The organism is Streptomyces sp. NPDC058674 (assembly GCF_042716505.1).
GTDB lineage: Bacteria > Actinomycetota > Actinomycetes > Streptomycetales > Streptomycetaceae > Streptomyces.
The window spans coordinates 1-89885 of sequence record NZ_JBHXSC010000025.1; the positions used below are offsets into that span (position 1 = coordinate 1).

Here is an 89885-nt window from a genome sequence, read left to right on the forward strand (position 1 = left end):
GGCGGCGGGCGGCGGGCGGCGGGCGGCGGGCGGCGGGCGGCGGGCGGCGGGCGGCGGCCTAGCCGACGCGGGCACGGGGCACCGCCGCTACGGGGCCGCCCATTCCCGGGTTTGCGTCAGCTCCGCGCAGCGGATGCCCCCGCCGGGGTGCCACTCCCTCACCGGTCAGGCGCCGGGGGCGGTGCCCGCTACGCGGGCGGCGTGCCGCTGGACTTCTTCCGAGGGCGCCACCAGAGGCCCGGCCGCAGGCGGGGCGGACTGCGGCTGGTGGACGGCACCCCGGTACAAGGTGGCGACGCCCGCCGTGCCGGCCGGGACCGACAGGACGAAGTCCGCCTGCGCCATGCCGAGGTGGCCTGCCCGCCAGGCGGCCGCGAACAGCAGGCCGGTCAGGAACAGGCCCTCGACAGCGATCCGGTCCCGATCCGACAGCGTCCAGGCCGCCCGTACCCGCTCCCTCCACACCCGCAAGCCCTGCCGTCCGGGTGCGGGAGCCTTCGCCGTCACCGCTTACGCCCCGCGCTCCTGGCCGGTGCGGCCTGCTGCCGGTGCGCGGGGACGACGGCCTCCGTCGGGGCCGGCTGTGCGGGGGCCGCGGCAGCCGGGGTGGTGGAGCGGGAACGGGCCGCCGCCGGGGAAACCCTCACGCGGGACCCGGGCGCGGCCGGGGCGGAGGGCGGTGTCGTCAGGGAGCGCAGGGTCGCGTCCACGAACCGTCCGGCCGTGGTGGAGGTGGGGCCGTCCTTCCAGCCGGTATCGGCCTGGAGGCGGGTCAGGTGCGCGGCGAGGAGACCGGTGCCGCCCTGGTCGCGGATCTGGTCCATGCGGTGGGCCAGCAGGGGCCACTGGCGGGATCCGACCAGGAGACCCGCCTGCGTCTCGGGGAGGACGTCCTTGACGACGCCGACGATCGCGGCGTGCGCGAGCCGGTTGACGCCGAGCTGCTCCAGCGCCTTCGTGCGGTCGCCGAGGTCCAGGTCCCTGGGCGCGGCCAGGCCCTCGGTCAGCGGGCCCCAGGAGCGCTTCGCGTCCGTACTCGCGGGTGGCGCCCACGGGTCGGCGGCCTCCCGCACCGGTGCAGCAGCGGGGGTGGGGGCGGGCGCGGTGCCCGGAGCCGGGGCTGGAGCGGGTGCGGGTGCAGGTGCGGGTGCGGGTACGCGTCCCGCCGGAGGCGCGCCCCACGGGTCGCCGGAGCTGCCCATGCGCGAGGCCAGCGCGTCCCGGGCCGGCGGCGCTACAGCACCGGGAGCAGCGGGGGCGGGCGCGGGGGCGGCGGTGGGCGCCGGGGTTGCCGGGGTGGCCGGGGCGGGGGCGGGTGCTTTGGCGGCGGCCGCGGTGGTGACGGCGGCGACGGCCTGGTCGACGCCCGCTCCGGCGGCGTGCGCGTCGAGGAGGATGCGGGCGACGTCGATGCCCTTGGCGTCGAGCTGGCCCATCGCGGCCGCGATGTCCGGCCAGGCCGGGGAGGCGAGGATCGCGTCGCGCACCAGGCCCTCGGGCATCGTCGCCTTGAGGAGGTTTGCCCACTGGTCGGTGCCCTCCGCCTTCGTCCGGGCCGCGTTGGCCACGACGGCCTGGTGGACTGCGGCGGTCATGCGGCCCATCTGCGGCAGGAACGTGCCGAGGTCGACGCCGGCCTGCTGGAGGCCGACGAGCTGGCGGGCCATCACCGGCCAGTCCGCGCCCTGCATCAGCTCGGCCAGGATGTCGTCACCGATGACGCCGCGCAGCTGGTCGGCCGACCAGCCCGGGGCCATCTTCTCCGCGTCCTCGCTGAGTTCCTCCTCCTTGCCCGTGATCCGTTTCTGGGTGGCGCGGCGGACCGCGTCGGTGATGGTCATCATCAGCCGGTAGGCCATCGCGGCCGTCTGCGCGGCCTCCCCGAGCGCTTCGGAGAACGGCTCGGGCTGGGGCGGGTACGTCATCGGCAAGAGCTCCCTCGGTCAGGGGTCAGCGCGTACGGGACGGGCCCGGCCGTCCGGGATCCGGGCGCGGCCGGACCGGTACACCGGTAACGGGTGTGGTGGTCGGCAGGCCACGGCCCGGCGTACGCACCACCCGACCGGTACGCGGCTTGATGCCCGGAGGCGGGGCGCCGGTCAGGCCGGCTGCCTCCCGCAGCAGGACGGCCGCCTCGGATGCGGCCTTCGCCTGCGCGCGGAAGGCCTGCGCCCGGTGCCACGCGGCGGCGGCCTCCACCGCCTCCACGAGCGCGAGGAGCAGCGTGAGGACGACCGCGGCGCCGCCCCCGCGTGCGGCGCGGGGGGCCCGCTCCAAGGCCCGGGTCGAGGCGCGCCATCCGGCACGGGCGCGGCCCTCCAGGTTGCGGGCGCCGGGGGCGCGGGCGGCTTGCTCGAAGGCGTCGGCCGCTGCCTGGACGCGGATCCGGACGTGGGCCGGGGAGTGGGCGGCGGCGACGGCCAGGAGGCCACCGAGGGCGGCGACATCCCCGGCGCCTTCGTCCTGCCCGGCGCGGCCCAGGAGTACGGATGCTTCACGGATCCGGTGTTCGGCCAGCGCCCAGTCGGCCTCGGTGACGAGCGGGGTGAAGCGTTCGCGGACACGGGGCAGGGACAGGTCGTAGGCGAGCGTCGATCCGGCGAACCAGACGGGCCGGCTGCCGCCGTCGGCCCGGTCCCCGGGCAGCGCGACCGAGTACCCGACGAGGGCGCCGTCGTCGCCCAGGCGTTCGCGCACGCGCAGCCCGGCGTCGCGGAGCCGGTCGAGGAAGTCGGTGTCGCCGTGGGCGAGGGCGGCGGCCTGGCGGACGGTGCGCTGCAGGGACTCCCGGGCGGTCTCCGTCAGGCCGCGGCGGGCGGCCTTCTCGGCCTCGCCGGTGACGGGGCGGCGGCGCGCGGTGCGGTCCAGGGGCGACATCGGGGTGAGGCCCCAGCGGGCTTCGAAGACGCGGGCGGCGGTGTGCATGTTGAGGATGTCGCCGCGTACGCGGGGGTGCCGGCCGTCCTGGCGGGCGAGGGTCGCCAGGATGTGGATGTGGTCGTCCGCGTGCCGTACGGCGATCCACCGGCAGGCCTGCTCATCACCGTGCTCGGCCATGCCCGCGGCGTGCACCATGGCGGCGGCGACCTCGCTCCATTCCGCGTCCGACAGCACGCGGTCGTCGGCGTGATTGCGGACCGAGATGTGCCACACGTGCTCGATCGGCTTCGGTCCGCGCAGTGCTTCGACGGGGGCGTCCAGGAGGAGCGCCAGGTCGGCGAGCGTCATACGGGCCGGGGTACGGGCGGGGCACGGCAGGTCCGGGTTGCAGGCGGCGACGAGGTGGGGGTCGACGTGCTCGTCGCGCTCGCCCGGACCGAAGAGGTAGTCCAGGAGGTCGATCGTCGTCGAACCCGTCTCCGCCTTCTTCGGCATCACGACCGTGGGCGCCTCTCCCGCATCACCTGGACCGTCGCCGCGTCGAGGCGGGCCACCGCCTTCAGCGTCTCCTCCACCACGGTCGCGGCCGACTCCGGAAGGTCGGCCACCGGCGGGCCGGCGGCGGCCACGGCGCGGAGCGCGGCGACGATCTCCCGCAGGTGGACCCGGGCCTGGATCAGCTCCCGCAGTACGTCCCCGGCGTCCCGGGAGACCGGCACCAGCACGTGCTGTGCGACCGCCATCACCTGGCGCCCCGCCCAGGCCGCCGACGCCATCCCCTCGCGTTCCGCAGCGGTGCGCACGACGGCCAGTTCGGTGTCGCTGAAGGACACGTAGAAGCGCTTCTTCCGTGGTTCACCAGCCTGGCGTTCACGACGCCGCCCACCCGTATTCCCGTCCGCGCCGACTGCCACCCAAGGCCCCTCACAATTCCGTGCCAGCCGCTACCGGCTTTCCGGCGTCCCGGGGGCTTACTGCCCCCATTACGTACTAACTGGCTGCCAATTTCTAATGCCTGAAAAATGGTGCAGGACCGTGCGCCCGCGAGCCGGGAAACCAGGCGCGCCGACACCGGGCATCACCCCCACCAACGACCCCACACCCCACCCCGACACCCCCACCGCCGCCACCACGCCACCCGCCGCCGCGCCGCCGCTGCACGCCACACCACCACCACGCCGCCGCACCCCCACACCACCACCCCAACCCCCACCCCACCAACCCACAAAGAAGCGACGACCACCCCCGTCTGAAGCTCCGCCACCACCGTTCCTTCCTGCCGCACGCAACTTTGGCGCCTTACCACTTCACGATCACGGCGGGGTGGTGCGGGAGAGCGCGAGAGGGCGGCAGCCCTCTCGCCAAGACGACCCGCAGGTCTGGACCGTGGCCCGCAGGTTCCGCGCGATTGCCGTGCTGCGCGGCAATCCCAATTGAGATGCTGGTGCGTTCCTCTTCTTGATCAGATGAGTGACCGTTGGATAGGCTCCGCCGATACGGTGTGTGACGCACGGGGAACATCCTGTGTGCGGTTCAACGGCGCATGGGGGGTGGGCTGTGCCTGACTCGATAGCCGTGCCGACGGGTGTCCAGCCGATCAGCTTCGACGTGCACGCTGTTCGCGGGGGAAGCCCCGGCGGGGCCCGCGACGATTTCGAAACGATGATCGTTCAGCTGGCCGGCGCGACGACCCCGGGCGTACGGTCCATAGCTGCGAACCCGGGCGACTGGGGTATCGACGCCTTCGCCGGAAACCTCGGCGGAGCGATCACGGTGTGGCAGTCCAAGTACTTCATGCCGGTCACCACCAAGAAGCACATGCAGCAGGTCAAAGACTCGCTCGAAAACGTGCTGAAGGCGGCCGTCAAGAACGGCCACACCATCGCCAGCTGGATCGTGTGCATCCCCTCCAGCATGGACGGCCCCATGACGGCGTGGTGGGACACGTGGACGAAGGCGAAGGAGAAGGAACACAGCCTCGTCATCCAGCTCTGGGACGAGACCGCCCTGCGCAAGAAGCTGCTCAGCCCTGAGGGCGACGACGTGCGTCGCGGCTTCTACGAGACCTACGCTCAGGCAGCCCCCGCCGCCGTGGAGCAGCTTCGGCTGGTTCTCGAAGTCGAGGACGACAAGGCGGCCGCGCTTGGGTCCGCCTTGTTCATTCGGCAGATGACCGAGGCCGGCCACGTGGAGCTGGACTCTGCCAAGAGGCAGTTCTTCAATGCCGATCTGGTGGCCCGGGAGATCGCGCATAAGGATGTTCCGGCGGAGGTGGCGGCGCTCAGTTCCGCCGATGCGACGCTCCACGGTCTCTGGGAGATGCAGTTCAACGAGTGCGCGGCCGAGGGCACGATCGCGACTCTGCACCCCCGTGTCTGGCGGGATGTGCGCAACGAGCACGACAAACTACCGAAGTCGCTCCGCCTGGAGCTGGTGCATAGCTGGGGGCTGGTGCACCGGCTGGTGGATAACCGCAAGGCGGGCTGGGTCAAGCACTGGCGGCAGGTCGCCGCCGAGTACTCCGACGGCTGACCGCTGCCGTCGCCTGTCCTGTCAGACCTATGAGGAGTTCGCTGTGGAAGCACACCGGCCGGTGATGATGCCGGAGGACGAGGTCACCTTCCGGCTGGCGCAGCTGCTGTTGCTTCTCGACGCCGTCGCCGGGCAGGACGCGAAGGGAGCGAGCCTGGAGCGCATCGGCTACTACGACTTCCTGTCGGCGAATCCCTTTCTCGTCGTCGATTCCGACGGCCGCGACGGGAACGTGCTCAGGCTGGCCGGGTTCGATCCGCAGGTGCTCTCCTACGCTTCCTCCTCGCAGCGTTTCACCAGTCGACGCGAGCGCATCCAGCACGACCTAGCGCTGCTCGTGGCTTACGGATGCTGCGAGGTCCACAACCGCAACGGCGCCTTCGCCTACTCGATCAGCGACCGCGGCCGGGAGCTCGGGGAGCGCTTCACAGCCACCTACGCCGCGTCGTTCACCACTGCGGCATCCATCGTTGTACGTCGCCTTCGCAAGCTGACCGACAAGGCGCTGCGGGAGCAGACCGCACGGTGGCTACGGCCGGACGGAGAGGGCGGGCCCGGTGCCGCGCTCCTCAGCGTGCTGGGCGCGGGCCCGCAGGCACCTGACATGCCCTGGGAGGGGTGACCACGATGCAGCCTCTGCCTGGCATCCGGATCCGGCGCCTGCGCCTTGCAGGCGTCAGCCGGAACTACGAAGTCGACTTCACGCGGGACCAGCGGGTGCGGGACCTGTCCGTGGTCGCCGGGGCGTTCAGCTCGGGCAAGACCGCGGTGTTGGAGTTCATCGCCTACGGCCTCGGAGGGAAGCGCCATCCACGGCATCCAGAGGTGCTGCGGAAGGTCCGTTCCTGCCTTCTGGAAGTCGAGCTGTCCGGCGAACCCCACGTCATCGAGCGGCCCGTCGGGGAGCCGTCGAAGGTCGCCTACGTGCGCCGGGGAACGCTGGACAGCCCGCCGCTGTCCAAGCCGGAGAGCAGGCTCATCGATCCGGCGGGATCGCCCGAGAGCCTCTCCGCTCTCCTGCTGGGGCACTGCAAGCTCGAAGGCGTCCAGCTGCGGGAGGCCCCCTCCAGCCGCGAGTCCCGGACCGACCCCCTGAGCTTCCGTGACCTCATGAACCTCGCGTTCCTGCCCAACGAGCGCATCGCCTCCAAGAACTTCCTGTTCGAGAACGAGTACATGAAGAAGCACAAGCTGAAGCAGGTGGTCGACGTCGTCTTCGGCGTTCACGACGACCGTGCCGTCGAGCTTGGGCAACGCATCAAGGAACTGGGTGCCCGGCTCACCCAGGCACGCTCCGAACTCGCCTCAGCACGGGCGTTCGTCGACGAGCAGGACGTTCCCGCAGTCGGCTCGCTGGTCGCTGAGCAGTACGAAGGCGAGCTGCGGGAGCTGACCGAGGAGCTAAGGGTCCTTGATGAGGCTGCGCACGCTGGTACCACCTTCGCCGGGCGTCTGCGCCGCGATCACCAGCAAGCGGCCCAGCTCGCCCGGCGAGCCGCCGGCGTCGTGCGGGACTGCGAAACGCAACTCGCCCGCATGATGCCGCTGCGGGCGCAATACGCGGATGACCTGGTCAAGCTCAACATGCTGGCCGAAGCGCAGCTCCTGTTCGACCCCCTGAGCGTCATGACCTGCCCCGCGTGCCTGAACCGGCTGCCCGCTCCCCCGTCGGTGGAGAACGGCTCGTGCAGTCTGTGCAGCCACGAGCTGCCCCACGGCGACGGGCACCTGACGCTCGGCACCGCCGACGCCCAGCAGGTGTCGGATGAACGGCAGCTGGATGTCGCAGCCGAGATCAGGGCCACCAAAGCCCGATTGAAGGAGATCACTGCCTACGTTGAGGGCCTGGACGCTTCGCTCGCCGCGCTGAAGCTCCGGGCGGAAGATGCAGCCATCGACGAAGAACGGGCCGCGGCAGCGGTGGACGAAGCCACGTCGCCCTCCGTCACCCCGTTCCTCGCCGCTCGCGACCACCTCCAGCGCCGGCGTGAGGAAGTCCTCCGTAATCTCCAGCACGCCGAGAACGCGACGAAGCTTCAGGCGGGCCTGGAGAAGCGAGCTGCCCTGGTGAAGCGGCAGGAGGCGCAGATCGAGCGTCTGCGGGAGGAACTCGATCGGTTGGGGGATGCCGCGCAGGACCGGGACCTGGTCGTCGGCCGTATCAGCGGTCGGTACAGCGAGCTGCTGCGGCAGTGGCGCTACCCGAAACTCAGCCAGCCGATGATCGACACGAACCTGGTTCCGTACGTGCGCGGCGACTCCTACCGCGAGGCATCATCCGGTGCCCGGACGCTCCTGGCCCTGGCCTGGCAGCTGGCCGTCTTCGAGGTGGCCGTCGAAACGTCGGCCGCCCACCCCGGCTTCCTCATGATCGACAGCCCGCAGAAGAACCTCGGCCACAGCGGCACCCGGGACGCGGTGATCGCGGACGCGATCGCCATCGACGACTTCTACCGGCATCTGACCGACTGGCTGGCCGAAGAGGGGGCCGGTGCCCAGCTGATCATCGTCGACAACAGCCCGCCCACGCTCGTGGAAGACAACGTCGTCGTGCGATACAGCCGCAACGAGGATCAGCCCCCCTACGGGCTGATCGACGACGAAACCACCGTAGGAGAAGACGGCCACCCACAACCGCCGCACACCGACCAGCCCTAACGCCCCTTCGCCGAGTTGGCGAGACCTGCCAGGCCTCCAACTTGAAGGTCAGGCAGCGGTGTGTCACAGCCATCTGGCAGGGTTCGGCTATGGATGCCTCAGACGTCAATCTGCCGGTCGACCTGGATACAGGGCACTTGAATCAGCTTCGGAACCTGCCTGATCCGTCCGAGGCGGTTCGTCTGCCCCCGGAAGTCCTGGAATCGGTTCAAGCATCAGCACGGGCAGTTACGGATGCCGCCAGGGTGCAGATACACCTGCCTGCGATGGTGGCAGCCATGTCTCCCGTGCTTACGGCCCTCGCAAGCACCAGGTCCGCGCTCAACAACAACATCGACTGGACGGCCGCGTCACCAGCACTCACAGCCCTCGCAGACGTCACGTCCACACTCCACGACAACATCGACTGGGCGGCCGCCTCACCAGCACTCACAGCCCTCGCAGACGTCACGTCGACAATCCACGACCTGTCATGGCTGCAAGGCAGCCTGTCTTCGATCCTGGCTGTCACTGAACGGCGGGACTGGTTCACCCAGCAGGTGCAGACGCTCTACACCAGCGACTGGATGGATGAACTCATCCGTGAACCTCCGACCGAACCGCCGGCGAACGTGCCGACGGAGACGGCGGCGGAACTGGAGGCATCAGCCGCCGCGTTCCAGGAACAGGTCCAGTACCTACCGCTGGCGGAGCAGCAGAGGTTGTTCCTGGCTTTCATGGGCGCCGTCGGGATCTCGTTGTGTCTCATGCTGGCCGTCGTGGTTCAGGACAACGACACCGCGAAGGACGTTCTGGCGTCCGTGGGAGACATCGCCGGTGTTGCCTCGACAGTCGTTGCTCTTTCGCTCGCCGCCTGGGCTAGCCGTACCCAGCAGGGCGACAACAACGACAGCTGACCCCCTGATCTGCCCGCACGTCGTGTCCCGGCAACGCAGCGGGCGCCCTTCGGCGGCACTCGATGGGGTGGAGCTTCCTCGTGTGCGAAACCGGCCGACCGGGATAAGGGTTCCCCGGTCATGAGCGACGAGAGCGTGATCATCATCGAGATCCGGGGACACGAGAAGGCCGCGCTCGAAGCGGCCCACCGGATCTCCACCCTGTTCCTGTCCAGCGGACCGTGCCGGCTCCGGCGAACCCCGGGCGAGGACGAGGTGCAGGTTCTCGTCCACGCGGACATCAGCCGGGGTGCCGGTGAGGGAGGCTACCTCGACCCTGATGAGACGGCGGGCGCAGGGGCGTTTCTGCGGTGAATCCGGCCGCCCGCACGAGTGAGTTGTCCGCCGAGGGCCTGTCGGGGCGGGGGTCGGGGCCGCTAGACCCGCCCGTGTGATCAAGAACCTGATGCTGCGCGGTCTGCCCGCGCTCGCCCTCTGCACCCTCCCCCTCCTCGCGGCTCCGGCCGCGCACTCCGCTCCCGCCCCCGCGGTGGCGTCGGCGGCCGCCGGTGTGGCTGGCCCAGCCGGGGTACGGGCTCCGTTGCCGCTGTTCGAGGCGATCGACCGGCTCCCTGTGGCCGTCGAGCATCGCGAGGGCTACAAGCGGGACCTGTACAAGCACTGGAACCGCGGGCTCAACAGCGGGGACGGCTGCGACACCCGCAAGGAGGTCATCCTCGCCGAAGCCGTCGAGGGACCCGCGGTCGCGGCCGGCTGCAAGCTGACCGGCGGATCCTGGCGCTCCGCCTACGACAACCTCCTGGTGACGGACGCGGCCCGGCTCGATGTCGACCACTTCGTTCCGCTCGCCGAGGTCTACGACTCCGAGCAGACGCCATGGCCGGCGGCACGGAGGGAGGCGTACGCGAACGACCAGGGCTCCCCGGACACACTGATCGCGGTGTCCGCCGCCTCCAACCGGAGCAAGAGCGACAAGGATCCGGCCGAATGGCTGCCCTCGGACGGCTCCTACCACTGCACGTACGCGGCGACCTGGGTCGGCACGAAGCTGCGTTGGGACTTGGCCGTCGACGAGTCCGAGCGGCAGGCTCTTCTCGGGCTGGCCGAGGACTGCCCGACGACCACCGTCGTGTACGAACCCGCGCTCTGATCCCCGCCTGACCGGAGCTCGAAGGCTGCGCCCTCCGGAGCTCCGGTCCGACGGGATCAGTCCGGCATGGCGGTCGGCATAGCGACCGCCATGTGACCCCAGGGATCGGTAGCGGTGCCAAGACGTCGGCCAGCTTTTCGCTCCCCTGCCTACGGTCGGGCGGGCCGTGCGACGGACGTCGGTCCCGTCGGCGGACATACCGAGGCCGGAGACTCCGGACAGCCGCATTGGTCCACGAGGGGCCGAGCCCTTGGGTTATTCCTCGGTGTTGTGGCGGCTCCGCGCGATGCGTTCTTGGAGCCAATGGTAAGCAGAGCGATCACGCACTGGATCCGAAACCTTGCTCAGGAAGGACTCGTACATGCCAATCTGCTCGCTCGGCACACGGAGTTCGTACTCATGGGCCGCGGTGAAGTGCACCCATCCGTGAGCCCGGGCAACGTTGAGGCCCTCCTCCACAGTCCGGATGGCCAGACCGGTCGCAGCTACAAGGTCGTTGAGAGTGCACTGCACGCCGCACGGGTCGATGTACTTGCCGGTACCGAGCCGATCGAGAAGCACGTAGAGACAGGCCTTCACGTACTCGGGAAGGTGGTCACCTTCTTCGAATAGGTGCCTGAGGTACCAGCCCCGCTCGTCGGCGAGGGCCTCGGGCCGGTGAGCCCACTCGCGCATCTTCGCGATCCTTGCCTCACGTTCGAGGTCCGCGCTGTCCATGGTGCGGGCAGCCTCGCGATAGGTCAGGCCAGTGTGGTGTGCGTGAGCGCGGATTCGCTGCTTCTTCGCGTTCGAGCCACTCTTCGTCATGTGCTTCTCCAGACGGCCACGCTCCGCCCAGGTCAGCCGCGTGGGCAGTGTCCGGGCAATGGGTTTGCGCACGGGCCCATCCCGGTGTGATCCGGAGGAGCCTTGGCCGAACTGGGTATCGGGCAGCGTGGAGTGCCCTAGACGGCGGCGGGCGGCGTTCGTGTCATGCCGCCCGCGCATCATAAAGCCGCCACAGTCGTCAAGCTACTTACACGCCCAAGCGCCGTGGTGTGAAGCGCGGTCAGGCCGGCTTTGTGGTCGGTTCGTCAGTGAGCGTGACGGTCTCCGCGGCCCTCGTTCAGAAGTCAGCTCCCAACAGCGCCAAAGGGAGCCGCTCGATGGTTGCTTGCCGGGCCTTCTCCCGAACCCAGTTGGCGATGTCCGCTTCCCGTTCGAGCAGGAGGGCGACTTCCCGGAGTTCACCCAGCATCACAACGCGATGGGTCAAGAAGTCCCTGCAGGCCGCAACTGCTGGCTTCGTAAAACCTGAAGCGGAGATGAACAGGCCACGTGCCTCAGCTCGACTCATGATGCGAACAAGCTGGCGGCTCATCGGTTCGATGTCTACGGGCTTGCCCCACCACTTCACTTCCACGATGTACTGCTTGCCGTCGATCTCAATCACGCCGTCGATCTGCTCATGGGTCACGCCCTCCTCGTCCCTGATCGCGAACGCGTCTCGGATCGAGACCCCGTCGGTCGCGAACAGGTCGTTCAGGAGTACTTCGAGTCCGGCACCTCGGGCGTACGGGTCTTCCTCCTTGAACAGGGCAGCGAGCCGATTCCTTAGGTTGCTGAACCGATCGCGGCGGGCCGCGGCCTTCTGTCTTTCGGCCTGCTGGGTCGCCAAGCGGTCCTGGCGCTCTGTGTCGCGCTCGTGCTGCATCCTCGTGAAGGAGTCCTTGGTGTTCACCACCCTGCGGATTTGCGCTACCAGGCCTTCCGCCTTCAGCTGGTCTTCGGGCCAGCAGGATGAGAAGTTCTCGAACTCCGTCACGCGCTTCAGGAGGGCCCGGCGAACCCCAAGTGCGGTGTCACCTTGCTCGTTGAGGTGGCCCAGTACCGATCGAACGATCTTGAACTTGTTGACCCTAGCTGGCTCACTCGCCAGCAGTGCCTGGTGCGGTGCCAGCAGCTGCTCGCTAACACCTGCTCCTCGGAGGAAGGTGATCACGCCTTCCTTGCTCCGAATGAGGCGTGGCACGGTTTCGATCATGAGTTCCAGCAGCTCCGGCGGCCAGTGGTAGGCGTCGTCATGCCTCATTCAGCACCCCCTGCAGTCTCTACGTCTGCTCGTCGCCCCGAGCGCCGACACCCAGAGGCCACGGCTGAGGGCAATTCTCTGCGTTCGCCCAGCCTGAGGCGGCGTTTTCCCCCAACTGATCGTCCTGTGCACCACAGGCCGGCGTCAGATTCACGTACGCAGAAGCCTCGTCGTGTCGTACTGCCGCCACGCTGGCCGGGGCGGTCGGGGTCAGGTGCCCGGGCTTCCGGAAAAGGTCCGCGTCCGTAGTTGTGGGTCCTTCATGATGATGGCCATGCACCCTCGCGATAAGGACACGTGGCACGCGATCGACCAGGGGCTTCGGACGATCGACTGGGAGGCGTGGTTTGGCTGCCCGGAGGGCGCCGACTACCTCACCCCCGCAGGTCACGAGGTGACCGCCCGCGCTGTCGCTGGTCTCACCGCGTTCTTCGACAGCCGCTGGCTCCCCAAAGCCGTGACCCCCTCCCCCGCACTGAACCGGGCCAGCGACACCTTCGTCGGTCTGGGTCGAGCGTCCCCTGTTCTCCAGCTGCTCAACGGAGCGGAGCGCGGAGCATGGGTGGAGGCGGTGCGGTGGTGGGCGGCGTACGCCTACCTGGAGAGTGTGGGGGTGTCAGGCCTTGCCTCGGTCAAGCGAGATGCCCGCCGCGACGTCACTCTGTCTCGGTTTCTTCACACTCAGACGCAGGCTCGGCTCGCCCTGATGGGAATGGCTCGCGGGCTCCCGGTCGAGCTGGAGCCGGCGAAGGCCCGCGGAGGGCCCGGTGACGTTCGCATCGGCCCGGTCTTCATCGAGGTCGTCACCTTCGCCGAGGACCAAAAGTTTCAGGACTACGAAAGGTTCCGCCAGACCTGCCGAATGCACCTCATCACCGTGGAGGGGGACCGCGACATCTATTGGGAAGGGGACTTTCCCGAACTTCTCAACAGCCACGACTTCGAGATATGGAAGAGGCGAACGGAGGAGGCCGCCCGGCTGTGCGCGGACTCGGGGTCGGCCGTCGAGGTCCTGAGCGGTGCCGGCAGGCGGCTGACGGTCAACACGGGAGCGGCTCCCCCCGGCACCACCTTGACCGGGGAGGTCGTGGAGAGCGACCAGGGAAAGCGACTCCTGGACAAGGTGCGGGGCAAGTGCGCGAAGACGGCTGGAGCGGGCACCGCGTGGATCTGGGTTGAAGACCACAGTGGTCTGTTCCATTTTCCAATGCCTTTCGCCGACATGTCCCTGGCGGCGAAGACCGACGCGCTCGCCGACCTGTTCGGTCCGCTCCTGGGCGAGTACGTCCACGTCGCCGGGATCATCGTCTCGAACGCAGCCCGCCGCCGCCTGCCTCTGCCGATGAACGAGGACGCACTCCGCCCGACCGCGCAGGGTTTTCAGCGGGGACTGCCCCTCGACCGGGTCCGCGAGACCATCGTGATCCCCCGAAGGATTCTTCTGCCAGAACAGACGAGCTTGATTGCGCGGATGTGCGATGCCGAAGCTGCTTCGCTCGACTGGGCCCTGGCACGGCTCGGTGTACCTGGTGGTGTGAAGTCACTGCTGACCGAGTCGCCGAAGCCCCGCCGGGCATCCCTGCTGTGGACGCCGTGAGCCAACCTCAGCAGCAGGAGGTGGGCAGCCGGTTGGCGTCTGCCTAGCGCCCCTAGCTTCCAAATCATGAGCGTTTTCGATGAGCCCCGCCGTGTCCGTATAGCCGCCCGTCCAGATCAGACGGCCCTCATCAAGGTAGACGGGCAGGACTTGACCTGGTGTCCACGTGCAGCCTGACTACGTCGCCAAGGGCGGGAGGCTCGGGCTGCACGCGGCGTATCTCTCAGCGGTGGGGTGGGACGGGTGGTCTGCGGCCGGTGAGGGCTTCGGCTCGGCTCATGAGGGCTTCGGCGATGTCGGTGTATTCGCCGCGGGCGACGGACTGGAGCAGTTCGCAGAGCGCGGCGAGTTCCCCGATCCGTCCGGCCGGAGTGTTGAGGACGTCGGCGAACTCGTCCCGTACGCGGGCTGCGACCGCGGGGACGCGGAGGCTGTAGCTGCGTGAAGGAGGCCTGCGTCGAAGCCGACCGGCACGCTCCCCCACCGTTCCCAGTCCATCACCGTGAGCGGGTCGCCGGTGAGGTTGGCCCAGTGGAGGTCGCCGTGCCCAGTCGCCCGCTCGATGTGGTCCGGGGCGTCGATGCCGAGGAAGAGCGGGAAGGAGCGGCGCATCCACAGCGTGCGGACGGTCTCCCGCTCCGTCGCCACCCCGGCCAGTACTTCCAGGGCCTGGTGCAGCTCGTCCCACCACCCGTCGGTCAGGTCTGGGTCGGTGAGGAGTTCGGGGGTGTTCTGAGAGATGACGGGCTGGAGGATGTAGGAGATCAGGTCGGCGTCGTAGGTCCAGCCGTCCTTGGTCCAGCGGACCGTGGCATGCAGGCGAGGGCGCGGTACGGCGTCCGGGAGGTTCTCGGCACCGGTGATGCCCTCGTGCGGTAGGCGCGTGCTGGCCCGGTCGTCGGGGGTGGCTTCGACGCGGAGCCAGTGGTCGGTGCCGGCGCGGGAGCTGATGGTGCGGCCGTTACAGCCCCACGCATACGGCGGGCTGGTCGCGGTGGAGAGGCGGTTGGCCGCTTCGGCGTGCGCGGACTCCATCCGTTCTTGGGTGGCGTCATGGGGGGGCGAGTACATCGAGCACCTTCCTGAGTTCCGTGTCGGTCAGCGGGTCGTCCAGGGCCGATACGGCGGTGTCCCAGTGGTCGCGTGTGCTGGCCGAGACCAGTAGGACGTCCAGGCTCGGGCAGGAGCCGGCGGCTAGAAGGCACGCGGTAGCCGGGTGTGCGCCGGGCCGGATCAACTCAACCAGTTCGGGCGTGATCAGGTCCAGGAGTTCCCCGCCGTGCAGGGGAGCGGAGGCGAAGGTGAGCAGGCCGGCGGAGCGGGCCTGGATGAGTGGGCCGCGGCTGTCGAGTGCGCGGGTGATCGGCTGGGCCATGACCAGACTGACCGGCTGCTGGACGGCGGCTAGGTGGTGGCCGGGGCCGCCTGCTTCGCGGGCAAGGGTGAGGAGTTCGGGGACGGTGAAGGCGTCCTCGGTGAACCCGGACCAGGTGGAGATCCCATATCCGCCGATCAGGCCGGAGCCGACCAGGTCTTCGAGGACCTCGAAGGCGGCGCGGAGTTCCGCGTGCAGGCGGTCGCGGTCGCCGTGGCCGGTGGTCTCGGGGTTGTGGACGAAGACGATGTCGGCGCGGCCGAGGGCGGCGGCGGAGCGGCGGGTCTGCCAGTCGATGAAGTCCGGGGCGAGGCTGTGCCGGGCATCGGCCTGCTCGGTGCGCAGTACCCCGGCCTCGGCGGCCGCGTGGCCTTGGGCGCGGGTGTAGAAGCCGGTCTTCGTCGCCACCCTCACCGCCGGGAACGCGTCGAGCACCGGGCGGAGCTCGGCGTGGACGGTGCCTGCGCCGTAGTTGGGGGCGGTGTCGATCCAGCCGGTCCCGCCCTCGCACGCGGTCCGCGCCGCGGTGCCAGCGGCGTGGACGCGGTGGGTGCCGAGGGCGGCTTCGGCCGTCACCGGTCGGCCCCGGTGACGGCGGCGGCCTGGCCCTGGACGAGGACGGTGAGCACTGCGGCGACGTCGGCGACGGGCAGGCCTGCCTGTTGTGTGAGTTCGCCGAGCGTGGCCGGCTGCCCGGTCGTCAGCCGCGTGAGAAGGGGGCCCGCCGGGGCGGCGAAGTCCCACGCGGTCCCGGCCGCCGCGAGCGTCCACTCCCCCGTGTCGGGGTTCTGGTCGAGTCGGGCGCGAGGGCAGGTCAGCCGGACGGTCAGGTCGGGGTCGGCGGGGACCTGGCCCAGGTGGGGCAGGGAGGTGTACGGGCGGCCGTGGTGGGTGGCGTCGAGGGAGCGGGTCCACCGGTCGGTGACCGCCGGGTCGTCCAGTACGGCGGCCATCGCCTCGCGGAGCGCGGCGACGTACGCGGTCTGGGCGGCCGCGGTGTCGAAACGGGGCACGTCGGTGCGGAAGCGGATGTCGTCCCGGAGCTGGTCGACGACCCAGGTCATGAAGTCGGCGCCGGTCTGGGTGGTGAGGCCGAAGGTCAGGTGGAGGGACGGGGCGCCCTGGTCGGCGGTGACAACGTGCCACCAGCCGCGGGGCAGGTAGAGGGTGTCCCCCTGGTTGAGAACGATGTCGGCGAGCGGCTCCCCGTCCGGGACCTGCGGGGTGTCGGTGTCGCGCCAGGTAGGGGCCTGTCGGGTGGGGCCATAGATCCGCCACCGCTTCGCGCCCTCGACCTGGCAGACCACGACGTCGTGGTCGTCCCAGTGGGTGCCGAAGCCCTCGGTCGCGGTCCACGACGCGTACGCGTTCACCTGGACCGGGGTACGCAGAAATCGCTCCAGGCCCTCGTGATGGGCGGGTGGAGTTCGTCGATCGAGTCGACGACGAGGGAGGCGCCCTCGCGGATGCGCGCGTGGAGTTCGGCGGGCTGGATGCGGTGCCACACCGTGGACCGGCGGGTGGTGACAGGGACCGCGTAGCGGTGCAGCGGAACCATCTCGCCGCCCTGCGAGAGCCGCAACCGCGGCGGCTCCAGCCGGTGCGTGGCGATCACATGGTTGAGGGTGGACCAGGACACAAGTCCTGCGAAGTCGTCGGGCTTGCCCCGGACGACAAGGTAGGAGCGGAAATACGACTGGGCGAGGAAGAGGTCCCCGCCCAGCCGCTCCGCCCACGAAGGGGCGTCGAACATCAGAAGGTCAGCTCCTGCCGTTACTGAGCTTTGCGGGTTGTCGTCGGGGAGTGACGGTTCATGATCCCTGCGGTATGCCGGTGGTATGCGTTATCCGGAGGGTGGGGGCCTGACCGCTGAGCGTCGGGCGTTTCGTGAGGGGATCCGGCTTCAGGCCGGCGGGCGGTTCGCGGCGGGTGAGAAGACCGCGGTGATCGCGAAGGACTTGCGGGTGAGTGTGCGGTCGGTGGAGCGCTGGCGTCGTGCCTGGCGCGAGGGCGGCATGGAGGCCTTGCGCTCCGCGGGCCCGGCGAACTCCCCGACCATCACCGATGCCCAGTTCGCCGCGCTGGAGGAAGAACTCAGCAAGGGCCCCTCAGCGCAGGGGTTCGACGATGAGCGGTGGACGCTTGCCCGGGTCCAGACGGTGATCCGCCGTCGGCTGCAAGTGACTCTCTCGGTGCCGACGGCGTGGCGGCTGCTGAAACGGCACGGCTGGTCCTGGCAGGCACCCGCCCGCAGAGCACTCGAACGCGACGAACATGCGGTCGAGCTCTGGAAGAAGGAGGTGTGGCCCCAGGTAAAAGCCTCGCGGCGGCGTGTGGGGGCTGGATCGTCTTCGAGGACGAGGCCGGATTCTCCATGACGCCGCCCCGCGCCCGCACCTGGGGCCGGCGCGGACACACCCCCGTCATCCGGGTGAGAGGCAGGTCTCGACGCCGGACCTCGGTCGCGGCTCTGTGCTGCTACAAACCCGGCGAGCCCAGCCGTCTCATCCACCGCCCCCGCAACCATCTCCTGCTACAGGGCGCCCGCAAGAGCTTCTCCTGGCAGGACTACCGCGACCTCCTGGTCCGCGCGCACATCCAGCTCGGCGGCCCGATCGTGGTGGTCTGGGACAACTGTGAGACTCATGGGGCGTCGTCCGGGGCCAGGGTCTGACCCGTGGGACAACTGGCCCAGGCTGCCTTGTTCAGGATCTGTCGGCCCGTGGTCCCGGGCGGTGCTTGCTGCCGCCGGACCGGCGGGCGTGTCCCGATAGGGGCCTTGCCGCACAAGGCACCATCACAGTTCTGACCGCCCACCCGGCCCGGCGTCGGCCATCAGCCCCAGCCGATGAAGGAGCCGCGTGACCATCACCAGCATGCCCCAGCCGACTCTGCCCGCACAGCCAGAAGAACCGCTGGCAGAGGACGTGATCCTGGGGGTGGACACCCACAAGGACGTACACGTCGCCGCAGTGATCACCGTGCTCGGAGCACTCCTGGCCCACCAGCAGTTCCCGACCACCGCCACCGGATACCGCCAACTGCTGGCCTGGGCACGCTCTTTCGGTGCCCTGCGCCGAGCCGGTGTGGAGTGCACCGGATCCTACGGAGCGGCCCTGGCACGCTTCCTGAGCCGGGAGAACGTCCAGGTCATCGAGGTCAATCAGCCCGACCGCGCCCTGCGCCGCAAGCGCGGCAAGACCGATGCCGTCGATGCGGAGGCCGCCGCCCGCGCGGTCCTGTCCGGACGCGCTGACGTCACACCCAAGACCGGCGAGGGCCCGGCGGCCGACATGCGCGTGCTGCGACTGGCAAAGGAATCGGCCGTCAAGGCCCGCACGCAGGCAAAGAACCAGCTCAAGGCCGTGCTGCTCGGTGTCGATCCCGCGCTGCGTGAGGCACTGTCCAAGCTCAGCAACACGGCCCTGATCGCCAGGTGCGCCGACCTTCCCGACGCCGGCGACGCTGCCGTCTTCACGCTCCGGCTGCTGGCCCGGCGCATCCAGCAGCTCACCGCCGAGGTGAAGGAACTCACCCGCCGGGTCAGCAAAGCCGTCCATCGCTGCCATCCGCAGCTCCTGGACATCATCGGCGTCGGGCCCGACAGTGCCGCTGCCCTGCTGATCGCCGCCGGCGACAACCCAGAACGGCTGGCCAGCGAGGCATCATTCGCAGCTCTGTGCGGCGTCAGCCCTGTCGAGCAGTCTTCCGGAAAGACCCAGCGCCGGAGGCTCAACCGCGGGGGCAACCGGCAGGCCAACGCTGCCCTCTACCGCATCGTCGTGACACGCATCCGCCGTGATGCCCGCACCCGTCTCTACCTCGAACGACGCACGAAACAGGGCATGTCGAAACGCGAGATCATCCGCTGCCTCAAACGCTACGTCGCTCGCGAGATCTACCGTCAGATCCAGCCGCCGTCGGCCCTTGCTGCCTCGTCATCTGCACCTTGACGCAACATAGGGGCATCCTCAACACCCACCTGGCCGCCGGACTGAAGCGGTACGAGGCCGAGCACGAGTGGCTCACCACCATCCGGCTGCCGCCCTATGCACCCGATCTCAATCCCGTCGAGGCCATCTGGTCGCTCGTGCGCAGGGCGATGGCCAACTCCGCCTTCGACACCCTCGACGACCTCGACCGCAAACTCCGCCGTGAGTTACGCAGAATCCAACTCCGACCCCACCTCATCGACGGCTGCCTCACCGCCACCGACCTGGCAATCAACCCACCGACCCCACCCTGAAATCCTCAGTAGTCGTTGCCGTCCGAGCGGCCGGTGCCGCCTCCGTCGCCCTCGTGCTCGGCGCGGGTGCGGGCGGCGTTGATCCGCCGGGATGCGAGGAGCAGGCCGCTCCCCGGCTTCGGGTCGGGCGTGGGGCTGTGGGGCATGGTGGGTTCCTCCTGCTGCCGTGAGGCGGGCCGGTTGCCTGCCTCGGGTGTGCGTCGGACAAAGCCCGGCGCGGTTCCGCCCGGAAGGGCGGACGTGGTGACCGCCGCCGCGAGCGGGTCGCGGGGCGGAAGTTCGGGTGGGCCGGGCCGGTGCTCCCGAAGGGGGGTGGGGCACCGGCCCGGCAGAGCCGCAGCAGTCCTGAGCGGCCGGTGGCTGCTGCGGTGGATCAGTCCGCCCGGCTCGGGCGGGGGCTCACGGGACGGACCGCTCGGCCGGTGGGACCAGGGCGCAGCCTCTTATGGCAAGGCGGCGCTCGGAGCGGTCCGCGAGGCGCACCCACAGGTAGGCGTTGTCCGCGTCGACGCCGTTCCAGCCGCTGCCGACCTGGACGACTTCCCCCTCGTAGATGGCGGGGGTGCGGTAGTCGCCTGGGGGAAGGGATTCGGGTCCGCGCACCACGTCGCCCACCTGGTACGGCGCGGACACCGCGCCGGGGCGGCGTCCGGTTCGGCCGGCCACCGCGGTCATCCCTGTGCGCGGGCGGCGAGGGTGAGCTTGAGCACCTGCGCCAGGTGTGGGCGTACGGCGCGGGCGGGCGGGAGGGGGAGTTCGTCGTCCGGTGCCGTGTCCCAGCGGATGCCGTACGAAGGTGGCATTGCCACCCAGTCCTGCGGTCCGGAGCGGACGTCGACCTGGGGGCAGTCGGCGAGGAGGGTGCCGGTGCCGGCTTCCACTAGCAGGGTCGCCGTGGTGTGCCCGGCGGTCAGGCAGGGGATGTGCAGGCTCGTCGCGTCGGCGCGGAGCATGACGCCCATGCCGATGGCGTGGCCGACGACCAGGGCGTCGAAGTGCGTGCACGGGACGATGATTCCGGCGCCGGGTGCGGCCTCGAACGCCGCGGTGAGGTCACCGCTCTCCAGCGGCTTCACGGCGTCCCCGATGAGGTGGGCTCCGGGGGTGACGCAGGGCGTCGCAGTGGGGCTGTCCTTGCAGGTGCAGCCGGAGCCGGTGCGCTGGCGGTGGCCGATCGCGACGGGCCAGCCGAGCCGGTGATAGGCGGCGGCGCTCTCGATGGTGTCGCGGCCGTGCAGGACGTGCAGGGTGTCGCCCATGTCGCCCCCCGTGCCCGGTTGGGAACCGTAGGTAATGGTCACGGCACGAGGGTCCCGCCGAAGGCGAAGGGCGACCCACAGCATTTCTGTAGGCCGCCCAACTGGCATATGCGCACCCGTTTCAGGACACAAGTTCCATCCCGCGCACCAGCCCCGACAGGGCGGCGGCCTGCGACGGGACGCCCCGGCGGACCATGTCGCCGACCAGCTCACGGGCCATCGGGTGGGCGTGCACGTAGTGCGGGGCGCGCTGCGCCGCCGCCCGCAGGGTGACCACGGCGTCGCCGGAGCGGCCCATGCGGTGCATGGCCCGTGCCTCGTCGATCCGGTAGTGGGTGATGCGCTCCCGGCTCGGCATCGCCGCCACGTCGACGTCGTCGACGAACGACAACCCGGTGTCGGGGGCGTCGACTTCGACGCCGGCCTCGGTCGTGTGCACCAGGACGTTCGCCCGGGAGAACACGGTCTGCCACCGCAGATCGTGATGGCCTTCCGGAAGCCGGTCGGAGACCTCCACCGCGCGGGTGGCCTGGCTCCAGGCGCCGTCGGCGTCGCCGGCGCGGGCGCATGCGACGACCTGACGCAGCACCAGCGCGCCTTCGAGCACGAGGGCGTCGGTGTCTCCCGTCGCCGAGTTCGGCTCCAGATCGCGCAGGGCGGCGTCGGCGACCGCCTGCGTCTCGCGGGCCGAGCCCTGGTGGAGCAGGGCGCCGCACCGGTCCCACGCGACGGCGGCCTTCACGATCGGGTCGTCCAGTTGGGTCGCGGCCCCGGCCGCGACTTCCGCCGCCACCCACGCCAGATCGGGCAGGCCGGTCTGGTTGAGGGTCTGGCGGGCGTTGCGGGCGGCGTCGACCAGGAGGCGCAGGGCTTCGTCCCACTCGGCGGTGCCGCGCTCGTGCATCAGGATCGTGGTGTTGAGGTCCTCGAGCAGGGCGGGCAGGAGTCCGGCGACCGCGGGAAGGTTCGCGCCCTGGCGGTGCCGGTTGGTGGCGGCGGCCTGGTCCCGGACTCGCTGGACGTCGGCTGCCGGCGCGGACGGTACGAGACCGGGGTGGCCGGAGAGGATCAGCGAGGAGCGGCGAAGTGCCGCGCGGAGCGCGGGCACGTGCGGGACGGCGGAGCCCTGTTCGCGGCGCAGGCGGTAGGGCTGTCCGAGGAGCCAGACGACATCGACTTCGCAGACCGTGGCCACGGCCGTGATCAGGGAGTAGCGGTCCAGGGGGAGGCGGCCGGCCTCGACGTCCTCGGCCCAGCGTTCCGAGCGGCCCACCAGACCGGCCATCTCCGCCTGCGTCAGGCCTGCCGCGATCCGGGCCACACGCACGCGCGCCCCGATGCCGGTGTCAGGGGAATGGGTCATGAGCGGCACCTCTCCGGTCTGGACTCCTCACCCGGACGGTACTCCCCACAGTCGACCTGCGGACACGCCAACTACCCAACATGGGCGCCCAACTTCTACGCCTCGGTCCTCTGGGGAGGCGTGGTCGGCGGACAGGCACACGCTGGTGAACAGCGCCGGTCAGTCCGGTCCCCAGGGCGGTCGCGGCGGATGAGCGGATCTGACGGCAGAACGGCTCTCCCGGGCGGGCAGAACTCCGGGTGTCTGGTTTCTCGGCCATTCTCAGCCGCTCCGCGCCCTCGGGCCAGAGACGGATTTGGAGGATTTAGTGACCGGAAAGAACGCTCTTCCGAGGGACGGCGGCCGGGCCCGGAAGGCGGCTAGGCTCGTCGCTGCCCGCCGGCTGGTGAAACTTTCACGGCGATGCCAGGGAACACCGTCAGCTCCTGCCCAGCAGGCTGGGCAATGGGAAGTCTCTGCTGGTCAACAGCGATCTGGAGGTTTCATGACCAACCACTACGACAACGGGATCAACGCCACGGATTTTGAGGGTGTCGTCTGGAGGAAAGCGCGCGCGAGCGACGCGTACAACAACTGCGTTGAAATTGCACGAGTGGCAGAAGATGCCGTTGCGTTACGAAACTCCCGGTTCCCTGAAGGGCCCGCACTTGTGTTCACACGGGCGGAGATCGACGCGTTCCTCGCGGGTGCACGGGGCGGGGAGTTCGATGGCATGACCGTCTGAAAATGCTTGGCCCCGGGTTGCGTCCGTACGCGCCGGACTCCAGGATCACGGCTGGCACGGGTTCGCAATGTGACCGGGGAGAGAATGTGGCCGCTCGGCCGAGGCCGTTTGAAGTCGTGGGCGGAAGCGAGCCGGTCCGGGCGCCGGAGCCGGCCTCTTCTGTCCCGCCCATCGTGCGGCGCCTGCTGGGCGCCGCACTGGTGCGGCACCGGACCGCCTACGGGCTGACCGGCGACGATGTGGTGCGCGCTGGGGCCGTCTCATCGCCAGCGAAGCTGAGTCGCATCGAGAACGGTGCCTCGAACGTCAGGTTCAGCGAAGACGACATCAGGCGCATGCTGGACCTCTACGAGGTGCCCCGTGAGGGTGAGGAGTACCGCAGCGTGATGATGCGGGCCCAGCTCGTCCTGGACACCGAGCGGCCGTGGTGGTGGCGTCACAAGGGCGTGGTGGCCGCTGCCTTCAGCGATCTCCTGCACGTTGAGGGCCGCGCCAGCGAGATCCAGACCTACGAGGGCAACTACGTTCCCGGCCTGCTCCAGACCACCGCCTACATGAACGCCGTGTTCGAGGTTCCCAAGCTGGACGAAGCCGGCAACCGCACCGAGCTGGAACAGCGCAGGGACGTGAGGAAGCAGCGCCAGCAGTTGCTTGAGCGCACCGATCCGCCGGAGTTCACGGCCCTGATTGATGAGGCCCTGCTGCGTCGGCCGTTCGGCGGTCCGGCCGTCATGCGCGAACAGCTGCGGTATCTGTTCAGCCTCTGTGAGAACCGGGACCGGGTGCACATTCGGGTGTTCCCGACGTCGGCGTGGGGCATTTGCCCGCCCCTGACCACCGCGATGACGCTGCTCAAGCTCCCGGAGGCGGAGGGGCCCTCCGAAATGCTCTACGTGGAGGCGGCGAACGTCACCGCGGTGTGGGTGGAGGAACGTCTGCGCCTGGAGGAGCACCGGGCGTCCCTGCACGGGGTGCTCCAGCACGCGCTCGGCAAGGCGGACACACTCCGTTTCCTCCAGGCCCGGATCGACGACCTCGTGGACCAGAGCTAGCGGACCCGCGCGACGCCGCCGAATTCGATCCATTCCCGGGTCTGCTGCCGGGGGAAGATGTCTGTATCCGGCCGCCACGTGGACACTTCCACCGGCCGTGGGTGCTCGACGAGTTCGAGGCCGTCGAACAGCGAGCGGACCTCTTCCGTGCTGCGCACCCGCCCCCAAGTGCCACCGGTGATCTCCCGCATGAACGAGGTGACCTCCTCGCGCAGGGCGGCGTCGTCGCTGGCGAGCTGGGAGATGACCATGTAGCTCCCGGCCGGAAGGCGGCGCGCGACGTTCTTGACCAGGCCCCAAGGGTCGTCTTCGTCCGGGATGCAGTGCAGGACGGACACGAACAGCGCCGCGACCGGCTGGTCGTCCTCCACCAGCCGGCGGACCTCCGGGGCGGCGAAGATGCCGTCGGTGTCGCGGAAGTCGGCCCCTATGACCCAGGTATTCCGCAGGTCTTCTTCGAGCATCACCCGCCCGTGGGCGATGACAAGGGGATCGTTGTCGATGTAGACGACCCGCGCCTGCGGATGCGTCTGCCGGGCGACCTCGTGGACGTTGGGCCGGGTGGGCAGCCCGGACCCGTGGTCCAGGAAGCGGAAGACTCCCGCTTCACGGGCGAGGTAGCGCACAGCCCTCACCAGAAAGGCGCGGTTGATCCGCGCGAGTTCCCGTGTCGAGGGAGCCATCTTCAGCAGCTCGGCACAGGCGGCACGGTCGGAGGGATAATTGTCCGTGCCATCGATTAAATAGTCGTACATGCGTGCGACGCTGGGTTTGCTGACATCGATCATGGAATAGGTCGGCCCCCAGGATGGTGCCGGACCACGCAGGCGGCGGCTCCGGCCTCGACGGTAGGCACGCCATGTTAAGAGCCCGGCAGGGAAGGTGACCAGGCCCCCTCCCCTGCCGGGGTGACGCACGGGGGCGCAAACCAGCCGGGTCTTCCGCGTCCCGCATCCCTGGCGCGCGCTCCTTCAAGCCGGTCGCCTGTCGGGTTATCCGAATGCGCCGCACGCATGCGCCGGGCAATTCCCTTCAGGTTCCGGGAGCGTGCCGTGCGGCGCGGAAAAGTACGTCGAACTCGCGCACCGGCAGGCCCATCGCTTCGGCGGCCTCTCGCCCGGACAGACCCAGGTGCTCGCCGAGGATCACCGCGTCCGCCCGCCGGGCCGACTCTCCCCGGACCGGCCGGCGTCCGCCGGCCCGGGCGTTGACCAGTTCGGTGAGCAGCTGCCAGGAGATCGCGGCGGGGGCGGCGCAGGTCAGCGCCGACGCCCACAGCGGCGCGAGCTCGTCCAGCGCCGCGGCAGCCGTCTCCGCACCGGCACGGGCACTGCCGAGCCGCAGGGCCGCGTAGCGGGCATAGACGGCGTGGTGGGTGACGCAGAACGCTTCGTAGGCGAGGGCGATCACGCCACCACGTGTGGGGTGTGGCCCCTCCGAGGGTGGCAGCCCGGCGGAGGTGTGCGGGCGGGAGGCGTGAGCGGGAAAGGTGTCGGGCATCAGAACCTCGGCCGGTCGTGATCGGCGGGATGCGGACATGACGGTGCGCGGGAGTTGTCCGGTTCTCGACGCACTGCCGCACGTCCGTGGTTGAGGACGAGGGGCGTTGTCGATGGGCGCCTGCAGCGGCGGCGGACGGCGATCCGTCGGGCACGCTGAGTCCGGAGCCCGCCTGACGGCGGCGCCGTCCCCTCACCAGGGCGACGCCGCCGCCGAGTTCAGAAGCGCCGCAGGCGCTGAAACATCACGACGCTGCGGTCGCCGAACGCAGCGGGCGCGACCATGAGCAGTACTTCCTCGGAGGCCGCTCCCTGCAGCACGGCCCAGATCGCGGCGCCCGTCAGCACGGACCCGAAACGGAGCATCACCGAAAGGGTGCTGAGGGTTTCCGTTTGCGCAGCCCAAAACAACGGAATGGTACCTTCGGGCAACGCCGGAAAAAGGGCAACAAATTTCCGGTACGCGCGTTCAATCACGGCTGTCTCTCCTTAGGTCGGATGGGCGCCCGGTCGAACGCGCAGGGTCCCGGGGGTTGCCGCCCTCGGGACCCTTTCTCGTTTCGCAGTGCGTGTCCGAGTCCAGGTCCCGAACGGTAACCACGGCGATGCCCGCACCACCACGCCGGCCGCCGGCGTGAAACCGGGGTGCGCAGAAACGGCCCCCGCGCACCCGCGGTGCCCCCACCCCCTGTAGAGCACGTTTTCGAAAACGCTGCGCCAAATCCGCCAATCAAGCGATCAGATAATGCAATCGATGCATCTCCCGGTGTCGGAGCCGGGCGACCGACACGCCTTCCACGTTCACCCGAACGGAGCACATCTTCAGTTCGACGGCCGCCTCACCATGCAATTTCACAGCATCACGAGGCCGCCGGAATCCGCCTACGAGCCGCCTGCCACCTGCACGGTCGCCCCGCCCCTCCCACATGCCCTCCGAACAGGGCAAGCGGACAGGCGCCCCACACGACACCTCCGGCGACCGGGCAGGCGGCGTCGCACTGGCATGAAGGCCCTGCCGCCGGAGAAGCGCAGCCTGACCCTGCGTATGCTCGTCAACAACCAGTCTGATCAAGAACCTGACGTTGCGCGGTCTGCCCGCGCTCGCCCCGTGCGCCCCTACCCCGTTCTCGCGGCTCTGGCCGCCCATTCCGCTCCCGCCGCCACGGTGGCACCGGTGGCCGCTGGTGTGGCGGGCCCGGCCGGGTGCGTGCTCCGTTGCCGTTGTTCGAGGCGATCGACCGGCCGCCGGTGGCTGTCGAGCACCGCGAGGGCTACAGCCGGAACCTGTACAAGCACTGGAACAAGGGCCTGAACGCCAGGGATGGCTGGGACACCCGCAGGGAGGTCATCCTCGCTGAAGCCATCAAGGCGCCGCAGGTGGCGGCCGGCTGCAAGCTGACCGGCGGATCCTGGCGCTCCGCCTACGACAACATCGTGGTGACGAACGCCCCTCGCCTGGACGTCGACCACTTCGTGCCGCTCGCCGAGGTGTACGACTTTGAACAGGTGCCGTAGTCGGCGGCGCGGCGGGAGGCGTACGCGAACGACCAGAACAGCCCATACACCTTGATCGCGGTCTCCGCCGCCTCCAAACAGGAGCAAGGCCGGCAAGGACCCGGCGGAGTGGCTGTCCTCGGACGGCTCCTACCACTGCACGTACGCCGCAACCTGGGTCGGTAAGAAGCTGCGCTGGGACCTGACCGTCGACGAGAACGAGCGCCAGGCCCTCCTCGGGTTCGCCGAGGACTGCCGCAACACCACCGTCGTCTACGAACCGGCCCCCTGACCCACCCGAGGCAGGCCGCTGCCGGGCACGAAGAGCACGCCCCGCGCACGCCCTCCGTGTCCGGCCATCAAAACGAACTTGTGCTGCCGACCGAAATGCCCGGCCGGGACTTGCGTCCGGCCGGGCATCCCCGGGTCGGGCGGCTCCTGTGGTGGTGTCTACTCGCAGGCGACCCCGTCGCCGTCACGGTCGAGGTGACGCCCGTATCCGGGGTCCCCGCGGCGGATCGGGTCAGCATCAGCGGCTCGGACGTCAGTGCAGTTGCGGTAGCTGACCGCCTTGCTGGGACCGTCAGCGTTGCCGTCGTCGGGGGTGGCTCGGCCGCCGCTGCCGGAACCGGATTGTGGGCCGCCGGGGGCGGGGGGCGCCTGCCGGGGTCCTGTGGTCTTTGCCACGTCTTGGGACGGGGACAGCACGGTGGGTGCCGGCGTGGGCACGGCGACGGAAGAGGCCGACGCCGTGGCCGGAATGGGGGCGGGGGTGAGCGTCACCATCACCGTGGCCGTCGCAGTCGCGGTGGCCGTGACGGTCGGCTGCGGGGCGCCCTTGGCGTCGTCCCGCGGCTTTTGCCCACCTGGATCCGCGGCCACCAGCACGATGAACCAGACACAGGCCAGCGTGACCGTGACGGCCCTGGCCGACTTGCCCCAGCGAGCCCAGAACGCCAGCACCGCACCCAGCGGCGGAAGCACGGCCGTAGCGGCGATCACGACGGGAACAGCAAGGGCCGGATGCCAGCGGCGGCCCTCGCCCCGCGGCGGCACATCGGAAACATGAGGCTGGGACACGACTCTCCCCTGGTCGACATTCACACGGGCCCGGCCCGCCCTTCCCAGCGTGATCAAAACCGCCCGGAAGCCGGAGCCGCACCCGCCTCCTGCACTCCCAACGGCGACACCCCCGCCAGAACACGCAACCCGCCGGCGCCGTTCGAGCCGCACGCCCGCCCAGGGCCAGGCGCGGCCGTCTGGGCCACGCCCCCGTCACCGAGGCCTCGGATGCACGGGCGACACGGTGGACGGAGTGGGTGAAATGTCCCTCGGCGTGGGTGAGGGCGGCGGCAATCAGCGCTGTGTTGGGGACGGCGTGGACCCAGCACGCTCATGACGGCCATCGCCCTGCTCGGCAGTACGAACATGGACCTCGTCGCCTACGTCCCCAAGGCCCCCGGCTTGGGGAGACCGTCACCGGCCACGCCTTCCGCACGGTCCCCGGCGGAAAGGGAGCCAACCGAGCCGTCGCCCCCGCCCGCTGCGGCGCGGAGGTGATGATGATCGGCGCAGTCGGGGCCGCCGAGTTCGGGCGGGATCTGCTGCGCCGCATGAGCATCCCCACCACCTCGGCCAACAGCGGGTGTGTACACGCCCCTGCCATGCCGCAGTCGCTGCAACAGACCAGCTGACGAACACCTGCGCCCACTCATGGTCAGTCCGGGCGGAGCTCCCTTGCTGCGGTGCCTGCGGCTTGGTGGATTTAGGCTGGAACCGGCGGCCGGCGCGGTGAGCGGCCCCCGGTCGTCACCCGTGGGCACCTGCCCCTCCCCCACTGTGCAGGTGCCCACCCCAGCATCGGCGGGCGGCACTATCCCGTGGCTGCGGCCGGACCCCCGCCCAACCGGGGCACGTCCTCCACGGCCGCATCCAGACGCAGGCGCACGTACCGGATCGGATGTCGGTAGACACCACCGCGGTCGACGGAGGTGTCGGCGCTGATCTCCGCGACGAGGCCGGGCTGGACAAGGGTGGTGTCGAGGACGTCGCGGGCCCCCACACCGACGAGAACGTCACACCGGTCCAGGGATGGGCGGAGTCGGCGGGGGTCAGGTGCTCGGCGAGCTCGCGGGCCGCGTCAGGACGCAGCGGGACCGTGCGGCCGACGGAACGGAGTCGTCCAGTCGGGTCGTGACGGCCGAGGGTGAGCGGGCGATCAGCCCGGCGTCCGCCATCTCCGGGGGCGGGCGGTCCGCTGTCTGTCGGCGTACTCGTTGAAGTGCTCAGCCAGGTACGGATGAACGTGCTCACTTCGGCGGCTGTCCAGAAGGCGCGTTCTGTGCATGCCGCTGGCTCTGTAGGCGAGATCCCGTTGTTCGCGCGTCCGGTTCGCATGGATGATCAGGTCCATGCTCATGAGCCGAGGCACGCTCGATGATGTTCCGCTGGCCACGCTGTTCCCGCAGCTGCCACCCGCCGACATGGAGGCAATGCGTGTCGTGGCCGACGCTGTCGATGCGGCTCGCGTCAAAGAGGACGTGCCTCAGTGGCAATGGGCACCGGGGCATGCCGTGTGTCCTGGTCCGCAGCCCGGTGTGGCCGTGGTCCTCATGGCCGACATCATCGTGCATGCGGACGGAGGCGATCAGCTTGAGTTCTGGCTGCAGGTGTTCTGGACGGATCAGGGGAAGATCGCCGTAAACGCGGCGGTGAACGTGGCCTGCTGGTGCGAGACCGACCACGCCACCCATGACATCGACGAACTCACGCTGGTTGTCGACGAGGCGACGTCACTGGCCCAGGCGTTTGCGGCAGGCTCTGAGCGACTGGTCGGCTGCCTGGTGGATCCGCATGATGCGGACTACTGGCGGAACCGGGCGGCTCTGCCGCCCCGCTGGACGCGTTAGAGATCGTCTCGATTGGTGATCCATCAACGCTCCGTCACGCTGGAACGGGCTGTCGGTGGACAATTCGCGTGCACCGGTTGATCAGGGTGGGGAACACTGTGCTGATGAGCTCTGCAGCCTCCCAGACAGCGCAGGAACGGGCCCTTCGGCATGTCGCGGAACTGGCGTCGGGCCCTCCGATGGACCCGGCATTGCGGGTGACCCTCAACTTCCACCCTGACCGTCTGCTGCACGGCCAGCCGATCCTGGACGCTATGGCCGAGGGCGGCGTCTACCACTCGCAGTTCGTCACGGGGACCAGCAACGGCGGCCTGACCGCGCATCCAGGCGGCGACCGGTGGCGCTGGGAGAGCCGGATCTTCGACGGGGCGTATGACGAAGCGACCGCTCATGAGCGGCCCGTCTACGGGGCGTTGAACTTCCGCCGCAAGCCGGTTGGCGGGGCACCACGGTTCGGCTCGGCCCACTTCCGGCTGACGGCCCAGACGCTGACGCGGAGCACGTTCTGCTACCCGGACAGTTTCCTCGAACCGTCGGATTTTGGTGTCGCGGCCCGCATGGGGCTTATCGAGCTTGCTTGCGCCGATCGGCAGGACGAGCTTGACGACTACATCGAGGCGCAGGTGCACGCGTCGGTCCAGCTGCGATGCGATGTGGAGGCGCTGGTGCTGGACCCCTGCTACCGAGGCACGACGGTCGAGGAGGCGGCTCAGCGTCTTGGCTGCCCGGTGGAGTGGCATCCCGGCTTCCGACTCAGGGTTGAGGAACTTCGATGTTACCCCGACTACCGCGGTCAGGAGTATGTCGACTTGGGCACGCAGATCGCGGTCGACGGCGTGCTCGATCCTCGGATCGTCGGAGACGCTACACGCGCCGGCCTCTGTGACCTCCAGGCGGTCAAGAAGGTGTGGCACTACCTGGCGCGATTCGGGTCTCCCTGCAAGGTCACGGACACCTCGGTGGCTCCGGCACCGATGGAGGGGGCTGTACTCGATGGCCTTCGTTGAGGGGCTGGTGCCAGAGGGACTGTGGGATTTGTTCCGGGCTGTGAGACCGCAGGTCCCCACGCGGCCGCAAGGCGGCGGTCGTCGACGGGTCGACGATCGCGCGGTGCTCGCCGCGATCATCTTTGTCGCCACGTCAGGGTGCACCTGGCGGCAGCTGCCGCCTGTCTTCGGTGCCTCATGGCAGACGGCCCACCGGCGGTTCTCCGAGTGGACCGCGGCGCGCGTGTGGGCGAAGCTCCACCGCCTGGTGCTGGACGAGCTCGGCGCCCGCGGGGAGCTGGACTGGTCGAGGTGCGCTCGACTCCGTGAACATGCGAGCCCTCAAAGGGGGGAGCTGACAGGCCCGAATCCTGTTGATCGCGGCAAGAAAGGCTCGAAGATCCACTTGATCACAGAACGGACGGGTCTGCCCCTCTCCATCGGCATCTCCGCCGCCAACACCCACGACAGCCAGGGTCTCGAACCCCTCGTCCGAGGCATACCGCCCATCCGCTCCCGCCGTGGACCGCGTCGCCGCCGTCCGGCCAAACTCCACGGAGACAAGGGCTACGACTACGACCACCTGCGGAAATGGCTCCGTTCTCGGAACATCACGCCGCGCATCGCCCGCAGGGGCATCGAATCCTCCCAGCGTCTCGGCCGTCACCGCTGGACCGTGGAGCGGACGGTGGCCTGGCTGTCCGGGTGCCGTCGTCTTCACCGCCGCTACGAACGCAAGGCCGAGCACTTCCTCGCCTTCGCCGGCATCGCCGCCACCCTCATCTGCTACCGGAGATTGACCAACTGAGACGATCTCTAAAGCTGCTGTCAACGATCGTCTGCCCGCGACCGTGTTTTCAAACACCCCGCTCTTCCGATCGGGGAGCTCGACGGCACGGAAGCCCGGGCAAGTACGCGCTTCCGCGTTCTGGATCAGCCGGTTCTCCCCGCGTGTAGCAGGGACGGATCTTCGGCGGCCTCATCGGTGAGGTGAGCGAAGCGTTCGCCGAGCAGACCGGGGGCACAATAAGGACATCGAGGCGAGGCTGGCGGCATGCGCCCCAAACGCGGTGGGTGGCAGGTGGCTGCGGGTTTCTGCCCTCCGGTCGGCCGAGAGCGTGGGTGGTCCCCACTCGTTGTCCGGGGGTGGATGACGAACTGAGAGCAGGGAATCGGCAGCCGTACGGGGCGGGGCAGCAGCGCCGCGCATTGAGGTCCCATCTCGAGAGATTGCAAGGCGAGGGTGCCAACCTTGCGGTCAGGCCCCGATTGCGGAGTCGTTGTCGGGATGGAGCGGGAAGACCTGGTCCAGCCCGACGACCCGCAGGACGCGCCGCGTGTTGGCCGGCACGGCAGCTAGTGCGATGTCGGCGCTGGCTGACTGGGCGTGGTTGCGGGCGGCGATCAGGGCGCTGATGCCGCTGGAGTCGCAGAACTCCATGCATGCCAGGTCCAGGACGAGGCACTGGCCCCGCTCCAGGGGAAGGGTCTGGAGGAGGTCGCGCAGGGCTGGGGAGGTGTCGTAGTCGAGTTCCCCGATGACTTCTACGAGCGGACCGTTCGGGGTGTCTCGGACGGTGAGATCCAGCGGGCTCATACCGGCTCCCTGGGGGCGGGGACGCTGAGGGCGAGGAGGGCGGTGTCGTCGCCGAAGCCGTCCAGCAGGCCGGTCAGCGCCTCCATGACCGCGTGCGGGGACCGGCCGGCGTGCTTGGTGGCGAAGGCGCGCAGGGCTTCGTCTCCGTACAGGTCGGTGCGGCTTTCGCCGGTGCGGGCTTCGGTGAGGCCGTCGGTGTAGAGCAGGAGGGTGTCCCCCGGGCCGCCGGGGGTGGGCAGGAAGTCGGCTGTGCCATCGGCGCGCAGGACCAGGGCTGGCGGGTGGCCTCCGGAGGCGAGGTGGACCGTGACGTGCCCGGTCTGCGGGGCGGGTTCGAGGGTGCCGAAGATGGCGGTGCAGTAGCGGGGGTCACCGCTGCTGTAGCGCTCGTGCAGGACTCTGTTCAAGGTGGTGAGGGCGGAGACGGGGTCGGGGTCGTGAAGGGCTGCGGCGCGCAGGGTGTAGCGGGTCAGCGAAGTGACGGCGGCGGCTTGCGGGCCCTTGCCGCACACGTCGCCGAGGAAGAACGCGAAACGTGTGGCGTCGAGGGGGAAGACATCGTAGAAGTCGCCGCCGAGCCGGTCGGGGGAGGCAGTGCGGTAGTGCGCGGCGCTCTGCACGCCGGGTATGGGCGGCAGGGTGTCGGGCAGCAGTGATGACTGGAGTGCGGCGAGGGCGTCCTGGAGGCGGGCCCGGTCGGCTTCGGCCCGCCGGTGTGCTTCCTCGGCGGCTTTGCGGGCCCGCAGGAGTTCTTCTTCGTAGGCGCGGCGGTCGCGAGCGTCGAAGAGGGTGGTGCGGATGAGCAACGGCTCGCCCGTGGCCCCGTGCTTGATGGTGGAGGAGACCAGCACCGGCATGCGGACGCCGTCTGCCTTCTTGATCTCCAGGGCGATGCCGCCGATCTCGCCCCGCACGCGTAGCAGTGGCGCGAAGTGCGTCTCGTGGTAGAGCTTGCCGCCCACCGTCAGGAGGTCGGCGAACCGCATCCGGCCCACCACCGACTCCCGGTTCAGCCCCAGCCAGTCCAGCAGCGTCGCGTTGATCTTCGCGATGGTGCCGTCCATCAGCGTGGACAGGTACCCGCACGGCGCGCGCTCGTACAGCTCCTCCGCGCTGTCCTCCAGCAGTGCGGCGAACGCCGCATCCGAGGTCTTCTCGTCGCTGGGGTCGCGCGGGTCGGGCTGCTGACCGGTGCGGCACATCACCGCAGGCCTGCCAGGAAGCCGGTGATCGCCTCGTTGGTGGCTTCGGGTGCGGACATGTGCGGGCAGTGTCCGGTGGCGTCCAGGGTGATCAGTGTCGAGCCTTCGATCGCCTGGTGGACGAATGCGCCGACCTCGGGCGGGGCGATGGCGTCCTGGGTGCAGTCCAGCACCAGTGTGGGCACGCTCACCTTCTTGAGGTCGTCCCTGGAGTCGGACAGGAAGGTGGTGCGGGCGAAGACGCGCGCCATCGCCGGGTCGGTGGCGCAGAAGCTGTTCGTGAGCTCCTCACCGAGTTCGGGCCGGTCCGCGTTCCCCATGATCACCGGTGCCATCGCGGCCGACCAGCCCAGATAGTTCGACTCCAGCGAATCGAGCAGTTCCTCGATGTCCTCGGCGGAGAATCCGCCCCGGTAGCCTTCGTCGTCGATGTATCGGGGAGAGGGCGCCACCATCACCAGCGCCCCGATCCGCTCCGGAGCCGTCTGGGCGGCCAGCACGCCGATCATCGCGGAGACCGAATGCCCGACGAACACCGCGCCTCGAAGGTCGAGCGCGCCGCACACGTCCACCACGTCCTGGGCGTATCCGGCGAGGGATGCGTAGCGGGTCTCGGAGAACGCGGAGAGATCCGAGCGGCCGGAACCCACGTAGTCGAACAGCACCACCCGGTAGTCCTTGACCAGGGCGGGGACGGTGAGGCGCCACATGTTCTGGTCACAGCCGAACCCATGCGCAAGGACCACTGTGGGGCCGTGGGGGTTGCCGGTGACGGTGGCGTTGTTCCTGCGCTGGATATCCATGTCCAGCAGTCTCTCAGGCTCCACCCACCGCTCCTGCAAGCCCCCGGATCACCCCACAGACCCCACCCCACGCCTCCACACGCAGCCCGTACGTGCGTCCCCCACCCAAGGCGGCAGCCGTACCCAGGCCGTCCCGCGACGTCCCCCTTGCCGGCCGACGGGTTGGCCCAGGCTCTCTGAGGCTTCTCCACCAGCGCCTGGCGCGCCCACAGCGGCCAGGCCGGGCCGGCAGACCGCAGTGCGTGCAGTCTCCGGGCGGTGATGGCCCATCACGCCCCGGACGGTGACAGCCGAGCGCCCGGCCGAGTACGCGGGTCAGCCGACTGCCGCAGCCGGCCCCGCCCCGAACCGGGGGACGTCCTCGACCGCGACGTCCAGGCGCAGCCGCTTAAACCGCAGCGGATGCCGGAACACCCCACCCCGGTCGACGGACCGGTCGGCGCTGATCTCCGCCACCAGATCAGGGCGGACCAGGACCGCGTCCAGGGCGTCGCGGGAGCCCCACGCAGAAGCGAACCGCACCCCGTTCCACGGGTGTCCCGGGTCGGCGGTTGCCAGCTGCTGCGCGACCAGGCGGGCCTGGTCCGGGCGCAGCGGGACGGTGTGGCCCACCGCCCGCAGTCGGCCCGTCTCGTCGTAGCGGCCCAGGACGAGGAGCTGCGGGCGGGCCAGGCTGCCGGTGACCGCGCCGACCAGGGCCTCCGTGGTGTCCCGCCGGCGGACCTTGGACCAGCCGCGCGCGCGGGGCAGATAGCGCTGGGACATGGGCTTAATGACCAGGCCTTCGACGCCTGACACGTCGGTCCACGACTCCAGCCACTCCCGCACCGTCGCCAGGTCCGTGGTCATCGGGCACAACGTCCACGGCGCGGTCAGAGCGCGCGACGCGAACAGGACCTCCAGGCGCCGCCGGCGCTCCCGGTAGGGCAGGTCCAGCAGTTCGACACCGTCTTGCAGGACGTCGAACGCCACGAAGTAGGCCGGCCGGCTGGCCGCCAGCCCGGCCGCGGTACGGCCGCGGGCCGCCGCCCGCCGCTGCAACCCCTCGAAGGACAGCCGGCCCGCCTCGACGTCCCACACGAGCAGCTCGCCATCCAGGACCAGGCCGGCGGGCAGCTGGTCGGCGGCCGCGACCAGATCCGGGAACCGGTCCTCGATCATCGACCCGCGACGGGTCTGGAGTAGCACCCGCCCGCCCGGGGCGGCCGGGGTGAAGAGGATCGCGCGGTGGCCGTCGAACTTCTTCTCATAGGCGACCGGGACGTGCGGGCGTACGGGCGGGATCACCTCCGCGGCCTGCGCCAGCATCGGTTCCACCGGCGGCCGCAGCACCATCTCCCCGCCCTCCGCCTGTCGTACGGGCCCAAGCCCGGACCGCCCCGCGCACCACACCCCGGGGTGCCAGGCCGGGCGACGCGACACGACAGGACCGGCCGGCGTGACTACGGGGCGCGCCGGCCGGGTTCTGTCTGGGAGAGGCCCGTCGTCGACACGGTTCCCACACGCACCGTCCCACGCCCCGGCGTCCGCCGCCTCGCCGGCTGCGGCGGATGGATGACGAGTCCACCCCCACGGACGTCTATGGCGTCCGGAGCCGCCCGGCCGTCAACTGGCCGACGGCCCGCCCGTAACCATCAGGACCCCGCTGGGCGTTGCCTGCCTGCCGTGCGGCTGGTGTCCCCCCGCATCCCCCGCGCGGCCTCCCGGCGGTGGCGCCCTGCCCGGACACCCACCGCCGGGACACACACCCCCGACGTCGCCGGTCAGGCCGCAGTGCCGTCCCGGATCTCGAACAGCGGCAGGACGCCCGCCATCTTCAGCAACCGCCGAAGCTGATCCGGCACCGGACCCCCAAGAACCAGATTCCGTGTGTGACGCAGGCGCACCAGCACGCCGAGGACGGTCGAGTCCGCGAACTCCAGCCCGGCGACGTCCACGAGGCCCCTCGACCCGTCGAACAGGGTGACCCAACCCAGTGGGACCTTCTGTCCCTGACCGGTCGTGTCACGCGTCCGGCCCGGACCGTCAGTGGCGGGGCCCTGATGGGTGTGCAGCCATTGGTGGCCGAGCCAGCATCGCAGTGCGGCGTGCGGCGTGCGGGGCGAGGGGCGGGGGGCGGGGGTCAGAACATGGTGTTGTCGTTCTTGGAGGTGGGCGGGATCACCTGGAGGACGTCCCAGTGTTCGACGATCTTGCCACCGGCGTCAAAACGGAAGATGTCGATGCAGGCGTACTCCTCGTCGGGCCAGACCTGGTGGCAGTGCAGGACCACGTGATCGCCCTCGGCGAAAGCACGCTTGACCTCCACCCTCTTGCCCGGGTACTCCGCCGCCATACGCTCGAAGTAGTCGATGAACGGCTGCTTGCCATCGCCGACGTCCGGATTGTGCTGAATGTAGGTGTTACCCGCGTACCGGCCGATGGCCTCCGCGGGGCGGCACTGGTTGAACATCAGATCGTAGAAGGCCCGCGCCGTGACCTTGTTCTTCTCCGGGTCGCTCATGGAGCCACCGTAGGGTCGGGAGCCGGGCACGGCACGGTGGGACCGTCGAGCAGATGGGCAGCCCACCCGCCGGGGCACAGGAAGCACCCCGGCGCGCTGTACGCGTCCGGCCAGGCCGGTGGGACGTGGACTTCGCGGACGGTGTCGATCAGGTCGGGGAAGCCGCCTTCTCTCCGGGCCTGGGCCAGCTGCGCCGACAGCTGGCGGTACATCGGCGGCGTGTGCGGCAGGACGCCCTCAGCTGCGAGCCGGTGCATCACCCGTCGCAGCGTGACCTTCAGCGGCGCGTACCCATCCACGATCTCCCGAGCGCAGTCCACAACGAGGGGCCACCGGATCCGTTCACGAGCCATACCGGTACATGTACTCCTCCGCACCGCCGCCGGCCCCCGGGATACGAGACAGACCTCTTCCTCCGGCTATCGCGGACAGAGAGGTGTCGTTTTCCGAAGGGGGCTTGCCCACGGCATCTGACCTGCACGAATGCAAGATCACCAGATTCGGGGGGTCCCACCTCCGGTCACACCTGCGGTCCCCCGCCTAGTGCACCCGTGCAGACACCTCTCCAGCCCCCTTCCGATGCAACCCCTCCGGATCGAGGTACGGCCTACGACTGGTGCGGAGCCGCACGAGATGATGCCCGGTGAATGCTACGGAGGCACGGTTGATCATCTTTGATACGAATGCGGTGAACCTTCTCCCGCCGTCCGGTCTTCGGGCCGACATCATCCGCAAGTTGCGGCAGTCCGGCCATCACAAGGTGGCCGTGCCGTGGATGGTCATGGAGGAGCTGGTCGCCCACCAGACGAAGCACTACCCCGACAAGTACCGGGCCGTCGTGAACACTCTGGCGAAGCTGCGCGAGGCACTGCCGTGGGAGTTGAAGAGCTCCCTGGAGCCGCTCGACTTGAACCGCCTCGTTGCCCACTGGCGCAGCGCGTACGAGGAGATCTTCGAGGTCATAGACACCAGCGGGGACGCCGCACGCAAGGCGCTGGCTCGTGAGGCCATGGCCCTTCCGCCGGCGAAGGCGACCAAGGATCGGTCCGAGGGCGGTCGTGACGCGGCAGTCTGGTTCTCCATCCTTGAGTACCTGGAGGAGAACCCGGACGAGGAGGTCTGCTTCGTCACGAACAACACCAAGGACTTCGGCGACGGGGCCCCGTATCCCTATCCGATGAACGAGGACGTGCGCGGCCTGGAAGGCCGGCTCACCCGGCTCACGGATTTCGACGCGGTCGTCTCGAAGTTCACCAAGGAGGTGTCCGGGCGGGACGCCGAAGCAGCCGCTGAGGAGCTGCTGAGGTCGCTGTCCGTTCGCAACCGGGTGTCGCGAACCGCAGTCGAGATGCTCAGCTCACCGGTCGGGTTCGTCGGTCTGGACACCGCCAAGGCGTCTGTTCAGTGGCGCCAGTGGCTCGCCTCTCCCGAAGCGGAACTCCTGAGCATCGCCGACGTCCTCGGTCACGAGATCGAGGGCAGCGTCTGGTACACCGCCAACACCCGCTGGCTTCTGCACGGGGTCGCCATCAACGGCGACGACGATGACGTGCGGTACGTGTCGTGCGTCTGGGAGATGAAAGTCCTCTTCTCCGCGAACGGCGGGGACGAAGCGCCGACCCTGCTGACCCCCGGCGAACCCGTGCTCCCGAACACGGACGATGCGCGGTGCATGGAGATCATCAAGAGGCTGAAGGCCAGGGCATCGCGCGCGCAGCGGGTCCTGAGGAACCAGCTCGCCCACTCCCCCGGCGAGCGCCTGATCGCCGAGAGCATCGCCGGGGCCATGCCCACGCTCGATGTCGCTGGTGTCATGGCGGGCAGCGTCTCCGACTTGCTCCCCAAGCTGACTGCCGCCGATCTTCTCGGGCAGGGCGTCATTGAGCAGATCAGAGCTTCGATGCCCACGCTCGACATCGCCACCACCTTGAACCAGGCGGCTGCTGATCGCCTCGTCGCCGGGCTGCCGAAGCCCGACTTCAGCGGGCTGATTCCTCAGCTGGACTTCAGCCACCTCGTACCGAAGATCGACTACAGCCACCTCCTCCCGCGGACGACCATCAACCAGATCGCCGCCGCTGCGTTGGCAGGGGGAACCCAGAGCCCTACCGATGACGATGACGCCGCGGGCTCCGATGTCGACGACGGCTCCGATCCGGAGACCGGGCCGGAGACCGGGCCGGAGACCGGGCCGGACGAAGCGCCCGACTCGGAAACAGACCGCTGACCAAGCCGTCGGTTCCTGGGCAAGCCCACCGGTGCGGAGGGCTTGCCCAGGCTCCCCTCAAGCTTGCCCAGCCGCCGGCTCCCACAGCGGGCGGGCAAGCCCGGTGCCGTCGCAGTGGAAGCACCGACCGCCCCCGGGCGTGCTGCGGGCCCCGACGGTGTCGACGGCCTGGCGCAGGAGCCGGGTGAGGCCGTCGACGTGGGCCGGGTGCAGGGCGAGTTCGTGGCGCTTGCCCACCATGACCTCCAGCGCGACCCCGGGCCCGGAATAGCCCAGTTCCGCGGTGACGCGGTGGGTGACCGTGCGGATGAGGTCGTGGAGGTGGCCCATCGTTTCCATTCCGGACAGCTCCACCCGTGCGGTGAACAGGACGTCGTCCGGCTCGGTAAGGGACAGCAGCGCCTCCGGCCGCTCGAACGGCACGAGGCGGCCGACCGGGTCGCGGTGGGCCGCGTGAAGGCGCGCCAGGGCCAGCCACATGTCGCCCGCGTCGCTCTGCACGAGCACGTCCGGGTGCTCTCGCTTGTTTCGTCTCATGACGCGTGAGCCGCGCACCGCCTCAGTCGGTCAACCTCAAGACCACGTCGACGGGCCGCACGAATTCCACGCGGCCCGTCGTTGTGGGCAGTCAGGCGACGACGCCCGCGATGAACACGATGAACGCTCCCACGCCGAAGCAGATGAAGGAGCACTGCACGTAGCGGTGCTTGCGCCAGGCGATCTCGCTCATCTTGATGAGCTGCTGGCTTACTGATCGTTTCAGAATGAGGTTCGGAGTCGTCGTAAGCAGATGATGCTGCAGGCGAGTTGGAGGAGACCGAGGTGAAGGTCGGCTCGTATCTCGTAGCGGATTCGAAGGCGTTTGAACTGGTGGAGCCAGGCGAAGGTGCGCTCGACGACCCAGCGGGTCTTGCCCAGGCCGGAGCCGTGAAGTGTGCCGCGGCGGGCGATCTTGGGTGTGATGCCGCGGGCCCTGATCAGACGACGGTACTTGTCGAAGTCGTAGCCGCGGTCCGCGAAGAGTCGGCGGGGCCGGTGACGTGGCCGTCCGCGAAGCCCGCGGATGCGGGGTATCGCGTCGATCAGAGGCATGAGCTGGGTGACATCGTGACGGTTTCCGCTGGTCAGGGAGACGACAAGTGGCGTTCCGTGCCGGTCGACGATGAGGTGGTGCTTGCTCCCCGGGCGGGCGCGGTCAACTGGCGAAGGTCCGGTGTGATCCCCCCTTTCAGAGCCCTGACGTGCGAGGCGTCGATCGAAGCGTCATCCATGTCCAGCAGCCCGGCGACCCGCAGCTCGGCCAGCAGGACTTCGTGGAGGCGGGGCCACACGCCGGCCTCGGTCCAGTCCCGAAGCCGGCGCCAGGCCGTCACACCACTGCAGCCGAGCTGTCCGGTGGGAACGTCCCGCCAGCTCACTCCCTTGCACAGCACGTAAACGATGGCTCTCAAGGCGGCACGGTCATCCACCGGCAGTCGCCCGGGATACCGAAACCGCCTGGCCGGCCGCCCCGGCAACAACGGGGCCACACGTTCCCACAAGTCATCAGGCACGAGATCAGCAGACACACCTCAGATCCTGCCGACACCACACCCAACTGCCAAGCCCCGCAACGAATCTCATTCTGAAACGATCAGTTAGTCACGGCGTACTGGCGCACCAACTTGACGTTACGGCAGCTCGCACCACTGTTCGGCGTCTCGAAGTCCGCGGCCACCCGCATCATCAGCCACCTTGGCCCCCTGCTCGCGCTCAAGCCCCGCAGACGGTTCCGCAAGAGCACCGTCCTCATCGTGGACGGAACCGTGGTTCCCACTCGCGACCACACCGTGGCCGAACGGTCGAAGAACTACCGGTACTCCACCAACCACCAGGTCGTCATCGACGCCGACACCCGCCTGGTCGTCGTGGTCGGCCGGCCGTTCGCCGGCAACCGCAACGACTGCAGGGCATGGGAGGAGTCAGGCGCCAAGGCCGCCGTGGGTAACACCGTCACGATCGCCGACGGCGGCTACCCGGGCACCGGACTCGTCATCCCACACCGCCGACAGCGCGGCCAGAGCGAACTCCCGGACTGGAAAGAGGAGCACAACAAGTCCCACAAGCAGGTCCGAGCCCGCGTCGAGCACGTCTTCGCCCGCATGAAGACCTGGAAGATCCTCCGCGACTGCCGCCTCAAAGGCAACAGCGTCCACCACGCCATGCTCGGCATCGCCCACATGCACAACCTCGCCCTCGCCGGATAGGCCAGCGGGCTGCAAGGGGGGCCACCACCATGCCCGAGGTGGCTTCGAGATCTTTATGGGACAGCCCTTAGCGCCTCTGGGGCCCGCCGAATATCAGCGGGCCCCAGAGGCATCGCTTACCAGAATCGAGAGAAGCTGCGATCAAATCCGAATTCCTCAGATCCTGACCAATTATCTCCTGAGGTGAAAACCGATCCCACGATTCCCCCTCTGACAGAGAAGTCTACTTCTTCGAAACCATCGAAATCCCGTTCATCGAAAGGGAGAACATGCGCACGAGAGCCCTTCGAACATCCGGATCTCGATCGATTCGATCCAGCGATTTGAGCGTCGCTGGCGCAAGATCGATCGTGGCAATCCCGCCAGCCCCTCGCTCATCCGTAGCCGAGAACAGCACGAGACATCGATATGCACGCACGACCCCTCCTCGCTCCTCACGCATCAGCGACTTGAGGATTACAGCGCCTTCCCTCACCTGGCTGCGCAGCCCGTCCACTGAGGACCATCGAGTTGCCCAGCCTCGCCCCTCCGCCTCCAACTGGATCGCGAGCAGCGTATCGAAGCTAATCTGGCAAACGCGGAAGTCTGGGTCGGTCGAATGAATCACAGACATAAGGCACTACTCCCCGTCGTAGACGTCGATGCGGATTGGCGTATCTGGGTCGATGCGCCCGTCCCTCATCCTCGTTCGGAGTTCGTCCTTACGGTGATGGCCTCCAAGGATCGTGCCGTCACTCGAGACGAGAATTCCGTCTCCTGCTCCAGGATTATTGATCCCGTCCAGAAGTTCCTCATTGCTCAGCATCTCGTGGTACCACTGCGACGCTGGATCGCGAGTATCCTGCCCATCGGCGTATCTACCAATATCGCCAGCCTTCTCATAGCGTGCGGATATTCCACAATCTCCGGCGGAATTATGAACGAGTACGGGCGTGGCCCCCGCCAGTACATAGTACGTGTGAAGGTCTTCTACGGTGAGGTTGTATGTCCTAGCCCGCTGCGTGTAAGCCTCGTTGCCTACTAGGATCACTGTCTCGCTGGAGGCGGTGAGAAACGACATGCCCTGTCGCAGGTCGCCTGCTTCTATCCAGTCGCCTTCCGAAGGAGACCAGAAGGGATGCTCGTGCGTTGCTACAAGTTGTTCCACACCGTCAGGCGTGACGATGGAGAGTCTGTTGAAGTTCTTGTCGTCTTCCGTGACGATGAGCTTAGAAACTCGACGTTTGCCTGTGTCGCCTGATCTCGGGTCGGTTGCGATGACCTCGTCGCCGACCTTCACATCCTCTATTTTTTTGGTCGCTCCGTCGGCCATGAGGACGCCAGTACCCGCTAGAAAGCACTTACACGATTTGCCCGCCGCCGCGCCGCCCCTGGCGCCCCCGCGGCTCGCGCCCCCTGCGCCGCCCGCTCCGGCACCCGGGGTGCCTTCATAGCCTACGTATTGCGTGATCCGGTACATGTCCATGCTGAAGTATTCGTTCTTTGCTTCCTCTGGACAGTGCACCGAACCCGGGCCGAGGCACACATTTGCGGCGACGGCGATCCGGTCATCTTCTGTGATGTACCCGATCCTCGCCTTGAAGGCGCTCAGTTCCTTTTCGTAGGCCTTCCGGAATGCCACATACGTCTTGTCATTCATGTACGTACGAGCGATTTTGGTAATCTTACGCTCGACGTGGTTGACGGTGTTGTTGATCGATTTCGTGTCGTGGACGGTCGGCGTTGTGTCCGGGTAGTGGCCTTGGCTGTTGCGGCCATATCCGGGTCCGCTGCCGTCTCGCTTTTCCGAGCGGCCCCAGCCGTCGTCGAGCCAGAGACCGCTAGGGTCCCAGAAGCTGACTGGGTTGTTATTGGCGTAGGTATATCCGTGGAGCTGCTGGGCGTCGGCGAGGTCCATGATCGGGTCCACCGAGACGAAGCGGCCGATGGTGGGGTCGTATTCGCGGGCTCCGATGTGGGTGAGTCCGGAGCCGGAGTCCTTGGTGCCTCCGACGAATCCCTTCTCGCCTGCCCAGTCTGTGGGCTGGGTTCCGCGGTTCTCTCCGAAGAGGCCGGTCTTGCGGCGGGTCACGGTCTGGGCGGCGTCGGCCGTGACCTGGATGGTGCCTGTGTTGTGGTGGTCGGTCAGGGTGAAGGTGAGCTTGCCGCCGGTGCGTACGGCGATGTCGCCGTAGTAGCGGGTGGCGGTGACCGTTCCGCTCTTGTCCAGCTTGAGTTCGTTGCCACCAGGTAGGTAGAGCGTGGTGGCGTCCTGCTCCTTGCGCAGGAGCCGGGTGCCGGCTGCGTCGTAGAGGTACGTGCTGGTGGACGTGCCCTGGATGAGGGACTTGAGATGTCCTTCGGCGTCCCAGTCGAGGTACTGGGTTTCGCCGGTGCCGCTCTTGCGGGTCTTGGTGTTGCCCGCAGCGTCGTAGGTGAACGTCTCATCGTGCGGATCGGTACCGGTCTGAGTGACCTTGGTCAGGTCGTGCTTGCCCGCGGTCGGAGCGGCGTAGGTGCGGGTGGTATCGGCGGTCGGGCCTGAGGCGGTCTTGTGCTTGGTGTCGGTCTTGCGGTTGCCGACCGCGTCGTAGGTGAAGGTGCTCCAGTAGGGGTCCTCACCACCTATGACGGCGGTCGAGGGACTTGCTGCGCAGGTCTCGCCCTTATTGGTCCAGGCCTGGGTGATGCGGCGCAGGGCATCGAGGTTGACGCACTGGGTGTCCGTGGTGCGCTGGGTGTCCTGGCCGTAAGCAGTGGCGATGAAAGTCAGATTGCCGGCCGGGTCGGTTGTGTACTTAGTGTCCTGGATCGTCTTGGGCGCGACCTCACGGTCGATGGTCGCGCGAGTAACGGCTCCGGTGTGCTCGTCATACTGATTGGACTGCCAAAGGTGTTGCCCGAAGTCTCCGAGTTCCTCGCGCATGGGTCGGCCGTAGTGGTCGTAGGTCATGGCCGAGATGAGTGGTTGCCCACCGGCAATCATGGTGTTGCGCAGCCCGGACACAGAGAGGTAGGTATTGCTGACCGTTTCGGTCGGCTGGTCGCCCATCGCGGGATGCCTGACCCACATGGCCTGGCCGGTGTTCAGGTTGTAGGAGGTGTTCCACTTGTAGGTTCCGGCCATTGCGCCGGTGTCGGGGGTGGACGGGATGGTGACCTGGTTGGCGACCGGCTGGTAGAGGCTGTTGTAGGCGGTGACGGTCGACTCGTACGCCTTGCCGTCCACGAATCGGGTCGAGGTGGTGAGCTGGCCCTTGGCGACGGTGTCGTACACCATCGAAGTCAGCGTCGTCGTGCCGTTCTTGGTGGCGAGGGGACGGCCGAGCTCGTCGTAGTCGGTGTGCAGGGTGACGTTGCGGGCGTCGGTGACGTCCGTGACCCGGTCGCCTTGGTCGTAGACGGTCTTGGTCTTGCCCTTGTCGGGGTCGTTCGCCTCGGTCTGGCGGCCGCGAACGTCGTAGGTGTAGGTCCACTTGGCCTGGCCGGGGTCGGTGACCTCTGCCAGTTGGCCCAGCTTGTTGTAGCCGTAGGTGGTCGACTGCGAGGTCGTCCGAGCGGCGTTGGTGTACTGCTTGAGTTCGGTGGTGCGTCCCAGTGCGTCGACGACGGTGGTGGTCGCGGTGCCGCCCTGGGGCGGGATGACGGTGGTGGTGTCACCGGTGTAGTTGGTGGTGGTGCGCTTGGTTTCTGTGCCGAATTTCTTCGAGATGACCGCAGTGGGTCGGCCGGCGCCGTCGAAGACGGTGTCGGTGGAGGCCGGGTAGTTGAGTTCCTGGCCGGTGACCAGGTCGGGCGAGGGGGCGCCGGTGGCGTAATAGGTGCCGGAGTTCCGCCAGGCCAGGCCACGGGAGTCGTAGGAGGTCTGGGTGATCAGGCGGCCTGCGAGGTCGGGCGACTGCGTCTGCGTCTGGAGCTCGCGGCCCAGGCCGTCCTGGATAGAGTGCGAGACGGAGTACTTGCCGTCATGAGTCAGCGTCTTCGAGGTGATGACGCCCGGCCCGTTGTTGCGGATGAGGTATTCGAATGCGCGGTTGGGCACGTCCGGGTAGGTGGCGGCCGCTCGCGTGGGCAGCCATACCTTCGTCACCCGGCCCATTGCGTCGTACGCCGTCGTGGTGACCTTGCCGTTGGCGTCCGTGGCCTTGGTGAGCTGGGCGCGCAGCGGGTCGGTTTCGGTGGTGACGATGTGGCCCTTGGGGTTCGTCACCACCGTCGTGGTGGCGGGCTCGCCCGCGGCAGGCGTGTAGGTGGTTGTGGTCACCTTGCCGTAGGCGTCAGTGGAGGCCAGTGCCCGGCCGTGTACGTCGTAGCAGGTCTGGTTCTGTGCGGGGCCGCAGGTGGAGGGAACGGCGGCGACGATGTCGTAGCCGTCTCCCTTTCCGTTGATCTTCTCGGTTTTGGTGATCAGGCCGGCAGCCGGGACGGTGCCCAGGGGGCCGTTGTCGAAGTAGGTGCGGGTGTCGCCGAGGACATCGGCGGGCCGGTTGGCGGCCGTGCCGCAGGGCACTGCCACGCTTTCCACGCGGCTGTGCTTGTTCAGGATCCAGCTTGTGGTGTTACGGGCGTAGGTGGTGGTGGTGCAGGACTCGTCGCCGGTCTTGGCGGTGTCGCCGTTGTTCGACTCCCAGTCGACCATGCCGTATTCGTCGAAGTGACGGCTGGTCTCGGTGGTGCGGGTGCCGCTGGTTACGGTCGTACGGGTCGACGTCTTCTCTGTACCCGTCTTGTAGGAGACCAGGTCGGGGAGGCCGGGTCGCCCGCGCTTCGCGGCCGCCTCCGAGCGCCAGGGGGTGTTGGACACCGCACTGACGAGCTTGCTGGTGTCGTCGCCGTTGTATGTCGCGGATTCACGGACCAGGCCGCTGAACTCGGGCCGGTCGGTGACGGCTGAGCCCGTGCCGTCCTTGACTTCCTTGCCGTCCAGACCCCGGAAGTACCGGGTCTCGGAGAGGGTCTGTGCGTCTTGGCCGGAACCGGTGCGGGTCTGAACCAGGCCATAGCCGCGGGAGATGGAGTGGACGCGGTCTGCGGCCTTGGTGAACTCACTGGTGTCCATGTCCCAGGCGGCGCCGCCGAGGTAGCTGTAGGAGGTCACCCGGTCGGGTGTCGAGGCGACGTTGTCGTCCTCGGCGATCTGGGTGGCGACGTAGGTGTTGAACCAGTCGAGTCTGGAGGTTTCGCCCTCTGCTGCCCATTTGACGGGGTAGCAGCGGGTGGTGTTCGTGGCGTCCGCTGCGGGGAGCGTGGTGGAGGTGCAGTCGGGTGTGGAGTAGATGACTCCGATCGAACCGCCGGTCTCCGTGATGACCTGGTGCATGCGCAGGCGGATGAAGGGGGCGATGCCGTCACCGGTCTTGTCGACCCGGTTGGCCATCTGCTGGCCCGCGAACGTCACGGGGGGCATGGTGATGTCGGGGGCGTCGCCGGCCTTGGCGGTCCGGGTGATCGACTTCAGCCACATGGGCGTGGATATGCCGTCGCCCGCCGGGGGGAAGCCTTGGTCGAGTTTCCAGGAGTCGACGTCCTGGTAGGCCCCGGCCGTCAGAACCTTGGTGCTGATTTCCGTCAGGCGCATCCGTGACCAGAACGTGGGCGAGTACTGGCCCTTGCACTCTGCGGAGCCGTCCTTGCAGAACAGGTCGAAGGGCGTGTCGGGCCAGTTCTTGGCGTTCGTCTCGTCGAAGGTGCCGCAGTTGGTGAGGCACCTCTCGGCGACGTCGAACTTCACCTGGGCTGCGGCCTTGCCGGTGTAGACGGCGTCGGAGCGCAGGCCGTAGTCGATGCGGTCGAGCCACCCGCCGCGGATGTACGGGGTGACCGTGCCCTTGCCCGTGGTCTCGGAGAGGTTGCGGGCGTAGTTGTTGGTCTCGGTGTTCCAGTAGTACGCCATCGCGGTGCCGCCGGGGGCGACGACGTAGTCGAGCTGCCAGCGCCACGCCTGCTTGCACCAAGCGCTTGCGAAGGAGGCGTTGTAGCAGGGCTCGCCCGCCTGGTTTCCGAAGACCGGCGCGGTCCACGTCGACTTCGTGGTCGGGTCGTCGGCGGCCGAGCCGTTGTCCTTCCAGCCGGGAAGGCGGTTCAGGCCGAAGAAGTACTGGGTGCCGTCGGTCGTTGTGATCTTCCAGTGCTCACCGTCGTTGTCGCCGTTCGAGGCGCCGGTGAGTTTTTCGACCTTCTCGCCCGAGTCTGCGGCAGGGTGCCAGCCCTTGCCCTGTTCGAAGACGAGCTCGGTGGACTTCCCGCCGAGGGACATGGTGGCATTGTCGTTGAACCAGCACTGGTCGCCGACCTTGGTGGTGTTCGTGCCACCGGTCTTGTCGTCGTTGCAGGGCTTGTACTTGCGTTCGATGAAGCCCGGCTCCCAGTTCCAGCCGTCGCCGATCCACGACGACTGGCCGCTGGACGCGCTGGTGCGGCCGTCGACCGACTGGGAGCTGTAGCCGAGTGCGATGTTCGGCGCCAGGCCCCCCGGTACCGGGGGCGTGCTGATGCCGTAGGACCAGGCGAAGGCTCCGGTGGATCCGCCCGAGGTCCACGCACCTGCGGGCTGCAGCGAGGTCGCCTTGTAGTCGCCGGTCGGCCCCGCGTCACCGGCCGTGGCGGCCAGCACGGTCGCACCGCCGGCTGCGGCGGGAGCCGCCATCGCGGACACGCCGCCGGATTTAGCCGTCGGGTTGGCCCCGTCCAGGGTGGTGAGCTGCGTCGACAGTTTGCCCGAGCGGGTGTCGTTGCGGGTCTCGAGTGGCTTCTGCGTGCGGCATTCGGCCAAGTCTGGGGTGGTCAGCGCGCAGGCTGGGAGTTCGACGAGGTGGAGGCGGGCCGCGTAGTCGCCGCCGTAGGCGCTGCGGAAGGCGTTGTAGTCGACTTCGACTTTTGCCGCTGCCGGCTGGTTTGAGCCGTCGGAGCGGCCGACGGACAGGAGGATTCCGTCGATGCCTGCTTTGCGGGCCGCGTCCTTGGTCGCCAGGGTGACCTTTGCCTTCGCGGGCGCTTGCGCGGCCTTGCCCGGTGCGGTGGAGACTGAGACGGGGAGTTTGCCCGCCTTCTGCGCGTTCGCGTCGATGGCCGGCGCGGCGGTCGGCGCCGTCAGGAAGGCCTTCGAGGCCGGGCCCGATGTCAGGTCGACCTCGGCCGTCCCGGCCGCCGGCCAGGAGATCTTCGGCGCCTTCCACGGGTTTTGCGCCGCCGCGTCGGGCTTCTTCACACTGCCGGTGCGTACCGGAGTGACCGGGACTGCCTTCGGCTGTTTCACTGCCGGCAGCTTTGGTCCGGGTTTGCTGTCTGCCGCGGCAACGCCGCCGGGCAGCACGCTTGAGAGGACAGCCGCGGCCAACGCCGCGGAAAGCCCTCGCATGCGGAACCTTCTCACACCCCACCCCATACTTCTTTAGAAATTTACCGCCGCAGACTAACAGTCCATATTCGGTACCTGTGACGGCCCACCAGGCGCTTTAACTCGACGTCTAATACTGCAAAGTGGATCTTGCTGGTCAAATCGGGCGGCGCGCCTAAGAGTGGCATAAAAACAGCAGTTCAGCGGCGTTGGCGTGTCGACATGACCAGTAGAGTGACGCCGAATATCAGACCGTTGGAGTGTGCGTGAGAAGAAGAGAGACCCGCTCCGGAATCCCGGGCGGGCGGGGGATTTCCCGAATTGCATTGCTTGCTTTGGCAGGCGGAATAGTCGCATCCGGTTTGGATGTAGTGACGCCCGCACAGACGGCGGCCGCCGCGACCGACCCGGTCGCCGAGGGGTCGGTGAGTGCCGAGGACTTCGCGCTGGCCAAGGCCAAGGAGACCGGCGAGCCCTATGAGCTGGTCTCCGCGCGGACCGAGTCGTCGGACACGTGGGCGGCACCGGACGGCAAGTGGTCGGTGAGGCGGTACGGCACCCCGGTGCGGGTGCTGCGCGCCGGCTCGTGGGTGGCCACGGACCCCACCCTGGTGTTCGGCGCTGACGGAAAGGTCGCGGCCAAGGCCACGACGGTGTCCCTGGCGTTCTCCGGCGGGGGTACGGGGCCGCTGTTGACGGGCGTGAAGGACGGCCGGACGCTGTCGCTGTCCTGGCCCAAGGCGCTGCCCAAACCCACGCTGGCAAAGAACGTGGCCACCTACGCCAATGTCCTGCCGGACGTCGACCTGCAGGTCAAGGCCGAGGTCGAGGGCTTCTCGCAGCTGCTGGTCGTGAAGACCGCCGCAGCGGCGAAGAACCCGGAACTCGCCTCCCTGAAGTTCAAGATCGACACGGTCGGGCTGAAGCTGTCCACCGATGCCGGGACCGGGGCGATCTCCGCCGTCAACCCGGCCGGCCAGCAGGTCTTCACCAGCCCTTCCCCGCTGATGTGGGACTCCACCACCACCGCGGCTCCGGCAGCAGCGCAGACCGCGCCGGCCTCGAAGATGTCGCAGCCAGGCGCCGCGGGCGGGAGCGGAACGTCGGCGCCGTCCGACGTGTTCACGCCGCCGGCAGGCGCCAAGGACGCGCACATGCCGACGACGGTGGCGAACGGCACCTTGGAGATCAAGCCCGACCAGCCGCTGCTGACCGGGGCGCAGACGAAGTACCCCGTCTTCATCGACCCGTCGTTCGCCTGGGGCGAGCGGCAGAACTGGACCCGGGTCTACAAGAAGCACGCGGACAATTCATACTGGAACACCAGGGATGACGTCCGCGTCGGCTACGAGAACGAGACCGACGGCCTCTCCCGGTCCTTCTTCCAGTTCGACACGTCCAACATCAAGGGCACGCAGGTCGGCAAGTCGACGCTGCGGGTCCAGAACACGTGGTCATGGTCCTGCCAGGCACGTCCGGTCGAGTTGTGGCACGTTGGCGCCATATCCTCCAGGACGACCTGGAACCAGCAGCCCGGCAAGGTCTCCAAGATCGCCACGGTCAACCAGTCCAAGGGGTGGAGCGACAGCTGCGCGGCAGGGAACCTGGAGTTCGACATCACCGGGCTGGCCAGACAAGCGGCCGCGAGCGGGGCGGCGAGCGTGACCGTGGGCCTCTTCGCCGGCAACGAGTCGGACACCTTCGGCTGGAAGCGTTTCGACCCCAAGACCCTGACGATCGAGACCCAGTACAACAACCCGCCCAAAACCCCCTCCGCGCTGGGCACCAACCCGCGTACGCCGTGCTCGGGCGGCACGGTCGGCAACACGCGCGTCTCCTTGTACGCCACCGTCGAGGACCCGGACGCCGGCGTCCTGACCGCCGAGTTCGAGCTCTACAAGGCCGGCCAGAGCACCCGGATCGCAGCCGAGTCGGTCCTCGGCCAGCAGGGCCGGTTCGCGACCTGGTCAGTGCCCGACACCACCCTGCCCAGCGGCAGCTACACCTGGCGAGTCCGCGCGAAGGACCAGGACAACGCCTACTCCGCGTGGACCAGCGCCTGCGCTTTCACCGTGGACCGCAACCGGCCGAGCAAGAAGCCCAACGTCACCTCCGCCGAGTTCCCCAACGGTGAGAACGGCTGGCCCGCGGTCACCGGCAAGGCCCGTACGCCCGGCACCTTCACCTTCGACGCCAACGGCGTGAGCGATGTCGCGGAATTCGTCTACTGGGCCGACAACGAAGCAGAACAGCACGTCACCACGCCCGGCAAGCCCGTGCAGATCACCCCGCCCAGCTACGGACCGCACGTCCTCAACGTGCAAAGCCTGGACGCGGCCGGCAACCGGTCGGACACGACCGTGTACAAGTTCTACGCCAACCCCAGCGCCGCGGGACGCGACGCCGCCGGAGACCTCAATGGCGACGGGCGCAAGGACGTCTGGTCCACGGACTCCAACGGCATCCTGTCGATGTACGCAGGGTTGGGCAACGGCTCCTTCGCACCGGGCGTCAACGGCGGCGGGAATGAGACGTTCCCGGGGCAGCAAGCCCTGACCAGCGGCGACTGGACGAGAGACGGCTACAACGACCTCGTCACCTTCGGGTACGACAGCAGTGTGAAGAAGAACCGCCTGTGGTCCTATTCCAACAAGGGCGCCGGCGTCATAGACGAGCGGTCGAAGGCCGAGCTATCCGTCATCTGTCCGGTCAAGGACCCTGAGCTCGGCTGTGACTTCGGTGACGACTGGAACGGCGACGACCACTGGTACAACGCTGAACAGGCCGTCTCTGCCGGTGACCTGAACGGCGACGGCCGACCCGATGTCCTGGTCAAGCAGGGCAGGCATCTCTGGGCCTACTACGCCGCTGATTACATGTTGGACGCTCGTGAGCCCGTTCTGGTGGGCGAGGGCGACTGGGACAAGTACACCGTCATCGCGCCCGGCGACACCAACGGCGACTCGCTTCCGGACCTGTGGCTGCGCGACAACGCCACGGGGGAGGTCCTGCGTTCGTACGGAGCCAAGGGTGCCGACGGGAACGTCGACCCGGCAACCTGGGGGAACAAGGCAGGCCGTGTCTCCATCGGCTGGGGCGTCAGGCAGGCGGACTTCCCGGCCATCGGATCGGCTGGCGACGCCAACGCCGACGGGTACGCCGATCTGTGGGCCCGCCGCTCCGACAACGCCATGATCTCCTGGACCGGAAAGCCCCTCGCAGGTGGTCTGGCCTTCGGCACCGCCACCATCATGGACGGCAGCATCAGCCTCACGGCAGGAGCCAAACTGGCATCGGGCCAGGTCTCCACTACCCCGTCCATCAAGCTGATCATGCAAGCGGACGGCAACCTCGTCCTCTACCACCGCAGCGGCGGACCCGACAAGGGCGGCGCCCTGTGGGCCTCCGGCACGTACAACAACCCGGGGGCCTACGCAGTCCTGCAGAGCGACGGCAACTTCGTCGTCTACACCAAGGACGGCGGCGAAGGCAAGGGCGGCGCGCTCTGGGCGTCCAACACCCCCTACAACCCCGGCGCGACCCTCCAACTGCAGGCCGACGGCAACGTGGTCGTCTATAAGAGCGGCACCACAGAAGGCTGGATGAACAGCCTGTGGGCCACCGGCACGTGGATGCGCAGCCCGCGCCTGCAAGGCGGCCAGGAACTGCGCCCCGGGGCCTGGATCCAGGGAAAGCGCAACGCACTGCTCATGGGCATGGAAGGGCACCTGGAACTCCGTGACCTGGCCACCGGCAAGGACCAGTGGATGACCCAGCCGTGGAGCCCCGGCGCCTACGCCCGCATGCAGGCCGACGGCAACTTCGTCCTGTACTCCAAGGACGGCGGCGAAGGCAAGGGCGGCGCCCTGTGGGCGTCCACCACCTACAGCCCCGGCGCCTACCTGCAGCTACAGGACGACGGCAACCTCGTCGTCTACAAGAAGGACGGCGACGGCACATGGCAGACCAGCCTCTGGGACACCGGCACCTGGCGCTGACAGAAAGCTGACCCGACCCCTGCCTACAGCACCACGACGACGCCGACAGGCCCGGACCACCCACAGTGGTCCGGGCCTGCCGGCCGTGCACCCCGATGGATGAGCTTGGTTCTCTCACCGGGGCAGGGCGGGACTCCTGCCACTTCCCCACGGCGCCTCCTGCTCCGTTTGCGGTACCCGGGACGGGCGGGCCGCGGGATAATCGGGTTCATGGTCACGGAGCCCTTCGACGATTGCGCCGCCCGCCCCGCCGGGGAGGTGTTGTACGCCCGGTACGCCGGGCGGCTGCCCGGCTCGCTGGAGAAGCTCGCCGGGCCCGAGCACGGCGTGGTGGAGGTTCCCCTGCACGTGGCATGGTCCGGGCTGCGTGCCTACGACCTGGACCGGCCGCGCCTGCGGATGGGCCTCTACCGGACCGTCCTGGCCGAGGGCGGCCACGAGGACCTCGTCACCCTGCTGAACCGCGACCTCCTGTTCGCCCAGTGGCCGGTGCTCCGCACGCTGATCAGCAGGCACGTCCGTACGGCCTGGGAGGACGCCTTCCCCGAGCTCCTCGCCCCGGTCTCCCCCGTCGCGTGAACCTCAGCCGCCGCATCGGCATCAACCGCACGCTGGTCGGCGCCGGCGCGGGGTAACGGTGGCCGCGATCCGCATCAGCCCCGACAAGCGCACCCCGGACGGCATCTACCGCTGCGGCACGACCCGCTTCGGCGCCCTGATCGGCGACGGCGTCCAGACGGGCAACACCGTCAGCCTCAACCCGGGCGTCGCCATCGGCCCCCGCACCCGCATCCACAGCGGCGTCACCCTGACCACCCGCACGATCCCGGCCGACGCGGTGGCAACCACCCCGCACACATCGGAGGCCCCGGTCCGCGCGCAGCGCGGGACGGGGTGACGGGTCATCCCCGCGTACGCGGGGAAACCGCAAGCCGTCCCTGCCTGGACTCTAGCCAGTCGGCACACTCGCCCTAAGGCCGTGCTGTCGCTGAATTGGAGGACCTGGACCTGGACGACCTCCGGGCCCGGGCGGGGCGTACGTGGGTGAGCTGGCGCTCCGGGACGGCCCGGCTCCTGCCCGGGCTGCTGGCCGGCCGGACGCGGGGGCCGGTGTTCCTGTCCAGCCGGCGGCCCGGGCCGGCGCGGACACCCGCGCAGGCCGACCTGTGCCCGGAGACGGGGCGCCGACGGCTGTCCTACGAGCGGGCGGAGTATTTGTTCAAGGAGACCACCAAGGCTCTGGACCGGGCGGGCGAGGGCTTCACCCTCGGTCAGCTCAAGGCGCGCGCCGGCGCACCGTGCGGCTGGTGCGGGTGAAGAGCGGGGCGCCGATTCGCCGTTCCTGCTTCTTGATGGCCTGGCTGACGCGAGCCTGGGAAACGTGCAGGCGCTGCGCTGCCCGGCCGAAGTGCAGCCCCTCCGCCAGCGTCAGGAAGATCTCGATGTCCCGCAGCTCCACCGGACCCCCGGCCCCCCGTCTAGGACGTCACGGGACCCCCACCCCACGACGCGGTGAACCGGGCCCCCTCCCACGGATGCCCCGGGCCGGCGGGAGCCAGGTACTCCGCGACCAGGCGGGCCTGATCCGCCCGCAGGAGCACTGTGCGACCTACCGGGCGCAGGCGGCCGGTCTAATCGTGACGGCCGAGGATGAGCAGCTGCGCGGGTGAGTGTGCCGGTGATCGCGCCGATGATGGTTTCGGTGGTGTCGCGGCGGCGGACCTTGGTCCAGCCACGGTATGCCGGTGGGGTATTTGCTGGTCAGAGGCTTGATGACCAGTCCTTCGCCGCCGGACACGTCGGTCCAGTCCTCGAGCCACTCCCGCGCCGTAGCCACGTCTGTGGTCATCGGGCACAGCGTCCACGGCGAAGCCAGCCCGCCTGCAGCGAACAGAACCTCAAGCCGTCGTCGGCGTTCCCGGTACGGCAACGCGAGCAGCTGCTCACCGCCCTCACCCTGGAGGACGTCGAACGCCACGAAGTAAGCGGGCTGACGGGCCGCCAGAGCCGGGGCGGTGCGGCTACGGGCGGCGGCCCTGCGCTGCAACCCCTCCATGGTGGGAACGGCCTCGTCGACGACGCCCAGATCGACGAGGCCGTGCGCTACCTGGACTCCCGCCAGTGCACCGGGCTGTCCCCGGGCATGCTCACGGCCTGGGGCCGCAGAGCGGTCGCCCGGTAGCGGTCGGCCGCGCGGAGGAAGGCGTCGTTCTCCTCCGGCAGCCCGACGGTGACGCGGACCCCGTCGCCGGGGAAGGCGCGGACGAGCACGCCGTGGCGGGCGCAGGAGTCGGCGAAGCCGGCGGCCTCCTCCCCCAGGGGCAGCCATACGAAGTTGGCCTGCGAGGGGGTCACTTCATGGCCGTTGCGGGCCAACAGGGATTCCAGGCGCCGCCGTTCGCGTACGATCGCCACGGAGCGCGCGCGCACCTCCTCGGGGCGGTCGAGCGCGGCGAGGGCGGCCGCCTGGGCCAGCCTGCTGACCGCGAAGGGGACGGACACCTTGTGGACGGCCGACACCACGGCCGGCGCGGCCACGCAGTACCCGATGCGCACGCCGGCGAGCCCGTACGCCTTCGAGAAGGTGCGCAGCACCGCCACGTTCGGGCGGTGGCGGGCCAGCGCGATCCCGTCCGGCACGTCGGGATCGTCGACGAACTCCCGGTAGGCCTCGTCCAGTACGACTAGGACGCGGGCGGGGAGGCGGTCGAGGAACGCGTGCAGTTCCGAGCCCCGGACCGCCGTCCCAGTGGGGTTGTTGGGGTTGCAGACGAAGACGACGCGGGTGGCGGGGGTGACGACGGCGAGCATCGCCTCCAGGTCGTGCCGGTGCCCGGCGTCTAGGGGGACGGTTCGGGCGCGCACTCCAGCGACCCTGGCGAAGACCGGATAGGCGTCGAAGGATCGCCAGGCGAACAAGACTTCGTCCCCCGGGGCGCAGAACGCCTGGATGAGATCGCGGCAAAGGCTCACCGACCCGCAGCCGACTGCGATCCCCTCCGCGGGGACGGCCAGGTCGTCGGCTAGTCGGCCGACTAGGGTGTCGGAGAACCACTGCGGGTAGCGGTGGCCTTCGACGGCGGCCCGGGCGACGGCCTCGACCACGGCGGGCGGGGGCGGCAGCGGCCCCTCGTTGGAGTTGAGCAGGATGGCGTCAGGCGCTGTGCTGGGAATGTTGTAGTCGGGGACGGAGGCCAGGTCGGCTCGGATGGCAACACCCATGGGAATCCTCGGGAGTGGGACGGCGCACGCCGGCATGCGCGTGCGGGCGCGGGCGCGGTCAGTTCGGGGCGAGGTGGAACACGTCGTCGGCCAGCAGCCGGATGCGGCGCTGGTCGGCGAGGAGCTCCTCCGGGCTGTCGCCGGTCAGAAAGACGCGCAGCGGGCTGGACAGCAGGTCGGTGGTGGGCCGCATCCGGTCGCCCGGGGCCAGCCGGGGCACCGCCAGGTGCACCGTTTTCAGAGCGCGGATCCGTGCCAGGGAGTTCTCGTCCACGGCCTCGACGAGGCCGTCGCGGCTGGTCCGCACGTGGACGACCATGCCCTCGCGGTGCTTGCGGTACAGGGTGTCGCCGGGGTGCGCGCGCCGGTACTCCCCCGGGCGCACGCAGGCGAGTGCGAGCAGGTCGGCCTGGTTCCCGTCGAGGCAGGAGTCGTGGTGGCCCGGGTCCATGATGCCGTCGAGCCTCGCGCCCACCTCGACTAGCACGGGCCCGGCGGCGGTCATCATGATCTCCGCGTGGGCGGCGCCGAACCGGATGTCCAGGGCGTCGAGGACGGTGTCCAGATAGGTGACGAGGGGTTCGACCTGCGGCGCTCCGGGGTCGATCAGGACGTCCCGGTCGTAGACCGGCCGGGTTCCGACGAGGGTCTTTTCGTAGCGCCAGACGCCGCACACGTGCCGTGTGCCGCCGGGGCCCCTGACGATGTCCACGATGTACTCGGTGCCGTCCAGGAAGGACTGCGCGAGCACCTCGTCGTTGTGCCGGCCGAAGATGTCCCGGCTGCCGAGGATGTCGGCGACCGCAGCACGGACGTCGTCCGGGCGGCGGCAGACGGAGACCTTGTCCGTGGAGGCCGAGCTGAGCGGTTTGACGACGACCGGGTATCCGGTGGTCCGCGCCCAGGCGAGCACCGCTTCCACGTCGTCGGACTTGAGCTGGTCGGCGCAGCGGATGCCGGCGGCGCGCAGCGCCTCGATCATGCGGTACTTGTCGCGGCGCAGCGCGGAGGTGGCCGACGGGTTGCCGGGCAGGCCCAGCAGTTCCGCCGTCCGGTCGGTCGGCGGGACGCCGGTCTCCTGGCCGGGCAGGACCCCGCAGGGGTGGTAGGAGGCCAGCTCCTTCGCCGTGCGGGCGGGGTCGGCCGCGTCCTGGACCACGTTGGCCAGGTACGGGCGCAGGTCCGGCGGGGGTACGCAGTCCAGGAACTCGGGGGTGCTCTGGAGGTGGACGACGTCCGCGCCGAGCTTGCGGAAGGATGCGGGCAGGTACTTGCCGACCGAGTAGCCGTCGACGATCACGCCGACGGGCGCGGCGGGGTGCCGGGGCCCGCTCATGCGGCGGCGACGCTGACGCGGTGGACGGTCCGCGAGACGCCGGGTGGCAGGTCGGTGGCGACGTGGTAGGTGGTAGCGGTCTTCCACAGCAGCAGGTCGTGCGGCGTCCAGCGGTGGGTGTAGGTGCGGTCGGGATCGGCCAGGAGGGTGTCGACGAGGCCGAAGAACGCCTCGTTCTCGTTGGCGTCGAGGCCGACGACGCGGTCCATGTAGGCGCGGGCGGCGTACAGGAAGCGGCGGCCGGTGTGCGGGTCGCGGCGGACGACGGAGTGTTCGACGGCCGGGTACTGGCGGGCGATGAGGGCCCGCACCTCGGCGATGGACAGGCCCACGTGCTCGGGGGCGATGCGCTGCTGCTTGGTGAGGGTGTGCAGCCCGACGCGGTCCTCCAAGAGGGTGCGCCATTCCTCGGGCAGCCGGTCGTAGACGTCGGCGGCGCTGGCGAAGACGGTGTGGCCGTGGTCCTCGGGCACGTGGACGCCGTGCAGCACGGTGTAGGCGGAGGGGTCGGCGTCGAAGGAGGAGTCCTGGTGCCAGAAGTGGCCGACCCGCTCGATCCCGACGGGCAGGCCGTCCTTGCGCTCGTTGGAGGAGACGAGGATCTCGGCGAACTCGGGGTGGCGCCAGTCGGCGAGGAGGAAGGGGACGGGGCGGCCGATGCGGGCGGCGAGGCCGATCTGCTGCCGGGGGGTGAGGTCGATGCCGCGGACGACGACGAGGTCGCGCCGGTTCAGGGAGTCGACGATGTCGGCGAAGACCTCCGGGCGGGTGAGTTCGGCGTGGGTGAGTCCGCTGTACTCGACGCCGATGAAGGGGGTCAGGTCACGCTTGAGCACGGTTCCTCCTTGTGCCAGGTGTACGGGTTGGTGCGGGCCGCGAGCAGCAGCAGGCAGGCGGCGCAGACCGCCGCGCCTGCGGCCGCCCAGGGGGCGCCCGGGTGGCCGGGGGCCGAGAGGTGCAGGGCGAGTTGCGGGGCCGCGATGAAGGCCAGGTTGACGCCGCCGGAGAACAGGCCCATGTTGCGGTCGGCGGCCGGGCCGGAGAGCCGGCTGACGTAGTCGAGCAGCCCGGGGAAGACGACGATCTCCCCGGCCGTCCACACGAGGGTGGCGACCACCAGTTCCGGCCCGGTGTCCGCCAGCGCCATGAGCAGGAACCCGGTGCCCGCGAGCGCGTAGCCGCTCAGCAGGGTCGCCAGGTGTCCGACGCGTGCCATGCGGATGTTGAGCGGGACCTCGAACAGGACGATCCCGACGGCGTTGACGGTGAAGACGACGCCGGCCCAGTAGCCGGGCAGGCCGAGGCCGACGATGACGTAGGCGCCGACGAAGACCGAGGGCAGCGCGTAGGCCAGCTGGATGGGCAGGGAGAGGCCGAACACGCTCCAGAAACGGGTGCGTTCGGCCCTCGTCTGGCGGACCGGGCCCTGCGGCCGGGTCTCGTGGCCCGGCCCGCCGCCGGCATCGGCGATGGGCCGGCGTGCGCCTCGGCGGTGCAGGAACGCCGCGGCCGCCAGGACGCACAGGGCGTTGGCCCAGAACACGGCGTACGGGTCGAGGGCGTAGAGCAGGGCCCCGAGGAGCGGGCCGGCCGACAGCCCGAGGTTGATGGCGAGCCGATAGCACGAGAAGGCGACCTTGCGCTGCTCGGGCGGTGACCCGGCGATCGTGGCCGCGTAGGCCGCCGGGGTGACGATCTCGTAGGCGAACCCCCAGGCCAGCACCACCGTGATGAGCGCGGGCTGGCCGTGCAGCAGCGGCACCACCGCGACCGCGGCGGCGCCCAGCAGGAAACCGCCCCGCATCAGGGCGTACGGGTGCAGCCTCGCGAGGAGCCGTCCGGCGGCCAGGTCCGCGGCGAGGGCGCCTACCCCGAAGGTGGTGACGGCCAGACCCGCCTCGGCCGCGTCCAGACCTCCGCGGCCCAGCAGGTACGGGGTGAGGAAGGGGTAGGCCATGGTGCCGGTGCGGAAGAGCAGGGTCGTGAGGAACAGGGTCCGCAGGGGCGGGGCGAGCCCGGCCAGCGTCCGCAAGGTCTCAACCGGCACGGCGGGTCCGGGCCGACCGCCGGGCGATCACGGCGCCGGGGTTGAACAGGCCTGTCGGGTCGAGGGCGTCCTTGAGGTCGCGGTGCACACGCAGGGCGACCGGGCCCAGTTCGCGCTCCAGCCAGTCCTGCTTGAGCTTGCCGACTCCGTGCTCGCCGGTGATCGTACCGCCGAGGGACAGGGCGAGGGCGAGGATCGCATCGAACGCCGTCCGGGCGCGGGCGTACTGCCCGGCGTCGTCGCCGTCGTAGAGGACCGTGGGGTGCATGTTGCCGTCGCCCGCATGGCCGACGACCGCGACGGTCAGCCCCGCGTCGGCGCCGATCCGCGTACAGCCCTCGATCAGATCGGCGATGAGGGTGCGGGGCACTGCCACGTCCTCGGTCATGCAGGCGCCCCGGGCTTCGAGGGCGGCGAGGCTCACCCGGCGGGCGCGCAGCAGCAGGGCGCCCTCCGCCGCGTCCTGCGTGGCGTGCGTGTACACCGCGCCGGCTTGCCGGAACACGCGCTCCATCTGATCGAGTTCGGCTTCGCGGGTGCCCTCCGGCGCGTCGGACTGGCACAGCAGCAGGGCTTGGTCGCCTTCGCCGGCGAGCTCGGTGCCGAGGTAGGCGGACGAGGCCCGCAGGGAGGTCGCGTCCATGATCTCCATGAGGGAGGGCACGAGGCCGGCCCGGACGATCCGGTTGACGCTGGCTCCCGCCCGGGCCACCGAGTCGAAGGCCGCGATGACGGTGCCGGGCGCGGAGGGCAGCGGGCGCAGGGAGAGGGTGGCCCGCGTGATGATCCCCAGGGTGCCCTCGCTGCCGACGAGGAGACGGGTGAGGTCGTAGCCCGCGACGCCCTTGACGGTGCGGCGGCCGGTGCGCAGGAGGGAGCCGTCGGCGAGGACCGCGTCCAGGCCGAGAACGTAGTCGCCGGTGACCCCGTACTTGCCGCAGCACAGGCCGCCCGCGTTTGTGGCCAGGTTCCCACCGAGGGTGCACGTGTCGAGGCTGGAGGGGTCGGGCGGGTAGTACAGGCCGTGGGCGGCGGCGGCCGTCTTCAGGTCCTGGTTGACCACGCCGGGTTCCACGACGGCGATCCGGTTGTCCGGGTCGAGTTCGAGAATCCGGTTCATCCGGGTGGTGACCAGGACGACGCAGCCGTCGACGGCGTTGGCGGCGCCGGTCAGGCCCGTTCCGGCCCCCCTGGGGACGATCGGGACGCCGGCCGCCGCGCAGGCCCGCACGCAGGCCTGCACCTGCTCGGCCGAGGCGGGCAGGGCCACCGCGAGCGGGCGGCCGTGCGGGGCGAGCGGCATCATGTCGTGGGCGTAGCCGACGGTGGCGTCCGGGTCGGTGACCAGGGCGCCGCCGCCGTCGAGGGCGGCTCGCAGGGCGGCCAGCAGGGCGGCGCTCATACCGGCTGCCCGTCGGCCCCGGTGATGAGGATCGCCCGGGCGGGGCACAGGTCGGCGGCCTCGTGGACGGCGGCGGCGAGGTGCTCGGCCGGTTCCGGGTTCACCAGCAGGACGATGCCGTCGGTCTCGTCCTGGTCGAAGACCGTGGCGGCGGACATGACGCAGTGGCCGGCGCCGACACAGCGCTCGGGATCGAGGGTGACCTTCACGGGGTCGGCTCCTTCGGTGCGGGGGGACGGGCGGCGGGCGGCAGCGGGATCACCAGGTCACGGGAAGGGCGTGCACTCCGTACACGGCCATGTCGGACTTGAAGCGGATCTTCTCGACGGGCACGGCCGTGCGCAGCGTCGGGATCCGGCGGGCCACGGCGGCGTAGACCTCCTGGAGCTCCACCCGGGCCAGCGACTGGCCCATGCATTGGTGGGGCCCGTAGCCGAAGGCGAGGTGGCCGTGCGCGCGGGAGGCGGGGTCGAACTCTTCGGCGGCGGGGAAGCGTTCGGGGTCCCGGTTGGCGACGTTGATGGCGGCGACGACGCCCTCCCCGGCGCGGACGAGCCGGTCGCCGACCTCGACGTCCTCGATGGCGATCCGGCGGATGCCGCGCTGGACCACGGTGAGGTGGCGCAGCATCTCCTCGACGGTGTCGGAGAGCAGCTCAGGGTCGTCGTCCGTGCCGAGGGCGGCGAAGTGACCGGGGTGGCGCAGCAGCGTCAGCACCCCGAGGGAGATCATGTTGGCGGTGGTGTCGTGGCCTGCGGTGAGCAGCAGGAGTGCCATCGCGGCGAGTTGGGGCCGCGTCATGGTCCCGTCGGGCAGGTGCCGGGCCGCCATGCGGCCGATGAAGCCGTCCTGGGGCTTGAGTTCGGCGGCGGCGACGAGCTCCTCCAGGTAGTCCTGGAGGGCCTGCCGGGCGGCGGCGGCGCTCGCGGTGGTGCCGTCGACGACGTTCATGGTGTGGGTCAGGCCGCGGAACAGTTCGCGGTCCTCGAAGGGCACTCCGAGGAATTCGCAGATGACGGTGAGCGCGACGGGCAGGGCCAGGTCGGCCACGAGGTCGGCCTCGGTGCCGCTGAGCATGCGGTCCAGGCAGCCGTCGACGACGGCGCGCACGGCGGGGCGCCACCGCTCGGCCCGCTTCACCGTGAACTCGCCGAGGACCAGGCGCCGTACGGCGTCGTGCCGCGGGTTGTCCATGACGAGCAGGGTCGGTTCGACGGCGGTCTCGGCAAGGGCGACGGCGCTGGATAGCGGGTAGCCGCGGCGGCTCTTGTCCGCGCTGAACCGGGGGTCGGACAGTACGGTGCGGGCGTCGTCGAAGCGGGTGAACAGCCAGGGGCGGACCCCGTTCCACAGCATCACGCGGGGCACGGTGCCCGCGTCGCGGATGTCGGTGGCTTCCCGGGGCGGGGCGAACGGGCACTGCCGGTCCATGGGGTAGTGCGGGTCGGAAGCCGGGTCGGTCGTCGGGGTGGCCATCGCGTCGGCCATCGGGTCGGTCGTCGGGTCAGTCATCGCGGGTGCTCCGGTCGAGTTTCTGCCACCAGCGGCCGACGATGGCGTCGTCCAGGGCGGGCGGGGTGATGCCGTGGGCCCGCAGGGCGGCGATGGTGGCGTCGTTGCGGTGGTCGGGGAGGCCGGCGTCCGGGTGGTCGCACAGCTCCCGGAAGTACTCGCGGTAGGCCAGGGCGGGCAGCGCGGTGCCGCGGGCCTCCGCGTCGGCCAGCCGGCCGAGCCAGACCCCCAGCGGGACCGCGGGGGTGGTACGGCCCGTGCGGCGGTCGTGTACGGCGAGCAGCTCGGCTACCTGGGTCCGCCGGGGATGGTGCAGGTGGTGGACGGTGCCTGGGGCGGCGTCGGCGAGGGCCAGGGCGACCAGGGCCCGGGCCATGGTGTCCACGGGTAGTGCGTCGGTGGCGAGCCGTGGGTCGTCGGGGTGGCAGCCGAGGGCGGTGGACGTGACGAGGAGCCGGCTGAGGAAGTCGTCCTCGCTGACGGCGCCCGTCGTGCTGCCGCCGGCCCGGCCGAGCCGGTAGATCCGGGCGTCGGCTCCGCGTTCGAGGGCCTGGCCGACGAGGTGCTCCGCGGCCCACTTGGCGGCGGCGTAGCCGCGACCGCGTGGATGCCGTTCGCCGGCGGCCGGGGTGGCCTCGGTGATGGTGCGTGGGCGGGTGCCGCGGGGTCCGTCCCGGAATACGCCCAGGGTGGAGACGTGGTGCAGGCGGGCCGGGCGGCCCTGCGCGCAGATCCGCAGGAGTTCGGCGGTACCGCCGACGTTTGCGGCCGCCAGGTGGTGGAAGCCGGACACGTGGTGGACCTCGGCGCCCAGGTGGAGGACCGTCGTCGCCCGCAGGACGTGTTCCCGGTGCGTTCCGTCGAGGCCCAGGCCGGGCCGGGACAGGTCCCCCGGGACGGGCACGATCCGCGGGTCCGAGGCGTCGCGGCGCAGACCGTGGCGGCGCAGGGCCGCGGCCAGGCGGCGACGGGCGGTGTCCGGGTCCGCGGCCCGGACCAGGCACAGGACCGGGCCCGTGGTGCGGTCCAGCAGTTCGGCCAGGACGTGGGAGCCCACGTATCCGGTGGCCCCGGTGAGCAGCACGGCGCCGTTCGGGTCGAAGGGGCCGGGGCGGTCGGGGAAGACTATGCGGGGGTCGAGCCGCGCGTCGTCCGGCCCCACCGGCAGGGTCGCCGGATCGGGCCCCCCCAACAGCCGGGCCACCGCGCGTACGGTCGGCTCGGCGAGGAAGTCGGCGACGGCGATCCGGACCCCGAATTCCCGCTCGATGCGGCCCAGGAGCCGGATGACCCGCAGGGAGTGGCCGCCGTGTGCGAAGAAGTCCTCGTCCAGGGAGCCCGTCGGCCCGCCCAGCACGTCCTCCCACAGGGCGAGCAGCCGCCGCTCGGTCCCGTTCGCGGAGCCGCCCGCCGGGCCGTCGGCGGGGGGCTGCTGCTGCCGGTGGTCGGCGAGCCGGGCGGCGAGCGCCGACCGGTCGGCCTTGCCGTGGCTGCCGGTCGGGATGGCGGGGACGGGTACGGCCAGGCGGGGCACCATGTGGCCCGGGAGCAGCCGAGCCAGGTGGGCGCGGGCGTCCTGCGGCGCGGCGGTGCCGACGTAGCCGACGGCGAGTTCGGCGTCGGTGCCGGTGCCGATGCCGATGAGGACGGCGACGGCCTCCCGGACACCGGGGTGTTCCGCGAGCGCGGCCTCGATCTCGCCGAGTTCGATGCGGAAGCCGCGCAGCTTGATCTGGTGGTCGAGCCGGCCGAGGTAGTCGACGGCTCCGTCGGGCAGCCGGCGCACGCGGTCCCCGGTGCGGTAGCAGCGTCCGGCGCCGGCGAGCGCGGGATGGGTGGTGAACAGCTCGCCCGTGCGCTCGGGGTCGTTGCGATAGCCGTCGCCGAGTCCGGCGCCGGAGAGCCACAGTTCGCCGGGCACCCCGGTGGCCGCGAGCCGTCCGTGGCGGTCCACGACGTGGGCCGCGGTGCCGGGCAGGGCGGTACCCACGGGCACGCGGGCCCGGTCGTCCGCGGGGCTTGCCCGGTGGGTGGTCGCCAGGATCGCCGCCTCGGTCGGGCCGTAGCCGTTGACGACAACCCGGTCCCGGGCGAAGTGGCGCGTGTCGTGGACGTCCGCGGGCTCACCGGCGACGAGCAGCACGCGCACGTCGCCCAGGTCGGGGCGGTCCAGGGCGCGCAGCAGCGAGGGTACGGTCACCATCACGGTAACCCCGGCGGTGCGCAGGGTGCGGGTGAGGGCCGGGCCGTCAGAGCGAGTGGCGTCGTCCGCGTACACCAGGCTGGCGCCGGAAACGAGCGGCATGAACTGCTCCAAGGCGGCCACGTCGAAGCCGGGCGAGGTCAGTTGGAGCCAGACGTCGTCCGCGGTAAACGGGTGCCGGTCCAGGCAGGCGAGGAGCGTGTTGGCGACCGCGCGGTGGGAGACGGCGACACCGCGGGGGCGCCCGGTGCTGCCGGAGGTGTAGATGACGTACGCCGGGGCGGCGGGATCGCCGGGGCCCGCGGCGGGCGCGGTCTCCTCGCCGGGGGCGGCGAGGGCCTCGATGTCGAGGACGGGCGGGCCGGAGGCCTCCGTACCGGGGCCGAACAGCGTGTCGGCGGTGTCCTTGGCACAGACCAGCGCGCCGGCGTCGGCGTCGGCGATGCAGTGGCGCAGCCGCCGCGCCGGGTACGCCGGGTCGAGCGGCACGTACGCGGCCCCGGCCTTGAGCACGCCGAGGAGGGTCGCGGCGAGAAGCGGGGAGCGCTCCAGGCACACGGCGACTCGGTCGCCGGGCCGGATCCCGCGGGTGGCGAGGCGGGCGGCCACGGTGTCGGCGAGCCTGTCGAGTTCGGCGTAGGTGAGGCTGGTGCCGTCGCCGATCACGGCGGTCTTGTGCGGGCGGGCCGCGACCTGTCGGGCGACGAGGGCGGGCAGGGTGGTGTCCGCTGCCCGTGGACCCGGCTCCGGGGCGCGGCTCAGCCGTTCGTACTCCCCCGGTTCGTACAGGGTGACGTCGCGCAGCGGCGGGTCGCCGTCCGCGAGGCGGTCGAGCACGGCGGCCAGTTGGCCCGCCAGCCGCTGTGCGGTGGCCCGGTCGTAGAGGTCGGTGCTGAACTCGACCTCGACGTCGAGGCCGTCGCCCTCCTCCTGGAAGGTGAAGGCCAGCTCGAAGGTGGCGGTGGCACGGCCACCGGCGTCCCAGGGCTCGGTCCGCGTGCCGGACAGCTCGAGCGGACGCGGCCTGCGTTGCCGGTGGTTGACTACGGCCTGGAAGGGGACGGCCGCCCGTGCGGTAGTGGACGGCGCGAGTTCCCGGCCCACGGCCTGGAAGGGGACGTCCTGGTGGTGCAGGGCCTCGGTGCAGGCGGTGCGGACGCGGGCGAGGAGGGCCCCGGCGGTGGTGTCCGCGTCCGCCTCGACGCGGACGGGCAGCAGGTTGACAAAGCAGCCGACGAGGTCCTGCGCCCCGGCCCGGTCCCGGCCTGCGGCGAGGGCGCCCAGGGTGAGGGTGTCGCGTTCGGTGTGGGCGGACAGGACCGTGTACACGCCGGCCAAGCAGAACATGTACGGGCTTACGCCGTGCCGGCGGGCGGCCTCGGCGTGGCGCGCGTGCTGCACGGAGCCGATCCGCAGCCGCACCCGGTCGCCGGCTCCGCTGAGCACCGCGGGTCGGGGGCGGTCGGTGACCAGGTCGAGTGCGGCGGCGCCCCCGTCGAGTGCGCCCTGCCAGAACCGGGTCGCGGCGGTGAGGCGTTCGGGGCGGGGCGCGTGGGCGGCGCGCAGGTGCTCGGGGTAGGCCGGGCTCAGGGGCGGCAGTTCAGCGGCCGGGTCCGCGTACAGGGCGGACAGCTCGGAGGTGAAGAGGTCCAGGGACCAGTCGTCGGCGATGGCATGGTGGACGGCGAAGTGGATCAGGGCCCGCCCCTCGTCGAGGGTGAGCACCAGGGTGCGCAGCAGCCGGGTGCCGTCGGCGTCCGGGCCGGCCGCACGGTGTTCGGCGGCCAGGGCGCGGGCCAGGGCCTGGCGTTCCCCGGCCGGAACGCCGGAGAGGTCAACGTGGCACAGCGCGGCGCCCGGGTCGGCGCTCAGGCTCTGCCGCCAGCCGTCGGCGTCGCGCCGAACGACGGTCCGCAGGGCGGCCTGGCGTCGGCCCAACAGGTTCAGGGCGTTCCGCAGCCGGTCCTGGTCGAGCGGCCCGTCGACGGCGTAGCCGCGTCCGATGACGTACCGGTCGGTGCTCGCGGTGGCCTCCTGCTCGAACCAGATCCCCTCCTGGGCGGGCGACAGCGGCAGTCTGCCGGGGTCGGCTTCGGGGTCTGTCTCGGCGTCGACCGCGGGTTCTGCCTCGGCGGTGGAGCCGTCCTCCGGTGGTACCCCCGCGGTCGCGGCGGCCACGCGGGCCGCCAGAGCCCGGACCGTCGGGGCGGTGAACAGGTCGGCGATCGTCAGGGCCGCGCCCTGGTCGCGTTCCAGGCGGGCCAGGATCGCCATCGCGGACAGGGAGTCCCCGCCGGCGGAGAAGAAGTCGGTGTCCGGGCCGGCGGAGCGGCCGAGTACCGCCTCCCAGTGCGCGGAAACGGCGCGCAGGGCCACGACCTCCCTACCACCCGCCGGAGCGCCGTCGGCCGGGCCGGGAGCCGCCGCGGCCGCCACGGCCGCACGGTCGGCGAGGGACGCGAGGCGGCGGCGGTCGGCCTTGCCGTTGGCGGTGGTCGGCAGCGACGCCAACACGGTCACGGCGGCCGGGACCGCCGGTTCGGGCAGGATCCGGGCGGCGTGGGCGCCGAGGACGGCCTGGGTCCCGAGAGCAGCCTGGGCGTCGGGCCGGGCGTCGGCGTCCGCGTCGCCACCCGGTGCCAGCACCACGTACGCGGCCAGCCGACGCGCGTCCACGGCGCCGTACGGGACCACGACCGCCTCCCGGACCGCCGGGTGGGTCAGCAGCGCCCGTTCCACCTCGGCCGGTTCGACGCGGTGGCCCCGGATCTTGACCTGGTCGTCGAAGCGCCCCAGGAAGGCCAGTTCGCCGCCGGGGAGCCTGCGGACCCGGTCGCCCGTCAGGTAGGCGATCCGGTCGGGCCGACCGGGCTCGGGGACGAACCGCTCGGCGGTCTGCTCCGGCCTGCCTCGGTAGCCGCGGGCGACGCCCGGGCCGCCGATGCAGAGCTCGCCGTCCTCGCCCGGCGCGGCGAGAGTGCGGTCGGGGCGCAGGACGTGGGCGGTGGCCCCGGCGAAGGGGCGGCCTATCGGCACGTCCCGCCAGGCGCTGTCCCAGTCATCCGGGGTGTCGAAGCTCTGCCAGCAGGCGTAGACCGTGGTCTCCGTGGGCCCGTAGCCGTTGACGATCCGGCAGCCGGGCAGCTCGCGCAGCGCGGTCCGCACCGCGTCCGCGTCAGCCCGGTCGCCGCCTGAGACGCACAGGCGCAGCCCGCGCAGGTCCGCCGTGATGTGCTCCATCGCCAGCCGGAACAACGGGGCGGCGAGCCGCAGGACGGTCACCCCGTGGCGGGCGCACTCCCGGCCGATGTCGTGGACGCCGGGCCGGTCGGAACGCGGCAGCACGAGTCGGGCGCCGTTGAGCAGGGCGCCCCAGATCTCGAAGACGGAGGGGTCCACGTGAAGCGGGGCGAGCTGGAGGACGGCGTCGTCGGCGGTCAGTCCGGCCTCGGGGGCGTGTGCCAGGGCGAGGACGGACCGGTGCGCGACCTGGACTCCCTTGGGGGCGCCGGTGCTGCCGGAGGTGTGGATGACGTAGGCCGGAGAGTCAGGTCCCGGCTCCTGTCCCTCGCCTTGGCCTTGGCCCGCGGAGACCTCCGGAACGGCGTGCGGGGCGTCGCCACCCGGCTCCGGTGCGTCCTCGTCGACGGCGAGGACCGTCACTCCAGCGGGCAGGAGGGCACGCAGCCGCGGAACGTCCCGCCCGGCGGCGAAGACGGTGCGCAGGTGGTTGTCGAGGACGAGCGAGCGGATCCGGTCGTCCGGTGCGTCGGGGTCCAGCGGAAGGTAGGCACCCCCGGCCAGAACCGTCCCCAGCAGTGCAGCGATGGTGCCGGGCGAGCGGTGGGCGCAGATCCCGACGGGCTCGCCGGGGGCAGTGCGGCCCGCGAGCCGGCGGGCGGCGGCCGCGGCTCTGGCGGCGAGTTCCGCGTAGCCGATCCGGAGGTGGCCGCGGACCAGCGCGGTGCGGTGGGGGTGGGCGCGGGCCACGGCGGTGAAGGCCGCGCCGAGGGTGGTTGCGGTGGTGTTCACGGGGCCGCGGTCACCTCCTGCGGGTCGCGTTCGAGCGCCTCGACGACGCTGGCGGTGTCGAAGAGGTCGAGGTATCGGGATATGAGTCCGTCGCGGACGGTGAAGACGTTCATCCACGGGGCCTCGTAGCGAGCGCCGTTGGCCAGGACCTGTGTGCGGCTCACGCCCAGCACCACGACCCGGTCCCCGGCGTCGAGGTAGTCGTAGGCGTCGCACTCCTGGACCCGGATCAGCTCGCGGACTATGGCGAAGAATGCGCGGAACCCCTCGACGCCGCGGTAGACGCCCGCCCACGGCAGCGAGGCGGGACCGTGGTAGACCCATTCGAAGTCGGGGGCGAGCAGCGGCTCGATGTCGGCAAGGCGGCCCTCGTCGAACAATCGGAAGAAGGTGCGGATCACTTCGACGTTCTCTGTGCTCATACGGTGCTCCTCGAGTTCGCGGGGGTACGGGACGGGCGCCGCTTCGGCCGCCGGGACAGGCCCTGGGACAGGCGCTGGCCCAGCCGGAACAGGGCGGCGTGGGCGAGGAGCCGGGCCGGGCCGGTGTGGGAGAGCCGGCGGGCACCTTGCATGACCTGGGAAATCTCCCGCTCGGTGGCGGTCAGGGGCAGGAGGAACACGTCGTAGACGACGAAGGCGCGGGCCCGGTTGATCCACCAGAGGATGAGGGCGTACGTCATCCACTCGCCCCCGGGGTCGATGAGGCGGCCGAGCACTCCGGGTACCCGAGGTTCGAGCCGGCCGAGCATGCCTTCGGCGAAGCGGCGGCCGACCACTCCGCGCGGCCCTTCGTCCATGGCGGCGAGTCCGGCGCGCACGAGGTCCGACAGGGCCCCGGCGCGTTCGGGCACGCCGAGGGCGTCGACCTGGCGGATGGACTGGAGGGCGAAGTGGGCGCCCAGTCCGTGGGCGTGGTGGGTGCGCAGTTCGTCGACCAGTTGCGGGTGGGCCCGGCGCGCGGCGTCGTGGACCTCCTCCGAGACGAGGGCGGCACCGGTGGGGAAGCAGCCGTGGCTCAGTGCCTTGGACAGGCTCATGAGGTCGACGTCGGGGAGCCGGCCGTGGTGGGCGAAGCGGGTGCCGCAGCGGTAGTAGGACGTCAGGACCTCGTCGACGCCGACGAGGTAGCCGTGCTCGGTCCGGCCCTCGGTGACAGCGTCGAGGAGGGGGCCGGGGATCGGGGCGTAGGCGTCGGAACTGCCGTGGACCAGTTCGATCCAGACGAGTCCGATGTCGCCCTCGGCCGCCTCCTCGCGGAACTCCTCGACGGCGTGCGGCGTGAAGGGGTCGATGTAGCGGATGTCGTCGTAGAGGGGTCCGAAGGGAGCGCGGGTGCGGTCGGCGGCGGTGGCGAGCAGGGAGACGAGGGTCTTGCCGCCGTAGTTGTGCTTGAAGACGACGATGCGCCGCTGCCGGGGGCGGGCGAGGCGGGCCAGGGTGATGGCGCTCTCCACCGCGGACGCGCCGCTGACGGCGGGGAAGGCGTGGGGCAGGCCGGTTTCGCGGGCCAGGACCCCTTCGAGCTCGCGGACGTGGTCCCGGGCCGGGTCGTGGCCCCGGACGACGTCGGTCAGCGCGTCGGCGGGGTTGTGGCCGGCCACGCCGAGCCCGGCTCCGCAGAGCCCGTCGACCAGATCCAGTTCGCGGCCGGAGTCGAGGCGGACGGTGAGCCGAGAGCCCTTGGCCCGGACTACGTTCAGTGCACCGTGCAGCTTGCGCTGCATACGCGCCGCCATCGGGTTCACGTGGTGGGTGTACAGGTCGAGGGTGGCCCGCCGGTCTGCGGCGGTGGCCGCGAGGACGCGGTGCACCGGGGCGGTGGCGTCCCAGCGGGGCAGCAGCCGGGCGATGACGGCGCGCATGGCGACGGTGTTTCCGCCGTAGGTGTTGGAATGCAGGAAGCCGGTCCGCGGGGTACTCCACGGCGCGAAGGTGTCGTGGGTGCCGGTGAAGGCGCCGAACGGGACCTCGTGCCCGGTGAGGGATTCACCGAGGACGACGAGGTCGGGGCGCAGCGCGGTGACGGCGGGGTCGGTCGGGGTGTCCGGGGAGATGTCGCTGAGGTCGACGACGATGCGGGCTCCGGTGGCGCGCGTGGCGCGGGCCAGTTCGGCGACGGCGGCCAGGTCGTCGGCATCGAGGAGTTCGGGGGCGCGTATGACGAGCCCGCACACCGGGGTGCTCCGCAGGGCGGCGCTCAGACCGGCGACGGTGGTGCGGGTGGGGAGGCCGGGGGCGAGGGCGCGGTCGGGGCCTTCGCCGAGCGGGTCGGTGCGGCGGGCGAGCGTGCCGTCGGGGTCGAGGACCAGGACGCGGCCGCGGTGGGTGGCCGCGGTCGCCGCGGCGCGGTGGCGCAGCAGTTTGACGGCGCCGTGCAGGGCCTCGTAGCGGGAGTTGGCGAAGAAGCTGCGGTAGCGGGTGCCGACCGAACGGCCGCCAAGTTCCCGGACGAACTCGCTGAGGAGGTGGCCGGCCTGCGCGGATTCAGTGGTCACGAACCAGGACGGCATGGCGAACACGGGCTGTTCCCGCGCGATGATGTCGGCCAGGATGCCGAGGGTCTGCGGGCCGGCCGGGCGCAGGTGCGGCACGGGGCCGGGCTCGGCGTGGGAGTTCGGGTTCATGACGCCATCTCGCTCGTGGGAGGAGCCCCGGCGGCGGGTGACCGCGGGACGCGATGTTCTCGGCAGAACCGGTTGCGGGGGTCGGCCCCGGCGCGCGGCCGGGAAGGGCGGAGCAGAGGGTCGGCGCTGGGGCGGGGCCGGGGGCCGCGAGCAGGCCGGGCAGCGGGGGCGCGCCGTCAGGTGCGCTCCCCACCGCCCGGCCTTCGGGAGACCGTGACGCGCGCGGCGTCGGTCTCCCATACCCCCGGCAGGACTGCCGTCGGCCGGGGCCGGGCGGCGGGGGGCGCGCTGTCAGGTACGCACCCCCGCCGTCCGGGTTCTCAGGAGGCCGTGACGCGCTTCGCGTCGGCCGATTCGCCGCCCCAGGTGAGTGCGGCGGGGGTGGCGGACGGCTCCTCGGGGGTGGCGAGCCATCCCGTGAGTGCGCCGTCGCGGGTGACGAGGACCGCGGCGGAGCCGGCGGGCAGGTCAAGCGTCCAGCCGCCTCCGGTGCCGGTGCCGGTGACCCGGTCGTCGGCCTCGGTGGGGTTGAAGGCTCCGATGACGCGGACGCCGTCGGGGCCGGACCGGCTCAGGAGGCGGGCTCTGCCGTGCGCAGTGGTCCAGCTCCCGCCGGCCGGAGCTCGGAGCCCGGCGGCGATCGAGGCGACGAACGCGGCGGCCGCGCCGTCGGCGGACCGGTCGGCTGGGAGCCTCAGCTCGCCGGGGAGGTCTCCGTCGGGGTGCCCGGCCCGCAGCACGGCGACGGGGACGGGCGTGCCGTCGGCGGCGGGCGCCGGGTTCTCGTCGAGCCAGCCGAGCCCGAACAGCAACCCGGAGTGGGCCAGTTGACGGTCCACGGCTTCGGCTAGTTCCGCGAGGACCGTACGGCCGGTGCGCTGCCAGGCGCCGGCCTCGGGCAGGGCCCGGTCGACGAGGACCACCGCGTCGCGGTCCAGGACGCTGCCGGTCAGCAGGTCGCCGAAGCGTTCGAGGAACGCGGCCAGCAGGCGCAGGCCCTCGGCGTTGGCCTGGTGGGAGCCGGACTCGGCAAGCGGCGCACCCGGGGTGTACGGCGGTGCGTGCAGGCCGGGATCCACCCCTTCGGCGCGCAGGCCGTCGGGGTCCATGTCGACCAGGGGGCCCCAGTTCTCCGTGGCGCAGGCGGTGTAGACGCTTACGGTGGTGGAGCCCAGCAGGAGGGCCAGCAGCGCGTTGAAGACGGGGGTCGCTGGCCGGGCGTAGGACTCGTCGGTCCAGGTGAATCCCCAGTTCGCCTCGGCCACATCGGTGCCGCCGAGGAGGATCCCTGCCAGGTGGGACCCGAAGGCGGTGGTCTCCCGCGCCGGATTGCCGATCCATTCGGTGTGCCCGACGAAGTACCCGGAGCCCTGGATGGCGCTCTGCCGGGCGGCCCAGGCGTCGAGCGCGGCGCGCGGTGCGGTGACCTCGGTGAGGGGGACGTTGGCCAACCGGGCCGGGCCCTCGGGGAAGAGGGCGGAGATCCGGTCCCACAGGCCGACGATGGCGTGGCCGGACCACCGGGACCACAGCTGACGTGTGGCGCTGGTCCACTGGGTGACGTCCTGGGCGGCGAGGGCGGCCTCGTCGGGCAGATCGCGTCCGGTGAGCCAGTGGGCGAAGGCCCGGCGGGCGGGCGGCGAGGCGTCCTGGGCGTCCACGGGAAGGTGGGCGTCCCCGCAGGTGCCCTCGTTGCCGAGCTGGAGGGCGACGACGGGACCGTCGGGGGCTGTGGCCCCGGCGACGACCTCGTCGGCGACGGCCTTCAGCCAGGCCTCGGTCTCGGCCTGGACGGCCGGGTCGAGAAGGCTGGGCAGCGGCTTGCCCTGGGAGGTGAGGACGGTGCCGTCCAGCCCCTGGTACGGGGTGTGCTCGGGGCCGCAGAGGCGGTCGGGCAGCCCGCCGAGCTGGACCTCGGCGTGGATGAAGGGGCCGGGCTTGAGGAGGACGCTCAGCCCGGCGGCGGCGGCCAGCTCCAGCAGTCCGACGACATCGCGCTGCGGGTCGGTCTTCCCGGTGAAGTCGAAGGAGCGGTCTCCCTCTGCCCTGCCGAGCGGCCCGGCGGTCTCGTGGAAGCGCCACGGGAGGTAGCAGGAGACGACGTCCACGCCCAGGGCGCGCAGTTCGCGCAGGTTGGCGGCCCAGTTGGCGGGGTCGGCCCGGTAGTACGGGTACTCGCCGATGACGACGGGCCGGGTGGCGCCGGGGATGAGCGCCTCGGCGAATGAGGTGCGCTGCGTGGGACTCATGCGTCCGCCCCGGGGTGCGGAGGTACGAGGACGACCTTCAGGGCGGTGTACTCGGTGCCGGGGACGGCGGCGAGGGCCTTGAACGCCTCTTCGTGGTCGGCGAGGGCGAAGCGGTGGGTGACCACGCGCTCTAGGGGCAGCTGCCGGGCCAGCTCGACGGCCTTGGGGAAGATCATGCTGTTGTAGTCGCCGGCGCCGATGATCTGCAGGCCGCGCTGGAGCAGGGCGAGCGGCCGGACGGTGGCGGAGGCGTTGCTGTTGAAGCCCATGACGACGACGCGGCCGCGGACGGCTGCGTAGCCGATGCTCTGCTCCAGGAGGTTGCCGACGGAGTCGACGACGAGGTCGCCGCGCTCGGCGAGGGCGGGGTCGTCCGGGGTGTGGACGGTGACGCGGCCGCCGAACTCGGGGGCATCGAAGATCTCCTGGCCAAGTCGGCCGCGCACCGGGTCGGGCTCGACGAGTAAGACCGTGGCGCCGTACAGCTGGGCGGCCATGGCGGTGACCACGCCCATGGGGCCGCCACCGACGATGACGGCGGTCTCGCCCGCTGCCAGGCGGCCGGCCTCGATGTTGTTGAGCGCGCAGGCGAGCGGTTCGACGACGACGGCGCGGTCGAAGTCCATGTCCTCGGGGACGGCGTGGCAGAAGAGCTCGGGAAGGCGGATGAACTCGGCGAAGGAGCCGTCGTAGTCCAGTCCGACCTCGGTCCCGGCCTTGCGGCCGCAGAAGTTCCAGTGGCCTTCGAGGCAGTTGGCGCAGTTGCCGCAGTACAGGGTGGGGTTGACGATGACCCGGTCGCCGACGGCGAAGCGGGTGACGCCCGGGCCGGTGGCGTCGACGAAGCCGACGGCCTCGTGGCCCATGACGACTCCGGTCTCGGCCGGGAACTTGCCGACGAGGACACTGCGGTCGGTACCGCAGATACCGCTCTGGGTCACGCGGATGACTATGTCGTCCGCGGCCAGCGGCTCCGGCTTGGGGTGGTCGATGAGGGTGAGCGTGCGCTCCGCGGTCAGCGTCAGGGCCTTCATGATTCCTCCCTCGCGGGCGCGGCGGCGCGGCCCAGGTCCCAGCGGATGGTGTCGAGCAGTTGCTTGTGGAGTTCGGGCGTGGCGGCGGCGATGCAGGACTTCTGGTTCATGGGGCCGAGGTCCACCAGCGAGGTGCTGCCGAGGTCGTCGCCGTAAGCGTCCGTGATGACGACGCCGGCCTGCCGGGCGAGGTAGACGACGGCGGCGATGTCGTAGGGGAAGAGGTGCAGGATCGAGCCACGGCCGACCCGCAGGAACGCTTCCTCGGTGTCCGGGTGGTCGCGAAGCACGCGGTTGCCGATGTCAACGTAGGCGTCGAGCTGGCCGGTGATAATGCGGGAGATGGAGAAGGTGCTGCTGTTGAAGACGAAGATGCCGCCGGTGTTGGCCGATTGGTCCACGAGGTGGCCGTACGCCGCCGTCATCAGGTCCATCGGGTGGCCGTTGAACTCGATCGACCAGAACATGTGGGACGGGTCGGTGTTCCGGCTCAGCCGCGGTACCGGGGTGGTGAATCCGCCGCTTACCAGGCCAGAGGCCTCGTCGCCGTACAGCCAGGCGCCGCTCTTGATCTCGACCAGGCAGGCGGCGTCGACGTCGGCGAGGGTGGGCTTGCCGTCGCCGTAGGGGGCGGCCGCGATGGACACCATGCCCATCTCGAGACCGGCCGAGGTAGGGCGGGTGCCGTCGATCGGGTCGACGACGAGGAGGATCTGCGGATCAGGGGCGAGCTCGACGTAGGAGCCGTCCTCGGTGTAGAGGGCCGTGGGGACGTGGGCGTGCTCGCGCAGGTAGTCCAGTACGGCCTTCTCGGCCACCTCGTCGACGTCGAACTGGGCGTCGCCGCCGGGCGAGTCACCGTGGACGCTGCGCTCGCGGCCGGTGGCCTCGTAGGCGAGGAGCTCGGCGCGGACGTGTTGTCCGAGGGAGGTGAGCAGCCGCTTCATCGGGGTGTCTTCGGTCATCGGGCCAGCTCCGCGAGGAAGAGGTTCTCCAGCTTGTCGCATATCTCTTCGGCCTGGTCCATGGTGAGGATCAGCGGCGGGCGGATCTTGAGGACGTTGCCGTAGCCGTACCGCGAGGTGCGCAGGATCAGGCCGTGGTCCATGGCCTTGGTGGCCAGGTGGTTGGTGAGCTTCACGGCGGGCCGGCCGTCAGCTTCTGCCATCTCGAAGCCGATCATCAGTCCGACGCCGCGGACGTCGACGATCTCCGGGTAGCGGCGCTTCATGTCGTGGAGGCGTTCCATGATGTAGCCGCCGGTGCGGGTGACGTTCGCCAGGAACTCGGGCTTCCGCACGATGTCGAGGGTGGCGTTGGCCGCCGCGGCGGCCAGCAGGTTGGCGCCGTAAGTGAACGAGTGGTGGTTCGCGGGGAGGCCGGCGAGCCGCTCGTTGGTAATGATGGCGGCGACCTGCGCACCCGATCCGCCAAGGCCCTTAGCCGTGGTAATGGCGTCGGGTTCAACGTCGAAGTACTGGGCCGCGAACATGTGGCCGGTGCGGCCGATGCCCGTCTGGATCTCGTCGAATATGAGGGCGATGTTCTGCTCGTCGCAGAAGGCGCGCAGTTTCTGCATGTAGCCATCCGGCGGGACGATGTTTCCGCCGTTGCCGGATATCGGCTCGATAAGCACGGCGGCGACCCGGCCGGAGCTGGCGTATTCGACGAAGTCCTCGAGCCGGTCCACGCACATCATCCCGCAGGAGCCCTCCTTCTGCCCGTAGAAGCAGCGAAAGCAGTACGGGTCCGGGACCTGGAGGCTGCCGGGGAAGAGGTTGGGGAACGGCTCGCGGCGGAACGCGTTGCCCGACATCGACGTCATCATCATCGTTTGTCCCACGTGACTGCGGAACAGCGTGATGACGTCGGACTTGCCGGTGGCCATCTGGGCCATCTTGATGGCGCCCTCGTTGGCGGCCGAGCCGCCCGAGACCTTGGGGTGCACCTTCGTCAGGTTGTCGGGAGAGACCTCCACCAACCGCTGGACCAGGCCGTTGACCGGTTCACTCTGATAGGAGGAGGTGATGTGGATCACCTTATCGAGCTGGTCCTTCATCGCGGCGACGACATCCGGGTGGGAGTATCCCAGGCTCAGGTTGAATGTCGCCGACGCGCAGTCGAGGTAGCTCTTCCCGTCCTCGTCGTAGAGGTAGACACCCTCGCCCCGCGCCATTTTGTAGTCACTGACGGGGTAGTAGATGTGCTCGGTAACATCCTTGGTTTCCATCGGTCCCTCTCACAGGGGTCGTTCGAGAACGTCAAGGCACGGGCGGCGGAAATACGACTCACGCCCAAATAAAAAGAAGGGGGGTACGGCTTGCTGCCTGCGGGGGGCGACCGGATGCTTCACCCATTTAGATGGGGATCTCACGGTGGCGCCCGCCCATTCATAAGATCACATTCCAACTCGCTCTGACAAGCGGCCTTTTGGAGATGCAGATCTCTTTCCGATGCGGATCCTCTAGCCGTGAAATGCGAGGGCGCCGGCGGAGCCGCTCAGCGAACGGGACACCGCCGTCGCGGCGCGGGCCGCGGGCAGCCCCGCGGGCCCCAGCGCGGCCACGGCCCACAGCGTGTGCCGGGTCGCCTCGCGCCGCGAAAGGCCGGGCCAGCACAGGTCGTGCAGTCCGGACGCCGCGATCAGCGCACCTGCGGCCACCGCGTGCCGTACGGACCGGTCGGGGTCGCCCACCGAGCGCCGCACCCGTCTCAGCGCCTCCGGGGGCCGCAGGCCGGCCGGCACTGGACGGGAGGAGGAAGAGGAGGAGGCGGTGACGAGCGCCGCGGGACCCAGGCGTTCCACCCAGTCGGACAGTGCCCGGTCTCGGGCGGAAGCCTCGACGCGCGCCAGGAACGCGTCCAGCACCGGGTCGTCGCGGCGGCCCCGCCCGGTCGGCCGGACCCGGTCGCCGGACAGCTCCAGCCGGCCGGCCAGCACGCCCTGGAGGAGCATCGCGCCGGCGAGCCCCCGGCCGGTCTCGGTCTCGCGGCGCGGCGGCGGAAAGCTGCCGTGCGCGGCGACACACAGGGCGTACAAGTGCGCCGGTGTCGTCACGTCAACGCTGGCTCCAGTAGGTCCCACAAGGCTTCTGGCGAGGTGAACACATGACCCTGGAGGCCAAGTCGGCATGCGGCGTCTACGTTCTCGACCCGGTCGTCAACGAACAGGACCTCCTCGGGCGGCAGTCCGAGCTCGCGCACGCACCATTCGTAGGCGGCGGGCTCGGGCTTGGCGCTGCCGATCCGGCAGGACAGTCCGCGGACCGCGAACCGCTCCAGCCACGGATGGGTGGCCTCGTACAAAACGGCCAGGTCCTCTGGAATGTTGGAGAGGAGGCCGAGCACGACTCCCCTGTCTGCGAGGAGGCCGAGTAGGTCCACCGTCCGCTGGTCGATCTCGCTCCAGCTGGCGAGGTCGGCGGCGGTCAGCTCATCGGTCAGCCGCCGGTCGCGTGGGATGCCCAGTTCCGCGCAGACCGCTTGCCAGTAGTCGGGCCCCGTAACCTCGCCGCGGTCGTAGGGGGGCCGCTGTGACCAGTACGCCGCCCAGAAGCGGTCGGGGTCGCCACCGGCCGTGCGTTCCAGGACGGTCATGGACTCGGGCGACTGGACACGCGCGATGACACCGAACATGTCGAAGAGGACGGCTTTCATCCTTCGGTTCCTCACGTTCTACGGGTTCAGGGTGTTCGGAGTTCAGAGGGTGGCATCAGCGTTCAGAGGGTGGTGACGGAGTCCGTGCGCCCGGGGTCCGCGTGCCCGGAGTCCTTGCGTCCGGGGTCGCTCGGGCCAGGCACGCCACCGGGGTCGGGGGCGTTGCGGCGCAGCCACAAGCTCAGCACGCCGCAGACGACGGCGAGCAGGAACAGCAGCAGCGGCACCGTCTTCACCTCCATCGTGTCGATGACGGCACCCAGCAGGGGCGGGAACGCCACCCCGCCGATCATCGAGGCGGCGATCACATAGGCACCGGCGGCGGCCACGCCGGGCACGGCGCGGTTCAGCCAGGGCAGGCAGGTCGGGAAGATCGGCGCGATCATCAGGCCGACGCCGAAGTACGCGTACGGGGCGAAAGCCGGAACCGTCGCCAGGAGGAGGAAGCCAGCCATACCGGCGCAGCAGACGATGAGGATCGACGGCGCGGGCCAGCGCAGGCTGATCGGCGCGGCGATGAACCGGCCGATGGTCAAGGCGGCCCAGTAGGCGGAGGTCGCGGTCGCGGCGGTGGCGGCGCCGTATCCGACGGCCTCGAGGTGGGTGGGTTCCCAACCGCCGACACCGGTCTCGATGGCGACGTGAAGGACGTAGATCCCGATGAACACCCCGATGATCGGAAGCACCCGGGCGCCACCTGCCGGTGCGCCTTCCACAGAGGCGGGGGCAGGCTCCCGGGCGGCCACCCCGCCGAGGGTGAAGAGGATCAGCAGGCTGATCACTCCGGTGCCCACGAAGATCTCCGGGTAGCTGTCCGCCCCGAGCCAGCCGATCAGGGCGGGGCCGGCGATCGCGCCTATGCCGAAGTGCCCGTTTAGCAGGTTGAGCATGGCGGTGCTTCGGCGGCCGAACCCGACGGCGAAGAGCTGGTTGAGGCCGTAGTCGATGCCGCCGAAGCCCAGGCCGATGACGAACGTGCCGGCCAGGGCGAGGGCCCAGCTCGGGGAGAAGGCGAAGACGACCGCACCGACGGCCATGAGCAGGTACGAGCCGCCGAGCAGCACCCGGTTGTTCAGGCGGCCCCGCAGGAGGTGGTAGATCAGCACTCCGAGGAGGGCTCCCACGAAGTGCGCGCTGAGGCTCAGACCCGCCACGGCCGGACTGATGCCGAACTCGTCCCGCAGGGCCGGGATCGCCGGACCGTAGAGTGCCTGGAGGGCGCCGATCACCATGAACGCCAGGCACGAGGCGACGATCGCGACGGTGGTGAGAAGGGGCTTCCCCCCTTCTGGCAGATCGGCCTCGCTGGTGGCGGCCATTGCTCTCCTCATCGGTCATGGCCGAATGAACACGATTGACGTTCACATCGGCAGGAAGTTCACGTTACTGCGATCACGCTACACATCATCAATGTTCATTTCAACAGTATCGATGTGCGAAACGCTCGGCAGGCCCCCACCGTCCTATCTGTGCTAAAAGCAGACACATGAACGTGATGGAGAGGCACAAGTTCGTCGTGGGACTGCTCATGCGGCAGAACCGCGCGACGGTGGCCGAGCTGGCCCAGACCACCGGGGCGTCCGAGATGACTATCCGCCGGGACCTTGAGGTGTTGGAGTCCCGGGGGGCACTGCGCCGGGTGCGCGGCGGCGCCGTGAACAGCCTGCCCGGCGGCGTCGAGCCCCCCTACGCGATCCGGGCCATGTCCGGAGCGCAGGCCAAGGAACGGCTCGGGCGCGCTGTGGTCGAACTGCTCACCGACGGCGAGACCGTCGCTCTGGATACGGGCACGACGGCTGTCGCCATCGCAAAGGCCATGGCGGACCGACAGTTCACCGTCACACCACTCTCCCTGCACGCAGCCTTCACCTTGTCCTCGAATCCCGGCATCCAACTGGTGATGCCCGGCGGCCAGGTGCGCCCCGAGGAGCTGTCCTTCTACGGCCACGCACCCGTGCAGACCTTCAAGGACCTGTGCTTCGACACGTTCATCCTGGGCTGCTGTGGGGTCGACCCCGTCCAGGGCGCCACCGCCTACAACCTCGACGACGTACAGGTGAAGCGGGCGGCGGTCGCCTCGGCGCAGCGCGTGATCCTCGTCGCGACCGCCGACAAGATCGGCCGTGCGGCGCTGGGCCGCATCTGCTCCATGGAGGAAATCGCCCTCGTCGTCACGGACGCCCCCGCGGACTCCCCCGCGGTCGAAGTACTCCGTGACCAGGGCGTCGAGGTGGTCCACCCGGCGAACGACTGAGTCTGGGAGCCGATCGGCCGACCCCGAAGGGCGGGGCCGGCCGGCCGTCTGGGATGCATGGGAACGAGAACCTTCCGGTTACTGTGCGCCTCTGGATCGGCACGCCCCTTCAGCATCGAGTGGCGCGGCGGCCCGCGCCAATGGGGAGCGACCGTCGTCTTACCGACTGTCGGAAAGACGACAGCAAGAACTTGCTGCAAGTTTTAGGTACATAGGTAGGTGTTCCGGCCATCCCTACAGGGGCATACCGTCCAGTCGGCAGGTTCGAGCCCCCCGCCGAATTCCGCTGTGGCCCAGGGATGTCGAGCCGTCCTCCGGCCGACTCCTCACCCGGGCAAGCATGGCCGATACACGTTCCCCGGTCGACGGGCCCGGGCGGAGTCTCCTAGCATCGCGATCGCGACGATGTGAACGAGAGGGCACCCCAATGAAGCGAACCGCACTGAAACGCCCGCAGGACCGTGACCACCCCCGGGAGCTCACCCCCGAAGAGATGGACCTCTACCGGGAGTTCGTGGAACAGGGCCCCTTCCAATCGAGCCAGGTGCTCACCCGGGCGGAACCCGAGACCGGAGCCCACACCCTCGACGCCCTCGTCTCCACCGGCCTCGTCCAGCAGATCGGCCCCGACTGCTTCGCGGCCACCAACCCCACCGACGTGTCAGCGCAGTTGCTCAAGGAATGGGAGGAGCGCGTACAGGGAGCCCAGCTCGACCTGCTGCGCATGCGGGGGCAGCTCGCGGAGCTGGCCATCGTGCACGCTTCGCGCCACCGCACCCTGGAGGGGCCGCCGTTGGAGCTCATCGATTCGTCGGAGGAACTCCGGTACATCCTCGAGAGCCAGGCCGGCGCCTGCACGAAGGAACTGCTCCGCGCACAGCCGGGCGGCGGCCCCCTGACCACGGCCGAGCGGCACCGCGACCGCGACCGCGACCTCCTCTCCCGCGGTGTGCTCGTGCGCGCGCTCTACCAGCACTCGGCCCGCTTCGACCCGCCGACCGTGCGGTACGAAGCGGAGCTGGCCGCTCTCGGCGCCGAAGCCAGGACGGTTTCCGGTGGCCTGGCTGGGTGCCTGGTCTTCGACCGGGCCCTGCTCGTCCTCCCCCTCCGCGAAACGGCGGGCGGGGCACTGCTCGTCCGCAGCCCGGACCTGGTCGCCTTCGTCGCCGAGATGTTCGACGTACTGTGGGCGACGGGCGAGCACATCGGCAAACCCCGCGAGAAGGCCTTCATCCAGGACATCGCCGACCAGGCGAAACGCTCCATACTCCAGCACCTGATGCAGGGTGACGACGACCGCGTCACGGCCCGCGCCCTCGGCATCTCGGTGCGCACCTGCCAGCGCCATGTATCCGCGATCATGCGCCAGTTGGGCGCGACGAGCCGCTTTCAGCTCGGCTACCTGGCCCAGCTGCACGGGCTGCTCGCACCCGACGCCCCGGAGAGCGCCCGCACTAACGTCTCGACATCAATGTCAACCCATGAGCCCATGCCTGCGCCGAAAGCTCCTGAACCCCCGCGGTGTGTCGAGGACAGCGGCACCTGGATTCACTTGTCACGGGGCCGCGGTACCGAGCTCCCCGGGGCGGATCAGCCAGCTCCAGGAGGCGTACCACTGACACCTCCGGAGCCATTCGTCAAGAGAGGTGCTCGCAACGCCGGGGCCGGTCGCCGGGGTCAGCAGCCGCCCGAGGGGGCCGGGGCGCCGATGGTGAGGGTCGCCGGGGCCGCAAAGCAGCCGCCACCGGTCTCCTCGGTGCCCTCGGGCTGGTCGAAGAGGCCCGCGCCGCCGCAGACGCCGGTCTCGGGAAGGGTGAGTTCGACGCGCTCGGCAGCTTCCCGGTCGCCGGCGAGGTAGGCGGCGATGGAGCGGACCTGCGGCAGCTGGTCATGGCCATCGCCCGCCGCCAGCACGAACACCGCCAGCGCACCGCCGACCGGCTCAAAGTCCTCGACAGCGGTCTGCTGCCCGCCGAGCTCACCGAGATGGGCCTGTACTACCGGTCCAAGGCATACAAGGACCTCAGCCAGAACCAAGCCGCCCGCGCCGGAATGCAGCAGGTCGCCAACGCGGGCCGGTACGCTCCCCGGGCCCGCCGGGGACTTGCCAACCTGGCCCGCCTCGCCGGCGACTTCCTTACCGCCCTGGCCGCCGTCCCCACCCTGGGCTGGAAGGGCCGCCACCACCGCGTCCTCGGTGACATCCTGTAGTCCCACGCCAATACTGCGGCCGCCGTCGCCGGCCGCGCGGAAGCCGAGCAGCACGGCGCCGCTGGCGAGCGCGCCATTATGCAGGTCCGCCTCGCCTTCGCGGTCTCCTTCGCCGACCCCGACCCCGACCCCGACGAGCTCGCACTCGCCCGCCCGCTCCTTGAGGGCCTCGATCAGCGCTCCAATCCCCTCCTTGCCCAGGTCGTCTCCCTGATCAAGGACGCCGGAACCAGCGGCGTCACCGACCGCGCACAAAGCCTGAACGCCGAGATCGAGGCCGCGGGGCTTCCCTTCCTCCACCGGTTCGTGGAGCTCGCCCTCGCCTTCCACCACGCCGTCCGCGGCAAGGACCAGGGCCTGGCCGCCACCATCGACCGGCTGCGCGCGCTGACCGTCACCGGCGACTTCGCCTACTTCACCGACATCGCTCACTTGGTGGGCGCCCCGCCCCTTCCGGGGCCGTCGACTACCCGCTGGACTACGAGCGAAGACGACGTCCGCTCCGCGTGGCGCGGCCGCGTCCAGACCCGGCAGGAACACCTGCTCGCCGGAAACTGACCCTTGGACGCACGACGGCCCCGACCAGAGTGTCTGGTCGGGGCCGTCGCCATGTACGGGCCGGGCGCCGGGCCCGGAGAAATCAGCCAGCGTCGGGGCGCTGCCCCACGAGCTGGGTGAGCAGCTCGATGATCTGAGCCTGATTCCGGTCGATCTTCTCGTCGAGAGCCTCGACCTTCTGGTCCAGGTTGCCGATCTGGAGGCGCACTGCGGTGAGGTCGGACTTGATGATCCCGAACTCGCGGTCGTACTTCCCCGCGACCTCTTCGAAACGCCGGGTCAGAGCAGCGAGCTCGCTGTGGGCGATGGGGTCCTCGGGCACGCGGGTACTCCTGCCAGATCACAAAACCGCAGAGAAGAAGACTCCACGATATCGCGCCCGCACCCCCGTACGACCGCCGGTCCCGAACCTCATGCGCGACTGAGGCGACAACATACTCGTGATCACCTGACCCGACGCCGTGCTTGTTGCCACAGTTGAGGCACCACGGCAGAAGCCGCCGTCGATCGTGAGGAGCCATCGTGACCCTGACCGGCTACGAAACCCAGGTGCTGCACCTGCTCGCCGGATCCACCGAACCCATCGGCACATTCGATGTCCCGCACCGGCTGCAGAGGCAGCCGGTTCCCTACCCCGACGCTCCCGACGAGGACCCGGTGCGCGCGGCCTGGACGGAAGAGCGGCTCGGCTTGTGGAGTCCCTGATTGCTCTGTGCGACAAGGGCTCGCCGACGTCGCCGTGCGCGCCGACGGGGAGAACGGCGACCGGTTCGTGGTTACGGAAGCGGGCCGGGTCTTCCTCTCGCAGCAGTAGGCCGTACGTCCTTGCTGCCCCGCGCTGCGATCGAGCAGGACGGACACAGGCCGTGCCAACACCGGTCACGATGATCAGCTGTCGAGGAGTCCGAGTTCGCTGTCGGGCCGGCACAGCGGGCACGCGATGACCGACGGCATGGTGCGCAGCACCTCCAGGACCGACTCCCGGGGTGGCTGCCTTGCCCCGGTTGGTGATCCTGCAGGTGCCGGTGTGGACGCGCTCGGACCGACGGGCGGCGCCGATGCCGTACTCGAGCCACCAGTCTGGAGGACCCGGGGGCGGACGGCGGCGGGCCCGCTCTTCCTCCGCCGCCCGGACGACACTGATCTTCTCGTCGACACGGGCGAGCGTGAGCTCCAGCCAGCGGCGTATGACCAGGAGCTGGTCCAATGTCGGCGGCAGGGGCAGAAGGGGTTCTCGCATGGCGGCTACGCCGCCTCGGGGGCTTCGGCCGGGCGGGCGTGCCGCTTCAGCTGCATCCGGGTCTTCACCGGGATGTCGGTAGGGACGCTCTTCCAGTAGGGGTGGTCGCCGACGTCAATCGACAGCTGCCGGATCTCGGCCCACATCCAGTCGACCGTTTCCTTGTGCTCGTCGCTCCAGCCGGGGCTGTCGGGCACGTCCCCGCAATGGGAGTACCGCTCACCGGGCGCCCACCCGTTCAGGGGCTCCACGCTCCACGGCAGTAAGGCCAATTAGGCGCGGTGCTCGGCGTGCGCGCGTGCGCGCGGTGCAGGCGCTCCTGCAGCTGAAGGAGGCCGTCGGGGACGGTGCTGTCGTCGGCCACCCTTGAATCGTAATTGTGTTCGATTCTGGATGCGAGGTCGGCGCTCCGAGCAACGGTCACGCTGCGTACGCGACCATAACAAGTGGAACAGAACCAGATCCCACCTATGCAGCAGCCGCCACAACGCGACGCGTCAGCTGCGCATGGTCGGCCGCACGGTATCGCTGCGCCCAGAGCAGGCTTGCCAAGTCGCCGAGCACCTGAGCGCCGGCGCCCCCGGGCACCCCTGGGAGGGGACCCGCTTCGCGGCGTCATGGGGCCGACAATCTGGATGCGACCCTGGTTCGTCCGAACCTGGTCGCGGAGATCAGCGCCGACCGATCCATCGACCGCGGTGGGGTATTCCGGCCCCCCTCAGGTTCAAGCGGCCGCGCCTGGACGTGGAGCTGGAGGACGTCCCGGCATTCAGCCAAGGGCCTACCGCCGCAGCTGGCTGAACCCACCCGGAGAGCATCACATGCGAGAGTTCAGTCCGGATCAGCTTCAGATCGGCATGCACCTGCTGGGTTCGATCAATGCCGACCATCCTGGCCGCGGTGAGCTCCTCCTCACCTCATCGAGGTGAACCGCCCGACTCCGTTCGCCTGTCGCACTGGTGGCGTCAGCAGCCCACGATCCCGTCGGCACATCCCTGCACGTTCGTGGGGTCGAGGGCTTTAAGCTCCCAGACGATAAGGCCCATGGGGTCGCCGGGCGCCGGTGCGACTGTCATCGTGACGGGCGGACCAGCGGGGAAGTTGATGCGTACCGGGAGTCTGCGAGCGGTACCCGCGCAGGTGACGTCGAATTCCTTCTTCGAAGCTTCCCGGTGAAGGGAAACTGTCACCTGCCGTACGTCCGTGCTGTCGCAGACGAGATCGAGGCGGTAAGGCTTGCTGCCACTCGTCTCCAACCTCTCGTTCAGGCCTGAACCGATGTGGGGGGAACCGAACCGCACGCGCTGCGCCGAGGCAGGATCATCCTTCAGGGCCGCTTGCGCCCTTTGCAGCGCATCGTCCGGCTCCCATTCCGCCTGGGGAGCCGGGTCACCCCCTTGCCCGGTGCATGCGGCGAGAGCCGTGACGACAGCCAGGAGGACGAGGAGCTTCGGTATACGCACGGCAGTGTTCCTTGGTTCGTGCGGTGGGGGGCTTCGCTCCAGGCGGAGCCCCCCACCGCCAGGGGGTTTAGTGGCTACGGCGATACAGCTCTGGTCCACACACCTTGGCACAGGGGTCGTCCGGACGGACGGCGCCATTTGTTGCGGCCGCGAAGCCTGCCGCCGCCGGCGGTACAAGCTGATACTCGCGGCCCACCGCGTCGGCCTGGGTGTTTCCGTACACGGTGACCTCGCCGTCCGACCAGCGGACGAAGAGGTCGTCTTCCCAGTCGTTCATGCCGTACTCGCCCAGGGCGATCACCCGCGCATGGGTCCATGTGGAGCTTGATGCGACGACGCTCTCATTCTGCAGCCGTCCGGTGTTCACGTCGGGGAAGACGCTCACCTTCCCGCTGGCCCATACGACCAGCAGGTCGTGGTTGGGGGCAGCGCCATTGCCGTCGCCGTCAAGGTCGCCTCCCGTCATGAGGCTGGCGGTCTGCCAGAGGTCGTTCGGCGCCGCGAGCTGATCCTCGGCGTGAAGTCCCGCCCCGTCGATGTCGGTGTACTTGGTGAGCTCACCGTCGCTCCATCGGACGATCAGGTCATCCGGCCACTGGTTGCCGCCGTATTTGCCAGTGGCGAAACCGCGGGCGTACTTGAAGACGGAGTCCGCCGCAGCGAGGGTGATCTCGTTGGGAAGATGCTGGTCAAGCGCGGTGGGGAGCTTGGTGTTCTGGCTGACGTCGGGATAGATGGTGACTTCGCCGTCCACCCACTTGACCATGAGGTCGTAGGCGTTGGTGCCCGCGTAGTCACCTGCCGTGATGAGGTCCGCGTAGTTCTTCCACATGGCGTTGGGCCCGGCCAGCTGCGTCTCGCAGGGCTCGTTGGGCTTACAGCCGGCGTAAAAGCCGAAGTTCTGGTCGCCGGGGTACAGCGTGACCTCTCCGTCGTCCCATTTTACGATGAGGTCCGAGTCGCCGAACTCCTGAGAGCTGGTGTGGAAGGTGCCGGACACGGCGCCGGTGGCGTGCTTCCAGAGGTCTCCCGTGCCCATGGTCCCGCCGGTGGGCTTGTCGGGCTCGTAGTCGTTCACCGCCTGGTTGTAGAGGCGGATGATGTCCGCGTCGAACTGGGAAGAGTAGGACTCGTCGTCGATGGTGCCGCCGGTCTTCCACCCACCGATGACGCCGATCACGTCTCCGCGCTTGCCGTCGAAGTTGCGAAGGAAGGGACCGCCAGACACACCGCCGGCGTAACCCTTACAGGCGATCTTCAGGAACCGTCCGGAGAAGCCGGTGGTGTTCGTCGAGGGGCAGACGAGCGGAGCCTTGGATCCTCCGGGGAAGCCGAACAGGCTCACGTTCTTCTGGCTGAGCTGCTGCGATGACAGAGTGGTAAGAGAGTTGCCCATGCCGGTAGCGTTCTCGAGGAACTGACCCTTTGAGTTGGGGCCGACTCGCATGAACGCGAAGTCGAGATCGTCCGCCTTGGACGGCCCTTGGGTGAGGTACCTACCGTCGATGTAGAGCTTCCCCGCCACCATCGGGAAGATGCCGTACGGTGCCACACCCCGGTTCGAGTTCGCGGGGTCCGGCTTCCAGCCAGGTGCGAAGGCCAGGCGCTTCCAGCGGTCATTGTCGTTCAGGCAGTGGGCTGCGGTGAGCACGATCGACTTGGTAGGCGAGGCCACGGAACTCGCCGAGCAGAACTGGTCGCGTCCGCCCGGGTCTGACTGCGGGTCGTCGTCCTCATTGATGAGGAACACGCCCACCGTCGCGACGCCGTTGTTGTCGAAGTGGGAAGGTGCGGCCGCGACGACGGCGCTTTCGCGTGCGACTCCTGGGGCAGACTGTTTGGCGCCCTTGGGAGTGGCTTTGGCGATGCGTTCAGGTGTCCAGTACGCCTCGGCCTCCTTGGCGGCCGCGATCTGGGCGGGCGTCGCCTTGAGGCCGTCGTCTTCAGGGGCCGCCGGATCCGATGGCTTGGGAGACGTAGGGGATGGACTAGGAGTGACGGAAGGCTTGGCTTGGGGGGCCGGTTGCGAGGGGGAGGCGCCGGGTGGGGTGATCGGCGGAGTCACAGTGGGCTTGCTGCCGCTGACAGCCTCGGCGTAAAGGGCCTGGACCGTGTTGTCAAAGTACGCACTGTGGATCTCGGAAGGCTTTTCGGTAGCGGCGATGCGCTGCGAGACGCCGATGAGGTTGCCTACGCGGGTCTTAGCGTCGTAGTCGGCGATGAAGACCGAGCCCCCGGCGATTCTTCCCGCGGTCGGGCCGCAGTCCAGCAGCAGGTACGGGTTCGGGGCGCCTGTTTTCGCCTTGGACGTGTCACCGGTGCATGGGTCGCCCGGCCGCGTTTCCGAGGCTCCGTGGCCTGCAACCCGAACTCCCTTGTGGGTGTGGCCTGCGTCGGTCAGCAGTCGGTGGCCGGGCACCGTGTCCTCGAGTTCGTCGCCGTTGAGACCCTTGTCGACCATGGCAAAGCCGACAGCAGCACTCTGTGCGGCCCCGCCCGACTCGGAGCCGGTCCACACGAGGGACCGGTTTCCCTGCCTCTTGACGGTGTAGACACCCTTCGGTGCCTCCAGGGCGCCGGTGGCGTTCTTGAGGACCTGGGGCGCGAATGCGAGCTTGTCCGCGGGGTCGCCGGTCAAGCAGTCAGCGACCGTCGCAAGCAGGTTGCGGTTCGGGCTTGAGGTGACGCCCGCACCGCAGAAGTACAGGCCCTTCTTGGTCAAGCGGAACAGGACTCCGGTGTCCGGGCCTTCCGCGTTCTGTGTCGGAAACCGGGAACCCAGCGGGTGGTCCTTGAGTTCCGTGCCGCCCTGCACGGTCCACGGCTGGGCCGCTGCCATACGCTTCGGTGAAAGGAGAGCCTGCGCTTCCTTCGCGGTCCAAGAGGGGGCGGCATCGGTCGACGGCCCTCCAGCCGAGGGACCGGGGGCGGATGGCTGCGCCGCCACACCTGTTACAGCCGACAGGAGAATTGTAGCCGTAGACGCCCCGACCCCGAGAGACCGGAGCGTTGTACTCACTCTCACGCACTACGCCCTTCATTCGAAGAAGTTCAAGGCGGTGCAACGGGAAGCCGCCTCGATGATCGTTCGAACATAGGGTCGTTTTGATTAACGGGATGGAGATTATTCGGTTCCCGCGAACAGTTGTGGCCTGATCCTGGCGGCGCGCATCGTTCCGCTTCACCCCGGCGTCGTTGGTTGTGGGGTGCCCTGTCCCGCCCCACGTACGGGCCCTCAGACGGCCCAAACTCCTTGCCACGTCTGACGCAACCGCGCATAAATAGCTACAAATTCAGGCTCATCGATTTGGCTGGAAACGAAACTGCGCCCAAAAAGATCACAAAGGGTAAGCAATCGGATAGAAGGCCGTGAATGAACAATTCCGGTTCGGCGCAGGCGCCTCCGCGGGTGAGTGCAGAAATTCCATCGGGCGAGGACGTCACCTAAGGCTTGTCCCGTTAAGGCTGCGAGCTGGGAGGTCCGTCGGCGGTACTGTCGGCCGATGGAGTCTGAGAAGTCGAACGAGTGCCTGCTTCACGGCGCTGGGGTGAGCGGGCAGAGCTTGGTGGGGCGGCGGCTTGCAGAGGCCGTCGGGTCGTGGCACTTGTACGGCAGTGATGACCCCGTCGGCCCGTTGGATGTGTGGCTGATCGATGATCGGGGTGCCAGCATTCACATCACGACTGGGTCGGATTGGTGTCTGATCGTTGAGGTGTCGGAGCCGCACGCCGGCTACGACATGGGCGTCTCGGGGCTCATCACAGTGGGAGCGATCGGCGAGAAGACGCCGTTCGCATACCACCTCGGGGAGAGCGTTCTGGCGGTGCGAGAGGACCATGAACCGAACACCGGGCGCATGGCCCTGGAGATCTCCTTCCCCACGGGTCGGGTCCGATGTGAAAGCTGGGCTGGGGACCTCCGCCTGACCGTGGTGTGATGATCTCGGTGTGGCTGGTGTGATCACGGCGTCGGAGCCGTCTTGGATAGCCCCGTTCAGCGGGCTGAGCCCGCGCTGTTTCGGGAAGCTGGTGACCGTGTTGCAGCGCGAGGGTGCGGACGCGTCTGAGGTGACCCCCGGAGTGTGGACACAGGGGTTCATGCAGCGAGTGTGAGTTTATGGCCTCGCTGTTGCTGGTGCTCGAACTCGGCGGGTGACAGGTAGCCGAGCGAGCTGTGGCGCCTGCGGGCGTTGTAGTAGGTGAGCCACTCGAAGATGGCCAGCCTGGCCTGACGGATCGTCGTGAACGGCCTGCGCA

At 69.7% G+C, this 89885-nt stretch carries 78 protein-coding genes and 7 pseudogenes; 31 read left to right on the forward strand and 54 right to left on the reverse strand.

Translation table 11 applies throughout. From position 1 onward, the window contains the following. Window positions 1–165: 165 nt before the first annotated feature. Genes ACFWU6_RS15440 through ACFWU6_RS15455 form a run of 4 tightly spaced genes read right to left on the reverse strand, consistent with a single transcriptional unit; the run spans window position 166 to window position 3713 of the window. Window positions 166–507, reverse strand: a complete 342-nt coding sequence (locus ACFWU6_RS15440; protein WP_383981323.1) for a hypothetical protein — start codon at window positions 505–507, stop codon at window positions 166–168. Continuing rightward, on the reverse strand, window positions 504–1925 hold the full coding sequence (locus tag ACFWU6_RS15445) for a hypothetical protein (protein WP_383981325.1): 1422 nt from the start codon (window positions 1923–1925) through the stop codon (window positions 504–506). Before ACFWU6_RS15445 ends, ACFWU6_RS15440 begins: the two co-directional genes overlap by 4 nt. A 25-nt stretch (window positions 1926–1950) precedes the next feature. Then, window positions 1951–3378: a mobilization protein gene (locus ACFWU6_RS15450; protein WP_383981327.1), complete on the reverse strand. Its 1428-nt coding sequence runs from the start codon at window positions 3376–3378 to the stop codon at window positions 1951–1953. Beyond that, window positions 3375–3713, reverse strand: a complete 339-nt coding sequence (locus ACFWU6_RS15455; RefSeq protein WP_383981329.1) for a hypothetical protein — start codon at window positions 3711–3713, stop codon at window positions 3375–3377. The genes ACFWU6_RS15450 and ACFWU6_RS15455 overlap by 4 nt, the downstream gene beginning before the upstream one ends. A 724-nt stretch (window positions 3714–4437) precedes the next feature. Between ACFWU6_RS15455 and ACFWU6_RS15460 the strand changes: the two genes are divergently transcribed. From ACFWU6_RS15460 to ACFWU6_RS15485, 6 genes are all read left to right on the forward strand, one after another. Continuing rightward, window positions 4438–5412 carry a serine/threonine protein kinase gene (locus tag ACFWU6_RS15460; protein WP_383981331.1) on the forward strand — a complete coding sequence of 325 codons (975 nt, stop codon included), beginning with the start codon at window positions 4438–4440 and terminating at the stop codon, window positions 5410–5412. A 43-nt stretch (window positions 5413–5455) separates the two neighbouring features. After that, on the forward strand, window positions 5456–6034 hold the full coding sequence (locus tag ACFWU6_RS15465; protein ID WP_383981332.1) for an ABC-three component system middle component 2: 579 nt from the start codon (window positions 5456–5458) through the stop codon (window positions 6032–6034). 5 nt (window positions 6035–6039) lie between these two features. Then, window positions 6040–8070: a DNA recombination protein RecN gene (locus ACFWU6_RS15470; protein ID WP_383981457.1), complete on the forward strand. Its 2031-nt coding sequence runs from the start codon at window positions 6040–6042 to the stop codon at window positions 8068–8070. 89 nt (window positions 8071–8159) lie between these two features. Further along, on the forward strand, window positions 8160–8966 hold the full coding sequence (locus tag ACFWU6_RS15475; RefSeq protein WP_383981334.1) for a hypothetical protein: 807 nt from the start codon (window positions 8160–8162) through the stop codon (window positions 8964–8966). A gap of 120 nt (window positions 8967–9086) precedes the next feature. Beyond that, on the forward strand, window positions 9087–9320 hold the full coding sequence (locus ACFWU6_RS15480) for a hypothetical protein (RefSeq protein ID WP_383981336.1): 234 nt from the start codon (window positions 9087–9089) through the stop codon (window positions 9318–9320). Between the two features lie 91 nt (window positions 9321–9411). Further along, on the forward strand, window positions 9412–10116 hold the full coding sequence (locus ACFWU6_RS15485; protein WP_383981459.1) for an HNH endonuclease family protein: 705 nt from the start codon (window positions 9412–9414) through the stop codon (window positions 10114–10116). 255 nt (window positions 10117–10371) lie between these two features. On the opposite strand, the gene ACFWU6_RS15490 is transcribed toward ACFWU6_RS15485, so the two are convergent. Further along, window positions 10372–10995, reverse strand: coding sequence for a hypothetical protein (locus ACFWU6_RS15490; protein ID WP_383981337.1), 624 nt, complete (start codon window positions 10993–10995; stop codon window positions 10372–10374). Window positions 10996–11221: 226 nt separating this feature from the next. Further along, window positions 11222–12187: a restriction endonuclease gene (locus ACFWU6_RS15495; RefSeq protein ID WP_383981339.1), complete on the reverse strand. Its 966-nt coding sequence runs from the start codon at window positions 12185–12187 to the stop codon at window positions 11222–11224. Between the two features lie 262 nt (window positions 12188–12449). Here ACFWU6_RS15495 and ACFWU6_RS15500 point away from each other — a divergent pair, with 262 nt between their 5' ends. Beyond that, window positions 12450–13784 (forward strand): hypothetical protein, encoded by a 1335-nt coding sequence (locus ACFWU6_RS15500; protein ID WP_383981341.1) that lies wholly within the window; start codon window positions 12450–12452, stop codon window positions 13782–13784. Window positions 13785–14060: 276 nt separating this feature from the next. On the opposite strand, the gene ACFWU6_RS15505 is transcribed toward ACFWU6_RS15500, so the two are convergent. From ACFWU6_RS15505 to ACFWU6_RS15515, 3 genes and pseudogenes are all read right to left on the reverse strand, one after another. After that, window positions 14061–14819 carry a hypothetical protein gene (locus tag ACFWU6_RS15505; protein ID WP_383981343.1) on the reverse strand — a complete coding sequence of 253 codons (759 nt, stop codon included), beginning with the start codon at window positions 14817–14819 and terminating at the stop codon, window positions 14061–14063. A gap of 16 nt (window positions 14820–14835) precedes the next feature. Further along, a complete protein-coding gene (locus ACFWU6_RS15510; protein WP_383981344.1) occupies window positions 14836–15735 on the reverse strand; it encodes an aldo/keto reductase in 900 nt (299 codons plus the stop codon). Next, window positions 15732–16912: pseudogene (locus ACFWU6_RS15515) on the reverse strand (cupin domain-containing protein). The gene ACFWU6_RS15510 and the pseudogene ACFWU6_RS15515 overlap by 4 nt, the downstream one beginning before the upstream one ends. An 85-nt stretch (window positions 16913–16997) precedes the next feature. On the opposite strand from ACFWU6_RS15515, the gene ACFWU6_RS15520 reads away from it, so the two are divergent. From ACFWU6_RS15520 to ACFWU6_RS15535, 4 genes are all read left to right on the forward strand, one after another. Next, window positions 16998–17537 (forward strand): winged helix-turn-helix domain-containing protein, encoded by a 540-nt coding sequence (locus ACFWU6_RS15520; protein WP_383981346.1) that lies wholly within the window; start codon window positions 16998–17000, stop codon window positions 17535–17537. Continuing rightward, window positions 17462–17833, forward strand: coding sequence for a transposase (locus ACFWU6_RS15525; RefSeq protein WP_383981348.1), 372 nt, complete (start codon window positions 17462–17464; stop codon window positions 17831–17833). Before ACFWU6_RS15520 ends, ACFWU6_RS15525 begins: the two co-directional genes overlap by 76 nt. 187 nt (window positions 17834–18020) lie before the next feature. Further along, the gene (locus ACFWU6_RS15530) at window positions 18021–19112 is read left to right on the forward strand and encodes an IS110 family transposase (RefSeq protein ID WP_383981350.1); all 1092 of its coding nucleotides are present in this window, start codon (window positions 18021–18023) and stop codon (window positions 19110–19112) included. Then, a complete protein-coding gene (locus ACFWU6_RS15535; RefSeq protein ID WP_383981352.1) occupies window positions 19109–19405 on the forward strand; it encodes a transposase in 297 nt (98 codons plus the stop codon). Before ACFWU6_RS15530 ends, ACFWU6_RS15535 begins: the two co-directional genes overlap by 4 nt. Window positions 19406–19410: 5 nt before the next feature. On the opposite strand, the gene ACFWU6_RS15540 is transcribed toward ACFWU6_RS15535, so the two are convergent. From ACFWU6_RS15540 to ACFWU6_RS15555, 4 genes are all read right to left on the reverse strand, one after another. Next, complete coding sequence (locus tag ACFWU6_RS15540; protein WP_383981354.1) at window positions 19411–19551, reverse strand: hypothetical protein; 141 nt, start codon at window positions 19549–19551, stop codon at window positions 19411–19413. Between the two features lie 253 nt (window positions 19552–19804). After that, on the reverse strand, window positions 19805–20071 hold the full coding sequence (locus tag ACFWU6_RS15545) for a hypothetical protein (RefSeq protein WP_383981356.1): 267 nt from the start codon (window positions 20069–20071) through the stop codon (window positions 19805–19807). 5 nt (window positions 20072–20076) lie between these two features. After that, on the reverse strand, window positions 20077–20706 hold the full coding sequence (locus tag ACFWU6_RS15550; RefSeq protein ID WP_383981358.1) for a hypothetical protein: 630 nt from the start codon (window positions 20704–20706) through the stop codon (window positions 20077–20079). A gap of 79 nt (window positions 20707–20785) precedes the next feature. Next, window positions 20786–22027 carry a helix-turn-helix domain-containing protein gene (locus ACFWU6_RS15555; RefSeq protein ID WP_383981360.1) on the reverse strand — a complete coding sequence of 414 codons (1242 nt, stop codon included), beginning with the start codon at window positions 22025–22027 and terminating at the stop codon, window positions 20786–20788. A gap of 484 nt (window positions 22028–22511) precedes the next feature. On the opposite strand from ACFWU6_RS15555, the gene ACFWU6_RS15560 reads away from it, so the two are divergent. Both ACFWU6_RS15560 and ACFWU6_RS15565 read left to right on the forward strand, forming a co-directional pair. Further along, window positions 22512–22751 carry a DUF397 domain-containing protein gene (locus ACFWU6_RS15560; RefSeq protein WP_383981361.1) on the forward strand — a complete coding sequence of 80 codons (240 nt, stop codon included), beginning with the start codon at window positions 22512–22514 and terminating at the stop codon, window positions 22749–22751. Between the two features lie 173 nt (window positions 22752–22924). Next, window positions 22925–23803 carry a helix-turn-helix domain-containing protein gene (locus ACFWU6_RS15565; RefSeq protein WP_383981363.1) on the forward strand — a complete coding sequence of 293 codons (879 nt, stop codon included), beginning with the start codon at window positions 22925–22927 and terminating at the stop codon, window positions 23801–23803. On the opposite strand, the gene ACFWU6_RS15570 is transcribed toward ACFWU6_RS15565, so the two are convergent. The 3 genes from ACFWU6_RS15570 to ACFWU6_RS15580 all read right to left on the reverse strand — a co-directional run bounded on the left by ACFWU6_RS15570 (window position 23800) and on the right by ACFWU6_RS15580 (window position 25779). After that, on the reverse strand, window positions 23800–24591 hold the full coding sequence (locus ACFWU6_RS15570) for an SAM-dependent methyltransferase (protein WP_383981365.1): 792 nt from the start codon (window positions 24589–24591) through the stop codon (window positions 23800–23802). The two genes, ACFWU6_RS15565 and ACFWU6_RS15570, sit on opposite strands and share 4 nt — an antisense overlap. 244 nt (window positions 24592–24835) lie before the next feature. Then, window positions 24836–25213, reverse strand: a complete 378-nt coding sequence (locus ACFWU6_RS15575; RefSeq protein ID WP_383981367.1) for a hypothetical protein — start codon at window positions 25211–25213, stop codon at window positions 24836–24838. Between the two features lie 308 nt (window positions 25214–25521). Continuing rightward, on the reverse strand, window positions 25522–25779 hold the full coding sequence (locus tag ACFWU6_RS15580) for a hypothetical protein (protein WP_073921102.1): 258 nt from the start codon (window positions 25777–25779) through the stop codon (window positions 25522–25524). A 771-nt stretch (window positions 25780–26550) separates the two neighbouring features. Between ACFWU6_RS15580 and ACFWU6_RS15585 the strand changes: the two genes are divergently transcribed. Next, window positions 26551–26817, forward strand: coding sequence for a hypothetical protein (locus ACFWU6_RS15585; protein WP_383981369.1), 267 nt, complete (start codon window positions 26551–26553; stop codon window positions 26815–26817). A 429-nt stretch (window positions 26818–27246) separates the two neighbouring features. Here ACFWU6_RS15585 and ACFWU6_RS15590 read toward each other — a convergent pair whose 3' ends face one another. Further along, entirely contained in the window at window positions 27247–27798 is a 552-nt protein-coding gene (locus ACFWU6_RS15590) for an excalibur calcium-binding domain-containing protein (RefSeq protein WP_242439050.1), read from the reverse strand. 393 nt (window positions 27799–28191) lie between these two features. On the opposite strand from ACFWU6_RS15590, the pseudogene ACFWU6_RS15595 reads away from it, so the two are divergent. Continuing rightward, window positions 28192–28400: pseudogene (locus ACFWU6_RS15595) on the forward strand (PfkB family carbohydrate kinase); the annotation flags it as partial. A 269-nt stretch (window positions 28401–28669) separates the two neighbouring features. On the opposite strand, the gene ACFWU6_RS15600 reads toward ACFWU6_RS15595, so the two are convergent. Next, window positions 28670–28858 carry a hypothetical protein gene (locus ACFWU6_RS15600; protein ID WP_383981466.1) on the reverse strand — a complete coding sequence of 63 codons (189 nt, stop codon included), beginning with the start codon at window positions 28856–28858 and terminating at the stop codon, window positions 28670–28672. Window positions 28859–29207: 349 nt separating this feature from the next. Between ACFWU6_RS15600 and ACFWU6_RS15605 the strand changes: the two genes are divergently transcribed. The 3 genes from ACFWU6_RS15605 to ACFWU6_RS15615 all read left to right on the forward strand — a co-directional run bounded on the left by ACFWU6_RS15605 (window position 29208) and on the right by ACFWU6_RS15615 (window position 31499). Next, window positions 29208–29705, forward strand: a complete 498-nt coding sequence (locus ACFWU6_RS15605; RefSeq protein WP_383981372.1) for a hypothetical protein — start codon at window positions 29208–29210, stop codon at window positions 29703–29705. 104 nt (window positions 29706–29809) lie between these two features. Further along, complete coding sequence (locus ACFWU6_RS15610; protein ID WP_383981374.1) at window positions 29810–30712, forward strand: DUF3626 domain-containing protein; 903 nt, start codon at window positions 29810–29812, stop codon at window positions 30710–30712. Beyond that, a complete protein-coding gene (locus tag ACFWU6_RS15615) occupies window positions 30699–31499 on the forward strand; it encodes an IS5 family transposase (protein WP_383981376.1) in 801 nt (266 codons plus the stop codon). The genes ACFWU6_RS15610 and ACFWU6_RS15615 overlap by 14 nt, the downstream gene beginning before the upstream one ends. Before the next feature lie 450 nt (window positions 31500–31949). Here the strand turns inward: ACFWU6_RS15615 and ACFWU6_RS15620 are convergent, their stop codons facing one another. The 7 genes from ACFWU6_RS15620 to ACFWU6_RS15650 form a co-directional block, all read right to left on the reverse strand. Beyond that, window positions 31950–32288, reverse strand: a complete 339-nt coding sequence (locus ACFWU6_RS15620; protein WP_383981378.1) for an STAS domain-containing protein — start codon at window positions 32286–32288, stop codon at window positions 31950–31952. Then, window positions 32285–33490, reverse strand: coding sequence for a PP2C family protein-serine/threonine phosphatase (locus ACFWU6_RS15625; protein ID WP_383981380.1), 1206 nt, complete (start codon window positions 33488–33490; stop codon window positions 32285–32287). Before ACFWU6_RS15625 ends, ACFWU6_RS15620 begins: the two co-directional genes overlap by 4 nt. Then, window positions 33490–34293 (reverse strand): alpha/beta fold hydrolase, encoded by an 804-nt coding sequence (locus tag ACFWU6_RS15630; RefSeq protein ID WP_383981460.1) that lies wholly within the window; start codon window positions 34291–34293, stop codon window positions 33490–33492. Before ACFWU6_RS15630 ends, ACFWU6_RS15625 begins: the two co-directional genes overlap by 1 nt. 315 nt (window positions 34294–34608) lie before the next feature. Then, window positions 34609–35628, reverse strand: a complete 1020-nt coding sequence (locus tag ACFWU6_RS15635; RefSeq protein ID WP_383981382.1) for an ATP-dependent DNA ligase — start codon at window positions 35626–35628, stop codon at window positions 34609–34611. A 428-nt stretch (window positions 35629–36056) separates the two neighbouring features. Continuing rightward, entirely contained in the window at window positions 36057–36230 is a 174-nt protein-coding gene (locus ACFWU6_RS15640) for a hypothetical protein (RefSeq protein ID WP_383981384.1), read from the reverse strand. A 185-nt stretch (window positions 36231–36415) separates the two neighbouring features. After that, a complete protein-coding gene (locus ACFWU6_RS15645) occupies window positions 36416–36796 on the reverse strand; it encodes a nuclear transport factor 2 family protein (RefSeq protein WP_383981386.1) in 381 nt (126 codons plus the stop codon). Continuing rightward, window positions 36793–37149 (reverse strand): hypothetical protein, encoded by a 357-nt coding sequence (locus tag ACFWU6_RS15650; RefSeq protein WP_383981388.1) that lies wholly within the window; start codon window positions 37147–37149, stop codon window positions 36793–36795. Before ACFWU6_RS15650 ends, ACFWU6_RS15645 begins: the two co-directional genes overlap by 4 nt. A 290-nt stretch (window positions 37150–37439) precedes the next feature. Here ACFWU6_RS15650 and ACFWU6_RS15655 point away from each other — a divergent pair, with 290 nt between their 5' ends. After that, entirely contained in the window at window positions 37440–39023 is a 1584-nt protein-coding gene (locus ACFWU6_RS15655) for a PIN domain-containing protein (protein ID WP_383981390.1), read from the forward strand. 57 nt (window positions 39024–39080) lie between these two features. On the opposite strand, the gene ACFWU6_RS15660 is transcribed toward ACFWU6_RS15655, so the two are convergent. Then, complete coding sequence (locus ACFWU6_RS15660) at window positions 39081–39560, reverse strand: hypothetical protein (protein WP_383981392.1); 480 nt, start codon at window positions 39558–39560, stop codon at window positions 39081–39083. 222 nt (window positions 39561–39782) lie between these two features. Then, window positions 39783–40591 (reverse strand): IS5 family transposase gene (locus tag ACFWU6_RS15665; protein ID WP_383981394.1). Its coding sequence is split into 2 segments (ribosomal slippage): window positions 39783–40252 and window positions 40252–40591, totalling 810 coding nucleotides; the frame shifts between segments, so codons are not numbered across the junction. A gap of 69 nt (window positions 40592–40660) precedes the next feature. Between ACFWU6_RS15665 and ACFWU6_RS15670 the strand changes: the two are divergent. Further along, window positions 40661–41269: pseudogene (locus tag ACFWU6_RS15670) on the forward strand (transposase); the annotation flags it as partial. Between the two features lie 223 nt (window positions 41270–41492). Here ACFWU6_RS15670 and ACFWU6_RS15675 read toward each other — a convergent pair. Both ACFWU6_RS15675 and ACFWU6_RS15680 read right to left on the reverse strand, forming a co-directional pair. Next, complete coding sequence (locus ACFWU6_RS15675; protein ID WP_383981396.1) at window positions 41493–41882, reverse strand: hypothetical protein; 390 nt, start codon at window positions 41880–41882, stop codon at window positions 41493–41495. 6 nt (window positions 41883–41888) lie between these two features. After that, window positions 41889–48605, reverse strand: a complete 6717-nt coding sequence (locus ACFWU6_RS15680; RefSeq protein WP_383981398.1) for a polymorphic toxin-type HINT domain-containing protein — start codon at window positions 48603–48605, stop codon at window positions 41889–41891. 350 nt (window positions 48606–48955) lie between these two features. Here ACFWU6_RS15680 and ACFWU6_RS15685 point away from each other — a divergent pair, with 350 nt between their 5' ends. The 4 genes from ACFWU6_RS15685 (at window position 48956) to ACFWU6_RS15700 (ending at window position 53899) form a co-directional block, all read left to right on the forward strand. After that, a complete protein-coding gene (locus ACFWU6_RS15685) occupies window positions 48956–52582 on the forward strand; it encodes an FG-GAP-like repeat-containing protein (protein ID WP_383981462.1) in 3627 nt (1208 codons plus the stop codon). Between the two features lie 210 nt (window positions 52583–52792). After that, complete coding sequence (locus ACFWU6_RS15690) at window positions 52793–53161, forward strand: hypothetical protein (protein WP_383981400.1); 369 nt, start codon at window positions 52793–52795, stop codon at window positions 53159–53161. Window positions 53162–53219: 58 nt separating this feature from the next. Next, entirely contained in the window at window positions 53220–53480 is a 261-nt protein-coding gene (locus ACFWU6_RS15695; RefSeq protein ID WP_383981401.1) for a hypothetical protein, read from the forward strand. Between the two features lie 95 nt (window positions 53481–53575). Continuing rightward, window positions 53576–53899, forward strand: a complete 324-nt coding sequence (locus ACFWU6_RS15700) for a hypothetical protein (RefSeq protein WP_383981403.1) — start codon at window positions 53576–53578, stop codon at window positions 53897–53899. Here the strand turns inward: ACFWU6_RS15700 and ACFWU6_RS15705 are convergent. The 19 genes and pseudogenes from ACFWU6_RS15705 to ACFWU6_RS15795 form a co-directional block, all read right to left on the reverse strand. Beyond that, window positions 53874–54041: pseudogene (locus ACFWU6_RS15705) on the reverse strand (LysR family transcriptional regulator); the annotation flags it as partial. The gene ACFWU6_RS15700 and the pseudogene ACFWU6_RS15705 sit on opposite strands and share 26 nt — an antisense overlap. A 150-nt stretch (window positions 54042–54191) precedes the next feature. Beyond that, window positions 54192–54638 (reverse strand): hypothetical protein, encoded by a 447-nt coding sequence (locus ACFWU6_RS15710; protein ID WP_383981405.1) that lies wholly within the window; start codon window positions 54636–54638, stop codon window positions 54192–54194. Window positions 54639–54685: 47 nt separating this feature from the next. Beyond that, window positions 54686–55804: a histidinol-phosphate transaminase gene (hisC, locus tag ACFWU6_RS15715; protein WP_383981407.1), complete on the reverse strand. Its 1119-nt coding sequence runs from the start codon at window positions 55802–55804 to the stop codon at window positions 54686–54688. 58 nt (window positions 55805–55862) lie between these two features. Then, a complete protein-coding gene (locus ACFWU6_RS15720; RefSeq protein WP_383981409.1) occupies window positions 55863–57140 on the reverse strand; it encodes an ATP-grasp domain-containing protein in 1278 nt (425 codons plus the stop codon). Continuing rightward, window positions 57137–57976, reverse strand: coding sequence for a TauD/TfdA dioxygenase family protein (locus ACFWU6_RS15725; RefSeq protein WP_383981411.1), 840 nt, complete (start codon window positions 57974–57976; stop codon window positions 57137–57139). Before ACFWU6_RS15725 ends, ACFWU6_RS15720 begins: the two co-directional genes overlap by 4 nt. Continuing rightward, the gene (locus ACFWU6_RS15730; RefSeq protein WP_383981413.1) at window positions 57958–59187 is read right to left on the reverse strand and encodes an MFS transporter; all 1230 of its coding nucleotides are present in this window, start codon (window positions 59185–59187) and stop codon (window positions 57958–57960) included. The genes ACFWU6_RS15725 and ACFWU6_RS15730 overlap by 19 nt, the downstream gene beginning before the upstream one ends. Beyond that, complete coding sequence (locus tag ACFWU6_RS15735; RefSeq protein ID WP_383981415.1) at window positions 59177–60589, reverse strand: FAD-binding oxidoreductase; 1413 nt, start codon at window positions 60587–60589, stop codon at window positions 59177–59179. The genes ACFWU6_RS15730 and ACFWU6_RS15735 overlap by 11 nt, the downstream gene beginning before the upstream one ends. After that, window positions 60586–60798, reverse strand: coding sequence for a ferredoxin (locus ACFWU6_RS15740; RefSeq protein WP_383981417.1), 213 nt, complete (start codon window positions 60796–60798; stop codon window positions 60586–60588). Before ACFWU6_RS15740 ends, ACFWU6_RS15735 begins: the two co-directional genes overlap by 4 nt. 49 nt (window positions 60799–60847) lie before the next feature. After that, the gene (locus ACFWU6_RS15745) at window positions 60848–62101 is read right to left on the reverse strand and encodes a cytochrome P450 (protein WP_383981419.1); all 1254 of its coding nucleotides are present in this window, start codon (window positions 62099–62101) and stop codon (window positions 60848–60850) included. Next, window positions 62094–68336 (reverse strand): amino acid adenylation domain-containing protein, encoded by a 6243-nt coding sequence (locus ACFWU6_RS15750; RefSeq protein WP_383981421.1) that lies wholly within the window; start codon window positions 68334–68336, stop codon window positions 62094–62096. Before ACFWU6_RS15750 ends, ACFWU6_RS15745 begins: the two co-directional genes overlap by 8 nt. Beyond that, entirely contained in the window at window positions 68333–68758 is a 426-nt protein-coding gene (locus tag ACFWU6_RS15755) for a nuclear transport factor 2 family protein (RefSeq protein WP_383981423.1), read from the reverse strand. Before ACFWU6_RS15755 ends, ACFWU6_RS15750 begins: the two co-directional genes overlap by 4 nt. Continuing rightward, window positions 68755–70962: an aminotransferase class III-fold pyridoxal phosphate-dependent enzyme gene (locus ACFWU6_RS15760; protein WP_383981425.1), complete on the reverse strand. Its 2208-nt coding sequence runs from the start codon at window positions 70960–70962 to the stop codon at window positions 68755–68757. The genes ACFWU6_RS15755 and ACFWU6_RS15760 overlap by 4 nt, the downstream gene beginning before the upstream one ends. 320 nt (window positions 70963–71282) lie before the next feature. Further along, entirely contained in the window at window positions 71283–73211 is a 1929-nt protein-coding gene (locus ACFWU6_RS15765; protein ID WP_383981427.1) for a beta-galactosidase, read from the reverse strand. Then, window positions 73208–74245: a zinc-binding dehydrogenase gene (locus ACFWU6_RS15770; protein ID WP_383981429.1), complete on the reverse strand. Its 1038-nt coding sequence runs from the start codon at window positions 74243–74245 to the stop codon at window positions 73208–73210. Before ACFWU6_RS15770 ends, ACFWU6_RS15765 begins: the two co-directional genes overlap by 4 nt. Next, window positions 74242–75210, reverse strand: a complete 969-nt coding sequence (locus ACFWU6_RS15775; RefSeq protein ID WP_383981431.1) for an inositol monophosphatase family protein — start codon at window positions 75208–75210, stop codon at window positions 74242–74244. Before ACFWU6_RS15775 ends, ACFWU6_RS15770 begins: the two co-directional genes overlap by 4 nt. Next, complete coding sequence (locus ACFWU6_RS15780) at window positions 75207–76475, reverse strand: aspartate aminotransferase family protein (protein ID WP_383981433.1); 1269 nt, start codon at window positions 76473–76475, stop codon at window positions 75207–75209. The genes ACFWU6_RS15775 and ACFWU6_RS15780 overlap by 4 nt, the downstream gene beginning before the upstream one ends. Window positions 76476–76709: 234 nt before the next feature. Beyond that, window positions 76710–77303 (reverse strand): GPP34 family phosphoprotein, encoded by a 594-nt coding sequence (locus ACFWU6_RS15785; RefSeq protein WP_383981435.1) that lies wholly within the window; start codon window positions 77301–77303, stop codon window positions 76710–76712. Further along, window positions 77300–77902, reverse strand: coding sequence for an HAD family hydrolase (locus tag ACFWU6_RS15790; protein WP_383981437.1), 603 nt, complete (start codon window positions 77900–77902; stop codon window positions 77300–77302). Before ACFWU6_RS15790 ends, ACFWU6_RS15785 begins: the two co-directional genes overlap by 4 nt. Before the next feature lie 62 nt (window positions 77903–77964). Next, entirely contained in the window at window positions 77965–79221 is a 1257-nt protein-coding gene (locus ACFWU6_RS15795; protein ID WP_383981439.1) for an MFS transporter, read from the reverse strand. A gap of 167 nt (window positions 79222–79388) precedes the next feature. On the opposite strand from ACFWU6_RS15795, the gene ACFWU6_RS15800 reads away from it, so the two are divergent. Beyond that, the gene (locus ACFWU6_RS15800) at window positions 79389–80156 is read left to right on the forward strand and encodes a DeoR/GlpR family DNA-binding transcription regulator (protein ID WP_383981441.1); all 768 of its coding nucleotides are present in this window, start codon (window positions 79389–79391) and stop codon (window positions 80154–80156) included. Between the two features lie 1171 nt (window positions 80157–81327). Next, window positions 81328–81540: pseudogene (locus ACFWU6_RS15805) on the forward strand (LuxR C-terminal-related transcriptional regulator); the annotation flags it as partial. 293 nt (window positions 81541–81833) lie between these two features. On the opposite strand, the pseudogene ACFWU6_RS15810 reads toward ACFWU6_RS15805, so the two are convergent. Further along, window positions 81834–82034, reverse strand: a pseudogene (locus ACFWU6_RS15810) (flavoprotein); the annotation flags it as partial. Window positions 82035–82046: 12 nt separating this feature from the next. Between ACFWU6_RS15810 and ACFWU6_RS15815 the strand changes: the two are divergent. Both ACFWU6_RS15815 and ACFWU6_RS15820 read left to right on the forward strand, forming a co-directional pair. Beyond that, window positions 82047–82367, forward strand: a complete 321-nt coding sequence (locus ACFWU6_RS15815; protein WP_383981468.1) for a hypothetical protein — start codon at window positions 82047–82049, stop codon at window positions 82365–82367. Window positions 82368–82445: 78 nt separating this feature from the next. After that, window positions 82446–82925 (forward strand): hypothetical protein, encoded by a 480-nt coding sequence (locus ACFWU6_RS15820; RefSeq protein WP_383981443.1) that lies wholly within the window; start codon window positions 82446–82448, stop codon window positions 82923–82925. Between the two features lie 82 nt (window positions 82926–83007). Here the strand turns inward: ACFWU6_RS15820 and ACFWU6_RS15825 are convergent, their stop codons facing one another. After that, window positions 83008–83247: a hypothetical protein gene (locus ACFWU6_RS15825; protein ID WP_383981445.1), complete on the reverse strand. Its 240-nt coding sequence runs from the start codon at window positions 83245–83247 to the stop codon at window positions 83008–83010. Window positions 83248–83447: 200 nt separating this feature from the next. Here ACFWU6_RS15825 and ACFWU6_RS15830 point away from each other — a divergent pair, with 200 nt between their 5' ends. Further along, window positions 83448–83630 (forward strand): hypothetical protein, encoded by a 183-nt coding sequence (locus ACFWU6_RS15830; protein WP_383981447.1) that lies wholly within the window; start codon window positions 83448–83450, stop codon window positions 83628–83630. Between the two features lie 540 nt (window positions 83631–84170). Here ACFWU6_RS15830 and ACFWU6_RS15835 read toward each other — a convergent pair. From ACFWU6_RS15835 to ACFWU6_RS15845, 3 genes are all read right to left on the reverse strand, one after another. After that, window positions 84171–84362 (reverse strand): hypothetical protein, encoded by a 192-nt coding sequence (locus tag ACFWU6_RS15835; RefSeq protein ID WP_383981449.1) that lies wholly within the window; start codon window positions 84360–84362, stop codon window positions 84171–84173. 768 nt (window positions 84363–85130) lie between these two features. Further along, the gene (locus ACFWU6_RS15840; protein ID WP_383981451.1) at window positions 85131–85628 is read right to left on the reverse strand and encodes a hypothetical protein; all 498 of its coding nucleotides are present in this window, start codon (window positions 85626–85628) and stop codon (window positions 85131–85133) included. 67 nt (window positions 85629–85695) lie between these two features. Then, window positions 85696–88467 (reverse strand): trypsin-like serine peptidase, encoded by a 2772-nt coding sequence (locus ACFWU6_RS15845; RefSeq protein ID WP_383981453.1) that lies wholly within the window; start codon window positions 88465–88467, stop codon window positions 85696–85698. Window positions 88468–89131: 664 nt separating this feature from the next. Here ACFWU6_RS15845 and ACFWU6_RS15850 point away from each other — a divergent pair. Together ACFWU6_RS15850 and ACFWU6_RS15855 are read left to right on the forward strand one after the other, a co-directional pair. Beyond that, on the forward strand, window positions 89132–89566 hold the full coding sequence (locus ACFWU6_RS15850) for a hypothetical protein (RefSeq protein ID WP_383981455.1): 435 nt from the start codon (window positions 89132–89134) through the stop codon (window positions 89564–89566). Window positions 89567–89576: 10 nt separating this feature from the next. Further along, window positions 89577–89690 (forward strand): annotated as a pseudogene (locus tag ACFWU6_RS15855) (IS5/IS1182 family transposase); the annotation flags it as partial. A gap of 34 nt (window positions 89691–89724) precedes the next feature. Here the strand turns inward: ACFWU6_RS15855 and ACFWU6_RS15860 are convergent. Then, entirely contained in the window at window positions 89725–89865 is a 141-nt protein-coding gene (locus tag ACFWU6_RS15860) for an integrase core domain-containing protein (RefSeq protein ID WP_383981464.1), read from the reverse strand. Window positions 89866–89885 lie beyond the last annotated feature (20 nt).

Coding starts and splice junctions, on each gene's coding strand:
- ACFWU6_RS15760 (WP_383981425.1), bottom strand. CDS start 70,962: ATGAACCCGAACTCCCACGCCGAGCCCGGCCCCGTGCCGCACCTGCGC.
- ACFWU6_RS15555 (WP_383981360.1), bottom strand. CDS start 22,027: ATGACCCATTCCCCTGACACCGGCATCGGGGCGCGCGTGCGTGTGGCC.
- ACFWU6_RS15850 (WP_383981455.1), top strand. CDS start 89,132: ATGGAGTCTGAGAAGTCGAACGAGTGCCTGCTTCACGGCGCTGGGGTG.
- ACFWU6_RS15690 (WP_383981400.1), top strand. CDS start 52,793: ATGGTCACGGAGCCCTTCGACGATTGCGCCGCCCGCCCCGCCGGGGAG.
- ACFWU6_RS15625 (WP_383981380.1), bottom strand. CDS start 33,490: ATGTGCCGCACCGGTCAGCAGCCCGACCCGCGCGACCCCAGCGACGAG.
- hisC (WP_383981407.1), bottom strand. CDS start 55,804: ATGGGTGTTGCCATCCGAGCCGACCTGGCCTCCGTCCCCGACTACAAC.
- ACFWU6_RS15710 (WP_383981405.1), bottom strand. CDS start 54,638: ATGGAGGGGTTGCAGCGCAGGGCCGCCGCCCGTAGCCGCACCGCCCCG.
- ACFWU6_RS15620 (WP_383981378.1), bottom strand. CDS start 32,288: ATGAGCCCGCTGGATCTCACCGTCCGAGACACCCCGAACGGTCCGCTC.
- ACFWU6_RS15500 (WP_383981341.1), top strand. CDS start 12,450: ATGATGATGGCCATGCACCCTCGCGATAAGGACACGTGGCACGCGATC.
- ACFWU6_RS15470 (WP_383981457.1), top strand. CDS start 6,040: ATGCAGCCTCTGCCTGGCATCCGGATCCGGCGCCTGCGCCTTGCAGGC.
- ACFWU6_RS15745 (WP_383981419.1), bottom strand. CDS start 62,101: ATGACTGACCCGACGACCGACCCGATGGCCGACGCGATGGCCACCCCG.
- ACFWU6_RS15610 (WP_383981374.1), top strand. CDS start 29,810: ATGAGCTCTGCAGCCTCCCAGACAGCGCAGGAACGGGCCCTTCGGCAT.
- ACFWU6_RS15495 (WP_383981339.1), bottom strand. CDS start 12,187: ATGAGGCATGACGACGCCTACCACTGGCCGCCGGAGCTGCTGGAACTC.
- ACFWU6_RS15820 (WP_383981443.1), top strand. CDS start 82,446: ATGCAGGTCCGCCTCGCCTTCGCGGTCTCCTTCGCCGACCCCGACCCC.
- ACFWU6_RS15635 (WP_383981382.1), bottom strand. CDS start 35,628: ATGGTGCTGCGGCCGCCGGTGGAACCGATGCTGGCGCAGGCCGCGGAG.
- ACFWU6_RS15480 (WP_383981336.1), top strand. CDS start 9,087: ATGAGCGACGAGAGCGTGATCATCATCGAGATCCGGGGACACGAGAAG.
- ACFWU6_RS15485 (WP_383981459.1), top strand. CDS start 9,412: ATGCTGCGCGGTCTGCCCGCGCTCGCCCTCTGCACCCTCCCCCTCCTC.
- ACFWU6_RS15540 (WP_383981354.1), bottom strand. CDS start 19,551: ATGCCCCACAGCCCCACGCCCGACCCGAAGCCGGGGAGCGGCCTGCTC.
- ACFWU6_RS15680 (WP_383981398.1), bottom strand. CDS start 48,605: ATGCGAGGGCTTTCCGCGGCGTTGGCCGCGGCTGTCCTCTCAAGCGTG.
- ACFWU6_RS15795 (WP_383981439.1), bottom strand. CDS start 79,221: ATGGCCGCCACCAGCGAGGCCGATCTGCCAGAAGGGGGGAAGCCCCTT.
- ACFWU6_RS15650 (WP_383981388.1), bottom strand. CDS start 37,149: ATGGCTCGTGAACGGATCCGGTGGCCCCTCGTTGTGGACTGCGCTCGG.
- ACFWU6_RS15755 (WP_383981423.1), bottom strand. CDS start 68,758: ATGAGCACAGAGAACGTCGAAGTGATCCGCACCTTCTTCCGATTGTTC.
- ACFWU6_RS15845 (WP_383981453.1), bottom strand. CDS start 88,467: ATGGCAGCGGCCCAGCCGTGGACCGTGCAGGGCGGCACGGAACTCAAG.
- ACFWU6_RS15630 (WP_383981460.1), bottom strand. CDS start 34,293: ATGGATATCCAGCGCAGGAACAACGCCACCGTCACCGGCAACCCCCAC.
- ACFWU6_RS15775 (WP_383981431.1), bottom strand. CDS start 75,210: ATGACCGAAGACACCCCGATGAAGCGGCTGCTCACCTCCCTCGGACAA.
- ACFWU6_RS15780 (WP_383981433.1), bottom strand. CDS start 76,475: ATGGAAACCAAGGATGTTACCGAGCACATCTACTACCCCGTCAGTGAC.
- ACFWU6_RS15615 (WP_383981376.1), top strand. CDS start 30,699: ATGGCCTTCGTTGAGGGGCTGGTGCCAGAGGGACTGTGGGATTTGTTC.
- ACFWU6_RS15735 (WP_383981415.1), bottom strand. CDS start 60,589: ATGAGCGCCGCCCTGCTGGCCGCCCTGCGAGCCGCCCTCGACGGCGGC.
- ACFWU6_RS15605 (WP_383981372.1), top strand. CDS start 29,208: ATGCTCATGAGCCGAGGCACGCTCGATGATGTTCCGCTGGCCACGCTG.
- ACFWU6_RS15645 (WP_383981386.1), bottom strand. CDS start 36,796: ATGAGCGACCCGGAGAAGAACAAGGTCACGGCGCGGGCCTTCTACGAT.
- ACFWU6_RS15570 (WP_383981365.1), bottom strand. CDS start 24,591: ATGATCGATGTCAGCAAACCCAGCGTCGCACGCATGTACGACTATTTA.
- ACFWU6_RS15560 (WP_383981361.1), top strand. CDS start 22,512: ATGACCAACCACTACGACAACGGGATCAACGCCACGGATTTTGAGGGT.
- ACFWU6_RS15770 (WP_383981429.1), bottom strand. CDS start 74,245: ATGAAGGCCCTGACGCTGACCGCGGAGCGCACGCTCACCCTCATCGAC.
- ACFWU6_RS15815 (WP_383981468.1), top strand. CDS start 82,047: ATGGCCATCGCCCGCCGCCAGCACGAACACCGCCAGCGCACCGCCGAC.
- ACFWU6_RS15505 (WP_383981343.1), bottom strand. CDS start 14,819: ATGGAGTCCGCGCACGCCGAAGCGGCCAACCGCCTCTCCACCGCGACC.
- ACFWU6_RS15790 (WP_383981437.1), bottom strand. CDS start 77,902: ATGAAAGCCGTCCTCTTCGACATGTTCGGTGTCATCGCGCGTGTCCAG.
- ACFWU6_RS15720 (WP_383981409.1), bottom strand. CDS start 57,140: ATGAGCGGGCCCCGGCACCCCGCCGCGCCCGTCGGCGTGATCGTCGAC.
- ACFWU6_RS15660 (WP_383981392.1), bottom strand. CDS start 39,560: ATGAGACGAAACAAGCGAGAGCACCCGGACGTGCTCGTGCAGAGCGAC.
- ACFWU6_RS15675 (WP_383981396.1), bottom strand. CDS start 41,882: ATGTCTGTGATTCATTCGACCGACCCAGACTTCCGCGTTTGCCAGATT.
- ACFWU6_RS15445 (WP_383981325.1), bottom strand. CDS start 1,925: ATGACGTACCCGCCCCAGCCCGAGCCGTTCTCCGAAGCGCTCGGGGAG.
- ACFWU6_RS15800 (WP_383981441.1), top strand. CDS start 79,389: ATGAACGTGATGGAGAGGCACAAGTTCGTCGTGGGACTGCTCATGCGG.
- ACFWU6_RS15765 (WP_383981427.1), bottom strand. CDS start 73,211: ATGAGTCCCACGCAGCGCACCTCATTCGCCGAGGCGCTCATCCCCGGC.
- ACFWU6_RS15520 (WP_383981346.1), top strand. CDS start 16,998: ATGCGTTATCCGGAGGGTGGGGGCCTGACCGCTGAGCGTCGGGCGTTT.
- ACFWU6_RS15475 (WP_383981334.1), top strand. CDS start 8,160: ATGGATGCCTCAGACGTCAATCTGCCGGTCGACCTGGATACAGGGCAC.